The sequence below is a fragment of the Caulobacter endophyticus genome (genome assembly GCF_003116815.1).
Lineage (GTDB): Bacteria > Pseudomonadota > Alphaproteobacteria > Caulobacterales > Caulobacteraceae > Caulobacter > Caulobacter endophyticus.
The window spans coordinates 1-86,231 of record NZ_QDKQ01000076.1; the positions used below are offsets into that span (position 1 = coordinate 1).

80 protein-coding genes and 1 pseudogene are annotated in these 86,231 nt (G+C 68.9%); 43 read left to right on the forward strand and 38 right to left on the reverse strand.

All coding sequences use genetic code 11. The annotated features are described in order from the left end of the window. Window positions 1-397 precede the first annotated feature (397 nt). Window positions 398-1,291: a DMT family transporter gene (locus DDF67_RS23130; RefSeq protein ID WP_109455116.1), complete on the forward strand. Its 894-nt coding sequence runs from the start codon at window positions 398-400 to the stop codon at window positions 1,289-1,291. Here DDF67_RS23130 and DDF67_RS23135 read toward each other — a convergent pair. After that, on the reverse strand, window positions 1,288-1,743 hold the full coding sequence (locus tag DDF67_RS23135; RefSeq protein WP_109455117.1) for a hypothetical protein: 456 nt from the start codon (window positions 1,741-1,743) through the stop codon (window positions 1,288-1,290). The genes DDF67_RS23130 and DDF67_RS23135 overlap by 4 nt on opposite strands. Before the next feature lie 97 nt (window positions 1,744-1,840). Between DDF67_RS23135 and DDF67_RS23140 the strand changes: the two genes are divergently transcribed. Beyond that, window positions 1,841-2,356: a surface-adhesin E family protein gene (locus DDF67_RS23140; protein ID WP_233247743.1), complete on the forward strand. Its 516-nt coding sequence runs from the start codon at window positions 1,841-1,843 to the stop codon at window positions 2,354-2,356. Here the strand turns inward: DDF67_RS23140 and DDF67_RS23145 are convergent. Further along, window positions 2,353-4,164 carry a DUF885 domain-containing protein gene (locus DDF67_RS23145; RefSeq protein WP_233247744.1) on the reverse strand — a complete coding sequence of 604 codons (1,812 nt, stop codon included), beginning with the start codon at window positions 4,162-4,164 and terminating at the stop codon, window positions 2,353-2,355. The genes DDF67_RS23140 and DDF67_RS23145 overlap by 4 nt on opposite strands. A gap of 130 nt (window positions 4,165-4,294) precedes the next feature. Between DDF67_RS23145 and DDF67_RS23150 the strand changes: the two genes are divergently transcribed. After that, window positions 4,295-5,275, forward strand: coding sequence for a TraB/GumN family protein (locus DDF67_RS23150; RefSeq protein ID WP_109455118.1), 981 nt, complete (start codon window positions 4,295-4,297; stop codon window positions 5,273-5,275). Window positions 5,276-5,434: 159 nt separating this feature from the next. Here the strand turns inward: DDF67_RS23150 and DDF67_RS23155 are convergent, their stop codons facing one another. Then, a complete protein-coding gene (locus tag DDF67_RS23155) occupies window positions 5,435-6,235 on the reverse strand; it encodes a MipA/OmpV family protein (protein WP_109455119.1) in 801 nt (266 codons plus the stop codon). 349 nt (window positions 6,236-6,584) lie between these two features. On the opposite strand from DDF67_RS23155, the gene ffh reads away from it, so the two are divergent. The 3 genes from ffh to rimM all read left to right on the forward strand — a co-directional run bounded on the left by ffh (window position 6,585) and on the right by rimM (window position 9,359). Then, complete coding sequence (ffh, locus tag DDF67_RS23160; RefSeq protein ID WP_109455120.1) at window positions 6,585-8,108, forward strand: signal recognition particle protein; 1,524 nt, start codon at window positions 6,585-6,587, stop codon at window positions 8,106-8,108. A 24-nt stretch (window positions 8,109-8,132) separates the two neighbouring features. Beyond that, a complete protein-coding gene (rpsP, locus tag DDF67_RS23165) occupies window positions 8,133-8,612 on the forward strand; it encodes a 30S ribosomal protein S16 (RefSeq protein ID WP_109455121.1) in 480 nt (159 codons plus the stop codon). Window positions 8,613-8,807: 195 nt separating this feature from the next. After that, the gene (gene rimM, locus DDF67_RS23170) at window positions 8,808-9,359 is read left to right on the forward strand and encodes a ribosome maturation factor RimM (RefSeq protein ID WP_109455122.1); all 552 of its coding nucleotides are present in this window, start codon (window positions 8,808-8,810) and stop codon (window positions 9,357-9,359) included. A 143-nt stretch (window positions 9,360-9,502) separates the two neighbouring features. On the opposite strand, the gene DDF67_RS23175 is transcribed toward rimM, so the two are convergent. Then, complete coding sequence (locus DDF67_RS23175) at window positions 9,503-10,858, reverse strand: glycoside hydrolase family 27 protein (protein ID WP_109455123.1); 1,356 nt, start codon at window positions 10,856-10,858, stop codon at window positions 9,503-9,505. Between the two features lie 134 nt (window positions 10,859-10,992). Here DDF67_RS23175 and thpR point away from each other — a divergent pair, with 134 nt between their 5' ends. The 3 genes from thpR (at window position 10,993) to DDF67_RS23190 (ending at window position 13,479) form a co-directional block, all read left to right on the forward strand. Then, a complete protein-coding gene (gene thpR, locus DDF67_RS23180) occupies window positions 10,993-11,535 on the forward strand; it encodes an RNA 2',3'-cyclic phosphodiesterase (RefSeq protein WP_109455124.1) in 543 nt (180 codons plus the stop codon). Between the two features lie 88 nt (window positions 11,536-11,623). Further along, entirely contained in the window at window positions 11,624-12,088 is a 465-nt protein-coding gene (locus DDF67_RS23185) for a DUF4126 family protein (protein ID WP_109455125.1), read from the forward strand. Between the two features lie 2 nt (window positions 12,089-12,090). Next, on the forward strand, window positions 12,091-13,479 hold the full coding sequence (locus tag DDF67_RS23190; protein WP_199229322.1) for an FAD-containing oxidoreductase: 1,389 nt from the start codon (window positions 12,091-12,093) through the stop codon (window positions 13,477-13,479). A 9-nt stretch (window positions 13,480-13,488) separates the two neighbouring features. Here DDF67_RS23190 and bla read toward each other — a convergent pair whose 3' ends face one another. Next, window positions 13,489-14,400: a subclass B3 metallo-beta-lactamase gene (gene bla, locus DDF67_RS23195; protein ID WP_199229319.1), complete on the reverse strand. Its 912-nt coding sequence runs from the start codon at window positions 14,398-14,400 to the stop codon at window positions 13,489-13,491. 79 nt (window positions 14,401-14,479) lie between these two features. Between bla and DDF67_RS23200 the strand changes: the two genes are divergently transcribed. Then, the gene (locus DDF67_RS23200; protein WP_332888342.1) at window positions 14,480-15,370 is read left to right on the forward strand and encodes a LysR family transcriptional regulator; all 891 of its coding nucleotides are present in this window, start codon (window positions 14,480-14,482) and stop codon (window positions 15,368-15,370) included. 33 nt (window positions 15,371-15,403) lie between these two features. Here DDF67_RS23200 and DDF67_RS23205 read toward each other — a convergent pair whose 3' ends face one another. Both DDF67_RS23205 and DDF67_RS23210 read right to left on the reverse strand, forming a co-directional pair. Next, complete coding sequence (locus DDF67_RS23205) at window positions 15,404-16,765, reverse strand: sensor histidine kinase (protein ID WP_109455127.1); 1,362 nt, start codon at window positions 16,763-16,765, stop codon at window positions 15,404-15,406. Window positions 16,766-16,785: 20 nt separating this feature from the next. Continuing rightward, window positions 16,786-17,181: a DUF2237 family protein gene (locus DDF67_RS23210; RefSeq protein ID WP_109455128.1), complete on the reverse strand. Its 396-nt coding sequence runs from the start codon at window positions 17,179-17,181 to the stop codon at window positions 16,786-16,788. Between the two features lie 123 nt (window positions 17,182-17,304). Between DDF67_RS23210 and DDF67_RS23215 the strand changes: the two genes are divergently transcribed. From DDF67_RS23215 to DDF67_RS23225, 3 genes are all read left to right on the forward strand, one after another. After that, window positions 17,305-18,183, forward strand: coding sequence for an HpcH/HpaI aldolase/citrate lyase family protein (locus DDF67_RS23215; protein WP_109455129.1), 879 nt, complete (start codon window positions 17,305-17,307; stop codon window positions 18,181-18,183). Window positions 18,184-18,194: 11 nt separating this feature from the next. Continuing rightward, complete coding sequence (locus DDF67_RS25655; RefSeq protein ID WP_158278103.1) at window positions 18,195-19,253, forward strand: hypothetical protein; 1,059 nt, start codon at window positions 18,195-18,197, stop codon at window positions 19,251-19,253. Window positions 19,254-19,315: 62 nt separating this feature from the next. Further along, window positions 19,316-20,005, forward strand: coding sequence for an endonuclease NucS domain-containing protein (locus tag DDF67_RS23225; protein WP_109455130.1), 690 nt, complete (start codon window positions 19,316-19,318; stop codon window positions 20,003-20,005). 47 nt (window positions 20,006-20,052) lie between these two features. Here DDF67_RS23225 and DDF67_RS23230 read toward each other — a convergent pair whose 3' ends face one another. The 3 genes from DDF67_RS23230 to DDF67_RS23240 form a co-directional block, all read right to left on the reverse strand. Beyond that, window positions 20,053-21,102, reverse strand: coding sequence for a proline iminopeptidase-family hydrolase (locus DDF67_RS23230; RefSeq protein ID WP_109455131.1), 1,050 nt, complete (start codon window positions 21,100-21,102; stop codon window positions 20,053-20,055). A 200-nt stretch (window positions 21,103-21,302) separates the two neighbouring features. Beyond that, window positions 21,303-21,647 carry a DUF5076 domain-containing protein gene (locus tag DDF67_RS23235; protein WP_109455132.1) on the reverse strand — a complete coding sequence of 115 codons (345 nt, stop codon included), beginning with the start codon at window positions 21,645-21,647 and terminating at the stop codon, window positions 21,303-21,305. Between the two features lie 51 nt (window positions 21,648-21,698). Next, window positions 21,699-22,277, reverse strand: coding sequence for a hypothetical protein (locus DDF67_RS23240; RefSeq protein ID WP_109455133.1), 579 nt, complete (start codon window positions 22,275-22,277; stop codon window positions 21,699-21,701). 175 nt (window positions 22,278-22,452) lie between these two features. Here DDF67_RS23240 and coaBC point away from each other — a divergent pair, with 175 nt between their 5' ends. Together coaBC and dut are read left to right on the forward strand one after the other, a co-directional pair. Beyond that, window positions 22,453-23,649, forward strand: coding sequence for a bifunctional phosphopantothenoylcysteine decarboxylase/phosphopantothenate--cysteine ligase CoaBC (gene coaBC, locus DDF67_RS23245; protein ID WP_158278104.1), 1,197 nt, complete (start codon window positions 22,453-22,455; stop codon window positions 23,647-23,649). Beyond that, entirely contained in the window at window positions 23,646-24,107 is a 462-nt protein-coding gene (dut, locus tag DDF67_RS23250) for a dUTP diphosphatase (protein WP_109455135.1), read from the forward strand. Before coaBC ends, dut begins: the two co-directional genes overlap by 4 nt. Before the next feature lie 54 nt (window positions 24,108-24,161). Here the strand turns inward: dut and DDF67_RS26175 are convergent, their stop codons facing one another. Then, window positions 24,162-24,272 (reverse strand): hypothetical protein, encoded by a 111-nt coding sequence (locus tag DDF67_RS26175; protein WP_233247745.1) that lies wholly within the window; start codon window positions 24,270-24,272, stop codon window positions 24,162-24,164. Window positions 24,273-24,652: 380 nt separating this feature from the next. Here DDF67_RS26175 and DDF67_RS23255 point away from each other — a divergent pair, with 380 nt between their 5' ends. Beyond that, window positions 24,653-26,452, forward strand: a complete 1,800-nt coding sequence (locus DDF67_RS23255) for a methyl-accepting chemotaxis protein (RefSeq protein ID WP_109455136.1) — start codon at window positions 24,653-24,655, stop codon at window positions 26,450-26,452. Between the two features lie 208 nt (window positions 26,453-26,660). On the opposite strand, the gene DDF67_RS23260 is transcribed toward DDF67_RS23255, so the two are convergent. Then, window positions 26,661-28,787 carry a M3 family metallopeptidase gene (locus DDF67_RS23260; RefSeq protein ID WP_109455137.1) on the reverse strand — a complete coding sequence of 709 codons (2,127 nt, stop codon included), beginning with the start codon at window positions 28,785-28,787 and terminating at the stop codon, window positions 26,661-26,663. A 133-nt stretch (window positions 28,788-28,920) separates the two neighbouring features. On the opposite strand from DDF67_RS23260, the gene DDF67_RS23265 reads away from it, so the two are divergent. Beyond that, window positions 28,921-29,772, forward strand: a complete 852-nt coding sequence (locus tag DDF67_RS23265) for a glutamate racemase (protein ID WP_109455138.1) — start codon at window positions 28,921-28,923, stop codon at window positions 29,770-29,772. 74 nt (window positions 29,773-29,846) lie between these two features. Next, window positions 29,847-30,380, forward strand: a complete 534-nt coding sequence (locus DDF67_RS23270; RefSeq protein WP_109455139.1) for an SRPBCC family protein — start codon at window positions 29,847-29,849, stop codon at window positions 30,378-30,380. A gap of 4 nt (window positions 30,381-30,384) precedes the next feature. Here DDF67_RS23270 and DDF67_RS23275 read toward each other — a convergent pair whose 3' ends face one another. From DDF67_RS23275 to DDF67_RS23300, 6 genes are all read right to left on the reverse strand, one after another. Then, window positions 30,385-30,753, reverse strand: a complete 369-nt coding sequence (locus DDF67_RS23275) for a hypothetical protein (protein WP_146198076.1) — start codon at window positions 30,751-30,753, stop codon at window positions 30,385-30,387. A 55-nt stretch (window positions 30,754-30,808) separates the two neighbouring features. After that, complete coding sequence (locus DDF67_RS23280; RefSeq protein WP_109455141.1) at window positions 30,809-31,894, reverse strand: GNAT family N-acetyltransferase; 1,086 nt, start codon at window positions 31,892-31,894, stop codon at window positions 30,809-30,811. 94 nt (window positions 31,895-31,988) lie between these two features. Beyond that, window positions 31,989-34,133, reverse strand: coding sequence for a prolyl oligopeptidase family serine peptidase (locus DDF67_RS23285; protein ID WP_109455142.1), 2,145 nt, complete (start codon window positions 34,131-34,133; stop codon window positions 31,989-31,991). Continuing rightward, window positions 34,134-36,311 (reverse strand): prolyl oligopeptidase family serine peptidase, encoded by a 2,178-nt coding sequence (locus DDF67_RS23290; RefSeq protein ID WP_233247746.1) that lies wholly within the window; start codon window positions 36,309-36,311, stop codon window positions 34,134-34,136. It lies immediately after the preceding gene. A gap of 94 nt (window positions 36,312-36,405) precedes the next feature. Continuing rightward, window positions 36,406-37,182 carry an ion channel gene (locus DDF67_RS23295; protein WP_109455144.1) on the reverse strand — a complete coding sequence of 259 codons (777 nt, stop codon included), beginning with the start codon at window positions 37,180-37,182 and terminating at the stop codon, window positions 36,406-36,408. A gap of 108 nt (window positions 37,183-37,290) precedes the next feature. Continuing rightward, window positions 37,291-37,713, reverse strand: coding sequence for a hypothetical protein (locus tag DDF67_RS23300; RefSeq protein ID WP_146198077.1), 423 nt, complete (start codon window positions 37,711-37,713; stop codon window positions 37,291-37,293). Between the two features lie 116 nt (window positions 37,714-37,829). On the opposite strand from DDF67_RS23300, the gene dapF reads away from it, so the two are divergent. From dapF to DDF67_RS23320, 4 genes are read left to right on the forward strand one after another with little or no spacing between them, the layout of a single operon-like run. After that, the gene (gene dapF, locus DDF67_RS23305) at window positions 37,830-38,684 is read left to right on the forward strand and encodes a diaminopimelate epimerase (protein ID WP_109455146.1); all 855 of its coding nucleotides are present in this window, start codon (window positions 37,830-37,832) and stop codon (window positions 38,682-38,684) included. Continuing rightward, window positions 38,597-39,508, forward strand: a complete 912-nt coding sequence (locus tag DDF67_RS23310; protein ID WP_109455147.1) for an SDR family NAD(P)-dependent oxidoreductase — start codon at window positions 38,597-38,599, stop codon at window positions 39,506-39,508. Before dapF ends, DDF67_RS23310 begins: the two co-directional genes overlap by 88 nt. After that, on the forward strand, window positions 39,505-40,836 hold the full coding sequence (gene mtaB, locus DDF67_RS23315) for a tRNA (N(6)-L-threonylcarbamoyladenosine(37)-C(2))-methylthiotransferase MtaB (RefSeq protein WP_109455148.1): 1,332 nt from the start codon (window positions 39,505-39,507) through the stop codon (window positions 40,834-40,836). The genes DDF67_RS23310 and mtaB overlap by 4 nt, the downstream gene beginning before the upstream one ends. Further along, the gene (locus DDF67_RS23320; RefSeq protein WP_233247747.1) at window positions 40,833-41,819 is read left to right on the forward strand and encodes an endonuclease/exonuclease/phosphatase family protein; all 987 of its coding nucleotides are present in this window, start codon (window positions 40,833-40,835) and stop codon (window positions 41,817-41,819) included. The genes mtaB and DDF67_RS23320 overlap by 4 nt, the downstream gene beginning before the upstream one ends. 3 nt (window positions 41,820-41,822) lie before the next feature. Here the strand turns inward: DDF67_RS23320 and DDF67_RS23325 are convergent, their stop codons facing one another. Next, window positions 41,823-42,233 (reverse strand): thermonuclease family protein, encoded by a 411-nt coding sequence (locus DDF67_RS23325; RefSeq protein WP_109455149.1) that lies wholly within the window; start codon window positions 42,231-42,233, stop codon window positions 41,823-41,825. A 167-nt stretch (window positions 42,234-42,400) separates the two neighbouring features. On the opposite strand from DDF67_RS23325, the gene DDF67_RS23330 reads away from it, so the two are divergent. Further along, a complete protein-coding gene (locus DDF67_RS23330; protein ID WP_109455188.1) occupies window positions 42,401-42,835 on the forward strand; it encodes a GFA family protein in 435 nt (144 codons plus the stop codon). Between the two features lie 33 nt (window positions 42,836-42,868). Here the strand turns inward: DDF67_RS23330 and DDF67_RS23335 are convergent, their stop codons facing one another. Next, complete coding sequence (locus DDF67_RS23335) at window positions 42,869-43,498, reverse strand: trimeric intracellular cation channel family protein (RefSeq protein WP_109455150.1); 630 nt, start codon at window positions 43,496-43,498, stop codon at window positions 42,869-42,871. Between the two features lie 114 nt (window positions 43,499-43,612). Between DDF67_RS23335 and ftsY the strand changes: the two genes are divergently transcribed. The 5 genes from ftsY to xth all read left to right on the forward strand — a co-directional run bounded on the left by ftsY (window position 43,613) and on the right by xth (window position 47,743). Continuing rightward, window positions 43,613-44,554, forward strand: coding sequence for a signal recognition particle-docking protein FtsY (gene ftsY, locus DDF67_RS23340; protein ID WP_109455151.1), 942 nt, complete (start codon window positions 43,613-43,615; stop codon window positions 44,552-44,554). A gap of 4 nt (window positions 44,555-44,558) precedes the next feature. Next, window positions 44,559-45,167: an inner membrane-spanning protein YciB gene (locus DDF67_RS23345; protein WP_199229320.1), complete on the forward strand. Its 609-nt coding sequence runs from the start codon at window positions 44,559-44,561 to the stop codon at window positions 45,165-45,167. 136 nt (window positions 45,168-45,303) lie between these two features. Continuing rightward, complete coding sequence (locus DDF67_RS23350; RefSeq protein WP_109455152.1) at window positions 45,304-45,873, forward strand: MarR family winged helix-turn-helix transcriptional regulator; 570 nt, start codon at window positions 45,304-45,306, stop codon at window positions 45,871-45,873. 162 nt (window positions 45,874-46,035) lie between these two features. Further along, complete coding sequence (locus DDF67_RS23355; RefSeq protein ID WP_109455153.1) at window positions 46,036-46,686, forward strand: outer-membrane lipoprotein carrier protein LolA; 651 nt, start codon at window positions 46,036-46,038, stop codon at window positions 46,684-46,686. A 250-nt stretch (window positions 46,687-46,936) separates the two neighbouring features. Further along, window positions 46,937-47,743 carry an exodeoxyribonuclease III gene (gene xth / locus DDF67_RS23360; protein ID WP_109455154.1) on the forward strand — a complete coding sequence of 269 codons (807 nt, stop codon included), beginning with the start codon at window positions 46,937-46,939 and terminating at the stop codon, window positions 47,741-47,743. 34 nt (window positions 47,744-47,777) lie between these two features. Here xth and dnaQ read toward each other — a convergent pair whose 3' ends face one another. Genes dnaQ through DDF67_RS23385 form a run of 5 tightly spaced genes read right to left on the reverse strand, consistent with a single transcriptional unit; the run spans window position 47,778 to window position 51,495 of the window. Further along, a complete protein-coding gene (gene dnaQ / locus DDF67_RS23365; protein ID WP_109455155.1) occupies window positions 47,778-48,503 on the reverse strand; it encodes a DNA polymerase III subunit epsilon in 726 nt (241 codons plus the stop codon). 31 nt (window positions 48,504-48,534) lie between these two features. Beyond that, window positions 48,535-49,134 carry a dephospho-CoA kinase gene (coaE, locus tag DDF67_RS23370; protein WP_109455156.1) on the reverse strand — a complete coding sequence of 200 codons (600 nt, stop codon included), beginning with the start codon at window positions 49,132-49,134 and terminating at the stop codon, window positions 48,535-48,537. After that, window positions 49,131-49,994, reverse strand: a complete 864-nt coding sequence (aroE, locus tag DDF67_RS23375) for a shikimate dehydrogenase (RefSeq protein WP_109455157.1) — start codon at window positions 49,992-49,994, stop codon at window positions 49,131-49,133. Before aroE ends, coaE begins: the two co-directional genes overlap by 4 nt. Continuing rightward, window positions 49,991-50,596 carry a Maf family protein gene (locus DDF67_RS23380; protein ID WP_109455158.1) on the reverse strand — a complete coding sequence of 202 codons (606 nt, stop codon included), beginning with the start codon at window positions 50,594-50,596 and terminating at the stop codon, window positions 49,991-49,993. Before DDF67_RS23380 ends, aroE begins: the two co-directional genes overlap by 4 nt. Then, complete coding sequence (locus DDF67_RS23385; RefSeq protein ID WP_109455159.1) at window positions 50,593-51,495, reverse strand: pyruvate, water dikinase regulatory protein; 903 nt, start codon at window positions 51,493-51,495, stop codon at window positions 50,593-50,595. The genes DDF67_RS23380 and DDF67_RS23385 overlap by 4 nt, the downstream gene beginning before the upstream one ends. A 446-nt stretch (window positions 51,496-51,941) precedes the next feature. Here DDF67_RS23385 and hemE point away from each other — a divergent pair, with 446 nt between their 5' ends. The 4 genes from hemE (at window position 51,942) to rho (ending at window position 56,237) form a co-directional block, all read left to right on the forward strand. Next, window positions 51,942-52,970 carry a uroporphyrinogen decarboxylase gene (hemE, locus tag DDF67_RS23390; protein WP_109455160.1) on the forward strand — a complete coding sequence of 343 codons (1,029 nt, stop codon included), beginning with the start codon at window positions 51,942-51,944 and terminating at the stop codon, window positions 52,968-52,970. Further along, the gene (gene hemH, locus DDF67_RS23395) at window positions 52,967-54,019 is read left to right on the forward strand and encodes a ferrochelatase (RefSeq protein WP_109455161.1); all 1,053 of its coding nucleotides are present in this window, start codon (window positions 52,967-52,969) and stop codon (window positions 54,017-54,019) included. The genes hemE and hemH overlap by 4 nt, the downstream gene beginning before the upstream one ends. Next, window positions 53,968-54,480, forward strand: coding sequence for a CopD family protein (locus tag DDF67_RS23400; RefSeq protein ID WP_269845474.1), 513 nt, complete (start codon window positions 53,968-53,970; stop codon window positions 54,478-54,480). Before hemH ends, DDF67_RS23400 begins: the two co-directional genes overlap by 52 nt. A gap of 308 nt (window positions 54,481-54,788) precedes the next feature. Continuing rightward, on the forward strand, window positions 54,789-56,237 hold the full coding sequence (gene rho, locus DDF67_RS23405; protein WP_109455162.1) for a transcription termination factor Rho: 1,449 nt from the start codon (window positions 54,789-54,791) through the stop codon (window positions 56,235-56,237). A gap of 177 nt (window positions 56,238-56,414) precedes the next feature. On the opposite strand, the gene DDF67_RS23410 is transcribed toward rho, so the two are convergent. Both DDF67_RS23410 and DDF67_RS23415 read right to left on the reverse strand, forming a co-directional pair. After that, window positions 56,415-57,380 (reverse strand): quinone oxidoreductase family protein, encoded by a 966-nt coding sequence (locus DDF67_RS23410; protein ID WP_109455163.1) that lies wholly within the window; start codon window positions 57,378-57,380, stop codon window positions 56,415-56,417. Then, window positions 57,380-58,072 (reverse strand): dienelactone hydrolase family protein, encoded by a 693-nt coding sequence (locus DDF67_RS23415; protein WP_109455164.1) that lies wholly within the window; start codon window positions 58,070-58,072, stop codon window positions 57,380-57,382. The genes DDF67_RS23410 and DDF67_RS23415 overlap by 1 nt, the downstream gene beginning before the upstream one ends. 115 nt (window positions 58,073-58,187) lie before the next feature. Between DDF67_RS23415 and DDF67_RS23420 the strand changes: the two genes are divergently transcribed. The 6 genes from DDF67_RS23420 to DDF67_RS23445 all read left to right on the forward strand — a co-directional run bounded on the left by DDF67_RS23420 (window position 58,188) and on the right by DDF67_RS23445 (window position 64,273). Further along, window positions 58,188-58,433 carry a DUF6489 family protein gene (locus DDF67_RS23420; protein ID WP_101720421.1) on the forward strand — a complete coding sequence of 82 codons (246 nt, stop codon included), beginning with the start codon at window positions 58,188-58,190 and terminating at the stop codon, window positions 58,431-58,433. A gap of 4 nt (window positions 58,434-58,437) precedes the next feature. Continuing rightward, a complete protein-coding gene (mnmE, locus tag DDF67_RS23425) occupies window positions 58,438-59,775 on the forward strand; it encodes a tRNA uridine-5-carboxymethylaminomethyl(34) synthesis GTPase MnmE (protein WP_109455165.1) in 1,338 nt (445 codons plus the stop codon). A gap of 171 nt (window positions 59,776-59,946) precedes the next feature. Then, window positions 59,947-61,815 carry a tRNA uridine-5-carboxymethylaminomethyl(34) synthesis enzyme MnmG gene (gene mnmG / locus DDF67_RS23430; protein ID WP_199229321.1) on the forward strand — a complete coding sequence of 623 codons (1,869 nt, stop codon included), beginning with the start codon at window positions 59,947-59,949 and terminating at the stop codon, window positions 61,813-61,815. After that, window positions 61,815-62,480, forward strand: a complete 666-nt coding sequence (rsmG, locus tag DDF67_RS23435; protein WP_109455167.1) for a 16S rRNA (guanine(527)-N(7))-methyltransferase RsmG — start codon at window positions 61,815-61,817, stop codon at window positions 62,478-62,480. Before mnmG ends, rsmG begins: the two co-directional genes overlap by 1 nt. Beyond that, complete coding sequence (locus DDF67_RS23440; RefSeq protein WP_109455168.1) at window positions 62,464-63,270, forward strand: ParA family protein; 807 nt, start codon at window positions 62,464-62,466, stop codon at window positions 63,268-63,270. The genes rsmG and DDF67_RS23440 overlap by 17 nt, the downstream gene beginning before the upstream one ends. 100 nt (window positions 63,271-63,370) lie before the next feature. Continuing rightward, window positions 63,371-64,273, forward strand: coding sequence for a ParB/RepB/Spo0J family partition protein (locus DDF67_RS23445; protein ID WP_109455169.1), 903 nt, complete (start codon window positions 63,371-63,373; stop codon window positions 64,271-64,273). Window positions 64,274-64,508: 235 nt separating this feature from the next. Here DDF67_RS23445 and DDF67_RS23450 read toward each other — a convergent pair whose 3' ends face one another. The 6 genes and pseudogenes from DDF67_RS23450 to DDF67_RS23475 form a co-directional block, all read right to left on the reverse strand. Then, window positions 64,509-67,331, reverse strand: coding sequence for a [protein-PII] uridylyltransferase (locus DDF67_RS23450; RefSeq protein ID WP_109455170.1), 2,823 nt, complete (start codon window positions 67,329-67,331; stop codon window positions 64,509-64,511). A 78-nt stretch (window positions 67,332-67,409) separates the two neighbouring features. Continuing rightward, complete coding sequence (gene mutS / locus DDF67_RS23455) at window positions 67,410-70,112, reverse strand: DNA mismatch repair protein MutS (RefSeq protein ID WP_109455171.1); 2,703 nt, start codon at window positions 70,110-70,112, stop codon at window positions 67,410-67,412. Window positions 70,113-70,326: 214 nt separating this feature from the next. Beyond that, window positions 70,327-70,809 (reverse strand): annotated as a pseudogene (gene rhuM / locus DDF67_RS26340) (RhuM family protein); the annotation flags it as partial. A gap of 20 nt (window positions 70,810-70,829) precedes the next feature. Then, window positions 70,830-71,984, reverse strand: a complete 1,155-nt coding sequence (dnaJ, locus tag DDF67_RS23465; RefSeq protein ID WP_109455172.1) for a molecular chaperone DnaJ — start codon at window positions 71,982-71,984, stop codon at window positions 70,830-70,832. Between the two features lie 158 nt (window positions 71,985-72,142). Then, window positions 72,143-74,050 (reverse strand): molecular chaperone DnaK, encoded by a 1,908-nt coding sequence (dnaK, locus tag DDF67_RS23470; RefSeq protein WP_109455173.1) that lies wholly within the window; start codon window positions 74,048-74,050, stop codon window positions 72,143-72,145. Between the two features lie 313 nt (window positions 74,051-74,363). Continuing rightward, a complete protein-coding gene (locus DDF67_RS23475) occupies window positions 74,364-77,003 on the reverse strand; it encodes a M1 family metallopeptidase (RefSeq protein ID WP_109455174.1) in 2,640 nt (879 codons plus the stop codon). A gap of 93 nt (window positions 77,004-77,096) precedes the next feature. Here DDF67_RS23475 and DDF67_RS23480 point away from each other — a divergent pair, with 93 nt between their 5' ends. After that, complete coding sequence (locus DDF67_RS23480) at window positions 77,097-77,714, forward strand: alpha-ketoglutarate-dependent dioxygenase AlkB (protein ID WP_109455175.1); 618 nt, start codon at window positions 77,097-77,099, stop codon at window positions 77,712-77,714. 83 nt (window positions 77,715-77,797) lie between these two features. Here DDF67_RS23480 and dnaA read toward each other — a convergent pair whose 3' ends face one another. The 5 genes from dnaA to mutM form a co-directional block, all read right to left on the reverse strand. After that, a complete protein-coding gene (gene dnaA, locus DDF67_RS23485; protein WP_109455176.1) occupies window positions 77,798-79,285 on the reverse strand; it encodes a chromosomal replication initiator protein DnaA in 1,488 nt (495 codons plus the stop codon). Between the two features lie 428 nt (window positions 79,286-79,713). Next, window positions 79,714-79,989, reverse strand: a complete 276-nt coding sequence (rpsT, locus tag DDF67_RS23490; protein WP_058347097.1) for a 30S ribosomal protein S20 — start codon at window positions 79,987-79,989, stop codon at window positions 79,714-79,716. A gap of 137 nt (window positions 79,990-80,126) precedes the next feature. Next, the gene (locus tag DDF67_RS23495; RefSeq protein ID WP_109455177.1) at window positions 80,127-80,912 is read right to left on the reverse strand and encodes an enoyl-CoA hydratase; all 786 of its coding nucleotides are present in this window, start codon (window positions 80,910-80,912) and stop codon (window positions 80,127-80,129) included. Window positions 80,913-80,945: 33 nt separating this feature from the next. Continuing rightward, window positions 80,946-81,821, reverse strand: a complete 876-nt coding sequence (locus DDF67_RS23500; RefSeq protein ID WP_109455178.1) for a TraB/GumN family protein — start codon at window positions 81,819-81,821, stop codon at window positions 80,946-80,948. A gap of 51 nt (window positions 81,822-81,872) precedes the next feature. Next, a complete protein-coding gene (gene mutM, locus DDF67_RS23505) occupies window positions 81,873-82,736 on the reverse strand; it encodes a bifunctional DNA-formamidopyrimidine glycosylase/DNA-(apurinic or apyrimidinic site) lyase (RefSeq protein ID WP_109455179.1) in 864 nt (287 codons plus the stop codon). A gap of 82 nt (window positions 82,737-82,818) precedes the next feature. On the opposite strand from mutM, the gene DDF67_RS23510 reads away from it, so the two are divergent. The 4 genes from DDF67_RS23510 to DDF67_RS23525 all read left to right on the forward strand — a co-directional run. Further along, window positions 82,819-83,577, forward strand: a complete 759-nt coding sequence (locus DDF67_RS23510) for a class I SAM-dependent methyltransferase (protein WP_109455180.1) — start codon at window positions 82,819-82,821, stop codon at window positions 83,575-83,577. A 5-nt stretch (window positions 83,578-83,582) separates the two neighbouring features. Further along, window positions 83,583-85,094: a 2-polyprenylphenol 6-hydroxylase gene (ubiB, locus tag DDF67_RS23515; protein ID WP_109455181.1), complete on the forward strand. Its 1,512-nt coding sequence runs from the start codon at window positions 83,583-83,585 to the stop codon at window positions 85,092-85,094. 112 nt (window positions 85,095-85,206) lie between these two features. Further along, the gene (locus DDF67_RS23520; protein WP_146198078.1) at window positions 85,207-85,896 is read left to right on the forward strand and encodes a hypothetical protein; all 690 of its coding nucleotides are present in this window, start codon (window positions 85,207-85,209) and stop codon (window positions 85,894-85,896) included. 86 nt (window positions 85,897-85,982) lie between these two features. Continuing rightward, window positions 85,983-86,231 (forward strand): leucine zipper domain-containing protein (locus DDF67_RS23525; protein ID WP_146198079.1); only part of this gene is annotated, 249 nt, incomplete at its 3' end.

Here is an 86,231-nt window from a genome sequence, read left to right on the forward strand (position 1 = left end):
GGCGGGGGCGGCGGCGCGGCCGGCTGGGCCGAGGCGGCGACGACGCCGGCCGCGAGGGCCGCGCCGGCGGCGAGGGTGAGAGACTTCAGGACGAGGCGCATGGCGATCTCCATCGAGAGGGGCGGAAACGAACTGCGGCCTAGGTTGAAGGCGGTTGTGGCGCGAAAATGTCTGAAGATGTGAACAATGTTACACGAGTGAAGCCTTGCCATGAACGACGATACGAAGCGCTTGCAGATCAAGTGCTTGCGGCCGCACCTCCGGTGGCGCGCTCAGGTCGTCTTTCGAAAATTTCATCTCCGCCCGAGGCTTGCTGACAGCCCCTGACACATCCTTGGGGCATATCGGCGTCGCGCCGCCTCTCGCCAGGCGGCCGCGGATACGTCATGAGGCCTCCATGAAACGCGTCGCCTTCCTCGCCCTGATCCTCGCCGGCACGCTCTGGGGCCTGGGCTTCCCGCTGGGCAAGCTGATCCTGCGCGAGACCGACGCGGCCCACATGGTGCTGCTGCGCTTCATCGTCGCCGCCGTGGTCGCCGCGCCCTTCGCCCTGCGAACCAAGGAGGCCCGCGCGCTCTTCAAGTCGCCGGTGATGCTGGCCTCGGGCGCGCTCTATGGCGTGGCCTTCATGGTGCAGTTCGAGGGCCTGGCCCATGTCAGCGTCACCCTGGCCGCCCTGCTGGTCGGCGCCATGCCGGCCCTGATCGCCGTCTGCGCCAAGGTCATGGGCGAGAAGGTCAGCCGCGCTTCGTGGCTGGGCGTCGGCGCGGCCACGCTCGGCGCGGCGCTGATCGCGGGCAAGCCCGACGGCGCCGGCTCGCTGCTGGGCGTCGTCCTGTCGCTGGGCTCGCTGCTGATCTTCCTGGCCTGGCTGGTGGTGCTGAAACGCGCGCCCAAGCCGCCGACGCCGATGGCCATCCCCGCCGTAACCGTGATCGTCGCCGCCTTCACCGTGCTGCCGATCGCTCTCTTCATGCACGGTCCGCCGAAGCTCGACCTGTCGCCGATCGCATGGACCAGCGTGCTGGGCCTGGGCGTGCTGTCGACCCTGCTGGCCACCGCCGCCTGGCAGTACGGCTCGTCTCGCGTGGGCAGCGCCAGCGCCGGCGTGTTCATTAACATCGAGCCCCTGATGGGCGCCTCGATCGGCGTCCTGCTGTTCGGCGACCACCTGACCCTGGCCCTGGCCATCGGCGGCCTGATGATCATCGCCGGCAGCTTCGTGGTTGTGCTGGGCGAAAAGCATGCCGAGCCGGGCAGCCTGCAGGCGGAACCCGCCCCCGCGCCCTAACGCGGCTCGGATCCCAGCCGCCAAAGATAGAGCTGCCGCGCCGGCGTGCCGACGCGCAACCCCTCCAGTTCCTCGCGTTCGGCCTTGGTCAGCTTGAAGCGGCTATAGCCGCGCTGCGCCAGGCAGGTCTCGACCGCCCCGGTCGCCTGCCGCCGCACCTCGCGCCAGTTGCGGTTCATGTGCAGCTTCTGCTGGTCGGCATAGGCGTATATGGCGTCGAGCCCGCCCGCCGGATCCACGGCCATGTCCATCTCGAACACCACGTCGACCAGCGGCAGCTTCACCGGGGCGGCGGTCTCGACATAGTGCAGGCACTCGGCCGCGTCGGTGCGGTACTTCAGGTAGCTGATCCCCGGCTTGCCCCAGCTTTCCTTGCGGGTCGGGGCGCCCTGCGCCGCGCCGGCCAGGGCGGCGAGCAGCAGGGTCGACAGCGCGGCGGCCTTGATCGTCATCGGCAAAGCCCTCGGCCGGTTGATCGCTCGGATACCCATGTTACCGTGACCAGCAACGAAGAAAAGGGCGCCCCGCGCCCGACATGGGAGGCCGCCGGTGACCCTCGCCGACCTGATGCTCGCCGCGGGACTGTCGCTGGCCGTCCAGGCCGCCCCGCCGCCGCCCGCCCAGACCCCGCCCGCTGCCGCCGTAGACGGCGTCGTCGTCACCCCCGGCGAGAAGGCCAAGGCCATGCCGCGCTGGGCCCAGAAGGTGCGGGGCGACGGCTGGCCGTTCTTCGCCGCCGGCGAGGACGGGGCGGTGCTGATGTTCGCCAAGACCGCCAGGGGCAACGACGGCCTGAAGCCTCTGGGCCAGGTCTGGGTGCGCCACGAATTTCGCCAGCCGCGCACCGAACCAGAGGCGCCGGACGCGCCGCCCTTCCTGTCCGAAAAGCTGCTGGTCGAGGTCGACTGCGCGGTGGGTCGCTTCCGCAACGCCGCGGCCTTCCGCTATCCGGCCAACAACCTGGAAGGCGCCGAAGACGCCTATCGCTTCGAGCAGGACTGGCAGGCCCCGGCCGCCGGGACGCTGGACGCCACGGTGGTCGAGGCCGCCTGCATGACGCCCTAGCCGGCCTTCTGGCCGGCGATCCAGGCGTCGACCTGGGCCTCCAGCACGTCGAGCGGCACGGAGCCGTTCTTCAGCACCGCGTCGTGGAAGCCCCGCAGGTCGAACTTCGGCCCCAGCGCCGTCTCGGCCCGGGTGCGCAGCTCGCGGATCTTCAGTTCGCCCAGCTTGTAGGCCAGGGCCTGGCCGGGCCAGGTGATGTAGCGGTCGACCTCGGCCTCGATGTTGGTCCGCGTCAGGGCGGTGTTGTCGAGCATGAAGGCGATGGCCTGGTCACGGGTCCAGCCCTTCGAATGCACGCCCGTGTCGACCACCAGCCGGCAGGCGCGCCACATCTCGTAGGACAGGCGGCCCATGTCCTTCTCAGGCGTGTCGTAGAGACCCATCTCTATGCCCAGGCGCTCCGAATAGAGCCCCCAGCCCTCGACATAGCCGGTGAAGAAGGCCGCGTTCTTGCGGAACTCCGGCAGGTCCAGCTCCTGCTGCAGGGCGATCTGGTGATGGTGGCCCGGCACCGCCTCGTGCACCGTCAGGGCCGGCATCTCGTAGAGCGGCCGCTGGTCCAGATGCGTGGTGTTGACGAAATAGACCCCGGGAGACCCCGTGCTCGCAAAGCCCGCGTTGTAGTAGGCCGTGGTGTTGCCCTCGGCGATCTCGGCCGGGATCTCGCGCACGGTGTAGGGCAGGCGGGGCAGGGTTGCGAACAGCTTGGGCATCCAGCCGTCGATGGTCTTGGCCAGAAAGGTCGCCTCGCGCATCAGCTCGGCCGGCGTCCTGGCGTAGTACTTCGGATCGGTGCGCAGCTTCTCGATGAAGGCCTTACGATCGGGGGCGAGACCGCTCTTGCGGGCGACCTCGTCCATCTCCGCGCGGATGCGCGCCACTTCCGACAGGCCCAGCTGGTGGATCTCGTCCGGGGTCCTGGCGGTCGTGGTCATCACCCGCACCTGATAGGCGTACCAGGCTTGGCCCTGCGGCAGGGCGGCGGCCGCCACGTCCTTGCGGCACCTGGGCGCGTAGTCCTTCTCGTAGAAGTCCGACAGCGCCTGGTAGGCGGGATTGATCTTGCCGTTGATCGTCGCCTTGGCGCGGGCCTGCATGGCGGCCCAGTCGGCCTCGGCGATGGTCGAGGGCTTCTTGACCTTGAACGGCTTGTAGAAGGCCGAGGCCTCGGGATCCTTGGCGATGGTGGCGGTGATCGTCGCACCGAACGCCTTCATCGGCGCGCAGGGCTGGACGTAGCCCTTGCTCAGGCCATCGCGCACCGTGGCGATCGAGGCGGCGTTGTAGGCGGGATAGAGATCGAGCCGTGTCAGGTAGCTGTCGTAGTCGGCCTTGGTGAAGAACGGCAGCATGTCGGGCAGGGCGGCGAAATACTGGTGCCAGCTGCCGATGCTGGAGAACAGCATGGTGCGCTGGCCAAAGCTGTTGCCCTCGACTTGCTCGCTCAGCATCCGGTGCAGGATCGCCTTGTTGACCCGGTCGGGCTGAGACAGGCCGGCGTCGGGAATGGCGTCCAGGCGCTTGAGAAACGCGGCGGCCTCGGCGGCGCGGCGGTCGGCGAAGGCCAGCGACGGATCGTCCAGCTGGTCGTCATAGGTCCGTACGCCCAGCAGGGTCGCCTGCACCGGCGCGCCCTTCAGCCACCACGCCCAGTGCTCGTCGACCAGGGTCTTCAGCGCCGGCGAAGCGATCCCGGTCGAGGCCGAAGCCGAAGTCGCAGCCGTCGGGACCTTGGCCAGGGCCGGGCCCGCCAGCGTTCCGGCCAGCACGGCGGCCACGCAGGCAGCCCCCATCCACCGCTCGAGCATGTTTCCCCTCCCTGGATCATCGACAGCCCGGCAGCAGACAGCCATGCGTTGGGGACCTGGCGCAAGCCGCGCCCCCGTTTCGCCATCCGCCGACGCGCACTATGTCTGGCCGCAAGCAGGAGGAGGATCCATGGCCGCTTCGAGACCCGCACCCGTCGCGGCTATCGCCGCCCTTGCGGTCGCCTTCGCCGTCCCGGCAGCGGCCCAGACGCCCACGGTCGAGCTGCAGCCGACCGATCCCGGCAGCGCCGTCGTCGAGGAACTGCTGGTCGTCGCCCGTCCGCCGGGTCCGGCCCTGTGGCTGGTCGAGAAGAACGGCGCCAAGCTCTACGTGCTGGGTTCGGCCCCGCCCCTGCCGCACCAGCTGAAGTGGGACAGCCCGCGCCTCAACCGCGCCCTGGACCAGGCCAGTCTGGTGCTCGTTCCGCCGGAAGCCTCGGTCGGGCCGATGCAGATCACCAAGTTCTTCCTCACCGGAGGCGGCGGGGTGCGCCAGGGTTTCGGCAAGAAGCTGGAAGAGCGCCTGCCGCCCGACCTCAAGGACCGCTTCGTCAAGGCCCGCACCCAGGCCCGCCGGACCGCCGTGCCCTACAAGGACTGGAAACCCGCCGTGGCGGGCTTCATCGTGCTGTCCGACTTCCGTCAGGCCGCCGGCCTGTCCGAGGCCAAGCCGGTCAGCACCATCGAGCGCATGGCCAAGGCCAAGGGCGTGAAGGTCAAGGCGATGAGCCAGTATCGGCTGGGTCCGGTGCTCAGCGTGGCCGGCAAGCTGTCTGACGAGGCCAATCTCGCCTGCCTGCGCGACGCCCTGGACGAGGTCGACTACGAGGCCAACCGCTCGCGCACCATCGGCACGGACTGGGCCAATGGCGACATCGCCGCCGTCCGCGCCCGCTACTCTTCCAGCGCCGCCCAGCGCTGCCTGCTGCGCGCGCCAGGCGGGGCGGGCCTGCTCAACGATCAGATCGGCCAGTCGGCCAGGGCGCTGTCGGAGGCGCTCGAGCGCCCCGGCGTCACCATCGCCGTCGTCGACCTGGCCTTCCTGCTGCCCAGCAACGGCGTTCTGGACCGGCTGAAGGCCCAGGGCGCGACGGTGACGTCGCCCAGCTAGGAACTGCTTCCCCTTCCGATGCCTCCCTCGCCCTTGTGGCGAGGGTCCATGCCGGCGGCAGCCCAGACCTGAGTGATCTTGAGCGGCCGAACCATGGGTCCCGGGCACAAGACCCGGGAAGCATGGATAGGCGTGGGAAGGGGTCGGAAGAGAACGCCCCTACCGCCCGATGAACCGCCGCACGACGATCAGGCCGCCGCGGTACTCGTCCTGCTGGCCGTAGCGCTCGATCAGCGGGCTGTCGGCGGCCTCGCCCAGGATACGCTCGTAGTTGGCGAAGGTGCCGATGGCGTACTTGTCTCCGATCGGGGTCATCATCAGGAAGGCCACGCCCACCTGGTTCAGCCCGCCCTTGGGGTCGTATTCGTTCAGGCTCGGCACGGCCGCCACGTCCCTGGCGGTGACGCCGTAGAAGGTGCGGTTGGTGTTCTTGTCGCCGCCGCGAGCATAGACCATCGACTGCAGCAGGCCTACGGGCGTCACGTCCTGGCGCGACACCGAGCCCCAGAAGTCCCAACCGTCGGAAACCCCGGTGACGTCGCGACCGACGCGGCCGCCGACGACGAAGTCCTTCCAGGTGCGCTTGTAGGCGTAGAGCGCCAGGTCCGCGCCGGTGTCGGGGCTCTGGATGCCGCTGTCGGTGTCGTCGGGACCGCCCCAGCGCGGGCGCAGCTGGGCGCCGACGTGCAGGGTCTCGTCGTTGATGACGTTATAGCCCAGGCCGTCCAGGCCGTTGGCGTAGATCTTTCCCTTCCAGTGGGCGCTGCCCCAGAAGGTGAAGTTGGTCTTGTGCGGATCCTTGCCGCCAGGGCTGAAGCCGTAGACGGGACCGCCGCCCACATCGACCTCCCAGGTCGAGGGGGCTTCAATGTCCTTGTAAGGCAGGGCCTGGGCGAGAGCGGCGGCAGGCAGGGCGAAAGCGGCCGTCGCCAGCAAAGCGAGGAGAGGCTTGGTCGACATGGAGTCCTTGCGATCAGACCAGAGAAACGGGACCCCAATCCCTGACCGCATCCCGTCGAACGCGTTCGATGAAGCCCTTAATCCTCCGAACGCGGAAAGGCAAAGGGCTTCGTGCCGGCGCCCGCTCCTCGGCAAGCGGGCGCCGGCCGACTCGAAATCCTTGCATTTTCCACAGGGCTCCCGCATAAGCGCGCACTTCCGGCGCTTTATCAGCAGCGCCTCCACCGTCACGACCCCGCCCCGGTAGCCCGGGACACCATGCGGACGAGGACGGCGAGGACCCCCGTCGACGTGATCGTCCACGGGGGCTGATCGCGTTTGGAACCGTGTTTTTGACCCAGGGTTCGGCATGTTCGACGGCCTTACAGAGCGACTTTCCGGCGTCTTCGACCGCCTCGGCGGTCGCGGCGTGCTGTCCGAAAAGGACATCGACGAGGCCCTGCGCGAAGTCCGCGTCGCCCTGCTGGAAGCCGACGTCGCCCTGCCGGTCGTCAAGGACTTCATCTCCAAGGCCAAGGACAAGGCCGCTGGCGAGTCCGTCATCCGCTCGGTCAAGCCGGCCGACCAGGTGGTCAAGATCGTCTATGACGGCCTGGTCGAGATGCTGGGCGGCGACGTCGCCACCGGCCTGAACCTGGCCCTGAACCCGCCCACCATCATCCTGATGGCCGGCCTGCAGGGCTCGGGCAAGACCACCACCACCGGCAAGCTGGCCCTGCGCCTGTCCAAGACCGAGCGCAAGAAGGTGCTGGTCGCCTCGCTTGACACCCGCCGCCCGGCGGCCATGGAGCAGCTGGCGACCCTCGCCAAGCAGGTCGGCGTCGAGAGCCTGCCGATCGTCGCCGGCCAGAGCGCCCCCGACATCGCCCGCCGCGCCCTGACCGCCGCCAAGCTGAGCGGCTACGACGTCCTGATCCTCGACACCGCCGGCCGCACCACGCTGGACGAGGCGATGATGAGCGAAGCGGCGGAAATCGCCCGCATCGCCAATCCGTCCGAGACCATCCTGGTCGCCGATAGCCTGACCGGCCAGGACGCCGTCCGTACGGCCAAGGCCTTCCACGAGCGCCTGCCGCTGACCGGCCTGATCCTGACCCGCGCCGACGGCGACGGCCGCGGCGGCGCGGCCCTGTCGATGCGCCACGTCACCGGCCTGCCGATCAAGTTCCTCGGCGCCGGGGAAAAGATCGACCAGCTCGACGTCTTCGACGCCCGCCGCGTCGCCGGCCGGATCCTGGGCCAGGGCGACGTCGTGGCCCTGGTCGAGAAGGCCGCCGCCGACCTCGACGCGGCCGAAGCCGAACGCATGGCCCGCAAGCTGGCCAAGGGCAAGTTCGACCTCGACGATCTGTCGGCCCAGCTGAACCAGATGCAGAAGATGGGCGGCATGGAAGGCATCATGGGCCTCCTGCCGGGCGTCCAGAAGGTCAAGAAGCAGATCGCCGAAAGCGGCATCGACGACAGCATCTTCCGCCGCCAGCAGGCGATCATCAGTTCGATGACCAAGGAAGAGCGCAAGAAGCCCGACATCCTGGCCGCCTCGCGCAAGCGCCGCATCGCCGCCGGTTCGGGCGTCGACGTGGCCGAGGTCAATCGCCTGCTCAAGCAGCACCGCCAGATGGCCGACATGTTCAAGTCGATGAGCAAGGACGGCGGCAAGGGCCTGGCTCGCATGGCCGGCATGCTCGGCGGCGGCGACATGGCTCGTCTGAAATCCCTCGGCGGCGGCAAGATGCCCGCCGTCGATCCCAACGCGACGGAAGGCCAAGGCCTTTCGGGGCTGCCCGGTCTGCCGGGCCTCGGGGGCGGGGCCAACCCGCTCTCCGGCCTGGGCGGCCTGCCGCCCGGCTTCAATCCGTTCAAGAAAAAATAGCTTTAGATCCAAGGACTAACGACAATGCTGAAGATCCGTCTCGCCCGTGGCGGCGCCAAGAAGCGTCCGTACTACTCGATCGTCATCGCCGACAGCCACTCGCCGCGCGATGGCCGCTTCATCGAGAAGGTCGGCACCTACAACCCGCTCCTGAAGAAGGATGACCCGGCGCGCGTCACCCTGAAGCTGGAATCGATCCAGGAGTGGCTCAAGAAGGGCGCCCAGCCGAGCGACCGCGTCGCCCGCTTCCTGGCCGCCCAAGGCGTCGGCGCCTGGACCGCCGGCAACAACCCCCAGAAGGCCGAGCCGGGCAAGAAGGCCAAGGAACGCACCGCCGAGCGCGCCCAGCGCGAAGAGGAACGCGCCGCCGCCGAAGCCCAGGCCAAGGAAGACGCCAAGGCCGCCGCTGAAGCCGCCGCCGCGGCTGCCGCCGAAGCCGCCGCTGCTCCGGCTGCTGAAGAAGCTCCGGCCGAAGCCCCCGCCGAAGAAGCCTCGGAAGGCTAATCCCTTCCGGAACTGTGCGTGGTCCTCGTCCGGCGTTCATCCCCGGGGCCGACCTTTGGTCGGCCCCGGGGAACAAGCCCAGGATGAGGACCATGTCGCAGGCCGAAGCAGTAGAAACCCTCACCCTGAGCCTGTCGAAGGGCGAGGGTTTCGCTTCGCCAACGACCCCGGCTTGGTCCGGAAAGCCTCCCGTCGATGCCGATCTCTTCCGATGACCCGATGATCCTGGTCGGCCGCGTGGCCGGCGGCTTCGGCGTGCGCGGCGAGGTGCGGATCTCGACCTATACCGAGGAGCCGATGGCCCTGAAGGGCTTCAAGCGGCTTCTGCGCCAGGACGGTTCGACCGGCCTGTCGATCTCGCAGGCAAGAGCCGTCAAGGACGGCCTGATCTGCCGCTGCGCCGAGATCGCCACCAAGGAAGCCGCCGACGCCCTGCGCGGCCTCAAGCTTTACGTCCCCCGCTCGGCCCTGCCCGAGCCCGACGAGGACGAATTCTACCTCACCGACCTGATCGGCATGGCCGTGCGCCACATCGCCACCGGCGAGGACCTGGGCAAGATCAAGAGCGTCCAGGACTTCGGCGCCGGCGACCTGCTCGAGATCACCCCCCCGCTCGGCGGCCAGACCTGGTACCTGCCCTTCACCCGCGCCGCCGCGCCGGAAGTGAAACTGGCCGAACGCCTGGTGCTCGCGGACCCGCCGAACCTGGTCGGCGAGCCCGAGGGGCCGCAGTCCGACGAGGACTGACCCAAAGATGCTCCCCCGCGGGGGGAGCTGTCGCGGAGCGACTGAGGGGGGCCGTTTTCAGCTTCCGCAACGCTCACCAGTAAGAACTAACTCCTCCCCCCTCCGTCGGCTTTGCCGACACCTCCCCCTTCAGGGGGAGGATCTCAGGCGCTCAACCGCAGCAGCGCCGAGCCATGCGGCGGCAAGGTCCGCTCCACCCGGCCGCCGCCCCGTCCCAGTGTCTCGCCGATCCACAGGTCCCGCGCCGATACGCCGTCCGCGAGGCCAAGCTCCCGCAGGGCGATCCCGACCGTCTTCGGCTTTCCCGTCGTGTTGAACAGCGCCAGATAGCGATCACCGGACTTGCCCTCCGGCCGCGCCGACCAGATCCGCGTCCCGTCCTCGACGAAGTGCGGCTGGTTGCCGGTGCTGGCCTGGTTGACGGCCAGCACCGCACGATTGGTCAGCAGGGCGAGGGTCGGCTCGTCCAGATGGCGCAGGTCGCCGCCCATGATCAGCGGCGAGCGGGCGATCGACCACAGGGTCATCAGGGTCTGCTGCTCGTCGGGGGTGAACCTGCTGTCGCGCTTGCCCAGGGCCAGACGGCCCAGCGGCAGCATGTCGGCGTCGGGCCAGGCGCCCGGGGCGCGGAAGGCGTTCCAGTTCTCCAGCCGCGTGAACTGGGCCTCCAGCATCGACCACTCGTCCCAGAAGTCGTCGGAGATCCGCCACATCTGGGCGAACCTGCGCACATGCCCGGCGCGCGGCACGGGCGTCTCGCCCGGCGACAGGCTGAGGATCATCTGCCGGCCACTGGCCTGGATCGCCCTGTGCGCCGCCTCGATCTCGGCGGCGTGGGCGTCGTAGGGGCGGCTCATGTCGTCCATCTTCACGAAGTCGACGCCCCATTGGGCGAACAGGCGAAAGACGCTGTCGTAATAGGCCTGGGCGCCGGGCTTGCGCATGTCGACGCCGTACATGTCGGGGTTCCAGGAGCAGATGCTCGAAGTGTCGGCGACGTCGGCGGCGCGGACGCTGGTCCCCAGCACAGGCAGGTTCGCCTTCACCGCCGCGCGCGGAACGCCCCGCATCAGGTGCACCCCGAACTTCAGGCCCAGGGCGTGCACCTGGTCGGCCAGCGGCTTGAAGCCCTTGTCGCCGACGCTGGATGGAAAGCGGTTGGGCGCGGGGACGAGGCGGCCATGGCCGTCCATCGCCGGCAGGGGATTGCGATTGTAGTCGTAGCTGGCCGCTTCCGGCTCGTACCACTGGATGTCGACCGTGAAGACGTCGTAGCCGAACGGCAGAAGTTTCGCGGCCATGATCCTGGCCGTCTCCAGCGCCTGGGCCTCGTTGATGGTGGTGGCGAAGCTGTTCCAGCTGTTCCAGCCCATCGGCGGACGCGGGGCCAGCGGCGCCTTGCCGGCCGCGGGCGCGGCCGCGACGCCCGAGACCGCGGCCAGGCCGCCGCCCAGTCCCGCCAGCAGCATCCCGCGCCGATCCATCGAGGGTCCCGTCATCGCCTGCCTCCCGCCCCGTCGGCGTTCGCGCCGATCCTCCTGGGCGGCGCTATTTGTCAGACAAATTGGACGCTCGACAAGTCACGGACGGCGAAGGCTTTGAGCCAGGCCGGCAAGGCGTCTAGGTTGTCGGCATGATCCGTCTATTCACCGCGATCGCCGTCCCCCCGCAGATCGGCGCGCCGCTGCAAGCCCGACAATCCGGCATCGAAGGCGCCCACTGGCGGCCGCTGGACGCCTTCCACGTCACCCTGCGCTTCATCGGCGACGTGCAGGAAACGGTCGCCGCCGATCTCGACGAGGCGCTGGCCGAAATCGAGGCGCCCGCCTTCGATCTGGAACTCAAGGGCGCGGGCCATTTCGGCGAGGGCGCCGATATCCACGCCGTCTGGGCCGGGGTCGAGGACCAACCGCTGCTGCGCCGCCTGCAGAAGGCCAACGAAAGCGCCGCCCGCAAGGCCGAGCTGAAGCCGGAGACCCGCACCTACCTGCCGCACGTCACCCTGGCCTATCTGAAGCGCCCGACCGCGCCCGAGGTCGGCGCCTGGATCCAGCGCCACAACCTGCTGCACTCGCCGCCGTTCCACGTCGACCGCTTCGGCCTCTATTCCAGCTGGCGGACCAAGGAGGGTTCGGTCTACCGGCTGGAGCGGGAGTACCTGCTGAAGGGCGTCTAACCACCGCCGGATCGTCCAAGCCGCGACCACGCACTTGCGGTTTGCTCTCGTCGCGCGCCTGATCGCGGCGACGCTCGGGAGTTCACGCATGACCCTCTACGTCCTCGCCCTGCTGATCGGCGTGACCGCCGGCCTGCGCGCCATGACCGCCCCCGCCGCCGTCGCCTGGGGCGCGCATCTGGGCTGGATCCCCCTGGCCGGAACGCCGCTGGCCTGGCTCGGCGGCAATCTCGCCACCTGGATCTTCACCGCCCTGGCGGCGGTCGAACTGGTCACCGACAAGTTGCCCTTCACCCCCAGCCGCAAGGTTCCGCCGCAGTTCGGCGCTCGGATCGTCGCCAGCGGCTTCTCCGGCGCGGCCATCGGCATGGCCGGCGGTTCGTGGATCGTCGGCGCCGTGCTGGGCGTCGTCGGGGCGGTGATCGGCGCCCTTGGCGGAGCCGAGCTGCGCGCTCGCCTGGCCAGCGCCTTCAAGCGCGACACGCCCGCGGCTCTTATCGAAGACGTGATCGCTCTGGGCGGCGCCTATCTGATCGTCTCGATGGTTTCGTGAGCATGACCTTCGACGCCATCATCATCGGGGCCGGCCAGGCCGGGCCTTCCCTCGCCGGACGCCTCACTGACGCCGGCTGGAAGGTGGCCCTGGTCGAGCGCAAGCTGTTCGGCGGCACCTGCGTCAACACCGGCTGCATGCCGACCAAGACCCTGGTGGCCAGCGCCTATGCCGCCCACCTGGCCCGCCGCGCCGCCGACTACGGCGTCGTGCTGCAGGGCCCCGTCGACGTTGACATGAAGGCGGTCAAGGAGCGCCAGCAGACCGTGGTCCGCAACGCCCGCGGCAACGTGGAGAAGTGGCTCAAGGGCATGGATGGCCTGACCGTTCTCGAAGGCCACGCCCGCCTGACCTCGCCGACCACCGTCGAGGTCGACGGCCAGGTGCTGGAGGCGCCGAAGATCTTCCTCAATGTCGGCGGCCGCGCCAACGTCCCGGACATGCCCGGGATCGGGGACATCCCGTATCTCACCAATGTCGGCATGATGCAGCTGGACACCCTGCCCGAGCACCTGGTCATCGTCGGCGGCAGCTATATCGGGCTGGAATTCGCCCAGATGTACCGGCGCTTCGGCGCCCAGGTGACCGTGGTCGAGATGGGTCCTCGCCTGATCGGCCGCGAAGACCCCGAGGTTTCCGACGCCGTGCGCAAGATCCTGGAAGCCGAGGGGATCGCGGTTCGCCTCAACGCCGAGTGCATCAGCTTCTCGCCCTGCAAGACGGAAGGGGGCGACGAGGGCGTCTGCGTCCACGTCTCCTGCACCGAGGGCGAACCGGCCGTGAAGGCCTCGCACACCCTGCTGGCCGTGGGCCGCAAGCCCAACACCGACGACCTGGGCCTGGAAGCCGCCGGCGTGGCGCTCGACAAGCGCGGCTACGTCACGGTCGACGACAGCCTGCGCACCAACGTCCCGTCGATCTGGGCCATGGGCGACTGCAACGGGCGGGGGGCCTTCACCCACACCGCCTACAACGATTTCGAGATCATCGCCGCCAACCTGCTCGATGACGACCCGAGGAAAGTCACCGACCGCCTGACGGCCTACGCCCTCTACACCGACCCGCCGCTCGGCCGGGTGGGCATGACCGAGACCGAGGTCCGCAGCCAAGGCCGTCCGGCCCTGGTCGGGACCCGCCCGATGACCCGCGTCGGCCGCGCCATCGAGAAGGGCGAGACGAGGGGCTTCATGAAGGTGCTGGTCGACGCCGAGAGCAAGGAGATCCTCGGCGCCGCGATCCTGGGAACCTCGGGTGACGAGGCGATCCACGGCATACTGGACATCATGTACGCCAAGGCGCCCTACACCGTTCTGCAGCGCACCGTGCCGATCCATCCCACGGTGTCGGAGCTGATCCCCACGGTGCTGGGCGAGCTCAAGCCGCTGGACTAGGACCGGCCCTCACTTCAGCCCGGCCCTTTCGTCCGCCAACCGTTTCTCCAGTCGAGCGGCGTAGCGGTCGGCATAGGCGCGGCAGGCGCCAGGGTCGACGAAGGGGTTGGGCTTCTCCCCGCGCCGGACCCGCGACAGCCGCTCGTCGCCGCCCGACTGATCGGGGTGGGCGCTGATCAGCACGTCGCATTTCAGGCCCCGCATGGTCGCGAAGCTTCGGCGGAAACCGGCGACCAGGCTGGCGTTCTTCGGATCGGAGAACCGGTAGCCGTCAGACGACACCGGATTGAGGCTGGAGCCGAACACCACGGCCTTGCAGTCGCGTCGCTCGCACGAGGTCCAGGTCCAGCTCATGCTGCCGGCCGTGTGGCCCGGCGTGGCGCGGGCGGTCACCGCCACGTCGCCCAGCCGGATCACCTCGCCGTCCTTGACCGCCCGCAGCCTGCTAATCGCCGGGAAGGGGACCAGGTCGGCCAGCTGGGGATCATCGCCGCCCGGCCGTCCACGCCGCAGCGCCTCGGCCGCCGGGACGCTGGCGACCACCGTCGCGCCGCTGGCGCGGGCCAGGGCGGCCAAGCCCCCGGCGTGATCGTAGTGCGGTTCGGTGCTGAGGATCAGCTTGATGTCCGAGACCTCGAAGCCCAGCGCCTTGATGTTGGCCTCGATGGCCGGCACGGCCTGGGGCAGGGCGGCGTCGATCAGGATCAGGCCCCGGCTGGTCTTGATGAGACCGACGCTGAGCCCGCCAAAGCCCACAATGTAGCTATTGCCGTAGACCTTGACCGGCGCCTCTGGCTTGAGCCAGCGCGCGGCGTAGTCCGGCTCGATCGGAGCCAGCAGCGGGTCGTGCGCCACGGCCGCTCCCGCTACAAGCAGCATGCTCGCGGCCATGCCCAGACCTGCGATCCGCTTCATCTTCATGCCGCTCTCCCCATTGGTTGGCGCGGCGAACCTGCCGGGCTGGAACGGCGGCGACAAAGCATCATATCTGGACGGAGCCATGAGCCTGGTTCATGGCTTGGGCATGGATCGCGCCCAGCTTCCGCTCAATGCCCTGCGCGCCTTCGAGGCCGCCGCCCGGCACCTGAACTTCACCCGCGCCGCCGCCGAGCTGTGTGTCAGCCAGGGCGCGGTCAGCCATCAGGTCGCCCAGCTGGAGGCCCGCCTGGGCGTCTGCCTGTTTCGCCGCCTGCCGCGCGGCCTGGCCCTGACCGACGAGGGACAGGCCCTGGTTCCGGTGCTGGTCGAGGCCTTCGACCGGATCGGCGCCACGCTCGATCGCTACAGCGACGGGCGCCTGCGCGAGGTGCTGACCCTGGGCGTGGTCGGCTCGTTCGCCGCCGGCTGGTTGCTGCCGCGCCTGGACGCCTTCCGCCACACCTGCCCGCAGGTCGACCTGCGAATGATGACCAACAACAACCGCGTAGACCTGGCCGGGGAGGGTCTGGACCTGGCCATCCGCTTCGGCGACGGGGCCTGGCATGGCGTCCATGCCGAGCCGATCCTGACCGCCCCGCTGACAGCCCTTTGCGCCCCCGCCATCGCCGAGCGCCTGGCCAGCCCCGCCGACCTCGCCCGCGAGACCCTGCTGCGCTCCTATCGGGCTGACGAGTGGCCGCGCTGGTTCGCCGCCGCCGGGGCCGAGCCGCCGCCGCTGCGCGGGCCGATGTTCGACAACTCGGTGCTCATGGTCGCCGCCGCCGTCGCCGGCCAGGGCGTGGCGCTGGCCCCCGCCGCCCTGTTCGGGCCCGATCTGTCGGCCGAACGCCTGGTGCGCCCCTTCGCCGCCGAGGTGGTCACCGGCCGCTACTGGCTGACCCGCTTGCATTCGCGCCCCGACGGCGCGGCCATGGCCGCCTTCCGCGCCTGGCTGCACGGCGCCTTGGCATGAACGTCATCGCCAGGCCGCATGCTGCCGCGTCGTTCAAGCCGCCAGCGGCAGCACCACGCTGAACGCCGAGCCTTCGCCCGGCCGGCTGTCGACGCCCAGCCGGCCGCCGTGGGCCTCGACAATGGCCTTGCTGATCGCCAATCCCAGACCGTTGCCGTGGGCGACCGCCGCCTCGCCCTGCCAGTTGCGCTCGAACACCCGGGCGGCCTGCTCGGGGCTCATGCCCCAGCCGGTGTCGCGCACCTCGACCACCACCGCCTCGCCCTCGATGCGGCTGGACAGCGACACCGTTCCACCCGGTTCGGTGAACTTGATGGCGTTCGACAGCAGGTTGGCCACCACCTGGCCGATGCGGCCGCCGTCGGCGTCGAGCACCGGCTCGGCCGGATCGGGCGCATAGGCGAAGTGCAGGCCCTTGCGGGCGGCCGACAGGGCGAACTGGTCGGCGATGTCGGCCAGCAGGCGGCGCAGGTCGACCGTCTCCCTGGCCAGCACCAGGCCCCCGGCCTCGATCTTGGAATGGTCGAGGATGTTGCGGATCAGCCGCCGCATGGTCTCGGTGGCCAGCAGAATGGCCTCGACGCCCGACCGCACCTTGGGCAGCCCGTCCACGCCCGGCTGGGCCAGCAGGTTCTCGCTGGCGAACAGGATGGTGGTGATCGGATTGTTGAGGTCGTGGGCCACCACCTCGACCGCCTCCTTGCGGGCCAGGGAGATCGCCTTCTCGCGCTCGGCCAGGCGCGCCGTGATCTGGTCGTAGCTCCGCTTCTGCTCGATCAGCCGCAGCAGCAGCCTGCCAAGAAACGCGCAGAACACGAAGGCGCAGATCGAGGCCAGGGTCAGCACGCCGAACACCCCTCGAACCACGTTGTGGTTACGCGCCCGCTCGGCCTGGTAGCGCGCCGCGGCCCGATCGGTGAACTGGTCGATGGCCGCGTCTATGCTGCTGGTCAGGGGACCGGCGTTCTTCTGGAAATAGGCGTTGGCGCCGCTCATCGTGCCGCCGTCGAGACGCTGGGCGACGCCGGCCCGCTGCAGCACCAGCAACCGCCGCTGCAGGGCCGCCACCGCGTCCAGCGCCACGCGCGTCTCGTCGTCGCGGGCCAGGGCCCTGAGGTCGCCGACGATGGCGTCGAACCGACGGTTCGACCGCTCCAGCTCGACCAGCAGGTTCTTCTCGCCGTTGATGACGATCACCGGCACCAGCGAATTCTGCCGCATCTTCTCGCTGCGCAGGTCGTGGGCCAGGATCACGGTGCGGGTGTAGTGGGCCTCCAGCCGGTCCTGGGCGGTCGAGAAACGGGCCAGGAAGAACAGCGACGCGGCCAGCAGCGGCAGGAAGGCCAGGGCGATCAGCCCCACCAGCACCAGCAGCCTGCGTTCGTAACCGACCATGGGGAACCTTCCGGCGGCCCCTAGACCGCCGCGTGGTCCTTCAGCACACCCAGCGTGACGATGGCCAGGGTCTCCTCGTGGGTGGCCTCCAGGATCACCTGCGGGGCCATGCCGGCGTCCAGCGCCTCGCGCCAGCGACCCGCGCACAGGCACCAGCGATCGCCGGGCTTCAGCCCCCGGAAGGCGAACTCCGGGCGTGGCGTCGACAGGTCGTTGCCGGTGGCCTTGGAGAAGGCCAGGAACTCCTCGGTCATCACCGCACAGACGGTGTGCAGGCCCAGATCGTGCGGCCCGGTCTCGCAGCAGCCGTTGCGGTAGAAGCCCGTCACCGGATCCAGCGAGCAGGGGACCAGCTCTTCGCCCAGCACGTTGCGGGCCGTCTCGTCGTAGCGCGTGGGGGCCGGTTGCGTGGTCATGGCGGCAGCTTAACCCCGTTTGCGCCTTTCCCGCCATGGCTTCGCCTGTCGCGATATCTCCGCTTCCCGGCCCTCGCGGCAGGTGCTTTACACTCGCGGCGTCCCTGCCAGGATGATCCCGCCATGACCGACCTCGCCCGGCCGCGCCGCAGCGCCCTCTACATGCCCGCCTCCAACGCCAAGGCCGTGGAGAAGGCCCGAACGCTCGACGCCGACGTGATCATCCTCGACCTGGAGGACGCGGTGGCGCCGGAGATGAAGATCGCCGCCCGCGAGGCCGCCGTTACGGCGGTGAAGGCCGGCGGCTTTGGCCCTCGCGAGATCGTCATCCGCACCAATGGCCTCGACACCCCCTGGGGCGCCGACGACCTGAAGGCCGCCGCCGAGGCCGGTCCCGACGCGGTGCTGGTCCCGAAGGTCAACGACGCCGCCGACGTCCACGCCTATGACGCGGCCCTGCACGCCGCCCCCATCCACACCCGGCTGTGGACGATGATCGAGACCGCCAGGGCCGCCTTTCACCTGTGGGAGATCGGCGAGGCGGCCAGGACGACCCGACTTTCGGCCTGGGTGATGGGCGTCAACGACCTGGCCAAGGAGATGCGGGCGCGGCAAACCCCGGACCGGGAGGCCTTCCTGCCGATCCTGTCGCTGGCGGTCGCCGCCGCCCGCGGCCATGGCTTGGCGATCCTCGACGGGGTGCACAACGACATCGAGGACCTCCTGGCCCTGGAAGCCGTCTGCGGCCAGGCCGTGGACTTCGGCTTCGACGGCAAGACCCTGATCCATCCCAAGCATCTGGAAATCTGCAATCGGGTGTTCTCGCCCTCGGACGACGAGATCGCCTGGGGCCGGGCGGTGATCGCCGCATTCGCCGCGCCCGAGAACGCCGGCAAGGGCGCGCTGCGCGTCGAGGGCAAGATGGCCGAACGACTGCACCTTGTTCAGGCCGAGCGGCTGGTCGCCGTTTCCGAGGCCATCGCCGCGAAGACGGCGGGCTGATAAGGACCCCCATGCGTCGTCTTCCCGCCGTCCTTCTGTCCGCCTTGCTGTCGTTTCCGGCCGCCGCCATCGCCCAGGCTCCGGCTTCTGAGGTGGTAGCGACCAATCCTTCCGCGCCGGTCCAGCCCGCGCCCCAGCCGAATCCCGACGCGCCGATTCCGCTGGTGGCCGCGCCGTCGGCGGCAGGCCCGTCGACGATCACCACCCCGCCCGCTCCCCCGGTCACGACCGATCCCCTAGCCGACCTGATCGCCGCCAGCGGGCCGCAGACCACCGACGAGGAGGACGAGGCCCCGGCCGCGCCTGCCCCGCGTCACAAGCCGACCGTCCTGCCGATCCCGGCTCCCGAACCCTCGGCCACAGCCACGGCGGGCGGCGCGATGAGCGTCGAACAGGCCTACGAGCTGCGCGTGAAGGGCTCGATCGCCGCCGCGCAAGGGCTGCAGGGACCGCTCGACGGGGGCTGGGTGCTGCGCGGCGCCGACGGCGCGGCCCTCTATTCGCTGCAGATCGCCGACCCGGCCGGCGGCTACGGCCCGGTCGAGGGCGCCTGGCGCGACCTGCGCCGCACCGGCGCGGTCGGCTCCACCGGCCTGATCGACAGCATCGAGCGCACCTATGACGGCGGCGCGGCCGTGCGGTTCATGACCCGCCCCGGCGCCGGCTCGACCCTGGCGTTGAGCGCCGGTCCTGACGGCGCCTGGAGCGGCCGCCTGACCGAGGACGGCGCGGCCCCGACCCCCGTGTCCGTCGAGCGCACCGGCGCCCCGGTCCTTCCGGCCGGCTACGCCGTCGCCACGCGCGGCCCGGTGATCTGGCCGCCCCGCGTCGCCCCCGCCGCGACCCGCACGGCCCCGGCCGCTCCCGCCCGCGCCGCGCCATGCCCGACCCGCGGCAAGACCGGCAAGGCCTTGAAAGCCGCCAAGGCAAAGTGCGCTGCGGCCGCGAGGAAGGGCGGCGGCAAAGGCAAGGCCACCGCCCGTTCGGGCAAGGCCGGCAAGGGCAAGGCGGTCAAGCCGGGCAGCCGCAAGAAGACCGCCTCGGCCGGGGCGCGGAAGAAGCGACGTTAAATCTGAAGTTGAATCTACATGTGATACAGCACAGCTTCGCCGTTCCGAATGGGGGCGAATTCATGTATCGCGTTTCTGAATTCAAAGACTATTTTCTCAATACGGTCGGCGGCAAACGCAACAGCTACAACACCTACAATTCCTACCTGTCGCGTATCGATGTAGCGATTGGCGGTCTTGACGAAGCCATTGCCCGTGATGGCCTGGACGCGGTCATAAATTGGGGCCAGACCACGGCGGCCGGGCCGTTCCTGACCTATCCCAGCCACGCTCGATCGGTTCTGAAGCGGTATCTCCAGTTCGCCGTCGAGGTTCGCACGCCGCCGGACGAGACGCAGACAGAGCTCGACGACCCGATCGCCGAGGCGGAGATGGCCGAAGGGGTCGTCTTCAAACTGGAGCGTGAGATGCAGGCCGCAGTCCGCAAGCAGCTCAACGCGCTTGAGCAGGGCCTGGTCGAGGCTGACGGCGGCCAGGAAATCACCGTCGCCACCGGGCGCATCGATATCCTGGCCAAGGATCGAGACGGCAAGCTTGTCGTGATCGAACTCAAGGCCGGCGCGTGTCCGCCGGGCGCTCTCGAGCAGACCCTGGGCTATGCCGAAGCCCTGAGCGAGGAGCGCGGCGAACCCGTCAGGGCCTATCTGATCGCCGCGGAGTTCTCGGATCGTATCCGGGCGGCGGCAAAGCGCGTCACCGGGCTTCAACTGCGGTCATACGAATTCTCGCTACGGTTCGCAGCGCTTCCCTAGCGGCCAGCCCCCTCTGCCCGCGACGACGCCAGGCGCCTTCGGGAAAGTCACGCTCGCCGATCTTGTCGCCGCAGCCACTGGCGCAGCACGGCCACGGTTTCTTCCGGGCGATCGGTGAAGGTGGCGTGACCGGCGCCGGGCACCACCGCCAGTTCCGAACCCCTGGCGCGGCGCGAAAAGCCGATGGCGGTGGCCGGCCGGGACTCGTCGTACTGGCCGACCATGAACAGGGTGCGCGGCCCGTCCAGCCGGTCGAGCAGCGGCTCTCCGTCATAGGCTTTCAGCGTGCCGGTGGCCGAAAACTCGGTTGCGCCCCACATGGTCTTGTAGAGCACCGGGTTGAAACCCCGATCGCCGGCCGGCCGATAGGCGCGGTGGGCCGGCGAGGGCGGCTCGCGGGTCAGGAAGGCCGCATAGAAGGCGTTCGTCGCCGCATCGCAGGCCGCCGAAAGCGCCTTGTCGGACGGCGACGGCGCGGACGCCTCGCAGCGGATCAGTTGATCCTGCACCGCCGGCGGCAGGTCGCCACGCAGCAGGTTGGCGTCGGCGATCCAGCTGCGGGTCGAAACCAGCGGGCTGGCCAGCATCAGGCTGGCCAGGGCCGGCGAGCGCCGCGCCCCATACTCCAGGGCGACCGTACCGCCCCAGCTGTGGCCCAGAACGTGCCAGCGCGGGATCTTCAGCCCCTCGCGCACGGCCTCCAGTTCGTCGACGAAGCGGCCGACGGTCCAGTTGGCCGGATTCATCGGATGATCGGACAGGCCGCTGTCGAGCTGGTCGTAGAGGATCACCGCCCGCTCGTCCGACAAGGCCAGGGCGTCGAGGAACCCCGAATGCGTTCCGCCCGGCCCGCCATGAACCATGACGATCGGCGGCGGTCCCACGCCGGCGACAGCGGCGTCGAGATCGCCGTTGACCCGCGCATACACCCTGCCGCCCGGAACCGGCAGCCGCACCTCGCGGTCGGGCTCGGGAAAACTAGCCGGCCTGAACGTCGCCGGCCCGGCCTGGACCGCGCGGCCCGCCCCGGAGGCCAAGGCCGTCGCCCCGGCGGCGGCGAACAGGCCCAGCATTCGTCGTCGATCGATCAACCGCATCGCCCCGACCTTCTTCCCTCCACGACCTTCGCAACCCTTGCAGACCCGCGCCGTGTCAGGCGTCCGGATGCGCCGGAGCCCCGCTCCAGCCGCATCCGGCCATCCGACCGCCGGCACGATCGAACCTTCGCCCTCAGTCGCGGGTCGGAACCGCGACTGTGACACGGCGCACGCGAGCCCGCGACGCCGCCTCCGCCCGGTCAGTGCGCCTTGGGGTGAGCGAGATCCTGATCGTCCTCGCGGGTCCGCACCAGACCCCCTTCGACGGGCGAACTGGGCGTCGCCAACTCGTCGCGTATCGCCTCAAGCAACACGTCGACCACCTCGACCGGATCGCGGCGGTAGTAGTCCGACAGGCCGCGTCCCAGATGGCGCAGCAGGTCGGCCAGCATCATGCCCCAGGCGCGGGCCTCGTCGATCGGAGTCTCGTCATAGGCCCCGATGCGCAGGGCGCAGTGCAGCCCATGCTCGGCCACCCAGATCCGCGCCAGCTCCATGGCCGCCGGATCGCGCTCGGCCGCGTCCGGGATCGGCTGTTCCTTCATGCCCTCGCCCCCCAAGTTCCCCAGCCAGACCGCCGTCGGTTCAGGCCCCCGTCAGTCGGCGCCGGCCTGCCCACGCCGCTCCGACGCGGCCGAGCGGCGGCTCTGTCCGTCCTTCTGGCGGCGCCAGTAATCGGCGCCGTCGTCGGGCTTGAACATGGTGCGCGGGGCGCCGGCCCGGGTGACCACCGCGAAGACGTTTCCGGCCGGGTCGTAGATCAGGGTGTCGCCGTTCGACCGCGTCAGGGTCTGGACTCCGGCCGGCGGCCTGGCGACGAAGGCGTGGGTCTTGCGCACATAGTCGTCGACGTCGCGGGCCCCGAACGCCTCGCCGAACCGTTCGAAGCCGCGCTGGGCGTTCTCCTCGGCGCTGCGGGTGCGGTTGGCGGCCCACATCGGCCGGCCGGCGATCAGCCGCACCGGGGCATCGCGCGGATCGGCCGCCTGCCGCGCCGCCGCCGAGGCTTCCGCCACCTCGGCTGCCGCCGGCGCCCCGCCTCCTCTGCTGCTGGTTCCCTCGGCCGAGGCGACCTCGCCGCCCTTTGGCGCCTTCACTGCCGAGCCGCCGCCGTCGCAACCCGCCAGCAACAAGGCCGGCAGGGCCAGAATTCCGAAACGCCACGCTCCCGTCATGATCGCTATATCCCGCTATTTACCACTTTAACGATTAGTGAACGAAAAAAGAACGAGAGTCGAGTCCCAGCGTTAAGCTTTGACGGCTTCAACGCGCGCGCCGATTGCCTGTCGGCGCAAGGCGCTCTATGCGCGGAGGGGAACGGGCGGACGAAAGGCCTTCAAGGTGAGCGACATCCCGGGCGGCAAGCGCGTGCTCCTGATCGTCGGCGGCGGCGTCGCGGCCTACAAGGCTCTGGAGCTGACCCGCCTGCTGCGCAAGGCCGGCATCGGCGTCCGGCCGATCCTGACCAAGGCCGGCGCGGAGTTCGTCACCCCGCTGTCGCTGGCGGCGCTCTCCGAGGACAAGGTCTATGACGACCTGTTCTCGCTGACCGACGAGGCCGAGATGGGCCACATCCAGCTGTCGCGCTCGGCCGACCTGGTGGTGGTCGCTCCCGCCACCGCCGACCTGATCGCCAAGGCGGCGAACGGCCTGGCCGGAGACCTGGCCTCGACCACCCTCTTGGCCACCGACAAGCCGGTGCTGATGGCCCCGGCCATGAACGTGCGCATGTGGCTGCACCCGGCCGTGCAGCGCAACGTCGCGACCCTGAAGGCGGACGGCGTGACCTTCGTCGGTCCTGACGAGGGGGCCATGGCCTGCGGCGAGTTCGGCCCCGGGCGCCTGGCCGAACCGCCCGAGATCTCCGAAGCCATCGTGAAGATGCTGCGGGGTCCCGCCGCGCAGCCCCTGGCCGGCAAGCACGCCCTGGTCACCGCCGGCCCGACGTTCGAAGCCATCGACCCCGTGCGCGGCGTCACCAACCGCTCCAGCGGCCGCCAGGGCTACGCGATAGCCGAGGCGCTGGCCCGCCTGGGGGCGCGCGTCACCCTGGTCAGCGGCCCCGTGGCCCTGCCCACCCCGCCGGGCGTCACCCGTGTCGACGTCGAGAGCGCCCGCCAGATGCTGGCCGCTTGCGAGGCCGCCTTGCCGGCCGATGTCGGGGTGTTCGTGGCCGCCGTCGCCGACTGGCGGGTGGACGAGGTGTTCGGCTCCAAGCTGAAGAAGGACAAGGGCGGCCCGCCGGCCCTGACCTTCGTCGAGAACCCCGACATCCTGGCGACCCTGGCCGCCACCGGTCCGGATCGCCCGAAGCTCGTGGTCGGCTTCGCGGCCGAGACCGACGACGTCGAGGCCCATGCTCGCGCCAAGCTGGCGCGCAAGGGCTGCGACTGGATCATCGCCAACGATGTTACCGAGCCGGGCGTCATGGGCGGAACTGAGAACGCGGTCCTGCTGATCGCCAAGGACCACACAGAACGCTGGGAGCGCGCGTCCAAGGACGCCGTCGCCCAGGCCATCGCCCAACGCATCGCGGAAGCCCTATGACCACCACGCCCCATATCCCCGTCGTCCAGCTCGCCCACGCCCACGGCCTGCCGCTGCCCGCCTATGAGACCGTCGGCGCCGCCGGCATGGACCTGCGCGCCGCCGTCGAGGAAGATGCGCCCCTGACCCTGAAGCCGGGCGCCCGCTTCATGGTGCCGACCGGCCTGGCCTTCGCCGTGCCGCAGGGTTTCGAGGCCCAGGTGCGGCCGCGTTCGGGCCTGGCGGCCAAGGCGGGGATCACCTGCCTGAACTCGCCCGGCACCATCGACAGCGACTATCGCGGCGAAGTGAAGGTGATCCTGGCCAATCTGAGCGAAGAGGACTTCGTCATCCGTCGCGGCGACCGCATCGCCCAGCTGGTGATCGCGCCGGTCGTGCAGGCGGCCTGGAATCTGGTTGCGGCCTTGGACGACACCGACCGCGGCGCCGGCGGCTTCGGCTCGACCGGCGGCCGGTAAGGGTCTTGCCGCCCCGTTCTTCCCGCCGCCATGGCGGGAAGGATGGGGCGGACCTTAGCGCGCGCCCAGACCCACGAGCAGATAGCCGCCGAAGCCGGCCGTAAAGGCCGCGGCGGCCAGCCACAGCATGGGACGGATCAGGGGCAGCGGACGAGGGGCTTCCATCGGGGCGTCCTTGCTCGGCCGAAAGCTCGGCCATGCTTGCAATACGCGCGGCCCCGCCCCCCGGTTGCGGCCATGCGCGGTTCTTTATCCCACGATTCCCGCCTGGCGCGTATAGATCGAAAATTCCCCAGTATGGCGACTTCGATCCAAATGCGCCGACAAGTAATCAGCATACGGATCAATATTCGTAGACTCGCTCTACTGAGTCCACCTCTGCGGCGAGATGACGCACGATCGCGCTATTTCTTTCCTGAACAGCGATTTCGCACGCCGAAACAATCGAGGATGACGCTCAAACGACGCCATCCGTGTTCATGAATAAATTCCATTAATTCTATCGAGCGAAAATCTTCCCAATTCTATCCTGGGAAGTTCTCTAGATGCTCAGCAACCTCAAGGTGGCGCATAAGCTGGTGGTCGCCTTCGCCGTCCTGGTGGCGGCCGTGGCCGGCGCCGGCGTCCTGGCCTGGAACGGCCTGTCGTCGATCCAGCGCGTCACCGCCCTGAACGCCGAGAGCTACGCCTACCGGGCCACGGTCGAGAAGGCCGCGGCCGAACTGGTCGAGCAGCAGAACGCCGCCCGCGGCTTCGTGGCCAGCCTCGATCCGTCCTTCATCCAGAAGTACGAGGACTTCCAGGCCAAGTACGACGAGGCGCACCAGACCCTGGGCGCTGGCGCCGAGCAGGAGGACCAGAAGGCCCGTCTGGCCCAGCTCGACCGGGCCGTGGGCGTGTTCCGCACCGAGACCCGCGCCCAGATCGCCGCCGCCCAGGATCCGGGCCAGCTGGAGGCCGCGCGCGTCGGCATCGGCAAGAGCGGTCGCCTGACCAATGTGCGCAAGGCGCTGAAGGCTATCGACGACGCCGAGAGCGCCGAGCTGGCCGACCGCATCAAGGCCCAGGACAGGGCCTTCACCGCCGCGGGCCTTGCCCTGGCCTTGGGCGGCGCGGCCGCCGTGGCCATCGCCGTGCTGATGGGCTGGCTGCTGGCGCGCAGCATCGCCGCCCCGGTCGACGCCATGACCACCGCCATGCGCCGTCTGGCCGGCGGCGACAACGCCGTGGCCGTGCCGGCCCTGGGCCGCCGCGACGAGATCGGGGCGATGGCGCAGGCCGTGCTGACCTTCAAGGACGCCGCCATCGAGAAGCTGCGGGTCGAAGGCGAGGCCGCCGAGCATCGCCGTCAGGCCGAGGTCGAGCGCGGCGCCAACGAGGCCGAGCGCGCCGCCGGGGCCCGCGAGCAGGCCGCCGTCGTGGCCCAGGTCGGCCAGGCGCTGGAGCAGCTGGCGGCCGGCGACCTGACCGCGCGCCTCGACCAGGCCTTCCCGCCCGCCTATCGCAAGCTGCAGAGCGACTTCAACGCCGCCATGGGCCAGCTGCAGGAGACCATGACGACGATCAGCGGCGCGGTCGGCGGCATCCGCGCCGGCTCGGGCGAGATCAGCCACGCGGCCGACGACCTGTCGCGCAGAACCGAACAACAGGCCGCCAGCCTGGAAGAAACCGCCGCCGCCCTGGATGAGATCACCGCCACCGTCCGCCGCGCCGCCGAGGGCGCGGGCCACGCCCGCAAGTCGGTCGACGCCGCCCGCAAGGACGCCGAGGCCGGCGGCGAGGTGGTCCAGCGCGCCGTCGCGGCGATGACGCAGATCGAGGCCAGCTCGCGCGAGATCGGCAACATCATCGGCGTCATCGACGAGATCGCCTTCCAGACCAACCTCCTGGCCCTGAACGCGGGCGTGGAAGCGGCGCGGGCCGGCGACGCGGGCAAGGGCTTCGCGGTCGTGGCGTCGGAGGTGCGGGCGCTGGCCCAGCGCTCGGCCGAGGCGGCCAAGGAGATCAAGGGCCTGATCGGCGCGTCGGGCCAGCAGGTCGACGCGGGCGTGGCCCTGGTCGGCCAGACCGGCGAGGCCCTGCGCCGCATCACCGCCGGCGTGCAGGACATCAATCGCACCGTCGCCGAGATCGCCGCCGGCGCCCAGGAACAGGCCACGGGTCTGGCCCAGGTGAACGTTGCGGTGAACCAGATGGACCAGGCCACCCAGCAGAACGCCGCCATGGTCGAGCAGTCGACCGCCGCCAGCCACTCGTTGTCCAACGAGGCGGCCGAGCTGGCGCGACTGATCAGCCGGTTCAAGGTCGGGACCGGCGTCGCGCAGGCCAGGGCGCGGGCGGCCTAGAGACCCTCTCCCTGAAGGGAGAGGTGTCCGCGAAGCGGACGGAGAGGGAAGTATCCACAAGGTCGGCCGGCGATCGCGGAGGCTGAAAACGCCCCCCTCCGGCGTTTCGCGCCACCTCCCCCAGAGGGGGAGGATCTAGAAAACAAAAACGCCCCGCCCGGGTGACCGGGCGGGGCGCTGTCGTTTCAGCTCAGATCAGAAAACCTGATCAGGCGCCCGGAGGCACCGGGAAGCCGCGGTCGCGCATCAGGGCGCCGATCTTCACGTCCCGGCCGCGGAAGGCGCGGAACTGCTCGGCCGGGTCGACCGAGTTGCCGCGCGACATGATGGTCTTGATCAGCCGCTGGCCGGTGGGCCTGTCGTAGAAGCCGCCCGGGGCCTCCTGGAAGGCCTCGGCGACGTCGGCGGTCAGGGTGTCGGCCCACAGGTAGCTGTAGTAGCCGGCCGAGTAGCCGTCGCCCGAGAACACGTGACCGAACTGCGGCGTGCGGTGCCGCATAACGATCTCCTTGGGCATCTTCAGCTTGGCCAGTTCGTCACGCTCGAAAGCGTCCGGATCGATATCGACGCCGCCCGCCAGGTGCAGCTTCATGTCGATCAGGGCGCTGGCGAGATACTCGGTGGTGTCGAAGCCCTGGTTGAAGGTCGAGGCCTTCTTGATCTTGTCGACCAGGGCCTGCGGGATCGGCTCACCCGTCTTGTAGTGGACGCAGAACTTGTTCAGCACTTCGGGCGTCGACAGCCAGTGCTCGTTCAGCTGGCTGGGGAACTCGACATAGTCGCGGGCGACGTTGGTGCCCGAGACCGTCGGATAGGTGACGTCGCTGTTGAGGCCATGGATGGCGTGGCCGAACTCGTGGAACAGGGTGTTGGCGTCGTCCCACGAGATCAGCACCGGCTCGCCGGGCTTGCCCTCGATGAAGTTGGAGTTGTTGGAGACGATCGTCGAGATCGGCTTCTTGAAGCGCTCCTGGTTGCGGTAGGCGTTCATCCAGGCGCCCGAGCGCTTGCCCTGACGGGCGTAGGGGTCGAAGTACCACAGGCCCACATGCTTGCCGTCGCGCAGCACTTCGTAGACGGTCATGGTCGGGTGATAGACGGGCAGGCCGTCGACCTTCTTGAACTCGAAGCCGTAGACCTGGCCGGCGGCCCAGAACATGCCTTCGCGCAGCTTTTCCAGCTGCATGTACGGCTTCACCTCGTTCATATCGAGGTCGTACTTCGCCTTGCGGACCTTCTCGGCGTAGTAGCGGTAGTCCCAGGGCTCGATCTTGAAGCCGCCCTTCTCTGCGTCGACGATGGACTGCATGTCGGCCACGTCCTTGGCGACCTGCTCGATGGCGGGCGTCCAGACGGCTTCCATCAGGGCCATGGCCTTGTCGGGCGTCTTGGCCATGGCGTTCTCGAGGCGCCAGTGGGCGTGGGTCTCGAAGCCCAGCAGCTTGGCGCGCTCGGCCCGCAGCTTCAGGATCTTGGCGATCAGGGCGTTGTTGTCGGTCGCGCCGCCGTTGTCGCCGCGGTTGACGAAGGCCCGCCAGACCTTCTCGCGGGTGGCGCGCACCGGCGAGTTGGTCAGGTAGGGGTCCACGCTGGAGCGGGTGTTGACGATGATGTTCTTGCCCGGGAGCTTGCGCTGCTCGGCGCTGGAGGCCGTCGCGGCCTTGATGGCGTCGGGCAGGCCGACCAGGTCGGCCGGGGTCAGCTCGATATAGGTCTCTTCGTCGGCCAGCAGGTTCTGGCTGAACTTCGTGAACAGGCCCGACAGCTCGGTGTTGATCGCCGCCACGCGGGCCTTGGCGGCCGGGGCCAGCTTGGCGCCCGAGCGCACGAAGTTGGTGTAGTAGATCCAGACGAGGCGCTGCTGCTCAGGGGTCAGCTTGGCCTTCTCGGGACTGTTGTAGACCGCCTCGATGCGGGCGAAGAGCGCGGCATTCTGGGTGATCTTGTCGCCGATCTCCGAGAACTTGGCGTCGATCGCCGGCTCGATGGCCTGGTACTCGGGCGAGCTCATGTTCGAGCCCCAGATGCCATAGTAGCAGGCGACGTCGGCCAGGGTGCGGCCGGTGTCTTCCAGCGCCGCAATGGTGTTGGCGAAGGTCGGCGCGGCCTTGTTGGCGGCGATGGCGTCGACCTCGGAGAGGTTCCGGGCGATGGCCGTATCGACGGCCGCCGTCAGGTCGGAGACCTTCATCTTGTCGAAGGCGGGAACGCCGCCGTACGGACCGGTCCAGGGAGCGAGCAAGGGGTTGGTCTCCGCGGCGAAGGAAAGGCCGGGCGCGGCGGCGCTCGCGGCGGCGGCCGCGGCGGTCGAAAGAAGGAAGGTGCGACGTTGCACGGAAGGCTCTCCGTTGAGTGTGGCCGGACCCTAGGCCAAGGTCGCGGCCTCGTCACATGACAGGACCGTAACCTTTTCGCGAACCACGCCCGGCGCATGGACGGAACCGCCGACCGGGTCTAATGCTCGCCGCATGACCATCGGCGTCTTCGACTCCGGCGTGGGGGGGCTGAGCGTCCACCGCGCCCTCGTGCAGCGTCTGCCCCAGGCGGACTTCGTCTATCTGGCCGACCAGGCCAACGCCCCCTATGGCGGCCGTCCCGGCGAGGAGATCGTCGACCTGACGCGGGCCGGCTGCGAGCGGCTGTTCGAGGCCGGCGCCAGCCTGGTCGTGCTGGCCTGCAACACCGCCAGCGCCATCGCTCTTCGCCGCCTGCAGCAGACCTGGCTGCCGGGCTATCGCAAGACGCTGGGCCGGCCGGTCAACATCCTGGGCATCATCGTGCCGACCATCGAAGCGGCCACGGGCCTGCCCTGGGAGCATGAGGCCGAGCGCCGCGGCGACAAGGTCGAGCAGTTGGACGTGCTGGGCGTGTTCTCGACGCAGGGCACGACCAATTCGCGCGTCTATGAGATCGAGATCGACAAGCGCAAGCAGGACCTGGCGGTGTTCTCGCAGGCGTGCCCGGACCTGGTGCCGATGATCGAGGCCGACGCCGGCGTGGTCGAACTGGCCAAGGCCGTCGAGGGCTACGTCCAGGCGCTGAAGACCCGCATCGGCCGCTATCCCGACCGCGCGGTGCTGGGCTGCACCCACTACGAGATCATCGCCGACATCTTCCGCGCCGCCCTGCCGGCCGGCACCCCCGTGATCCACCAGCCGCAGTCCACCGCCGACTCCCTGGAGCGCTACCTGGAGCGCCATCCCGAGTACGACCCGGGGACCGGCGGAAGCCGCGTCTTCCTGACCACCGGCCAACCCGGCCCGCAGAACGGCCTCGTCCAGAGCTTCTGGGGCGGCCCGCTGGTGTTCGAGAAGGCGTAGGGCGCCAGCGCGAGGGCTTGCCTACCGACCCACGGCGGCGCTTCATCGCGGAACACCGATCCCGGAGACGCGCCATGAAGCTCGCCGCCCCCGTTCTCGTCCTCCTGACCCTGATGTCCGCCGGCGTCGCCCGCGCCGAGGTGGTCGACGCCCAGCCGAATGGTTTCGCGACCAAGCGCTCGGTGGTGATCGCCAAGCCCGCCGCCGAGGTCTGGGCGGCCCTGGTGCAGCCGGCCAGGTGGTGGAGCAGCGACCACACCTGGTCGGGCTCGGCCGCCAACCTGTCGCTGGGCGCGGCCTCGGGGGCCTGCTTCTGCGAGAAGATGCCCAACGGCGGCTCGGTGCTGCACATGACCACCGTCAACGCCCAGCCTGGCAAGCAGCTGACCCTGTTCGGCGGTCTGGGCCCCCTGCAGCTGTCGGGCGCGAGCGGCCACATGATCTGGGCCCTGGCCGAGGCCGACGGCAAGACCACCCTGACCTGGAGCTACGACGCCGGCGGCTACATGAACGGCGGCCTCGACAAGATCGCCTCGATCGTCGACCGGGTGCTCGCCCAGCAGCAGGACCGCCTGAAGGCCTATGTGGAGACCGGCAAGGCCGGGTAGGGCCTCAGCGCGCCGCCGGTTCGACCACGACCCAGCCCTCGGCCTGGGGTCGGCCGGGCGGAGCCTGGCTCGACCGCTCGAAGGTCCGCGCCCGAGGCGTCCATTCGCCTGGTGCGATCCGCAGGGCCGTCTCATAGACGCATCGGAAGCGGCCGCCTTCGGCCGGATGACAGCGAAGGTCGCGCACCCCGATGCGGGCGGCGCGGGCCATGCCGGCGCTATCGCCGACCCCCACGGCCTGGATGTCCTCGATGGCGGCTATACCGGTCTCGATGCGCGCGACAGCCCGAACGTTGGGCGGCGCGTCGGCGGGAGACGCCACCGAAACGCAGCCGCCCACACACAGCACCGTCAGCAGAAGCAGCCGCCGCATGGTCATACTCCCGTTCCCGCCGGCAGCTTAGCCGGCGCGCGAGACTTGGCCAGCCTCAGTGCAGGCCGCGCAGCAGGTCGATGCGGCGCATGGCCTTGCCCGGCAGCTGCGACATGCGGCCCAGCGGCAGGGCCTCGGCGACCTGGCGCACGCCCCACGCGGCCGAGCGCACGAAGGTGGCCGGCGAAGGCGCGCCGTAGAAGCCGAACACCACGGTCTGGCGGGCGTTGGAGAGCTCGCGCTTGAAGCGGTAGTCCCCGGTGCCCAGGTCCAGCCGGTGGTAGGACCCGGCGTTCATGCCCTTCAGAATGTCCTGAAACAGCAGCAGGCCGGGCGAATAGCGGTCGAACTTGGCGTTGTGGGCGATCAGCCAGCCGTGGATCGTGTGCTTGCCGCGCAGGTGCAGGTGCACGGCCGCCAGCTCATCGCCCAGATGCAGGGTGTAAAGCCCGCCGCCGAAATCGCCGTCGCGGCGCTCGAACAGGTCGGTGACCAGCTTGGTGACCCAGTCGGTCTTGAAGAGGTCGGTCTGGCCGGTGGCCAAGAGCTGCTCGCGCTTCCAGGCGATCAGCTGGTCGAAGTCGGCGCGGCTGTCCGACATCGGGGTGTAGCGACAGGGTCCGACCTCGCGCTCGGCCTTGCGGCGCTTCTTGTCGATATCCTTGAGCACGCCCACCCCGGCGGTCTTGCGATCGGCCGCATAGGCCTCGTAACCGGCCGAGACGTCGACGATCCACGAGTCCGCCTGGCCCCGACCGTGCCGGGCCAGCGTCTCGTCGTCGGCCAGCATGTGGCAGAAATCCAGGCGCTGGGCCTTCAGGGCCGCCAGCAGGTGGCGCGGATCGACGGCCACGTCGGACGCCGACACCAGGGCCTGATAGTCGCACATCGGCGCCCCGGCGGGCATGGCCACGCCGGCCTTGATGCGCGCGGGCAGGAAAGCCAGGGCCTGGCCGTCGTCGCCGCGGATCACGGCGACCTTCACGCGGTCGCCCTTCTCGCCCTGGGCGATGGCGACGGCCTTGGCCCATTCGGGCGACAGGAAAGGAGAATCCAGGCGCGGCTGCAAAGTCTGCAGGTCGGTCCAGCGCGCGCTGTCCTCCGGCGTAAGCTGCAGGGCCTCGACGACGTCGATCTTCACGGGCGCCCCCCGAGCGCTGATCACGGACCTCCAGAAAGGCCGTCCGTGATCATGACGCTCAGAGATTGCAGTCCGGTTTACGGACCTTGCGCGATCAGTCCATCAGTTTGCGGGTCAGATACGTGTACTCGAGCGACACCCGGCGGGCGGTCTCGGCGAGGTTGGCGCTGGCGGCATGACCGCCGTCGACGTTCTCGTAGTAAAGCACCGGATAACCCAGGGCCTCGAGCCGGGCCGCGGCCTTGCGGGCATGGGCCGGGTGCACCCGGTCGTCCTTGGTCGAGGTCTCGATGAACACCTCGGGATATTTCTGACCGGCCTTGAGGTTCTGGTAGGGCGAGTATTTCTCGATCACCGCCAGGTCGGACGGGATCTGCGGATCGCCGTATTCGCCCATCCACGACGAGCCCGCGCCGATCTGGCTGTAGCGGACCATGTCGAACAGCGGCACCTGGATGACGATGGCGTTGTAGAGCTCCGGACGCTGGGTCAGGGCCACGCCCATCAGCAGGCCGCCGTTCGACCCGCCCATGATCCCCAGGCGCCGGGGCGAGGTGATCTTGCGGGCGATCAGGTCCTCGGACACCGCGAAGAAGTCGTCATAGACCCGCTGGCGGTTGGCCTTCAGGCCCTGCTCGTGCCAGCCGGGACCAAACTCGCCGCCGCCGCGGATGTTGGCCACCACATAGGCGCCGCCGCGCTCCAGCCACAGCTTGCCCATGGTGGGCGAATAGCCCGGCGTCATCGACGCCTGGAAGCCGCCGTAGGCGTAGAGCAGGGTCGGGGTCGAGCCGTCGTACTTGGTGTTCTTGGGGCGGACCAGGAAGTAGGGGATCCTGGTTCCGTCCTTCGAGGTCGCCTCGAACTGCTCGACCACATGGGTCGAGGCGTCGAACTTGGCCGGGGCGGCCTTGACCTGGTCGAGCTTGCCGGTGGCCGCGTCGGCCAGCCAGTAGGTCGTGGGGGTCAGGTAGCCGGTCACGCTGACGAAGATGCGGTCGTCCTTGTCCGAGGCCGAACCCAGGCTGACCGTCGAGTTGGCCGGCAGGTCGAGCTTGGCGCGGGTCCAGGCGCCGTCCTTGACGTCATAGGCGTAGGCCGCGCCCTTGACGTTCTCGAACAGGGCCACGACCAGCCGGTCGCGGGTGGCGCTGACGCCCTGGACGGACTCCCGGGCCGTGGGCCGCAGGATCAGCGCGGCCGTCGCCTTGGCCGGATCGGCCTTCAGCGACGCCAGATCGAAGGCGGCCAGGTCGCCGGTCTTCAGGTTTTGCTCGGCCCAGTCCTGCTCGACGCTGAACACAAGCTGGCCCTTGACCAGGGCCTGGATCGACGACTTCAGCGGGAAAGGCAGCTTCACCGTCGTTTCGCCGGTCACCAGGTGGGTCTCGGCGTTGAAGGTGTCGAGCGGGCGCAGCACGAAAACCGCCCGCACCACGCCGTCATGGTCGCGCAGGGCGTAAGGGCTGACGCCATAGCCGCCGTCGTCCTTGGCGCCGCGATAGACCTCCCTGGCGGCCGACAGGGGCTGACCGCGTTTGACCAGTTTGACCACGTAGGGATAGCCGGACGTCGTCACCTCGCCAGGCGTCCAGTCGGTGGCGACGATCAGGGTGTCCTTGTCGATCCAGTCGAACCGATGCTTGCCCTCGGGAAGCTCGAAACCGCCGGCGACGAACGCTTTGGTCTTGGTGTCGTACTCGCGCACGACCACGGCGTCCTTGCCGCCGTTCGACAGCGAGACCAGGCAATACCGGCTTTCCGGCGCCAGGCAGTCGGCGCCCTTCCAGACCCAGTTCTTGCCTTCCGCCTTGGCCAGGGCGTCAAGGTCGAGGATCGTCGACCAGGCCGGCTGGGCGGTGCGGTAGCTGGCCAGGGTCGTGGTGCGCCAGACGCCGCGCACGTGATCGGCGTCCTGCCAGTAGTTCCGCAGGTCGTCCTCGGCCACGAACGACACGCCGGGGATCCGGTCCTTGGCGTTGACGATGGTCAGGGCGGCGTCGTGCAGGCCGGCGTAGCGGCCGTCGCCCTGCAGCACCGGCAGGGTGCGGTCGTTCTGGGCCTTGGCCCAGTCAAGCGCGCGCTGGCCCTCGATCTCCTCCATCCAGATGTAGGGATCGTCCTTGCCGAGTTCGGCCAGCGGGGTGCGGGCGGCGGCGGGCGCGGTGTCGGGGGCGGCGTGGGCGGAAACGGTCATGAGGCTCGTGGCGGCGAGGAGGGCCAGGGTGAACTTGCGCATCTAGTGGTCCATCAGCTGGCGCGACAGGTAGGTGTAGTGCAGCGCCCAGCGCTTGGCGTTGGCCGCCGGGTCGGCGCCGTTGGCGTGACCGCCGTCGGTGTTCTCGTAGTACATGTAGGGCTGGCCCAGATCGGCCAGCCGGGCTGAGAACTTGCGGGCGTGACCGGGGTGCACCCGGTCGTCCTTGGTCGAGGTGGTGATGTAGGCCAGCGGGTATTTCACCCCGGCCTTCAGGTTCTGATACGGGCTGTACGTCGAAATCCAGGCGCGTTCGGCCGGGATGGCCGGGTCGCCGTATTCGCCGATCCACGAGGCCCCGGCCGGCAGCTGGGTGTAGCGGATCATGTCGAGCAGCGGGCTTTCCACCACCACGGCGTTCCAGAGGTCGGGCCGCTGGGTCAAAGCAACGCCCATCAAGAGGCCGCCGTTCGACCGGCCATACGCGCCCAGGTGGCGCGGGCTGGTGACCTTGGTCGAGATCAGGTTCTCGGCCACGGCGAAGTAGTCGTCATAGGCCCGCTGGCGGTTGGCCTTCAGCGCCGCCTCGTGCCAGGCCGGACCGAACTCGCCGCCGCCCCGGATATTGGCCACGGCGTAGGAACCGCCGCGCTCCAGCCACAGCTTTCCGATCAACGGGTCGTAGACCGGCAGCTTGGAGATCTGGAAGCCGCCGTAGGCGTGCAGCAGGGTCGGGGCCGAACCGTCCGGCTTGGCGCCCTTCTGGCTGACCAGGAAATAGGGGATCCTGGTCCCGTCCTTGGAGGTCGCTTCCTTCTGCTCCACCTGCAGTTTGGAGGCGTCGAAGCGGGCCGGCAGGGTCTTGACCGTCTCGGCGCCGGCCTTGGTCGCGTCGGCCAGCTTCAGCTGGGTCGGGGTGATGAAGCCCTCGACCGTGTAGAACACCTGGTCGCCCGCATCGGCCGTGGCGACGATCGAGACGGCGGCGTTGTCCAGGCCGGGCAGGCCCTGGCCGCGCCAGCCGAACTCGCCATGGTCGCTGAAGCTGCGGATGCCGCCCTTGACGTTGTCATAGATCACCGCGACCACGCGGTTGTCGGTCACCGCCACCTGGTCGATCGACTGGCGCGCGCCGGGCGCGAAGATCGTGCAGGGGTCGCAGTCGTTGCTGATGACGATGTCGCCGGTGGAGGACGGCGGCTTGGGCAGCAGGGCCTTGGGGCTGACCGAGACCAGCGAGCCGGCCGGGAAGTTGCGGCCCAGCGACGGCATCGGCTCGTAGTTCCAGGCCTCCTCGACCGTCAGGATCAGGTCGCCGCCGACCATGCCGCGGATCGACGAGCGCTCGGGGATCGGCAGCAGAGTCGCCTTGCCCGCGTCGTCGAGCAGGAAGGTCTTGGTGTGGAAGAAGTCGGTGGCGCGCTCGATCAGCACCACGCGGTTACCCTTGGCGTCGCGCAGCACGTGCGGACGGGCGCTGACGTCGGCCTTCTCGCCGCGGAAAACCTCGACGGCCTGCTCCAGGGCCTGGCCGCGCTTGAGGGTCTTGACCACCATGCCGTAGCCGCTGTCGGTGGTCGTGCCCGCGCCCCAGTCGCGGGTCAGGATCAGGGTGTCGGCGTCCAGCCAGTCGATGGTCTGCTTGCTCTCGGGCAAAAAGAAACCGCCCTTGACGAAGGTCTTGGTCGTCAGATCGAACTCGCGCACCTCAACGGCGTCCTTGCCGCCGTTCGACAGGTTGATCAGGCACCGGTCATGGGTCTTGGGACGGCAGTCAGCGCCCTTCCAGATCCAGTTCTTGCCTTCCGCCTTGGCGAGAGCGTCGAGGTCGATCACCGTCTCCCACTTGGGGTCGGCCGAGCGATAGCTTTCCAGGCTGGTGCGCCGCCAGACGCCGCGCACGTGGTCGGCGTCCTGCCAGAAGTTGAACACGCTGGTCCCGACGAAGCTTGGGGCCGCGATGCGGTCCTTGGCGGCCAGCACCTTCAGGGCCGCGTCGTGCAGGCCCTGGTAGCGCGCGTCGCCGGTCAGGGCGGGCAAGGTCTTGGCGTTCTCGGCCTTGACCCAGTCCAGCGACGAGGGCGTCTCGACGCCTTCCAGCGCCAGGTGAGGATCGGCGGGCTCCTGGGCGCGGGCGGGGCCGGCGGCGAGGAGGGCGAGGGCCAGGGCGGCGGGCGAAACGGAACGGAGCGTCAGCATGGCGGGGGACGTTAATGCCATTCCCGCCGCTGACTAGGCCATTTTTGACCTCGGCGGAGTCACGGTCTCACTTTCCGTAAAATCGCTTTCGCGGGGATTTTGCGGGTTATGGGTTTCAGACCCCGTCGTCGGGAATGCACAGCAGCTTGCCGCAGGCCTTGCAGTGCACCGAGTCGGGATCGTGCTTGCGCAGGCCGCAGTCGGGGCAGGGGAAGGTGACCTTGTGCGGCCGCAGGATCGACTGGATCAGGCCGATGAACAGCGACACCCCGCCGATCATAACCGCCATCGACAGCAGCTTGCCCCACACCCCCGGCAGGGTGACGTCGCCATAGCCTGTGGTCGTCAGGCTGGTGACGGTGAAGTAGAGCGCGTCCACATAGCCGGCGATGCCCTCGTGCCGCCCCGCGAAGCTGGAATAGACGAAGCCCGTCACCACGAAGACGAAGGTCAGCAGCGACGAGGCCGCCCGGGTGATGTCCTCGATGCGGGTGTCGTCGTAGCGCCGGGCCACGGTGCGCCAGAAGAACTCGCTGTGCACCAGGGTCCACAACCGCAGCACCCGCAGGAAGCCGAAATTGAACAGCCAAGCGGGGAACATCAGCGTGGCCAGCACGAAGAGGTCGATCCAGGTGATCGGCTTCTTCAGCCAGCTTTTCATGTCGCCATGGGCGATGGCGCGGGCGATGAGGTCGGCGGCCAGGAACGTCGCGACCCCATAGTCGATCAGGTAGAACGTCACCCCATGGTGATGCATCAGCGGCGCGGCCACGAAGAAGCCGATGATGATCAGGTCGATCAGGATCACCGCGTAGCGGAACCGCACCGCCGTCGGCGAAGCGCCGTGATAGAGGGCCCGCAGCCGGGCGCGCAGACGCAGCTCCTCAGCCATTGTCGGCGACCAGCCGCAGCGGCGCGCGCCTGGCTTCCTCCAGCGCTGGCGGCGGGCCGCCGACCAGGGTCAGGGCCGTCTCGTAGCCGCCGCCGAAATCGACGCGGGTCATGGTGTCGAGCTGGCGCGCGGTCGGCTCGCGCTCCCAGACGGCGCCGGGATGTCCTGCATCCAGACCACCCCGCCCTCGATGCTGATGATCGCGCCGATGTAGCAGACGTCCGGCCTGGCGGCTTCGGCATGGACCGTGACGACCGGAAACAGGCGGCCGGCCGTCGCCAGTATGTCGCCGATGCTGTTGAGCGCCACCGCCGGCGTCTCGGGAAAGGCGTCGCCGCGCTTCTCGAGGGCCGCCTCGACGAACTCGGGATAGGGCGCGGGCTCCAGGTTCTTGACGTCGGCCAGGCGATAACAGCCGAAGCCGTTGTAGCGGATGTGGTCGCTGACCTCGCAGAGCATCAGGAAGGCCGGCCCGACACCGACCACATAACCTCTGACCCAGCCGTCCTCGAAGCGCCGGTGGAAGCGCATGAGCCGGCGCTCCTGCATGGCGCTCGTCAGTTGTTCGCGAATATCCGTAGCCGTCATCTCACTGCGTCGTCCCGCTGCGGTGCATTCTGCGTCGCTTTCGACTATATAGCCCGGCCATGAGCCGCACCTTCCTGAAGATGAACGGGCTCGGCAACGACTTCGTCGTCATCGAGACCCTCACCCAGCCCTTCGACCCGTCCGCCGAGGAGATCCGCGCGATCGCCAAACGCGGCCAGGGCGGGATCGGCTGCGACCAGGTCGTGGCCATCGATCCGCCGAAGTCGGAAGGCGCCTCGGCCTATGTGCGTTTCTGGAACGCCGACGGCGAGGAAGCCGGCGCCTGCGGCAACGGCACGCGCTGCGTGGCCTGGCTGCTGATGCAGTCGGGCGGCAAGGACCATGTGGCCTTCGACACCAGCGCCGGACGCCTGTCGGGCGTCATGGCCGGCGACAAGCGCGTCACCGTCGACATGGGTCCGCCGCGCCTGGACTGGAACCAGATCCCGCTGTCCGAAGAGATGGACACCGCCCGCGTCGAGCTGCAGGTCGGCCCGATCGACGCCCCGTGGGTGCATACCCCGGTCTGCGTCTCGATGGGCAATCCCCACGTGGTGTTCTTCGTCGACGCCCCGGTGACCGACGAATTCGCGCAGAAGACCGGCAGCCTCGTGGAGCACCACCCGCTGTTCCCGGAAGGCGTCAATGTCGGCTTCGCCCACGTCGTCTCGCGCGATCACATCAAGCTGAAGGTCTGGGAACGGGGCGCGGGCCTCACCGCCGCCTGCGGCACCGGCGCCTGCGCCGCCCAGGTCGCCGCCGTGCGCCGGGGCCTGACCGATCGGGTCGCCACCGTCGAGTTCGAGAGCGGCCCGCTGGTCATCGAGTGGCGCGAGGCCGACGGCCACGTGATCATGACCGGCCCCGTGGCCCTGGAGTTCACCGGCAAGCTGCCCGAGACCGTGTCGGCATGAGCGAGCTGCACCCTGCCCTGACGCCCGGCAAGACCGCTGTCGTCACCGGCGCGGCCGACGGCATCGGCCTGGCCGCCGCCAAGGCCTTCGCCGATCTTGGCCTCAACGTGGTCATGGCCGACGTCACCGGCCGAAAGCTTAAAGCAGAAGCCGAGGCCATCGGCGCCCTGGCCGTGCCCACCGACGTGGCCGACCGCGCCGCCGTCGAGGCCTTGCGCGACGCCGCTATCGAACGCTTCGGCGCCGTCGATGTCCTGATGAACAACGCCGGCGTGGGCGGCGGCGGCGACGCCTTCTCGGGCGACGACGCCTGGAAGCGGATCCTCGACGTCAACCTGTGGGGCGTGATCAACGGCGTCCAGGTGTTCGGCGAGGAGATGGCCGAAAGCGGCCGTCCCGGCCTGATCATCAACACCGGCTCCAAGCAGGGCATCACCCAGCCGCCGGGCGACACGGCCTACAACGTCTCCAAATCAGCGGTGAAGGCGCTCACCGAGGGCCTCGCCCACACCCTGCGCGAGATCGTCGACTGCCAGGTGACCGCCCACCTGCTGATCCCGGGCTACACCTTCACCGGCATGACCAAGCGCGGCCCGGGCGGCAAGCCCGACGCGGCCTGGACGCCCGAGCAGGTCGTCCATTTCATGCTGGCCCGCATCGCCGCCGGCGACTTCTACATCCTGTGCCCGGACAACGACGTGCCGCGCGCACTGGACGAAAAGCGCATGGCCTGGACCATGGGCGACGTCATCGAGAACCGCCCGGCACTGTCGCGCTGGCACGACGACTGGAAGGACGCCTTCGCGGCGTTCATCAGGTCATGACCGTCTACACCGTCATCAAGGCCACCCCCGCCCCCAAGCCGGAAGTCGGCGAGGAGGGCGGTCCGGCCGTTACCATGCCCGGCGCCAACGGCGTGGACGTCGTCACCTTCGGCTGCCGCCTGAACGCCTACGAGAGCGAGGCCATGCGCGCCCGCGCCGCCGCGGATGGTCTTTCGGACGCCGTGGTCTTCAACACCTGCGCGGTGACCAACGAGGCCGTGCGCCAGGCCCGACAGGCGATCCGCAAGGCCCGCCGCGAGCGCCCGGACGCGCGGATCATCGTCACCGGCTGCGCCGCCCAGATCGACCCGGCGGCCTTCGCCGCCATGCCGGAAGTCGACCTCGTGCTCGGCAACGCCGAGAAGGCCGCCCCCGGCGCCCTGGTCGAGACCACGGCCCGCGTGCGGGTCAACGACATCATGTCGGTCAAGGAGACCGCCGGTCACCTGATCGACGGCCTGAAGGACCGCGCCCGGGCCTATGTCGAGGTGCAGAACGGCTGCGATCACCGCTGCACCTTCTGCATCATCCCCTATGGCCGCGGAAACTCGCGCTCGGCCCCGGCCGGCGAAGTTGTCGAGCAGGTGCGCAAGCTGGCGGCGGAGGGTTATCGCGAGGTCGTGCTGACCGGCGTCGACGTCACCTCCTGGGGCGCCGACCTGCCGGGCGAGCCGACCCTGGGCCAGCTGGTGGGCCGCATCCTGCGCATGGTCCCCGACCTGCCCCGCCTGCGCCTGTCGTCGATCGACGCCGCCGAGATCGATCCGGATCTCCTGAAGCTGTTCGCCGAAGAGCCGCGTCTGATGCCGTACCTGCACCTTTCCTTGCAGGCTGGCGACGACCTGATCCTCAAGCGCATGAAGCGCCGGCACAATCGCACCGACGCGCTGAACCTGGTGGCCAGCGTACGGGCCGTGCGCCCGGACGTGGCCTTCGGCGCCGACCTGATCGCAGGCTTCCCGACCGAGAGCGAGGAAGCCTTCGAAAACACCGTCCGCCTCGTCGAGGAGGCGGGCCTGGCCTTCCTGCACGTCTTCCCCTACAGCGCCCGCCCCGGGACGCCGGCCGCGCGGATGCCGCCGGTCAAGGGTCCGGTGATCAAGGATCGCGCCCGCCGCCTGCGCGAGGCCGGCCAGCGCGGCCTGGAGCGCCACCTGCAATCGCAGGTCGGCCGCGTGCTGCCGGGCCTGGTCGAGCGCGACGGCCTGGCCCGGGCCGAGGACTTCACCGAGATCGCCTTCACCGGCGAGGCGCCGGCCGGCGAGATCGTGGCCTTCCGGGTCACCGGCCATGACGGCGCCCGCGTGATCGCCGAGCGAGCGGCTTGAGGCGCGTCCTCGCGGCCATCCTCGCGGCCATCCTCGCGGGTCTGCTCGCGGCGCCGATGGCCGCGCGGGCCGACGACGACGCGTCGGTGACCTTCAGCGTCATGACCTACAACGTCGCGGGCCTGCCGTGGCCGGTGAAGAAGGGTCGCGGCAAGGCCCTCCGGCAGATCGGCGACGAGCTGGCCAGGATGCGCGCCGCCGGAACCGAGCCCGACGTCGTGCTGATCCAGGAGGGTTTCCGCAAGGAGATCGGCGAGCTGATCGACCGCTCGGGCTACCCCTATGTGGCGCGCGGACCCAAGCGCAAGCAGCGTGACGCCAGCCTTTGGGCCAAGGACGAGAAGCCCGACTATCGCCGCGTGGCCTATCGCTGGAAGGGCGAGGGGCTGGGCAAGTGGGGGTCAAGCGGCCTGTGGGTGCTGAGCAACCACCCGATCGAGAACGTGACCTCCCATGCCTATCGCTACTGCGCGGGCCTGGACTGCCTGGCCAACAAGGGCGTCATGCTGGTCAGCCTGAACGTGCCGGGCCTGCCGACCCCGGTCGAGGTGGCCGACACCCACCTCAATTCCAAGGGCGCCTCGCGCGTGCCCCGGTCTCGCAACCGCATGGCCCACCATCTGCAGGCCGACGAGTTCAAGCGCTTCATGGCCGCCGACCGTACGCCCGGCGCGCCGCTGATCGTCGGCGGCGACTTCAACGTCATGCACGCGCCCGATCGCTTCGACTACGTGATGGCCGACTATCCGTTCGAGGTGGTCAGCCGCTGGTGCCACAACCTGCCGGGCGCCTGCGACACCCAGATCTCCTACGACGGCGACGCGCCCTGGCTCGACACCCAGGACCTGATCGGCTTTCTCGACGGCGACAAGGTGGACGTCACGCCCACGCGGGTGGAGGCCACCTTCGACGGCGCCAGGGAGCCGGTGCTGTCGGACCACGATGGCTATCACGTGACCTTCCAGCTGACGCCGAAGACCTAGCGGCTATCGCCGGCCGCCGCGGCCATTGCCGCCCTCGACCCCGCCGCGTGCGCGCAGCAGGTCGCCCAGGGAGGCGCCGTCGATGGTGCAGCGGGCCACCACGCGGTCGTAGGAGTGCTTGATCGCCCGGCATTGCAGGTACTGCCGCCAGACTACGTCCTCGAGCATGGTCTTGGCGGCCCGGCCGCCGGCCGAATGCAGCTCGGGCGCGTAGAAGTCGGAGATCCGCACCTCGATCCAGGTGGCGGGATTGCCGCTCTTGCCCACGCACAGGCTGTCGCCGTCGCCGACATAGCGCACCGGACCATCGAAGCGCGCGCCGGGCGCGGGCAGGGCGCCTTCGCACGGATCTGCCAGGGCGAGGGCGGGCGCGGCCAGGAACGCCGTCGCCAGGATCAGTCGCCATCCTTTCATCGAACCCTCCGACTTGCGCGGGAGGAATCGGTACGCTCTATCGAAGCGGTTGTATTTTCTCACGATTTACTAACTCGAACGCATTACTGGGTCGGTTGGACACTGCGTTGGGCCTTGCTGTCACGCGGGATCTCGCCTCTTTTGCCGCCCTGCTTTTGGAGGGGATCATGGGCTTGAGCGGCGGCTGCCAGTGCGGCGCGGTGCGGTTCCGGGCGGAGGGCCAGCCTGGGCGGGCCTCCATCTGCCATTGCCGCATGTGCCAGAAGGCGTTCGGCGGCCCGTTCGGGGCGTTGGTGACCGTGAACCAAGCCGACCTGACCTGGACACGGGGCGAGCGCGCGACCTTCCAGAGCTCCGACGCGATCCGCCGCGGCTTCTGCGCCGCCTGCGGCACGCCGCTGACCTATGAGTGGAGCCAGGAGAAGATCGACCTGGCGGTCTTCGCCTTCGACGATCCGTCGGCGGTGGAGCCCATCGTGCAGTTGGCGATCGAAACCCGGCCAGCCTGGATGGAGCGCCTGGCCGACATGCCGGTGCGCCCGCCGATGGGCGGATCGGCGAGCCCCGTCGACAGCCGGCAGCATCCTGATCGGGATACGTGAACGCAAACTCCTCCCTGGCTTCGCGAGGGAGAGCTACTGGCTCTTCTCTTCCCCGCCCATGAACCCCGGCAGGCTCCAGCCCAGCTTGATGGCGCCGGCGCGCAGGCAGAAGGCCGCCGTGAAGCCCGCGATCCCGGCCGGCCAGAACGGCACGCGCCACCACTGCAGGATGGCGAACACGGCCGCGCCAAGGAGGGCGGCGGTGATGTAGATCTCGCGGCGCAGCAGCAGGTTCGGCTCCTCCGCCAGCACGTCGCGCACCACCCCGCCGAAGGCCGTGGTGAGCACGCCCATGATCACCGAAGTGAAGGGATGCACGCCCAGGCTCAGGGCCTTGGCCGTGCCGACCACGGCGTAGGCGGCCATGCCCAGGGCGTCGAGCCACAGCAGGGCCCGGAACCGCCAGCCCCGCTGGCCCAGCAGCCAGATCACCAGGGCCGCGGCCAGGCAGGCCAGGATATAGCCCGGCCGCTGGATCCAGAACACAGGCGCGCCGATCAGCAGGTCGCGCAGCGTGCCGCCGCCCACGCCGGTGATCGCGGCGAAGAAACCGAAGGTGATGATGTCGTGCTTTCGCCGCGCGGCCGCCAGCGCGCCGGTCGCGCCGAACACGGCGGCGGCGGCGTAGTCGAGCCAGAAAAGGGCGGCGGCCAAGGGATCCATGTTCTCTAAACGCCATGGTCGGAGCCCAAGCGCAACCGTTCCACCGTCGCCGCGCTAACCTCGAATCGTGAATCTCTTCTTCACTTTTCCCGCCGGGTCGCTACAGGAGCGCGGATGAGCGAAAAGCCCTCGCAGAAACAAGGCTGGTTCCAGCGTCTCACGGCCGGCCTCACCCGGTCGTCGCAGGCGATGACCGAGCAGGTGACCGGCGCCTTCACCAAGAAGCCGCTGGACCAGGAACAGCTGGACGCGCTGGAGGAGATGCTGATCGAGGCGGACCTGGGTCCGCAGATCGCCGCCCGCATCACCGACGCCTTCGGCAAGGCCCGCTTCGGCAAGGCCTCCAGCGACCGCGAGGTCAAGGAAGCCCTGGCCGAGCTGATCACCGCCGAGCTGGCCGACCGCGAAGGCCGCTTCGATCCGCTCGACGGTCCGCGCCCCTATGTCGTGCTGTTCATCGGCGTCAACGGCTCGGGCAAGACCACCACCCTGGGCAAGATCGCCGCCGACCTGACCGAGAAAGGCGCCCGCGTCCTGATCGCCGCCGGCGACACCTTCCGCGCCGCCGCCGTCGAGCAGCTGAAGGTGTGGGCCGACCGGGCCGGCGCCGACTTCATGTCCAAGCCCACCGGCAGCGACGCCGCCGCCCTTGCCTTCGAGGCCGTCGAGCGGGCCAAGGCCGAGGGCTACGACGTCGTCCTGATCGACACCGCCGGCCGCCTGCAGAACAAGCAGGGCCTGATGGACGAGCTCCTGAAGGTCATCCGCGTGGTCAAGAAGGTCGATCCCGACTACCCGCACGAGACCCTGCTGGTGCTCGACGCCACGGTCGGCCGCAACGCCCTTGCCCAGGAAAAGGTGTTCGGCAACAGCGTCGGCGTTTCGGGCATCGTCATGACCAAGCTGGACGGCACCGCCCGCGGCGGCGTGCTGATCCCCGTCGCCCGCGCCTCCGACAGTCCGATCAAGCTGATCGGCGTCGGCGAGGGCGTCGACGACCTGCAGCCGTTCGACGCGCGCGCCTTCTCGCGTTCGCTGGTCGGCCTGGAGGACTGATCCCGTGACGCAGCCCACCTCCGAAGCCAAGAAGAAGTCCGCCTGGGTGCGCACCGCCGTCGACTACGGCGCGCCGATCGCCTTCGCCGTCACCTATTTCGTCACCAAGAACTTCCAGACCGCCACCTGGGTGCTGGTCGCCGCCTCGGCCCTGGCCCTGGCCGTCGGCTACGCCGTCGAACGGCGGGTGGCCCTGCTGCCGCTGTTCTCGGGCGTCATGGCCCTGGTGTTCGGGGTGCTGGGCCTCGTTTTCCACAGCGACGTGTTCGTGAAGATCAAGGTCACCGTCGTGAACGGCGCCCTGGCGGCCTTCATGGTCGGCGGCGTGTTCCTGGGCCGCGCGCCGCTGAAGGCGCTGATGGGCGAGGCGCTGCACATGTCGGACGCCGCCTGGCGGACCCTGACCCTGCGCTATGGCGGCTATTTCGCCCTGGCGGCCATCGCCAACGAAGTGGTGCGCCTGACCCAGGACACCCCCACCTGGGTGAAGTTCCGCATCGCCCTGCTGCCGCTGGCGATCGTCTTCTCACTGACCCAGACGCCCTTCATCATGAAGCACATGGCCAAGCCGGACGACCAGAAGACCCCCGAGCCGCCCGACGCCGGCTTCTGATCCGCCTGCGACGCCCCTCAGTCGCTTCGCGACAGCTCCCCAAAGGGAAGCATCTACCGACCACGGACCATCTGTCGTCAAACCGACGCGTTGGCGTGCTAGCTGGACGTCCGTCAGCGGAAATGGGGCGGACGACATGGCCAAGCACAAGAGTGACAAGGGCGCAACGCGCGAGGTCGGGGTGCTGGACCGCTCGCCCAGCCACCTGCTGCACCGGGTGCTGCAGACCGCCCTCGACATCTATGTGGAAGAGACCGGCGCCGGCGGAATCACCCAGCGCCAGTTCGCGGTTCTGGCCGCCGTGGCCCAGCATGAGGGCGTCACCCAGACGGGCCTGGTGAAGGCCACCGGCATCGACCGCTCGACCCTGGCCGACATGGTCGCCCGGATGATCGCCAAGGGCCACCTGGAACGTCAGCGTTCGGAACAGGACGCCCGCGCCAACTCCGTGCGCCTTACCGAGGCCGGCCGCCTGATCCTGGAAGAGAGCCTGCCGCGCGTGGCCGCCGCCGACGCCCGCATCCTGTCGCTGCTGAAGGCCAGCAAGCGCGACGGCTTCCTCGACCTGCTGGCCGAGATGGCCGCTGTCGACCTGACCGCGCCCCGTCCCGAGCCGAAGGTCAAGAAGCCCAAGGCCGAAAAGGCCGACAAGCCGAAAAAGGAAAAGAAGGCCAAGAAGGACAAGGACGCCAAGAAGGCGGCCTGATCCCGGCTTTCATCCCGCCCCTTGCGCGAAACCTCCGCTGTCCGGCGGCGTTCCTCTCAGCCCCAACCTGAACGGCCCTTCATCGCAGCGCCGGAAAACGGCCCTTCCATGGCCTTTCCCGCGACGCGCGCACAGGGCAAAGGTGGAGGTGAAGGAGTTCGCATGACGCAGACCACTACGAACCGTCGCACCCTGATCGCCGCCGGCGGCGCGGGCCTGATGGCCGCCGCCTTCGGCATGCCGGCGCTGGCCCAGGAGCTGTCGGACGAGGACAAGGCGCTGATCGCCAGGGCCACGGCCTATATCCAGGGCCTGACCAACGCCAAGGGCCGCTTCGTCCAGACCGATCCGCGCGGCGTGACCACCCAGGGCACCCTGTGGCTGCAGCGTCCGGGCAAGGCCCGCTTCGAGTACGATGGCCCCAACGGCCTGCTGGTCGTCAGCAACGGCAACAACGTCAACATCTTCGACAGTCGCCTGAAGACCTTCGAAAGCTATCCGCTGAGCCGCACGCCCCTGGCCTTGCTGCTGGCGCGCGAAGTGCGCCTGGATCGCGGCGTGAAGATCACCAGCGTGCGCAAGCTGGCCGACGGCTTCACGATCGTCGCCCAGGACGCGCGCCGCCAGACCCTGGGCCGGCTGGAAATGAACTTCAGCAGCGAACCCGAGCTGATCGGCTGGACCATCAGTGACGTGAAGGGCGGCCAGACCCGCGTGCGGCTGTCGGGCCTGGAGAAGGTTGGAGCCATCGATCCCAAGCTGTTCGTGCTGACCGATCCGCGCCGCCGCACCGGCAAGCCGGCCACCGGCTGACACCGTGCGAGCCGGTCGGTTTGTGACATTCTCACAACATGCAATAGATAAGCTGTTTTTCACTTGACTAAAAGTTTCTGCGTGGCACTTTTATCACGCATGGCGATGAGCGCCCGACCCGCTCTTCGCAAACCGTGCCGGATCTATCCCCTCCCGGCGGCGGCATGAGAGACCTGACTTTCGCCCGGACGCCTCGCGTGTCCGGGCGTTTTTCTTTGTGGTCGGCGTGCGGTGCAGGTAGGGGAGCGGCATGCGCCTCCGTATCGCCACCTGGAACGTCAATTCCGTCCGCCTTCGCGCCGAACAGGCCGCTCGTTTCGTCGACGAGCAGGCCCCCGATGTCCTGTGCATGCAGGAGATCAAGTGTCAGGACGGCGAGTTCCCGCGCGAGGCCTTCGAGGCCATGGGCCTCCCGCACATCAAGATCGCCGGTCAGAAGGGCTGGCACGGCGTGGCCATCGCCTCGCGCCTGCCGATCGAGGACACGCCCACCCTGATGAACTGCCGCGAGGGCCATGCCCGCTGCGTGGCCGTGAAGGTGGCCGGCGTCGAGATCCAGAACTTCTACATCCCGGCGGGCGGCGATCTGCCCGATCGCGTCGCCAACCCGAAGTTCGACCACAAGCTTGATTTCTACGAGACCCTGACCGCCGCCCTGAAGAAGCGCGATCCCAAGGCGCCGCTGATCGTCACCGGCGACCTGAACATCGCGCCAGGCGAGAACGACGTCTGGAGCCATCGCCAGATGCTGAAGGTGGTCAGCCACACCCCGGCCGAGCTGGAAGCCTTCGACGCCATGATCAAGTCGATGGACCTGCTGGACCTGCCGCGACTGGCCACGCCCGAGCCGGAAAAGCTGTTTTCCTGGTGGAGCTACCGCGCCGCCGACTTCCGCAAGTCCAACCGCGGCCTCCGGTTGGACCACATCCTGGCCAGCCCGGGCCTGCGCGAGGCGGCGATCGTCGATGGCAAAGTCTCGTCCCAGGTGCACGACACGGTGCGCGAATGGGAACGTCCCAGCGACCACGCCCCAGTGACGGCGGATCTGAAGATCTAAAGGCGAGACCGCCCCTTTTCCACCTTCTCCCCGGCTACTCCGCCGGCGGCGAAGCCAGTTCCGGCAGGTCGAACTTCAGCCAGACGGCCTTGTCCTTGAGGGTCGATTTCACCCAGTCGGCGTGCACGGCGCGTTCGGCCTCGGTCGAGCGGAAGGGCAGGGGACGCGGACGGGCGCCGTAGCCGCCGGCGCGGGCGGCGCTGGTGGCCGTGGCCGCCACGGCATGGGTCAGTTCGAGCGCGCGCTCCTTGCCGCCCTGCAGTTCGAGATAGACCTCGGCCAGCAGGTGGGAGTCGATCAGCGCCCCGTGCTTGTCGCGGCTGTCGAGGCTGATCTTGAACCGCTTGCAGAGCGCGTCGAGCGAGTTGTACATGCCCGGGAAGCGCTTCTTGGCCATGGCCAGGGTGTCGACCCAGCGCTCTTCCGGCAGCGGCGGGCGGCCGCACTTCTCCAGCTCGAAATTGACGAAGCTGCGGTCGAACGAGGCGTTGTGGGCGACGACGACGCTGTCGCCGACGAAGTCCAGGAACTTGTCGGCGATCTCGTGGAACTTCGGCTTGCCGGCCAGGAAGGCGGCCGAGAGGCCGTGCACCTTCTCGGCCTCGGCCGGCATGTCGCGCAGCGGGTCGCAATATTCGTGGAACGAGCGGCCGGTGGGCATGTAGTCCACGACCTCGATGCAGCCGATTTCGACCAGGCGGTCGCCCGTCTTCGGATCGAAGCCGGTGGTTTCGGTGTCGAGGATGATTTCCCGGGCCATGACCTTTCAATGGGCCGGTTCGACTCCGGCATCAAGCTTGGGCGGAGGTTCTCAACAGGGTCAGGATGTCGCGCACCTGGTCGCGGGCGGCGTCCAGCCCCCGGCCCGTATCCACCACGAAGTCGGCGCGGGCGCGCTTTTCGGCGTCGGGCAGCTGGCGGGCCAGGATCGCTTCGAACTTTTCGGCCGTCATGCCGGGGCGGGCCAGCACTCGCTCGCGCTGGACGTCTGCGGGTGCGCTGACCACCACCACCTTGTGGACGTTCTTCTGGCCGCCGGTCTCGAAGAGCAACGGCACGTCGAGCACGACGATATCGTGGCCATCCCTTTCGGCCTTCTCGAAGAAGCCGATCCGATGGGCGCCGACCAACGGGTGAACGATGGCCTCGAGCTTTTCCAGCGCCTCCGGATCACCAACCACCTGGGCGCTGAGCCGCGCGCGGTCGATCGCGCCATCCACCACGACCCCGGGGAAGGCCGCCTCGACCGGCGCCACGGCCGCTCCGCCCACCGCATAGAGCGCGTGCACGGCGGCGTCGGAATCGTAGACGGGCGCGCCTTCGGCTTCGAACATCTTGGCCGTGGTCGACTTGCCCATGCCGATGGAGCCGGTGAGGCCGAGAATGATCACTTGGAGCCTTCCCCCAGATGCGCCAGGGCGACGGCGCGAACGTCGACGTCCGTCGGCGGCGCCTGGCCGAAGAAGGCCTCGAACGACGGCGCGGCCTGCAGCAGCAGCATTTCCAGGCCGTCCACCGTGGGCCGGCCGGCGGCCTCGGCGCGGGCCAGGAACTCGGTGCGCAGCGGCTTGTAGACCATGTCCATGACCACGCAGCCTTCCGGCGTCAGCGTCAGGTCGGCCGGCGGGCCGTCGCCGCCGCCCAGGCCGAGCGAGGTTGCGTTGATCACCAGGCCGGCATCGGCCAGCAGGGCGGGAAGCTCGTCCTCGCCGGCGGCGGTCACCTTCTCCCCAAGGGCGCTGGCGATGGCCTGGGCCTTGGCGACCGTGCGGTTGACGATGCGCACCATCGGCGCGCCGGCCAGCAGCAGGGCCGCCGCCGCGCCCCGCGCCGCGCCGCCAGCGCCGAGGATCACCACCGGCGCGGCCGAAACGTCGAAGGCCGGCGCCTGGGCGGCGATCGCGCCCAGAAGGCCCGGACCATCGGTGTTGTCGGCGAAGATCGTGCCGTCTTCGCGGAAACGCAGAAGATTGGCCGCCCCGGCCAGCCGCGCCAGGTCGCTGGCCTCGTCGGCGCAGGCCAGCGCTCTCTCCTTGAAGGGGATGGTGACGTTGAGGCCCCGGATCACGCCGCCCCGAAAGCCGTTCACGAAGGCCTCGAACCGCTCTTCGGCCGGGCCCATCGGCACATAGGCGCCGTCGATCCCGGCGGCGGCCAGCCAGGCGTTATGCAGCAGCGGGCTCATCGAATGGACGATCGGCTGTCCACAGACGCCGGCCACCAGGGCCTGGCCGGTAATCTTGAAACTCATGCCTGGAGGGCTCCGTGCAGGCGCAGGAAGTCGAGCAGGCCGGTCATCGGCAGCCCGAGGATGGTGAAGTAGTCGCCGTCTATACGGTCGAACATCTGCAGGCCTTCACCCTCCAGCATGTAGCAGCCGACAGACGACAGGATCTGTTCGCCGTTGCGCTCCAGATAGCCGTCGAGCCAGGCCTCGCTGAACGGCCGCACCGACAGCTTGGCGGTCTCGACGATCCGCCAGATCGGCTGGCCGTCGCGAGCCACCACGACGCCCGAATGCAGCTTGTGGATTTCTCCACGCAACTCCAGCAGGCGAGCCCGTGCGGCTTCCAGGGTGTCGACCTTGTCGAACAGCCGGCCCTTCAGCTCCAGGGTCTGGTCTGAGCCGATCACGAGGCCGGGGCGCCTGTGGGAAACCTTGACCGCCTTCATCTCGGCCAGGGCGTCGGCCACGTCGCGCGGCGTGACCTCTTCGGCCAGCAGGCCGGCCTTGGCGGCTTCTTCGTCCACACCCGAGGCCACGGCCTCGAACGGCACGCCGGCGTTCCTGAGGATGGTCTGGCGGGTCCAGCTGGTGGACGCCAGGACGATGGGGAGGGCGGAGGCGCTCATCCGAGCACCTCGACCTGGCCCCGGCCGCCCGACAGCAGGTTGATGATCGCCGCGGCGGTCTCTTCCACAGAGCGGCGGGTGACGTCGATGATCGGCCAGCCGTTCTTCTCGAACAGGCGGCGGGCGGCGATGATCTCGGCCCGCACGCTGTCGGTGTCGATATAATCGCTCTCTCTATTCTCCTTGAGAGACAGCAGTCGGTTGCGGCGGATCTGGATCAGCCGCTCGGGCGTGGTCATCAGGCCCACGATCAGGGTGTTCTTCAGCTCGAACAGCTGCTCGGGCGGCGCACGGCCCGGCACCAGCGGCACATTGGCGGCGCGCACCCCGCGGTGGGCCAGATAGATGCAGGTGGGCGTCTTGGACGTGCGCGACACGCCCACCAGGATCACATCGGCCTGGGTCAGGTCCTGGCCGCCCTGGCCGTCATCGTGGGCGATGGCGTAGTCGAGGGCTTCGATGCGGTCGAAATAGTCGTTGTTGAGCGCGTGCTGCGCGCCCACGCGCGTGGAGATCTTGGCCCCCAGGTAGCGCGACATGGCGCTGACCACGGGGTCGAGGGCCGCGATGCACGGCATGTCGAGCTTGCGGCAGCCTTCTTCCAGCGCCGAGCGGAGGTTGGGGTCGATGATGGTGTGCATGACCACCCCCGGCGCCCCGGCGATCTCCTCCAGCGCCCGATCCAGCTGCCGGATGGAACGCACCAGCGCATAGATGTGTTCGATAGGCAGGATATCGGTGAACCGTGCACAGACCGCCCGCGCCATGGCGTTCAAGGTCTCGCCCGTGGAGTCCGAAACCAGGTGGATATGGAAGTAGGTCGCGAACCGCGCGGTGTGGCGATCGGCCTCAGGCGACGCACTGTCCTGTGGATCATCCGTTAAGGGTTGCTTTACCACTCTGGGAGCCTTCTGGGGACAAGCGGGCGCCAAATGCGCCCCAGCGCGACGCTGCGCCGCGCCCCTGTGATAAACGGCCTCATTGACGCCGGACAATCCCCAGCTTGAACCTGCCTACCGGGACCTGTGCCCGAGCGTTGTCCCGCGCTTGTGGAAAGTCCTAATGGATGGTTAATTTACCATTCACCATCGTCTGGGTTTCGTAAGGAATCCGATGGGTTGGAAGCTTGTCCACGAAGTTCACAGGGTATGACCCCCATGTGCACCAAGCTGGGGCATACCGAGTAGGGCCTGTTGGAGTTGTCCACCGGGGCGGACTTATCCCCGTGTTGCACTTGCCCTCCCCCTTCTTCCTCTCTCTCTAAGATTCTTATTTTTAAGAAGAATAAGGGGTACGGGATCGCACGGACTTGAGTGGAACGGCTTGCCGGGATTTAACCGCCGGTATGACGAGCTCTCCGATCCCGAAGTTTCTCTCCGTGCTGGCCGGTGAAACCGCCGAGCGTCCCCCGGTCTGGTTCATGCGCCAGGCGGGCCGGTATCTCCCCGAGTATCGCGCCGTGCGCGCGACGGCCCCGGACTTCATAAGCTTCTGCCTGAATCCAGAGAAAGCCGCCGAGGTCACCCTGCAGCCGCTGCGCCGCTTTCCGTACGACGCGGCCATCGTCTTCGCCGATATTTTGCTGATCCCCGGCGCGCTGGGCCAGAAGGTGTGGTTCGAGGCCGGCGAAGGCCCCAAGCTCGGCGAACTGCCCGACCTCGAGGCCATGGCCGACAGGACGCAGCAGGCCGGCGAGGCCCTGAAAGCCGTCGGTGAGACGCTCTCGCGCGTTCGCGCAGATATCGATCCTTCGAAGGCGCTGATCGGTTTCGCCGGCGCGCCGTGGACGGTGGCGACCTACATGATCGAAGGCGGATCCAGCGATCGCTCGGGCGCGCGGACCTTCGCCTATCAGAACGCCGACAAGCTGGACCGGCTGATCCAGATCCTCGTCGACGCCACGGTCGATTATCTGGCCATGCAGGCCGCTTCCGGCGCCCAGGCGCTGAAGCTGTTCGAGAGCTGGGCCGAGGGCCTCTCCGAGCCGCTGTTCGAGCGCCTGGTGACCAAGCCCCACATCGCCATCGTCGAGGGCCTGCGGGCGCGGGGCGTGACCGTGCCGCTCATCGGCTTCCCCCGCGGGGCCGGAACGCTCGTCGAGGCCTACGCGCAGGCCGTGCCTGTGGACGGCGTGGCGCTCGACACCTCGGCCTCGGCGAAGCTGGGCCAGGCGATCCAGAAGACCAAGACCATCCAGGGCGCCCTTGATCCGCTGCTGCTGCGGGCCGGCGGCGCGGCATTGGACGAACGGGTGGAGCAGATGCTTCAGCAGTGGGGGCAGGGCCCCTATATCTTCAACCTGGGTCACGGCATCCTGCCCGACACGCCGATCGCTCACGTCGAGCAGGTGCTGAAGCGGGTGACCGGCCTGTGAACCAAGCCAACAGCGGGCGAAAGATCGCCGTCGTCCTGTTCAATCTCGGCGGACCCGACGGCCAGGCGGCCGTGCGGCCGTTCCTGTTCAACCTGTTTCGAGATCCGGCGATCATCCAAGCGCCGTTCTTCGTTCGCTATCCGGTCGCGGCGCTGATCTCGACCACCCGGGCCAAGTCGGCGCGCGCCAACTACGCCCTGATGGGCGGCGGCTCGCCGCTGCTGCCGGAAACCGACAGGCAGGCGCGAGCGCTCGAGGCGGTTCTGGCCCAGCGCCTGCCGGGCGACACGGTCAAGGCCTTCGTGGCCATGCGCTACTGGGATCCGCTGACCGGCGAGACGGCGAGGGCGGTGAAGGCCTGGAAGCCCGACGAGGTCGTGCTGCTGCCGCTCTATCCGCAGTATTCGACGACCACGACCGCTTCGTCTCTGAAGGCGTGGAGACGCGCCTATCGCAAGGGTCCGGGCCGCACGACGACGCTGTGCTGCTATCCGACCGCCGATGGTTTCGTGCAGGCGCACGCGGATCTGATCCGCGCCGAGTACGTCAAGGCCGGCTCGCCGAGACCCGCGCGGATCCTGTTTTCGGCCCATGGTCTGCCGGAAAAGGTGATCACCGCCGGCGACCCCTATCAGCGCCAGGTCGAGGCCACGGCCGCCGCGGTCGTCGAAAGGCTCGGCGATATCCTGGGCGAGGGCGTCGACTGGAAGATCAGCTACCAGAGCCGGGTCGGCCCGCTGAAGTGGATCGGCCCGTCCACCGACGACGAGGTCAAGGCGGCCGCGCAGGCGGGCCTGGCCCTGGTGGTCACGCCGATCGCCTTCGTGTCCGAACACATCGAGACGCTGGTCGAGCTGGACGTCGAGTATCGCGAACTGGCCTACGAGCACGGCGGGTCGATCTATGCCCGCGTGCCGGCCCTTGGCGTCGCCCCCGCGTTCATCGATTGTTTGGGGACTCTCGTGACTGAGGCCCTCTCTTCGGAAGCGCCGCAGGTCTGCGGCAGCGACCGATCCTGTCCCAAAACCGCCTCTGGAGCCCGCGCGTGACCGACTTCCTGGTCGAGCATTTCAACCTGATCCGCGGCCTGCACATCCTGGCCGTGATCGCCTGGATGGCGGGGATGCTCTACCTGCCGCGGCTCTACGTCTATCACACGGGCGCCACGCTGGGCTCGGAGATGGACGCGACCTTCAAGGTCATGGAGCGGCGGCTGCTGCGCGGGATCATCAATCCGGCGATGATCGCCGCCCTGATCTTCGGCCTGGGCCTGATCATGGCCGACGGAGTCATCCGCGGTTGGGATTTCCTGCTCAAGCCCTGGATGCTGGCCAAGCTGGCCGGCGTGTTCTTCCTGTTCGGCTGGCACGGCTTCCTGTCGAAGGCCCGCAAACAGTTCGAGGCCGGCCAGAACACCCGCTCGGAAAAATTCTGGCGCGCCACCAACGAGCTGCCCTTCGTGGCGGCCATCGTCATCGTGCTGTCGGTGACGACCAAGTACCTGAACTAACGGGGAGGGGACGAAACGTCCCGCGTTCTCCCCGCCTTATCCCCCGCTGCACGATAGAGCCCCACAGGACCCCATCGGTAGCGCTTGACCCCGGGGCCGCCTTGTGGTTCCCGTCTTGGTCAGACGTTGCGGTCATACCGTGGCGTTCCCGCCTTTCACGGATCGCGCCCGTCCTGGAGCGCCCCATGATCCGTTCCCCTGATCGATCCGCGCCGTCGTCATGGCGCGACCCCATCGCCGCCTTCGCCTGAAGCCGGCTGAATTTCTATCCAAGCCCGGATCGTATCCGGGCGACCGCGAGTCTATGCATGACTGAAGAAACCGATCCGCAAGCCCCGCTCGACCTGGACGCCCCCGTGGACACCGTTGGGGAAGCCACGGAAGAGGCCGCCATCGAGATCGTGACGGAAACCGCTGAGGTCGCCATCGAGGGCGACGCCGGCGACGAAGACGACAACTCCGAGATCACGGCGGCCATCGCCGCCATGGGCCTGACGCGCATGTCGCTGCAGGAACTGAAGGAAAAGTCCCCGGCCGACCTGCTGGCGTTCGCCGAGACCTTCGAGGTCGAGAACGCCAACTCCATGCGCAAGCAGGACATGATGTTCGCCATCCTGAAGACCCTCGCCGAGGAAGGCGTGGAGATCTTCGGTTCGGGCACCATGGAAGTGCTGCAGGACGGCTTCGGCTTCCTGCGCTCGCCGGAAGCCAACTACCTGCCGGGTCCGGACGACATCTACGTGTCGCCCTCGCAGATCCGCAAGTTTGGCCTGCGCACCGGCGACAGCGTCGAGGGCGCGATCCGCTCGCCGCGCGAGGGCGAGCGTTATTTCGCCCTGACCAGTGTCTCGAAGATCAACTTCGAAAGCCCCGACAACGTGCGCCACAAGGTGCACTTCGACAACCTGACGCCGCTCTATCCTGAAGAGCGCCTGAACATGGAACTGCCCGACCCGACCATCAAGGACCGCTCGGGCCGCGTCATCGACATCGTAGCCCCGCTCGGCAAAGGCCAGCGCTGCCTGATCGTCGCCCCGCCGCGCGTGGGTAAGACGGTGATGCTGCAGAACATCGCCAAGTCGATCGAGACCAACCACCCCGAGTGCTATCTGATCGTCCTGCTGATCGACGAGCGCCCGGAAGAAGTCACCGACATGCAGCGCACGGTGAAGGGCGAGGTCATCGCCTCGACCTTCGACGAGCCGGCCACTCGCCACGTGCAGGTCGCCGAAATGGTCATCGAAAAGGCCAAGCGCCTGGTCGAGCACAAGCGCGACGTCGTCATCCTGCTGGACTCGGTCACGCGTCTGGGCCGCGCCTACAACACCACCGTCCCGTCGTCGGGCAAGGTGCTGACCGGCGGTGTCGACGCCAACGCCCTGCAGCGCCCCAAGCGCTTCTTCGGCGCCGCGCGTAACGTGGAAGAAGGCGGCTCGCTGTCGATCATCGCCACGGCCCTGATCGACACCGGAAGCCGCATGGACGAAGTCATCTTCGAAGAGTTCAAGGGCACCGGTAACTCGGAAATCGTCCTCGACCGCAAGGTGGCCGACAAGCGCATCTTCCCGGCCATCGACGTGCTCAAGTCGGGCACCCGCAAGGAAGAGCTCATCACCCCGCGCGACCAGCTGCAGAAGACCTACGTGCTGCGCCGCATCCTCAACCCGATGGGCGCGTCGGACGCCATCGAGTTCCTGCTCGACAAGCTGCGCCAGTCGAAGACGAACGGCGATTTCTTCCAGAGCATGAATACTTAAGCTTGGTGTTTCACGTGAAACACGAGAAAGGCCCCGGAGCGATCCGGGGCCTTTTTTGTTGGTCGGCGGTGATCAGATCCTCCCCCTTGGGGGAGGTGGCCCGGAGGGCCGGAGGGGGACTTCCACCGTCGGCGTCGCCCCCTCAGTCGCTCCGCGACAGCTCCCCCAGGGGAGCATTTAGGGCACCAGCACCGTCGCCCCGGTCGTCTTCCGCCCCTCCAGCGCCTCATGCGCCGCCCGAGCCTCCGCCAGCGGGAAGCGCTGGCCGATCTCGATCTTCACCGCGCCCGAGGCCAGGACCTCGAACAGGGCCGCAGCGCTCTCGTCGAGCTCGTCCGTCGTGACGATGTAGTCGAACAGGCGAGGGCGGGTGATGAAGGCCGACTTGGCGCCCAGCTCCAGCGGCGCGAAGGGCGGGACGGGGCCTGAGGCGTTGCCATAGGTGACCAGCACGCCGCGACGCCCCAGGCTCTTGAGGCTGCCCTGGAAGGTGTCCTTGCCGACGCCGTCAAAGACGACCGGCACGCCGGCCCCGCCGGTGATCTCGTCCACCCGGGCAGCGACGTCCTCGCGATCATAGAGGATCACGTGATCGGCGCCGAGGTCGCGAACGATCTGCGCCTTGGCTTCCGAACCGACCGTGGCGATGACGCTGGCGCCCAGGGCCTTGATCCATTGGACCAGGATCTGGCCGACCCCGCCGGCGGCCGCGTGGACCAGCACCGTCTGGCCGGCTTGTACCGGGAAGCAGCGGCGGACCAGGAACTCGGCCGTCATGCCCTTGAGCAGCGCGGCGGCGGCGACCTCCAGCTCGACTCGCTCTGGCGCCTTCACCGCCCGATCGGCCGGAACCACCGAGGCCTGCGCATAGGCGCCCATCGTGCCGTTGTAGGCGACGCGGTCGCCGACGGCGAAGCGGGTGACCCCCTCGCCGACGGCCTCCACGTGACCGGCGGCTTCCAGGCCCAGCACCTGCGGGTACTTCACCGGATAGAGGCCTGAACGGTGATAGGTGTCGATGAAGTTCAGGCCGACGGCCGCATGGCGGATGAGAATCTGGCCGGGGCCGGGGGAGGGAAGGTCGCGCTCTACGACCTCCAGCACTTCCGGCCCGCCCGCGGCCTTGGCTTCGACGGCCAGCATCAAGCGAGGGCCTTCTTGAAGAAGGCCAGGCTGCGGCCGTTGGCGAGGGACGCATCGGCGGCGTCATAGTGCTCGCCGCCTTCGCGGGCGAAGGCGTGGTCCCGGCCGGCATAGGTATGAAGGGTGATCTGCGGATGATCCTTCAGCGCCGCGAAGATCACCTGCTGGGCTTCCTTGGGCACGAACTGGTCTTCCTCGGCCACGTGCAGCAGCAGGGGCTTCTCCAGCTTCTCGGCCTCGCCGACGTGCTTCTCCAGGCCGACGCCGTAATAGGAGACCGCCGCGTCGGCGTCGGTGCGGGTGGCCGTCAGGAAGGCCAGCAGGCCGCCCAGGCAGTAGCCGACCGCGCCGACCTTGCCCGACGAAAGCGGACGGATGGCGTCGATCGTGGCGTCGATATCGGCCACGCCGGCGTCCACGTCGAAGGCATTGAACAGTTCGAAGGCCTTCTTCCACTCGGCTTCCGACTTGTCGGTGATGTCGATGCCGGGCTCGATCCGCCAGAAGAGGTCGGGGCAGACGGCCAGGAAGCCTTCGCCGGCGAGCTTGTCGCAGATGTCGCGCATCACCTGGTTGACGCCGAAGATCTCCTGGATGACGACGACGGCCGGCGGATTGTCTCCCGTGGCGGGACGCGCCACATAGGCCGAGAAGTCGCCATCGGGCGTGTTGATCGTGAGGGTCTCGCTCATGGGGCTCTCCACATACAATAAGCCGTCGATGGGACTTTCGACCGAAGCGCTCTAACCTGCCCCGAGCAGTGCGCGGCGTCACAATCTCGTGGCCTGCCGCCAGGGAACTTTTTCGATGAAGATGACGATCGAGATCGACTGCACCCCGGTCGAGGCGCGGGCCTTCCTGGGCCTGCCCGACGTAAGCGGATTGAACGACCATCTCGTGAAAGAGATGCAGGCGCGCATGGACGCCAACATGGCGATGCTCGCGCCCGAGGAACTGATGAAGAACTGGATGGCGTTCGGGGCCGGCGCCCAGGACAGCTTCCGCAAGCTGATGACGGCTGCGGCCGGAGCGGCGGTCGGCAAGCGCGACTGATCTGATGGCCGATACGATCTATGCGCCGGCCACGGCGGCCGGTCGCGCCGCCGTGGCGGTGATCCGCGTCTCGGGTCCGGCCAGCGGCGAGGCGGTGCGGGCCCTCACGGGAAACCTGCCCAAGACGCGCCAGGCCGTGCTTCGCACCCTGCGCCATGACGGCGTCGCGCTTGACGACGCGCTGGTGCTCTGGTTCCGGGGGCCGGCCAGCTACACCGGCGAGGACGCGGCCGAGTTTCACGTGCACGGGGGCAGGGCGGTCGTGGAGGCCCTGCTCGGCGCCCTGTCGGCCCTCGGCCTGCGCCTGGCCGAACCGGGCGAGTTCACTCGCCGGGCCTTCCAGCACGGCAAGCTCGACCTGGCTCAGGCCGAGGCCGTGGGCGACCTGATCGACGCCGAGACCGAAGGCCAGCGCAAGCAGGCGCTGGGACAACTGGGCGGCGCCTTGGGCCGTCGCTACGACGCTTGGCGCGATCTGCTGGTCCAGTCGCTGGCCATGCTGGAGGCCGCCGTCGACTTCCCCGACGAGGAACTGCCTGAGGACGTGGCTGCGCGGGCCCGCCCTGGCCTGGAGACGCTGAAGACCGAGATCGACGCCGCGCTGGCCGACGTTGCCCGTGGTCGCCGGGTGCGCGATGGCTTCCGCATCGCCCTGGTCGGCGCGCCCAATGCCGGCAAGAGCACCTTGCTCAATGCGCTGGCCGAGCGTGACGCCGCCATCGTCACCGCCACGCCGGGCACCACGCGTGACGTGATCGAGGTCCCGCTGGTGCTTGGCGGCTACAAGGCGCTGCTGGCCGATACGGCTGGAATCCGCGAAACGGTGGACGATATCGAGGCTGAGGGCGTGCGCCGGGCGCGGGTCTGGGCGCAGGAGGCGGACCTGCGTCTCTGGGTCGTCGATGCTGGCGAGTTTCACGTGAAACATTCCGAACATCACGAAATCGTCCGCCCCGGCGACTGGTTGGTGATCAACAAGATCGACCTGGTAGAGCCGGCTGCCGTTGCGGCCATACGCGCGCAGACGGCGTTGCTTGGATTGCACGTGGTGGCGCTGTCGGCGCGGGAACAGGGGGCCGGGCCTATTCGCGCCGCTCTGACCGATCACGTGGTCGACGCCCTTTCTGGCGCAGAGTTTCCGGCAGCCACCCGCATCCGCCACGCCGAACGTCTTGGGGAGGCGAGGGCATTCCTTCAGCGCGCCTTAGCCGAAACAAGCGACGTGGAACTGGCTGCAGAGGATGTTCGCCTGGCTTCCCGTGCCCTTTCGCGGATTACAGGCCGCATCGATCCGGAGGACGTGCTTGATCGTGTCTTTTCAAGCTTCTGCATAGGGAAGTGAATGTTTCACGTGGAACAGGGTCTTGAACCGTCCACAGCCTGACCACAGATACGCGCACCGCGTTTCACGTGAAACGCACCGAACTCGACTCGCCCACAGGGCGGCTTGAAGCTATAAGTCAGGAACGCCCCCGCAGCGCCGGGGGCGTTCCGCATTGAGGCGCGTTTCTCCTTGTCCAGCTCTTCGCCCCAGTCCTGGGACGTCATTGTCATCGGCGGCGGTCATGCCGGTTGTGAAGCCGCGGCGGCCTCCGCACGCACCGGTGCGCGCACCCTGCTGCTGACCCATAAACGTGAAACCGTCGGCGAGATGTCGTGCAACCCGGCCATCGGCGGCCTGGGCAAGGGCCACCTGGTGCGCGAGATCGACGCCCTGGACGGCCTCATGGGTCGCATGGCCGACAAGGCCGGCATCCAGTTCCGGATGCTGAACCGCTCCAAGGGCCCGGCCGTCCGCGGCCCGCGTTCGCAGATCGACCGCAAGCTCTATCGGCAGGCCATGCAGGCCGAGCTGTTCGCCTATCCCAATCTCGATGTGATTGCCGCCGCCGCCGAAGACCTGGTCGTCGAGGATGGCCACGTGGCCGGCGCGCTGGACGGGGAGGGGAGGGTTTATCGCGCCCCCAAGGTCGTGCTGACCACCGGCACCTTCCTCAAGGGCGTCATCCACCAGGGCGAGACCCGGATCCCGGCCGGCCGCGTCGGCGATCAGCCGTCCATCGGCCTGTCGGATCGTCTCTACGGCCTGGGCTTCGATATGGGCCGCCTGAAGACCGGCACGCCCGCCCGTCTGGACGGCAAGACCATCGCCTGGGATCGCCTCGACATGCAGGCGGCCGACGAAGAGCCCGTGCCCTTCTCGTTCCTCAACGACAGGATCGACGTGCCGCAGATCCGTTGCGGCATCACCTTCACGACCGAGGAAACCCACAGGATCATCGCCGATCGCCTGGGCGAATCCGCCGTCTATGGCGGCCGCGCCACGGGGATCGGCCCGCGCTACTGTCCGTCGATCGAGGACAAGGTCGTCCGCTTCGCCGACAAGACCAGCCATCAGGTGTTCCTGGAGCCTGAAGGCCTGGACGACGACACGGTCTATCCGAACGGCGTCTCGACCTCGGTCTCGGCCGAAACCCAGCTCCTGTTCCTGCGCACCATCCCCGGCCTCGAGGCCGTGGAAGTGATCCGCTACGGCTATGCGATCGAGTACGACTACGTCGATCCGCGCGAGCTCTACGCCACGCTGGAGGCCAAGCGCCTGCCAGGCCTCTATCTGGCCGGCCAGATCAACGGCACCACGGGCTATGAAGAGGCCGGCGCCCAGGGCCTGGTCGCCGGCATGAACGCGGCGCTCTCCGCCTTGGGTAAGGAGCCGGCCGTCTTCGCGCGCGACGAGGCCTATATCGGCGTGATGATCGACGATCTCGTCACCCGTGGCGTGACCGAGCCCTATCGCATGTTCACCAGCCGGGCCGAGTTCCGCCTCACCCTGCGCGCCGACAACGCCGACCAGCGCCTGACCGAACGCGGCGTGCAGCTGGGCGTCGTGGGCGAGGTTCGCGCCGGCGCCTGGGCCGCCAAGAAGGCCGAGCTGGACGCCGTCCGCGCCCGCGCCCGCACCCTGAACATGACCCCGGCCGAGGCCGTCAAGGCCGGCTTCAAGGTCAATGCCGACGGCCAGCGTCGCGACGTCCTGGCCATGCTGGCCTATCCTGACGTTGGCCTGGACGACCTCGTCCGCGTGTGGCCCGAGATCGCCGATTGGAGCCCGATGGCCCGCGAGCAGATCGAGATCGAGGCGGCCTATGCCGGCTATCTCGATCGCCAGCGCGCCGACGCGGAATCCCTTCGCAAGGACGAGGACCTGCGCCTGCCGGCCGACCTCGACTATCGCGACATCGGCAGCCTGTCCAACGAGGTGCGCGAGAAGCTGATCCGGGTGAAGCCCCTGACGCTGGGCCAGGCGGCCCGCATCGAAGGCGTCACCCCCGGCGCCCTGACGGCCCTGCTGGCCCACGTGCGACGGGGCCGGGCCGCCTGATGGCTCAAGCCGCTCCTGAACTCGTCATCGAAACGCTCGACCCGGTCGACGCCGCAGCCTTCCAGAGGCTGACGGGGGCGACCGACGCGCAGGTCGCCGACCTGGCGCGCTACAAGGACCTGCTGGCCGAGTGGAACGAGGTGATGAACCTCGTCGGCCCGGCCTCGATGGCGGCCTACTGGAACCGCCATGCCTGGGACAGCGCCCAGCTGCTCACCTTCGCGCCGCAGGCCAAGGTCTGGGCCGATCTGGGAGCCGGTGCGGGCCTGCCGGGCGTGGTGCTGGCCATCCTGCTTAAGGGCGTGCCGGGGGCCAAGGTCCACCTCGTCGAGAGCATGGCCAAGCGCTGCCGCTTTCTCGACGCCGTCTGCCGCGAGCTCGATCTGCCGGTCGAGATCCACAACGCCCGCGCCGAGAGCCTGGACCTGAAGGTCCAGGTGGTCACCGCCCGGGCCTGTGCGCCGATGCCGCGCCTGCTGGAATACTCGCAACGCTATTTCAAGCGCGGCGCGGTCGCCTGGTTCCTGAAGGGCCAGGAGGTCGCCGCCGAGATCGCCGAAGCCGAGAAGACCTGGAAGTTCGAGTCGGACGTGCGGAGCTCCAAGAGCGATCCGCGCGGCCATGTCGTGCAAATCAAGGGGCTGAGCCGTGTCCGCAAAGTCTGAGCTGAGAGTCCTGGCCGTCGCCAACCAGAAGGGCGGGGTGGGCAAGACCACCACGGCCATCAACCTGGGCACCGCCCTGGCCGCCTGTGGCGAGCGCGTGCTGCTGATCGACGCCGATCCGCAGGGCAACTGCTCCACGGGCCTGGGCATCGGTCGCCTGCAGCGCAAGAAGACGCTGTACGACGTGCTGATGGGCGAGGCCCCGGTGGTCGAGGCCGCCGTCCAGACCTCGCTGCCGGGCCTGGACGTGATCCCGGCCGACGCCGACCTGTCGGGGGTCGAGCTGGAACTCGGCCAGGTTGCCCGCCGTTCCTACCGCCTGCGCGACGCCCTGGAGCCGCTGCGCGCCAACGGCCCCTATACCTATGTGCTGATCGACTGCCCGCCGTCGCTGAACGTGCTGACGGTCAACGCCATGACCGCCGCCGACGCCGTGTTCGTGCCGCTGCAGTGCGAGTTCTTCGCCCTGGAAGGTCTGACCCAGTTGATCCGCACCATCGAGCGGGTGCGCGGCAGCCTGAATCCGCGGCTGGAAATCCAGGGCGTGGTGCTGACCATGTACGATCGCCGTAACAGCCTTTCGGAGCAGGTAGCCCGGGACGTGCGCGAGCACTTCGGCGACAAGGTGTACGACGCGGTCATACCGCGGAACGTCCGGGTCTCGGAGGCGCCGTCCTTCGGCAAGCCGGTGCTGCTTTATGATCTCAAGTGCGCCGGCAGCCAGGCCTACCTGCGGCTGGCCCGTGAGGTGATCAGCCGCGAGCGGGATCGACAGGCTCAGGCGGCCTGATCCACAGGCCTACCCATTTGAGCCTCGACCTGAGGATACGGGTCGAAGTGACTATTGAAGTTGAAGTTTCGAGGAGACGGTCGTGGTCGGTGAAGCGGGGATGTCGGAGGGCCGTCGGGGTCTGGGTCGCGGCCTGTCGGCGCTGCTGGGCGAGGTCGAGGCCGCGCCGGCTCAGGCGCCGGGCGACAATACCGGCGGCTCGCGCGAGGCGCCGATCGAGCTTCTGAAGCGTAATCCCGATCAGCCTCGCCGGACCTTCCGCGAGGAAGACCTGGTAGAACTTTCCAACTCGATCGCCGAGAAGGGCATCCTGCAGCCGATCCTGGTTCGGCCGGCGCCGGGGGCTCCGGGCGAGTACCAGATCGTCGCCGGCGAGCGTCGCTGGCGCGCCGCCCAGCGCGCCGGCCTCAAGACCGTACCGATCATCGTTCGCGAGCTCGACGACCTGGCCGTGCTTGAGATCGGCATCATCGAGAACGTCCAGCGTTCGGACCTCAACATCCTTGAAGAGGCGCTGAGCTACCGCGTGCTGATGGACAAGTTCGGCCGCACCCAGGACGCCATCGCCCAGACCATCGGCAAGAGCCGCAGCCACGTGGCCAACACCCTGCGCTTGCTTGCCCTGCCCGAAGCGGTGCAGCAGCACCTGGTCACCGGCGCCCTGACGGCAGGCCACGCCCGCGCCATCGCCACGGCCGCTGATCCGGGCGCTCTGGCCCAGCAGATCATCGACGGCGGTTTATCGGTGCGCGAGACCGAGACCCTGGCCCGCGTCGCCCAGACCGGCGATGCGACCCCCCGCGCCAAGAACGGCGGCTCGGCGCCCCCGCGTGCGCCGCGCGCCAAGGACACCGACACCCAGGCCCTGGAGGCCGACCTGTCGTCGGTGCTCGGCCTCGACGTCGAGATCGACCATCGCGGCGGCGCCGGCTCGCTGGTTGTCCGCTACGCGACGCTCGAGCAGCTGGACGACCTCTGCAACCGCCTGACCCGGGGCGTTTGAGGAGTCTTCTGTCGCGCGCGGAACAGGGCGCGGCCGTACTCCGGTTCGCGCCGTTCGCGACAGGCGAGGGCAGGGAGGGCGAGAATTTCGCCCAAGTCATTGCACTGCAAGGCGAAATCGCCGTCGTCGGCGTCAGATCGAAAGCGCCGACGACGGTAATTTTCCACAAGGCGATCGAGAGACGGTCGCTGAAGTATTTGACCCGAAAATCGAATCGCTATCCGCCGCTGCCGCCTCAGCGGGCGACGCTGGCGCGCGCGCGTTTCAGGCCCGGACGGGTGCTCGGGGCGCCCGCCTCGTTCTGCTCCAGCGCCGCCAGCAGGTCGGCCTTCAGCGCCGAGACCTTGCGCCCTTCGGCCAGCTTCCCACCCTCGGCCGTCTGCACGTAGAAGGCGTCGACCGCCCGCTCGCCATAGCCGTCGATGTGGGCCGACTGGATGGACAGGCCGTTGTCGGCCAGGGTGCGGGCCAGGGCCTGCAGCAGGCCGGGGCGGTCGCGGCCCGAGGCCTCGACCACCGTGGCCTCGTGCGAGGCCTCGTTGTCGACGACCACGGTGGGGGCGATGGCGAAGGCGGCCGTGCGGGCCAGCTCCGCGCCCCGCCGGGCCTCGACATTGACGCCCTCGCCGCGGCCGGCGGCCTCCAGGGCGTCGGCCAGGCGGCGCAGGGCGCGGGGGTTCTCGCAGCCGAGCGCGGCGCCGGTGACGTCCTGCACGTAGAAGACGTCGAGCGCCTGGCCCTGGCGGGAGGTGAAGACCCGTGCGCCGACGACATTGCCGCCCAGCGATGAGATGGCCAGGGCCAGGTCGGCGAACAGGCCGCGACGGTCCTTGGCGGCGACGACGATCTCGGCGGCGTTGGCGCCGGGATTGACCCGCCCCTCGGCGGCCGCGCCGCCCTGGATCGCGGCCCGGCGGGCCAGCGCCGCGTGATCGAGCAGGTCCTGCGGACCGAAGGCGCCGAAATAGGCGTCCTCCATCGCCGCGGCCCAGCCCTTGGCGGCGGGGTCGGCGGCGATCAGGGCCTCGCGTGCGGTGGCTGCCGCGGCCTCCTGGTGGCGCTGAACGTTGGCGGTGGCGTCGCTGCCCCGTCCGCCCCGGAAAACGGCCTCGGTGGCGTTGTAGAGCTCGCGCAGCAGCTGGCCCTTCCAGCCGTTCCACACCCCCGGCCCAACGGCCCGGATATCGGCCACGGTGATGACCAGCAGCAGGCGCAGGCGCTCGGGGTTCTCGACGATGCGGGCGAAGGCGGCCACGGTGCCGGGGTCCGACACGTCGCGCTTCTGGGCGAAGTCGCTCATCACCAGATGGTTCTCGACCAGCCAGGCGACCAGTTCGACCTTGGAGCGCTCGACGCCAAGGCGCTCGCAGGCGCTGCGCGCCGAGCGAGCCCCGGCCTTCTCCTGGCCGCCTACGCCGCCCTTGCCGGTGTCGTGCAGCAGCATGGCCAGGAACAGGGCCTCGCGGTCCTCGATCAGCGGCATGATCGACACGGCCAGCGGATGGTCTTCCGAAAGGCGTCCGGCGGCCATGTCGCCGATCAGGCCGACGGCCCGCAGGGTGTGCTCGTCCACCGTGTACGAGTGGTACATGTTGAACTGCATCTGGGCGACGACGCGGCCGAACTCCGGGATGAAGCGGCCCAGAACGCCGGCGTCGTTCATCAGGGTCAGGGTGCGATAGCTGCGCTTGCCGCGCGCCAGCAGGTCGAGAAAGGCCTGGGTGGCCTGCGGGTCACGGCGCACCTTCGAGGTGATCAGGCCCAGGCGTCGGGTCACGGCCGTGAAGGCGTCGGGATGCAGATCAAGGTCGCGCTCGTCGGCGATCTTGAACAGCCGGATCAGGTTGACCGGGTCGTGTTCGAAGATCTCGGGCGCGTCGATGTTCAGGCGGCCGCCATCCTCGTAGAAGCCGGGGGCGTCCAGGGCCTTGCGCTTGGGCTTGGCGCCCGGAAGGAAGCGCGAGATGCCCTTGGGCTCATTCTTGAAGTGCTCGGCCTCCAGCTTGGCCGAGAAAGCCCGCGTCAGGGCGCCCACTTCCTTGGCGATCAGGAAGTAGCGGCGCATGAAGCGCTCGACCGCCGGCGCGTCGCCCCGGTCGCCATAGCCCATGCGGCGGGCGATCTCGGGCTGCAGGTCGAAGGTCAGCCGCTCTTCGGGACGACCGGTGGTGAAGTGCAGGTGGGCCCGCACGGCGTGCAGGAAGTCGAAGGCGCGGATGAAGGCCTTGGTCTCGCGGCCGGAGAACACCTCCATCTTGAAGACGTCCTCCGGGGCGTCGACCGGGTGCAGGTACTCGGCGATCCACACCAGGGTGTGCAGGTCGCGCAGGCCGCCCTTGCCCTCCTTGACGTTGGGCTCGACCATGTAGCGGCTGGCGCCGGCGCGGGCCTGGCGGTCGTCGCGCTCCTTGAGCTTGGCGGCCACGAACTGCTGGCCGGTGCCCTTCATCACCTCGTCGCGGAACCGCTTCTTGAGGTCGGCGGCCAGGCGCTCGTCGCCGGTCAGCCGCCGGGCCTCCAGGATCGAGGTGCGGATCGTGAAGTCTTCCTTCGACAGGCGCACGCACTCCTCAATGGTGCGCGAGGCGTGGCCGACCTTGAACCCTAAGTCCCACAGCGCATAGAGCATGTACTCGATCACGCTCTCGACGTGCGGCGTCTGCTTGTAGGGCCGCAGGAACAGCAGATCGATGTCGCTGAACGGGGCCAGGGTGGCGCGGCCGTAGCCGCCCACGGCCATCAAGGCCAGGCGCTCGCCCTCGGTGGGGTTGCGGGCCCGGAAGACGTGGACGGTCGTGAAGTCGTAGAGGGCGGTGATGACTTCGTCGGTGACGCCGCTGAGCAGGCGGGCGGTCTCGACGCCGCCGGCCCCGTTCTCCAGCCGCTCCTTGGCGATCATCCGGCCGCGAAACAGCGCCTGCTTGAGTATGTCGATCGCCCGGGCGCGCTGGGCGGCCTCGTCGCCGATGGCGTCCAGGGCGGCGGCCGACAGGCGGGCCCGCAAGGCGTGGCCGTCGACGACGTGTTCCAGGGGCGTAGGGCGAAGGCGGCGGGGCATGGCGGTTATATGGGTGTCCGAGACGGGCGGCCAAAGCGACCGCCGGAACCGGCCGCCGCCATGCTCCTATGATTGATCCTAGGTCTTGAGCAGACCCTTAAGCCGATAAAGTGCTTCCAGGGCCTCGCGGGGGCTCATGCCGTCCACGTCCAGCTCCTTCAGCGCGCCATCCACGGCGCTGGGCGCCGAAACGACAGGCGCCGCCGCAACGGGAGCCGAGGCTGCGAACAGCGGCAGGTCGTCGAGCTTGGCGGGTGATTCGGTCTTGCTCTCCAGGCGGTCCAGCACCTCCTTGGCCCGGGCCACGACCTGGGGCGGCACGCCGGCCAGCTTGGCCACCTGCACGCCGTAGGAGCGGTCGGCCGGGCCGTCGGCGGCCTCGTGCAGGAAGACGAGGTCGCCATTCCATTCCTTGGCCCGAAGGCTGAGGTTGGAGACGTGCGCCATCCGCTCCTCCAGCGTCGCCAGCTCGTGATAGTGCGTGGCGAAGAGGGCGCGGCAGCGGTTGGTGTCGTGCAGCGACTCCGCGCAGGCCCAGGCGATGGCCAGGCCGTCATAGGTGGCGGTGCCGCGGCCGATCTCGTCGAGGATGACCAGGCTGCGAGGCGTGGCCTGGGTCAGGATGGCGGCCGTCTCGACCATCTCCATCATGAAGGTCGACCGGCCGCGCGCCAGGTCGTCGCCGGCGCCGACGCGGCTGAACAGGCGGTCGACCACGCCCAGCCGGAAGTTCTTGGCTGGCACGTAGCAGCCGGCCTGGGCGAGGATGGCCAGAAGGGCGTTCTGGCGCAGGAAGGTCGACTTACCGGCCATGTTCGGGCCGGTGACGATCGACAGGCGCGCGGCCACCTCGCCGGCGGCGTCGAGGCGGCAGTCGTTGGGGGTGTAGGGATCGCCGGCGCGGCGCACGGCGGCCTCGACCACCGGGTGGCGGGCGGCCCTGGCCTCGAAGGCCAGAGACTTGTCGACGATCGGGCGCACGGCGCCGGCGTCCTCGGCCCACTCGGCCAGGCTGGAGGCCACGTCCAGGCGGGCCAGGGCCTCGGCGGCGGCCTGGATCGGCTCGGCCAGGGCGCAGGCCTCGGCGCGCCAGTCCTCATAGGCGGCCACTTCCATGGCCAGGGCCCGCTCGGCCGCCTGGGCGATGCGTGCGTCCAGGTCGGCCAGCTCCACGGTGGTGAAGCGAACCTGGTTCGCGAGCGTCTGGCGGTGGATAAAGGTGGCGTTCAGCGGCGGCTGGAACAGCGGGTCGGCCTTGCCGGCGGTGGCCTCGACGAAATAGCCAAGCACGCCGTTGTGGCGGATCTTCAGCGAGATGCCGGCTTCCTGGATCAGGCGCTGTTCCAGGGCGGCCACGACCCGGCGGCTGTCGTCGCGCAGGGCGCGGGCCTGGTCGAGTTCGGGGCGGATGCCGGGAGCCACGAAGCCGCCGTCCCGGGCCAGGGCCGGCAGGTCGGGACCAAGGCCCGCCTCCAGGGTGTTCAGGAGCTGCGAGACGCCCTGGTGCAGCGACGGCGTCAGGGCCGCCAGCGCGCCTTCCAGCTCGACCGGCGGCGGCGACAGCGGGTCGCCCGAGCCGCCGACCATGCCGGCCAGCTTCTCGCCGGTCTTCAGGCCGTCGCGCAGGCACGCCAGGTCGCGCGGACCGCCTCGGCCCAGCGCCAGGCGGGCCAGCGCCCGGGCCATGTCGCCCGAGCCCTTCAGCTGCTCGCGCAGGCGCTCACGAAGGCCGCGGTGCTCGACGAACCACTCGACCGCGTCCAGGCGCTGGTCGATGGCGGCCGGGTCCAGCAGCGGGCGGGCCAGCCGCGAGGCCAGCATCCGTGCGCCGCCCGGGGTGACGGTGCGGTCGATGGCCGCCAGCAGCGAGCCGTTGCGGTCGCCGTTCTGGGTGCGGTCGATCTCCAGGCTCGAGCGGGTGGCCGGGTCGATCGACATGACGTCGGCCTCGGCCGCCCGGCGCGGCGCGCGCAGGGCCGGCAGCTTGCCGGCCTGGGTCATTTCCAGGTGGGCGGCGATCAGGCCCAGCGCGCCGATTTCCGCCGCCGCCAGGCCGCCGAAGCCGTCCAGGGTGTCGACGCCGTAGAGGCGCTTGACTCGGGTCTCCGAGGCCTGCGGCTCGGAGAGGGCCGAGGGCATCGGCTGGATCAGGCCGCCGCAGATCTTCAGGGTCTGGGCCAGATGGTCGTCGGCCAGCAGGCGGTCGGCGACGAGGGTCTCGGACGGCGATAGGGCCGCCAGCAGGGGCCCCACGCCCTCCTTGCCGGTCGAGAAGCACTCGACCTCGCCGGTGGACAGCTCCACGGCCGCCACGGCCGCCTGGCCCGCGCGAATGGCCACCGCCGCCAGCCGGTTGGCGCCCCGGGCGTCCAGCAGGCCGTCCTCGGTGAGCGTACCCGGCGTGACGACGCGCACGATGTCGCGGCGGACCACCGACTTGGAGCCGCGCTTCTTGGCCTCGGCCGGGTCTTCCATCTGCTCGCAGACGGCGACCTTGAAGCCCATGCGGATCAGCTTCGACAGATAGGCCTCGGCCGCGTGGTGCGGCACGCCGGCCATCGGGATCGGCTGGCCGTTATGGTTGCCCCGGAAGGTCTGCGAGATGCCCAGCGCCGCGGCCGCGCGGATCGCGTCGTCGAAGAACAGCTCGTAGAAATCGCCCATCCGGAAGAACAGCAGCGCATCGGGCTGCCGGGTCTTCATCTCGAAGAACTGCTGCATCACCGGCGTGGCGCCGGTGGCGTCGAAGGCCTGGACGGGCGGAGAAACGGGGGCGTTCATCCGACCGGAAACTACAGAGCGTCGGGGTTTTCGTTAAGGGGTGCGACCGGGGTTTTTCGGCGCTCGACGCGCTTTCGGCAGGGCCTTGTCGGCTTCCTTCAGCGCTGCGAGTTCGCGATCGGCGTCCGCACGTCGGGCGGCCCTGCGCTGATCGTCGAAAAGCTTGTACTGCGCCTTCGGGAGACTTCAGGCGCCCGGCGTCGACGACGAAGCCCTTGATGGCGAAGCGCACGAGCACGCCCGTCGCCCATTTCCGGAACAGCGTCGCCTGGGCCGAGCTGACCCGATAGCCGACCGAAATCACCATATCGAGGCTGTAGAGCGTGCCTGGGCGCCCGGCGCCAATTACTTGCATTTTTTGCAAGTTATCCGCCTCGGCGAGCTCTCCTTCTTCGAGGATGTTGCTGACGTGGCGGTAGATGACGGAGGGATCACGCCCGAACAGCTGCGCCATCTGCGCCTGAGTCATCCAGAGCGCGTCGCCGTCATGGCGCAACTCGATGCGCACGCCGCTGTTGGCGGCATAGATCAGGAAGCGATGGCCATTGTCGTCCTCGACGAGAGCGACGGGCTGATCGACGTCGACGGTCACATGCGCCCTCTGGCTGGAGTGGTACAATAGCAGAACAAAAAATCGTTCTGGCAAGCCGGAGCGCGCAAAAGGAAAGGCCCGAAGCTTGCGCCTCGGGCCTTTCATCGATCATCGGGGCCGGAGCCTCAGTTCCCCGTCACTTCTTCCCAGAAGCGCTTGGCCTTGCCGACGAAGTTGGCCGACTTGGGGTTCTGCTTCTCGTCGCACAGGCCGGCCAGCTCCTTGAGGAGCTCTTTCTGGCGCGCCGAAAGGTGGGTCGGGGTTTCGACGAACAGCTCGACCACCAGGTCGCCGCGCTGGCGGTTGCGCAGCGACGGCATGCCCTTGCCCTTCAGGCGGACGGTCTTGCCGGTCTGGGCGCCTTCGGGAACCTTGACGCTGATGCGGCAGGTGCCGTCGCAGGTCTCGCCGCCTTTCAGGCAGGGCGCCTCGATCTCGCCGCCGAGTGCGGCCACCGTCATCGGCACCGGCACGGTGCAGAGCAGGTCCAGGCCGTCGCGTTCGAACAGCTCGTGGGGGCTGACCGACAGGAAGAGGTAAAGGTCGCCGCGCGGACCGCCGCGGACGCCTGCGTCGCCTTCGCCCGCCAGGCGGATCCGGGCGCCGTCGTCGACGCCGGCCGGGATGCGGACCGACAGGACGCGTTCCTTGCGGACCTGGCCGTGGCCGTGGCAGCCCGAGCAGGGATCCAGCACCAGGCGGCCCGAGCCGCCGCAGCGGGGGCAGGCGCGCTCGACCGAGAAGAAGCCCTGGGTGGCGCGCACGCGGCCAGCGCCGCCGCACGAGCCGCAGACGGTGGGGCTGGTGCCGGGCTTGGCGCCCGAGCCGTCGCAGACCTCGCAGGTCATGGCCGCCGGGACCGTGATCTCGACCTCGGCGCCGGCATAGGCCTGCTCCAGGGAGATCTCCAGGTCGTAGCGCAGGTCCTGGCCGCGCTGCGGGCCGTTGGACTGGCGGCGGCCGCCGCCGAACATCTCGCCGAAGACATCGCCGAACACGTCGCCGAAGATGTCGCTGGCGTCGAACCCGCCGCCCATGCCGCCAGGGCCGCCCTGCGGGCCGTTGACGCCGGCATGGCCGAAGCGGTCGTAGGCCGCGCGCTTCTGCGGGTCGGAGAGGACGCTGTAGGCCTCGTTGATTTCCTTGAACCGGCCGCTGGCGTCCTCGCAACCGCCATTGCGGTCGGGGTGGTGCTGCATCGCCAGCTTGCGGAAGGCGGATTTCAGGCCCGCGTCGTCGCAGGTCCGGTTCACGCCGAGAATTTCGTAATAGTCGCGCATCGTCAGCGTTCGGCGCCCGTAAGGCTCAACAGGACAAGAGGTGTCGTGAAAGAGGTGGGGGAGGGGGCGCCCCGCCGCAAGGCGTCAATCGGGCGCACCGTAAAACGAGCGCGCCGGCGAACGGTCCCGATCTGGGCGTTCGCCGGCGCGTCCATGGCTTAGGAAGCCGGCTTTTCGGCGCCGTCGACTTCCTCGAACTCGGCGTCGACCACGCCGTCGTCCGCAGGAGCTTCAGCGCCGCCTTCGGCGCCTTCACCACCCTGCTGGGCGGCGTACATGGCCTCGCCCAGCTTCATCGACGCCTGGATCAGGGCCTGGGTCTTGGCCTGGATGGCCTCGACGTCCTCGCCTTCCAGGGCGGTCTTCAGCTCGGCCACGCCGGTCTCGATCGCGGTCTTCTCGGCCGCGCCGACCTTGTCGCCATGCTCGGCCAGGGCCTTCTCGGTCGAGTGCAGGATCGCCTCGCCCTGGTTCTTGGCCTCGACCAGCTTCTTCTTCTCTTCGTCCGCGGCCTTGTTGGCCTCGGCTTCCTTGACCATGCGCTCGATGTCGCTGTCCGAGAGGCCGCCGTTGGCCTGGATGCGGATCGAGTGCTCCTTGTTGGTCGCCTTGTCCTTGGCGTGGACCTGGACGATGCCGTTGGCGTCGATGTCGAAGGTGACCTCGATCTGCGGCACGCCGCGCGGCGCCGGCGGGATGCCCACCAGGTCGAACTGGCCGAGGATCTTGTTGTCCACAGCCATCGGGCGTTCGCCCTGGAACACGCGGATGGTCACGGCCGACTGGTTGTCGTCAGCGGTCGAGAAGGTCTGCGAGCGCTTGGTCGGGATCGTGGTGTTGCGCTCGATCAGCGGGGTGAACACGCCGCCCAGGGTTTCGATGCCCAGGGTCAGCGGGGTCACGTCGAGCAGCAGCACATCCTTGACGTCGCCTTGCAGCACGCCGGCCTGGACGGCCGCGCCCAGCGCCACGACTTCGTCGGGGTTCACGCCCTTGTGGGGTTCGCGACCGAAGAAGTCCTGCACCGCCTGCTGGACCTTGGGCATGCGGCTCATGCCGCCGACCAGGATCACTTCGTCGATGTCGCTCTTCTTCAGGCCGGCGTCCTTGAGGGCCTGTTCGCACGGACCGATGGTGCGGGCGATCAGGTCGTCGACCAGGGCTTCCAGCTTGGAGCGCGACAGCTTGATGTTCAGGTGCAGCGGGCCCGAGGCGTTCATGCTGATGAACGGCAGGTTGACCTCGTACTGAGCCGTCGACGACAGCTCCTTCTTGGCCTTCTCGGCTTCCTCGCGCAGGCGCTGGAGGGCCAGCTTGTCCTTGCGCAGGTCGACGCCCTGCTCCTTCTTGAACTCGTCGGCCAGGTAGTCGACGATCCGAAGGTCGAAGTCTTCACCGCCCAGGAAGGTGTCGCCGTTGGTCGACTTCACCTCGAACACGCCGTCGCCGATCTCGAGGATCGAGACGTCGAAGGTGCCGCCGCCCAGGTCGTAGACCGCGATCTTCTTGCCGTCGTTCTTGTCCAGGCCATAGGCCAGGGCCGCCGCGGTCGGCTCGTTGATGATGCGCAGGACTTCAAGGCCGGCGATCTTGCCGGCGTCCTTGGTCGCCTGGCGCTGGGCGTCGTTGAAATAGGCCGGAACGGTGATGACCGCCTTGGTCACCGGCTCGCCGAGGTGGGCTTCGGCGGCTTCCTTCATCTTCTGCAGGATGAAGGCCGAGACTTCCTGGGGCGAGTAGTCCTTGCCGTGGGCCTTGACCCAGGCGTCGCCGGTCGGGCCCTTGACGATCTCGTAGGGCACCATGCCCTTGTCCTTCTCGACCACCGGGTCGTTCGCGTTGCGACCGATCAGGCGCTTGATCGCGAACAGGGTGTTGGTCGGGTTGGTCACGGCCTGGCGCTTGGCGGGCTGGCCGATCAGGCGCTCGCCGTCCTCGAGGAAGGCGACGACCGACGGGGTGGTGCGAGCGCCTTCGGCGTTCTCGATCACCTTCGGGTTCTTGCCGTCCATGATGGCCACGCACGAGTTCGTGGTGCCAAGGTCGATACCGATAATCTTGCTCATGTGGTGTGCCTGCAGCTCCTCGAATGGCGGACGGCGGTGACAAGGGCCTTATCAGAAGCGCCCCGGTTTTTCTCGGTCCGTCCCCGTCTGGTCGCGTCTAGGGTTGATCCAAAATCCTGCCGCCTGGACGAACCAGACGAAAGGAGAGGCTTCAATCGAAGTTGACGAGCCCGTCAACCCCGCTTCGATGCCCGATATGGGGGATACGCGTGCGGCCGCAAGCCCATTCCCGCAGGGAAAGAAGGGGAATCTGCAAGACGGAACGTCGCAGCGTCGGCTCCCCGACCCTTGGCCGACGCTGTGGAAAGTCCGTTCAGCCGGCCTTGGCGACCCAGGCGGTGATCGCCGGCAGCCGCTCGCGACGCACCTTGGCCCGGTATTCGATGGCCGAGACCGCCTTGTCGGCCTCCTTGCGCGAGCCCTCGGCCAGGTTGGCCTGCGCCCAGGCCTTCAGCTTTTCGGCGGTTTCCGGCTTGCCCGAGGCCTTGGCCAGGCTCGGGATGAAGCGGGTGCGGGCGCTGTTGTCGACCTTGGCGTCGACCGCGTCGCGGTGGGCCGCGGCGAAGTCGAAGGCCAGGTCCGGATGGCGCGAGGCCACGCCCGAGATCATGCCGGCCGAATTGGTCTCGCCCGGCTCGGCGGTCAGGGCCAGATCCAGGGCCTTGCGGGCCAGGGTCTCGTCGTCGGCCGCCGCCAGCAGGCTGTAGAGCTGGGTGCGCACCAGCGGCGTCTTCTCGGCCTGGGCCTGGGCGTGGATGGCGTCCCAGGTCGCCGCGTCGGCGTTGACGGCCACGACGGTCAGGATCGCCTTGCGCAGCGTGCCGGGGATGGCGGCCGGGTCGCTCTTGTCGGCGGCGTAGCGGCGGCGGGCCTCGGCGACCACGGCGGTGTCGCCCAGCTCGCCCAGGGTCGAGATCAGGTCGCCGCGCAGGATGGCAACCGGATCGGGCTCGCCGGCCTTGGCCTCCCAGCCCACGCGGGTCAGCAAGGGCGACAGGCGGGCGATGGCCAGCTTGCGGAAGGCCGCGCGCTCGGCCTGGCCTTCGTAATAGCCGTCGATGGCCGACAGCACGCCGGCGACCTTGGACAGAACCTGCGGATCGGCGTCGGCCGGGGTCGCGGCGATCAGGGCCAGGGCGTCGGTCGGCGACTGCTGGCCCGCCGTGCCCATCGACCAGGCGTCCGACAGCAGGCCCAGCTGGTCGATCGGCGCCAGCTTGCCGAAATCGGCCGCCAGCCGCTGGAACTGCGCCGGGGCGTAGAGGGTGCGGTAGTAGCCGCTCTGGCCGGCGTTGACGACGACGGGGCCGCAGCCCTCGACCGTCAGGCTGGCCCTGCCGCCCTCGACCACGGTCTTGGCGATCGTCGCGCCGTCCAGGGCCTTGGCGTTGACCGGCACGCGCCAGGCCAGCGGCGCCTTGTCGGGGAAGTCCTTGCTGAACTCGCCCTGGGTCAGGGTCAGGACCTGCTTGCCGGCCTGGCAGGCGCCGCCTTCGACGCGGATCAGGGGCACGCCCGGCTGCAGGGTGAAATCGTGGGCGATGGCGGTGATCGGCTTGCCCGCGGCGGCCTCGACCGCGCTCCACAGGTCGTCGCTGACCGTGTTGCCGTAGGCGTGGGCCTTGATGTAGGCGCGCACGCCGGTGCGCCAGGCGTCCTCGCCCACATAGCCCTCGAGCATGCGGATGACCGCCTCGCCCTTCTGGTAGGTGATGGCGTCGAAGGCCTGGCTGGCCTGCTCGACGGTCTCGACGTGCTGCACCACCGGGTGGGTGGTGGAAAGGCCGTCGAGGTTCATGGCGTATTCCCGGCCGCCGACGGCGGCGAGGGCGGCGTTCCATTCGGGGTGGAACTTCTCGGTCGCCCGGCCCTCCATCCACGAGGCGAAGCCCTCGTTGAGCCAAAGGTCGTCCCACCAGGCCATGGTCACCAGGTTGCCGAACCACTGGTGGGCGGTTTCGTGGGCGACGGTGGTGTAGATGTTCTGGGCGTCCCGCTGGCTGGAGATCTTCGGATCCATCAGCAGGGCGTATTCGAAGTAGAAGATCGCCCCCCAGTTCTCCATGGCGCTGAAGAACTGGCTGCGGCCGGGGGCGGCGATGTGGTCGAGCACCGGCAGCGGGTAGTCGACGCCGAAATAGTCGTTGTACCAGGCCACCATCGGGCCGGCCGACTCCAGGGCGAACTTCGCCTTGGGCAGGTCGCCCTTCTTGGTGACCACGCCGATGTCGACGCCGGCGGTCTTGAGGCTGGCGCGCTCGAACTCGCCCAGGCCGAAGAACAGCAGGTAGGTCGACATCTTCGGCGAGGTCGCGAACGTCACGCGGGTCTTGCCGCCGCCAAGGTCCACGCTCTTGCTGACCGGCATGTTGGAGAGGGCCATCTGGCCGGTGGGGACCGTCGCCTCAACTCTGAAGGTCGCCTTGTGGAAGGGCTCGTCCCACGAGGGGATGAACCGGCGGGCGTCGGAATTCTCGAACTGGGTGTAGAGGGCGCGCCTGGGGCCTTCCTCGGTGTCGTAGTCGAGGGCGAACAGGCCGGCGGCCTGGGTGTAGATCTTGCCGGCGTAGTCGATGGCCAGAACGTGCTTGCCCTTGGCCAGCGGCGCCTTGAGCGTGAAGGCGGCGGTCTGGGCGTCCTCGTCGACCTTGATGGTCGCCGGCTTGCCGTCGATGGTGGCTTTCACGAAGGTCAGGTCGGCGGCCTGAAGGGTGATGGTCGTGGTCGGCTCGGTCACCTCGACGGCGATCTTCACCGAGGCGGTGAAGCTCATCTTCTGGGCGTCCGGCGTGAAGGCCAGGTCGTAGTGGGTCGGATGGGCGTTGCGCGGCAGCTGGGTGGTCACCGTGGCCGGCGTGGCGCCCTTGGAGCCTGGAACGGCGGGGGCGGCGAGGGCGGTTCCGGAGGCGAGAAGCAGCGTGACTGCTGCGGCGGTGGACAGAAGACGACGCATGAACGGCCCTGGTATGGAATGATCGTGCGGAGAAAGCCCGCGAGGGCGCGAACCAACACCCATCCGGCCGCCCACAGGCATTAATTCCGCGTAATGATGACCCCCGTCTCCCTCGTCCCCGGTTTCGATCTCTGGCCCGGCCTGCTGTCGCCGGACGCCCAGCGGGCGCTGGTCGAGGCGGTGCTGGAAGCCTCGGCGATCGCGCCGCCGGCCAACTACGCAACGCCCTACGGCAAGGCCATGAGCGTGGCCATGACCAGCCTCGGGCCCCTCGGCTGGACCAGCGACGCGGCCGGCTACCGCTATGCCGAGCGTCACCCCGGCACCGGCCAGGCCTGGCCCGCAATCCCCCAGGCGCTGCTCGATCTTTGGGCGGCGCTGGGCGATCCGCAGGTGCCGCCCGACGCCTGCCTGGTCAATTTCTACGGGCCCGAGGCCCGCATGGGCCTGCACCAGGACCGTGACGAGGCCGACCCGCGCTTTCCGGTGCTGTCGATCTCGCTTGGCGACACGGCGGTGTTCCGCATCGGCGGAACCAGCCGCAAGGACCCGACCCGGTCGCTGCGGCTGTCGTCCGGCGACGTCTGCCGGCTGTCCGGACCCGCCCGCCTGGCCTTCCACGGCGTCGACCGCATCCTGCCCGGCTCCTCGCGCCTCGTGCCGGGGGGAGGGCGGATCAACCTGACGCTCAGGCGTGCGCGGGCGGGGTGAAGGAGGCTCCCCTCTGGAGGAGGATCAAACGAAAAGGGCCGCCCCTTGCGGAGCGGCCCTTTCGGTCGAGCTGGAAAGCCTGATCAGCCGCGCAGCTTGCGGGTGATGGTCTCCAGGTCCTGGCTGAGCACGGCGTCTTCCTGGCGAAGGGCCTCGATGCGGCGCACGGCGTGCAGGACGGTGGTGTGGTCGCGACCGCCGAAGCGACGGCCGATGTCCGGCAGCGAACGGGTGGTCAGCTGCTTGGCCAGCCACATGGCGGCCTGGCGCGGACGGGCGATGGCGCGGTTGCGGCGCTCGCTGAGCAGGTCGGCCTGCTTCATGCCGTAGTGCTCGGACGTCGCCTTCTGGATGTCGTCGATGGTGATCCGCTTCTCGCCGCCGCGCAGGTGCGGGCGCAGGATCGCCTGGACTTCGTCCAGCGACAGGCGCGACAGGCGCTCGCCGGCACGGGCGGTCAGGGTGTTGAGCGCCCCTTCCAGCTCGCGGACGCTGTCGGTGAAGCGGTCGGCCAGGAACTGCAGCACTTCGGGACGCACCGAACCGGTGAAGCCCTGGGCGCGGCCCAGAGCCTCGATCTTGCGCTCCAGGATGCCCAGGCGCAGCGAGCGGTCGGCCGGCTCCATGCCGCAGACCAGGCCGGCGGACAGGTGCGAGCGCAGGCGCGCGTCCATCTCGGTCATGGCCGAGGGCGGACGGTCGGCCGAGAACACCACCCGGCGGCCGTCCTCGACGAGGGCGGTCAGGGTGTGGAACAGCTCTTCCTGGCTCGACTGCTTGCCGGCGATGAAGTGCACGTCGTCGATGATCAGCAGGTCGGCGCCGCGCAGCTCGTCCTTGAAGGCCGTGGTCTGGCGATCCATGACCGCGCGGACGAAGGTCGACAGGAAGCGTTCGGCGGTCAGGTAGACGACGCGCTTGTTCGGGGCGGCGCGCATGGCCTCCCAGGCCAGGGCGTTCAGCAGGTGCGTCTTGCCGAAGCCGTAGGGGCCGTGGAACAGCACCGGGTTGAAGTGGCCGTCGGCCCAGCTGGCGACGCGGCGCGCCACGGCGTGGGCGAATTCGTTGGCGGGGCCCGGAACGAAGCTGTCGAAGGTGAAGCGTTCCTGCAGGCCCTGCACGGGCGAGGTCTTGCCGGCGACCGGGGCCGCGGCGGCGGGGATGTCGCTGGAGACCGGCAGCACGATCTCGATCGGCTGCGGCTTGGCCTCGACATAGACGGCGCCGGTCGTGGCCGAGGCGGCGTCGGCCGAGGCTTCGAACTCGAGGCGCGACTTGAGGTCCATGCGGCGGCCCACGGCGTCGCCGGCGGCCCACAGCTCACCGATGCGGCGCCAGGCGCTGCGACGGATCCAGTCGCGCGCAATGCCGGTGGGGGTGACGAGCACGACGTCGCCGGCCTGGGTTTCGCGCAGCACGGCGGGCGCGATCCACGAGCCGAAGGCGGCGTCGCCCAGCTCGCGCTTCAGGGAGACGCAGACTTTGTTCCACACGATGCCTGCGGGCTCGCGCGTGACGGCGGCATACGCCGCCGACAATTCCTGACTGGCCGCCCCGACCTTGATCGACATCAGTTCACCGCCTCGCGCCTGCATACACACAATTACAGATTGCCGGTCGCAGGCCCCCCATGGCGCACGACCGAACTCAGAAACTCTCCCCCCGCATTTATTGAGGACACACAGGGGCTTAACCGGCGAACGCATGGTGTCCGCCGCCGCCGCTGTCGTCACAAGACTGGGAGAGCGCTGAGACCTTTAAACTAGCCACCGGCCCGGGCCGGTCAAACGGAAAACTTGCGTCCGATCGCGGATATTTCTGTTGACTCGCGACACCGCCTCGCCCGTCAAGGGAAAGCCGTTTTGAAGACTTTCGTTCGACGAGCCGGGGGGCAGGTAAAGGAGTACATAGACAAAGCAAAAGCCGACCGAGTTGCCTCGATCGGCTTCTACAAGTCTTTGATTTCGCTGAGCGAACGGTGTTCGCTCGCGATCTGGACTTAGGCGGCGGCCTTGTCCAGCTTCTTCAGGCGGGCGGCCAGGCGCGACACCTTGCGCGAACCCGTGTTCGGGTGAACGACGCCCTTCGAAACGGCGCGCATCAGCTCCGATTGAGCCTCGATGAACGCGGCCTTGGCGACGGCGACGTCGCCCTTGGCGATGGCGTCTTCGAACTTGCGCAGGAAGGTGCGGACGCGCGAACGACGAGCGGTGTTCACTTCGGTGCGACGGGCGATCTTGCGGATCGCTTTCTTGGCGCCGGGATTATTGGCCATGGATAGGACCTTCAAACGGACGGCCGCGCGGGCGGCCGCGAAGCAGGTGAAATCAAGAGCGCGCGGATATACGGGAAGGCCGCGGACCGGTCAATCCATCCACAATGGGAATCTTCGCCCGGCGAGCGACCGGTCCGTCACGAACCCTTGAACGCGGGTTTGCGCTTCTCGACGAAGGCGGCCATCCCTTCCTTCTGGTCGTCGAAGGCGAACAGCGAGTGGAACAGTCGCCGCTCCAGCGCCACGCCCGTGGTCAGGGTGGTCTCGTAGGCGGCGTTGACCAGTTCCTTGTTCATGGCCGTGGCCAGGGGCGACTGGGCGGCGATCCTGGCGGCGACCTTGACGGCCTCGTCGACCAGCTGGTCGGCCGGGAAGATCCGCGACAAGAGGCCCGCGCGCTCGGCTTCCTCGGCGTCCATCATCCGGCCGGTCAGGATCATGTCCATGGCCTTGGACTTGCCGACCAGGCGGGTCAGGCGCTGGGTGCCGCCGATGCCGGGCGCGACGCCCAGGTTGATCTCCGGCTGGCCGAACTTGGCGGTGTCGGCGGCCAGGATGAAGTCGCACATCATCGCCAGCTCGCAGCCGCCGCCCAGGGCGTAGCCCGAGACCGCGGCGATGATCGGCTTGCGCACGGTCTCGATGGCCCGGGCCTGGGCGGTGAAGAAGTCGGCCTTGAACATGTCGGCATAGGACTTGTCCGACATCTCCTTGATATCCGCGCCGGCGGCGAAGGCCTTGGGCGAGCCGGTCAGCACGATGCAGCCCACGGTGTCGTCGCCCTGCGCCTGGGCCAGGGCCTGGCCCAGCTCGGTCAGCAGCACGCTGTTGAGGGCGTTCAGCGCCTCGGGGCGGTTCAGGCGGATCAGCGCCACGCCGGGCGCGGTCTCGGGGCGTTCGACGATCAGGGTCTCAAAGGCCATCTGCGCTTGGTTCCTCGTGTTCAATTCGGCCGTCTAGCGCGGCCCTTCGACATCGTAGCCCAGCGCGCGCAGGCGGGCGGGCAGGCCGTCGGGACCCAGAAGGTGCCCCGCGCCGACCACCACCACCGTCCGGCCGGATCCGGCCAGGCGCGCTTGCAGGGCGTCCATCCACCGTGCGTTACGCTCGACGATGAACTGGCGATAGAGGGCGGGCGAAGATTTCCGCATTCCGCCGACCACGGCGCGCTCCAGCGCCTTCTGATCGCCCTTCGACCAGGCCGCGACCAGCCGGCGATAGGCGCCGGGATCCTTTTCCAGCTGCCTGACCGTGGCGTTCAGGGTCCGCACCTGGTCGGCCTCGGGGGCGCCGGCGAACAGGGCCATCTGCTGGTCGGGGGTCTCGAAGGCCCTGCGGACGACCTTGGGCGGGGCGGCCGCCTGCAGCCGCCGCTCGACCCCGTCCTCGGCCAGGCCCTTGTCGAGGGCGAAGGCGGCCGTGGTCAGCCGCACCTCGGCCATCCAGGGCTTGAGGCGTTCCACCTCGCTCATCGGCACGTCGAGGCGATCGGCCAGCTTGCGCAGACGTGCGGCGGCGCGTGGCTTCAGCCGCGAGGTCAGGGTCTGGCCTGGCGGCAGCAGGCCATAGGCGCCGGCAAGGTCCTGCATCCGCCGGTCGGCGGCCGCGTCCATCGGGACCTCGAACCACAGGTCGTCGGCCCTGGAGAGCGCCGCGTCCAGCGCGGGCGGCTTCCAGCCGAGGTCCTTGGGCAGAACGTGCATCGAGCCGAACAGCACGATCTCGGAATCCGCGTCGCGCACCGTCCACACCGGCGGCGCGGCCGAAGCGGGCGCGGTGAGGGCGGGCGAGGCCAGCAGGGCGGCCAGGGCGACGAGGAGGGAGCGGAGCATCACGCCAAACCGGAAAAGCCGCGCCTCAAGCTGCAGAAAGCGCGGCCAGGGTCATTTCTGACAAACGGGGCAGAAAAAGGTTGAGCGCCCGGCCTGGACCTCGCGGGCGATCACGCCCCTGCAGCCGGGCGTGGGGCAGGGTTCGCCCTCGCGGTCATAGACCCGGAAGCGGTGCTGGAAATAGCCCAGCGCGCCGTCGGCGGCGGCGAAGTCCTTCAGCGACGAGCCGCCGACCTCGACCGCCTCGGCCAGTACGTCCTTGATGGCCGCCGTCAGCGGTCCCAGCCGCTTGCCGGCGATCTGGCCCGAGGGCTTGAACGGCGAGATGCCCGAGCGGTGCAGCGCTTCGCAGACATAGATGTTGCCCAGGCCCGCCACGGTCTTCTGGTCGAGCAGAAGGGTCTTGGGTCCCTGCTTGCGGCCGCCGAAGGCCTTGACCAGCGTCTTGGCGTCGAAGGCGTCGGACAGGGGCTCGGGTCCCATGGTCGCGAACCAGGGGTGGCGATCGACGCGGTCGGTGGCGATCAGGTCCATGAAGCCGAACCGTCGCGGGTCGTAATAGGTGACGGTCGCGCCCTCCTCGGTCTCGAACACGACGTGGGCGTGCTTGTCGTCGGGCTTGACCTCGCGGGCGAAGTCGCCGGGCCTTGTCGCCCCTTCGGGCGCGGCGATCTCGAACCTGCCGGTCATGCCCAGGTGCATGACCAGGGTGTCGCCGCGATCCAGAGGGGCCAGCAGATATTTCGCCCGCCGCTCCAGCCGCAGGATCTTCGCGCCCGTCAGCCGCTGCACGAAGCCGTCGGGCAGGGGAAAGCGCAGGTCCGGGCGGTTGGCGCGCACGCGGGAAAGCCGCGCGCCGGACAGGACGGGCTCGAGACCCCGGCGGACGGTCTCGACTTCGGGCAGTTCGGGCAAGACGGCTCCTTAAGACGGTGACGCGACGCAAGGCGCGGTCTAATAGGCGATGATCATATAGAGAGCCCGACCCGTAGACGTCATGAGCAAGCCCTCCGCCACTTTCGGATTCAAGGACGTTGATCCCGCGCTGAAGGCCGGGCTGGTGCGCGGGGTCTTCGACCGCGTGGCCAAGAACTACGACCTGATGAACGACCTGATGAGCGGCGGCGTGCACCGGCTCTGGAAGGACGCGGTCGCCGCCCGCCTCAATCCGCAGCCAGGCGAGATCATCATCGACTGCGCCGGCGGCACCGGCGACATGGCCCGCCGCTTCGCCAAGATGGCTCGCAACGCGCAGCAGCGTCGCGGCGGTCCGGACGCGACCATCAACATCATCGACTACAACGCCGAAATGATCATGGCCGGGATCGAAAAGGGCGGCGAGCCCGAGATCACCTGGACCGTGGGCGACGCGCAAGCCCTGCCGCTGCCCGACGCCTATGCCGACGCCTATGTCATCTCGTTCGGCATCCGCAACGTCACCGACATCGACGCGGCCCTGCGCGAGGCGCGCCGGGTGCTCAAGCCCGGCGGCCGCTTCCTGTGCCTGGAGTTCTCGCGCCCGGCCACGGAAGCCCTCGCCAAGGCCTATGACGCCTACAGCTTCAAGGTCATCCCGCAGGTCGGCGAATGGGTCGCCAAGGACCGCGACGCCTATCAGTACCTTGTCGAGAGCATCCGCCGCTTCCCCGACCAGAAGACCTTCCTGTCGATGATCGAGGCGGCCGGCTTCAAGCGGGCGACCTACACCAACTTCACCGGCGGCGTGGCGGCCCTGCACCAGGGCTGGGCGCTCTAAAGCCCATGCAGCGACTGTCCGCGTTCGTCCGCCTGATCGGCGCCGGCTGGCGCCTGGTGCGCGCCGACGCCCTGGTTCCCAAGGAGGTCGAGCCGCTGCTGCCGCCGTCGGCCAAGCTGGCCGGCCGGCTGCTGCGGCTGTTCGCCGGCGGCAGGACCCGTAAAGGTCGCCCGGGCGAGCGCCTGGCGCGCGCGCTGGAGGGCCTTGGCCCCGTCGCCATCAAGATGGGCCAGTTCCTGTCGACCCGGGCCGACATCTTCGGCGCGACCTTCGCCGAGGACCTGTCGCACCTGAAGGACCGCCTGGCGCCGTTCCCGACCGCCATCGCGCGGGCCGAGGTCGAGCGCAGCCTGGCCCGGCCGATCGACAGCCTCTATGCGACCTTCGGCGAACCGGTCGGCGCGGCCTCGCTGGCGCAGGCCCACGAGGCCACCTTGCTGGACGGCGCCAAGGTGGCCGTGAAGGTGCTGCGTCCCGGCATCGAGCGCCGCGTGGCCGAGGACAGCGCCACCCTGCGCCTGGCCGCCGATCTCGCCCATCGCCTGGTTCCCGCCGCCCGCCGCCTGCGTCCGCGCGAGTTCGTCGAGGTGGTGATCCGCGCGCTCGACCTGGAGATGGACCTGCGCTTCGAGGCCGCCGGCTGCGCCGAGCTGGGCGAGGCCATGGCGCTGGACACCCACATGCGCGCCCCGGCGGTGGTCTGGGACGGCGTGGGCAAGCGGGTCCTGACCCTGGCCTGGGCGCCGGGCGTGCCGCTGTCGGATCCCAAGGCGCTCGAGCAGGAGGGCCTCGACCGCAAGGCCCTGGCCGACAACGTCACGCGCGGCTTCCTGGCCCAGGCCCTGGACCACGGCCTGTTCCACGCCGACCTGCACGAGGGCAATCTCTTCGTCAGCGCCCCGGCCGCCATCACCGCCGTCGACTACGGCATCGTCGGTCGACTGGGTCCGGCCGAGCGCAAGTACCTGGCCGAGATCCTCTACGGCTTCCTCAGCCGCGACTATGTGCGGGTGGCCAAGATCCACTTCGACGCCGGTTACGTGCCCGCCCACCAGGACATGGACGCCTTCGCCCAGGCCCTGCGCGCCGTGGGAGAACCCGTGTTCGGCCGCGACGCCCGCCAGGTGTCGATGGGCAAGCTCTTGGCCCAGCTGTTCGAGATCACCGCCCTGTTCGAGATGTCGCTGCGGCCCGAGCTCGTCCTGCTGCAGAAGACCATGGTCACGGTCGAGGGCGTGGCCCGCCGCATCGACCCGGCCCACGACCTGTGGGCGGCCTCCGATCCTGTGGTCCGCCGCTGGATCGCCCGCGAGCTGTCGCCGGTGGCGCGGATGAAGGAACTGGCCGACGAGGCCCTGCGCGCCCTCAAGGCCATGGCCCGCTACGCCGAACAGCCCCCGGCGCCCCCGGCGGTGGTGGTCGAGAAGCGCCCCGCCTGGCCGTGGTTCCTGGCCGGCGTCGCCGCCGCGGCCCTGGCCTTCGCCGCCGGACTGGGCGTGGCGAGCTTGCTGGGCTGATCGCCCGACTTTCGCCGAGCAAGGCCGCCTTGCCGATGAAGCTCCCTTTCGGGAGATTTCGCGCATGGACAATCATGGCGATAGCCCCCTGAATGTCTGCGGGGGTGCTCGCATGACCATGTTCGTTCTTCAGGATCAGTTCTGCATTCATCAGGCGACGGTATGGTTGCCCGCGATCATCAATTATCTCGCCGATGACAAAGGTAGCCGGGTAGCGCAGTTCGCGCTCAGCGCTGTCGCTCTCGCCGTGGCGGTCGTCGGCGCATACATCGCCTTGCGAACCTATACCTCGGCGGCTCGCGACGCCGCGAACTCACATATGCATGGCCTGTTTCGTGATTATCTGAGAGCGCGTCTGGACGTATCGCTGGCAACGCTGCCCGAGATGCCGAGATTTCCAAACGAACCGGTTTCCAGCCAGCTGACCGCGCTGAAGCTCTACGCGCTGGAAGAGATGTACACATGGGTATGTCGCGAGGAGCGGCTGCCGCGCGAGTGGTTCATTCTCAATCCGCTGGATCGGGCGCGGGCCAAGGCCGACCGCGAGGATTTTCTCGCGGCTTGGCGGCGAACCATCCTGGTCCATGCCGGCCAGGAGAAGGACGACGTGATGAAGAGCTTCGAGGACTACGCCTCCTGCTACAGCATGACGTTCTTAAGGTTCATCAATTCGGGCTGGCAGAGCCGTGAACTGGCCGCGCTGATCGCCATACATCAGCGGGCCATCGACCAGGGCCAACAGCGACCGCCCGGAAACCTCGAACGAGCCGAACTCGCGGATCGGCCAAGCCGGGCGGCCTAGATGTCGAAGCTATGAAGGTTGTTCACCCGGGGCGGTGCTGAGAGGCTGGGGTTGCGAAGCGCCAAACTCTAGCCCGGAGGCCCCGGATGAACGTGCATGAGAATGCGCGGCTGACCCCAGTTGGTCGAGCCCTGATGGTTGATCGGATCGAGCAAGGCTGGTCAGTGGCCAGGGCGGCGGAGGCCTTCGGGGTTTCCCGGCGCACGGTGGGCAAGTGGCTGGCTCGGCATCGGCGGGGCGGCGAGCGAAGGCTTCACGACCGCAGCTCGGCGCCGCGCCGATGTCCGCGCAGGATCCCTGCCGGCGTGGTCGACCAGATCCAAGCGCTGCGTCGC

Excerpts from the sequence above, each read along its gene's own strand:
- DDF67_RS23130 (WP_109455116.1), top strand. The coding sequence starts at position 398 with ATGAAACGCGTCGCCTTCCTCGCCCTGATCCTCGCCGGCACGCTCTGG.
- DDF67_RS23135 (WP_109455117.1), bottom strand. The coding sequence starts at position 1,743 with ATGACGATCAAGGCCGCCGCGCTGTCGACCCTGCTGCTCGCCGCCCTG.
- DDF67_RS23145 (WP_233247744.1), bottom strand. The coding sequence starts at position 4,164 with ATGCTCGAGCGGTGGATGGGGGCTGCCTGCGTGGCCGCCGTGCTGGCC.
- DDF67_RS23150 (WP_109455118.1), top strand. The coding sequence starts at position 4,295 with ATGGCCGCTTCGAGACCCGCACCCGTCGCGGCTATCGCCGCCCTTGCG.
- DDF67_RS23155 (WP_109455119.1), bottom strand. The coding sequence starts at position 6,235 with ATGTCGACCAAGCCTCTCCTCGCTTTGCTGGCGACGGCCGCTTTCGCC.
- ffh (WP_109455120.1), top strand. The coding sequence starts at position 6,585 with ATGTTCGACGGCCTTACAGAGCGACTTTCCGGCGTCTTCGACCGCCTC.
- rpsP (WP_109455121.1), top strand. The coding sequence starts at position 8,133 with ATGCTGAAGATCCGTCTCGCCCGTGGCGGCGCCAAGAAGCGTCCGTAC.
- rimM (WP_109455122.1), top strand. The coding sequence starts at position 8,808 with ATGCCGATCTCTTCCGATGACCCGATGATCCTGGTCGGCCGCGTGGCC.
- DDF67_RS23175 (WP_109455123.1), bottom strand. The coding sequence starts at position 10,858 with ATGACGGGACCCTCGATGGATCGGCGCGGGATGCTGCTGGCGGGACTG.
- thpR (WP_109455124.1), top strand. The coding sequence starts at position 10,993 with ATGATCCGTCTATTCACCGCGATCGCCGTCCCCCCGCAGATCGGCGCG.
- DDF67_RS23185 (WP_109455125.1), top strand. The coding sequence starts at position 11,624 with ATGACCCTCTACGTCCTCGCCCTGCTGATCGGCGTGACCGCCGGCCTG.
- DDF67_RS23190 (WP_199229322.1), top strand. The coding sequence starts at position 12,091 with ATGACCTTCGACGCCATCATCATCGGGGCCGGCCAGGCCGGGCCTTCC.
- bla (WP_199229319.1), bottom strand. The coding sequence starts at position 14,400 with ATGAAGATGAAGCGGATCGCAGGTCTGGGCATGGCCGCGAGCATGCTG.
- DDF67_RS23200 (WP_332888342.1), top strand. The coding sequence starts at position 14,480 with ATGAGCCTGGTTCATGGCTTGGGCATGGATCGCGCCCAGCTTCCGCTC.
- DDF67_RS23205 (WP_109455127.1), bottom strand. The coding sequence starts at position 16,765 with ATGGTCGGTTACGAACGCAGGCTGCTGGTGCTGGTGGGGCTGATCGCC.
- DDF67_RS23210 (WP_109455128.1), bottom strand. The coding sequence starts at position 17,181 with ATGACCACGCAACCGGCCCCCACGCGCTACGACGAGACGGCCCGCAAC.
- DDF67_RS23215 (WP_109455129.1), top strand. The coding sequence starts at position 17,305 with ATGACCGACCTCGCCCGGCCGCGCCGCAGCGCCCTCTACATGCCCGCC.
- DDF67_RS25655 (WP_158278103.1), top strand. The coding sequence starts at position 18,195 with ATGCGTCGTCTTCCCGCCGTCCTTCTGTCCGCCTTGCTGTCGTTTCCG.
- DDF67_RS23225 (WP_109455130.1), top strand. The coding sequence starts at position 19,316 with ATGTATCGCGTTTCTGAATTCAAAGACTATTTTCTCAATACGGTCGGC.
- DDF67_RS23230 (WP_109455131.1), bottom strand. The coding sequence starts at position 21,102 with ATGCGGTTGATCGATCGACGACGAATGCTGGGCCTGTTCGCCGCCGCC.
- DDF67_RS23235 (WP_109455132.1), bottom strand. The coding sequence starts at position 21,647 with ATGAAGGAACAGCCGATCCCGGACGCGGCCGAGCGCGATCCGGCGGCC.
- DDF67_RS23240 (WP_109455133.1), bottom strand. The coding sequence starts at position 22,277 with ATGACGGGAGCGTGGCGTTTCGGAATTCTGGCCCTGCCGGCCTTGTTG.
- dut (WP_109455135.1), top strand. The coding sequence starts at position 23,646 with ATGACCACCACGCCCCATATCCCCGTCGTCCAGCTCGCCCACGCCCAC.
- DDF67_RS26175 (WP_233247745.1), bottom strand. The coding sequence starts at position 24,272 with ATGGAAGCCCCTCGTCCGCTGCCCCTGATCCGTCCCATGCTGTGGCTG.
- DDF67_RS23255 (WP_109455136.1), top strand. The coding sequence starts at position 24,653 with ATGCTCAGCAACCTCAAGGTGGCGCATAAGCTGGTGGTCGCCTTCGCC.
- DDF67_RS23265 (WP_109455138.1), top strand. The coding sequence starts at position 28,921 with ATGACCATCGGCGTCTTCGACTCCGGCGTGGGGGGGCTGAGCGTCCAC.
- DDF67_RS23270 (WP_109455139.1), top strand. The coding sequence starts at position 29,847 with ATGAAGCTCGCCGCCCCCGTTCTCGTCCTCCTGACCCTGATGTCCGCC.
- DDF67_RS23275 (WP_146198076.1), bottom strand. The coding sequence starts at position 30,753 with ATGCGGCGGCTGCTTCTGCTGACGGTGCTGTGTGTGGGCGGCTGCGTT.
- DDF67_RS23285 (WP_109455142.1), bottom strand. The coding sequence starts at position 34,133 with ATGCGCAAGTTCACCCTGGCCCTCCTCGCCGCCACGAGCCTCATGACC.
- DDF67_RS23290 (WP_233247746.1), bottom strand. The coding sequence starts at position 36,311 with ATGGCATTAACGTCCCCCGCCATGCTGACGCTCCGTTCCGTTTCGCCC.
- DDF67_RS23295 (WP_109455144.1), bottom strand. The coding sequence starts at position 37,182 with ATGGCTGAGGAGCTGCGTCTGCGCGCCCGGCTGCGGGCCCTCTATCAC.
- DDF67_RS23300 (WP_146198077.1), bottom strand. The coding sequence starts at position 37,713 with ATGCGCTTCCACCGGCGCTTCGAGGACGGCTGGGTCAGAGGTTATGTG.
- dapF (WP_109455146.1), top strand. The coding sequence starts at position 37,830 with ATGAGCCGCACCTTCCTGAAGATGAACGGGCTCGGCAACGACTTCGTC.
- mtaB (WP_109455148.1), top strand. The coding sequence starts at position 39,505 with ATGACCGTCTACACCGTCATCAAGGCCACCCCCGCCCCCAAGCCGGAA.
- DDF67_RS23325 (WP_109455149.1), bottom strand. The coding sequence starts at position 42,233 with ATGAAAGGATGGCGACTGATCCTGGCGACGGCGTTCCTGGCCGCGCCC.
- DDF67_RS23330 (WP_109455188.1), top strand. The coding sequence starts at position 42,401 with ATGGGCTTGAGCGGCGGCTGCCAGTGCGGCGCGGTGCGGTTCCGGGCG.
- DDF67_RS23335 (WP_109455150.1), bottom strand. The coding sequence starts at position 43,498 with ATGGATCCCTTGGCCGCCGCCCTTTTCTGGCTCGACTACGCCGCCGCC.
- ftsY (WP_109455151.1), top strand. The coding sequence starts at position 43,613 with ATGAGCGAAAAGCCCTCGCAGAAACAAGGCTGGTTCCAGCGTCTCACG.
- DDF67_RS23350 (WP_109455152.1), top strand. The coding sequence starts at position 45,304 with ATGGCCAAGCACAAGAGTGACAAGGGCGCAACGCGCGAGGTCGGGGTG.
- DDF67_RS23355 (WP_109455153.1), top strand. The coding sequence starts at position 46,036 with ATGACGCAGACCACTACGAACCGTCGCACCCTGATCGCCGCCGGCGGC.
- xth (WP_109455154.1), top strand. The coding sequence starts at position 46,937 with ATGCGCCTCCGTATCGCCACCTGGAACGTCAATTCCGTCCGCCTTCGC.
- dnaQ (WP_109455155.1), bottom strand. The coding sequence starts at position 48,503 with ATGGCCCGGGAAATCATCCTCGACACCGAAACCACCGGCTTCGATCCG.
- aroE (WP_109455157.1), bottom strand. The coding sequence starts at position 49,994 with ATGAGTTTCAAGATTACCGGCCAGGCCCTGGTGGCCGGCGTCTGTGGA.
- DDF67_RS23380 (WP_109455158.1), bottom strand. The coding sequence starts at position 50,596 with ATGAGCGCCTCCGCCCTCCCCATCGTCCTGGCGTCCACCAGCTGGACC.
- hemE (WP_109455160.1), top strand. The coding sequence starts at position 51,942 with ATGACGAGCTCTCCGATCCCGAAGTTTCTCTCCGTGCTGGCCGGTGAA.
- rho (WP_109455162.1), top strand. The coding sequence starts at position 54,789 with ATGACTGAAGAAACCGATCCGCAAGCCCCGCTCGACCTGGACGCCCCC.
- DDF67_RS23410 (WP_109455163.1), bottom strand. The coding sequence starts at position 57,380 with ATGCTGGCCGTCGAAGCCAAGGCCGCGGGCGGGCCGGAAGTGCTGGAG.
- DDF67_RS23415 (WP_109455164.1), bottom strand. The coding sequence starts at position 58,072 with ATGAGCGAGACCCTCACGATCAACACGCCCGATGGCGACTTCTCGGCC.
- DDF67_RS23420 (WP_101720421.1), top strand. The coding sequence starts at position 58,188 with ATGAAGATGACGATCGAGATCGACTGCACCCCGGTCGAGGCGCGGGCC.
- mnmE (WP_109455165.1), top strand. The coding sequence starts at position 58,438 with ATGGCCGATACGATCTATGCGCCGGCCACGGCGGCCGGTCGCGCCGCC.
- rsmG (WP_109455167.1), top strand. The coding sequence starts at position 61,815 with ATGGCTCAAGCCGCTCCTGAACTCGTCATCGAAACGCTCGACCCGGTC.
- DDF67_RS23445 (WP_109455169.1), top strand. The coding sequence starts at position 63,371 with ATGTCGGAGGGCCGTCGGGGTCTGGGTCGCGGCCTGTCGGCGCTGCTG.
- DDF67_RS23450 (WP_109455170.1), bottom strand. The coding sequence starts at position 67,331 with ATGCCCCGCCGCCTTCGCCCTACGCCCCTGGAACACGTCGTCGACGGC.
- mutS (WP_109455171.1), bottom strand. The coding sequence starts at position 70,112 with ATGAACGCCCCCGTTTCTCCGCCCGTCCAGGCCTTCGACGCCACCGGC.
- dnaJ (WP_109455172.1), bottom strand. The coding sequence starts at position 71,984 with ATGCGCGACTATTACGAAATTCTCGGCGTGAACCGGACCTGCGACGAC.
- dnaK (WP_109455173.1), bottom strand. The coding sequence starts at position 74,050 with ATGAGCAAGATTATCGGTATCGACCTTGGCACCACGAACTCGTGCGTG.
- DDF67_RS23475 (WP_109455174.1), bottom strand. The coding sequence starts at position 77,003 with ATGCGTCGTCTTCTGTCCACCGCCGCAGCAGTCACGCTGCTTCTCGCC.
- DDF67_RS23480 (WP_109455175.1), top strand. The coding sequence starts at position 77,097 with ATGATGACCCCCGTCTCCCTCGTCCCCGGTTTCGATCTCTGGCCCGGC.
- dnaA (WP_109455176.1), bottom strand. The coding sequence starts at position 79,285 with ATGTCGATCAAGGTCGGGGCGGCCAGTCAGGAATTGTCGGCGGCGTAT.
- rpsT (WP_058347097.1), bottom strand. The coding sequence starts at position 79,989 with ATGGCCAATAATCCCGGCGCCAAGAAAGCGATCCGCAAGATCGCCCGT.
- DDF67_RS23495 (WP_109455177.1), bottom strand. The coding sequence starts at position 80,912 with ATGGCCTTTGAGACCCTGATCGTCGAACGCCCCGAGACCGCGCCCGGC.
- DDF67_RS23500 (WP_109455178.1), bottom strand. The coding sequence starts at position 81,821 with ATGCTCCGCTCCCTCCTCGTCGCCCTGGCCGCCCTGCTGGCCTCGCCC.
- DDF67_RS23510 (WP_109455180.1), top strand. The coding sequence starts at position 82,819 with ATGAGCAAGCCCTCCGCCACTTTCGGATTCAAGGACGTTGATCCCGCG.
- ubiB (WP_109455181.1), top strand. The coding sequence starts at position 83,583 with ATGCAGCGACTGTCCGCGTTCGTCCGCCTGATCGGCGCCGGCTGGCGC.
- DDF67_RS23520 (WP_146198078.1), top strand. The coding sequence starts at position 85,207 with ATGACCATGTTCGTTCTTCAGGATCAGTTCTGCATTCATCAGGCGACG.